General features: G+C 68.6%; 88 protein-coding genes and 6 pseudogenes. 45 read left to right on the forward strand and 49 right to left on the reverse strand.

Features of this window, described 5'->3' with window-relative positions; genetic code table 11:
- Positions 1 to 144: ATP-binding protein (locus tag ACGFML_RS36000; protein ID WP_393549983.1), on the forward strand; the 144-nt coding region annotated here is incomplete at its 5' end.
- Between the two features lie 155 nt (positions 145 to 299).
- Here the strand turns inward: ACGFML_RS36000 and ACGFML_RS36005 are convergent.
- Positions 300 to 884, reverse strand: coding sequence for a winged helix-turn-helix domain-containing protein (locus ACGFML_RS36005; protein ID WP_393549894.1), 585 nt, complete (start codon positions 882 to 884; stop codon positions 300 to 302).
- Positions 885 to 986: 102 nt separating this feature from the next.
- Here ACGFML_RS36005 and def point away from each other — a divergent pair, with 102 nt between their 5' ends.
- The 3 genes from def to ACGFML_RS36020 all read left to right on the forward strand — a co-directional run bounded on the left by def (position 987) and on the right by ACGFML_RS36020 (position 3,015).
- Positions 987 to 1,649 carry a peptide deformylase gene (gene def / locus ACGFML_RS36010; RefSeq protein WP_393549895.1) on the forward strand — a complete coding sequence of 221 codons (663 nt, stop codon included), beginning with the start codon at positions 987 to 989 and terminating at the stop codon, positions 1,647 to 1,649.
- A gap of 193 nt (positions 1,650 to 1,842) precedes the next feature.
- A complete protein-coding gene (locus ACGFML_RS36015) occupies positions 1,843 to 2,013 on the forward strand; it encodes a hypothetical protein (RefSeq protein ID WP_393549896.1) in 171 nt (56 codons plus the stop codon).
- 120 nt (positions 2,014 to 2,133) lie between these two features.
- Positions 2,134 to 3,015, forward strand: coding sequence for a barstar family protein (locus ACGFML_RS36020; RefSeq protein ID WP_393549897.1), 882 nt, complete (start codon positions 2,134 to 2,136; stop codon positions 3,013 to 3,015).
- Positions 3,016 to 3,244: 229 nt separating this feature from the next.
- Here ACGFML_RS36020 and ACGFML_RS36025 read toward each other — a convergent pair whose 3' ends face one another.
- Positions 3,245 to 4,153 carry a LysR family transcriptional regulator gene (locus ACGFML_RS36025; RefSeq protein ID WP_393549985.1) on the reverse strand — a complete coding sequence of 303 codons (909 nt, stop codon included), beginning with the start codon at positions 4,151 to 4,153 and terminating at the stop codon, positions 3,245 to 3,247.
- Between the two features lie 457 nt (positions 4,154 to 4,610).
- Positions 4,611 to 4,901, reverse strand: coding sequence for a DUF6355 family natural product biosynthesis protein (locus ACGFML_RS36030; protein ID WP_393549898.1), 291 nt, complete (start codon positions 4,899 to 4,901; stop codon positions 4,611 to 4,613).
- A gap of 456 nt (positions 4,902 to 5,357) precedes the next feature.
- On the opposite strand from ACGFML_RS36030, the gene ACGFML_RS36035 reads away from it, so the two are divergent.
- Positions 5,358 to 5,531, forward strand: coding sequence for a CsbD family protein (locus ACGFML_RS36035; RefSeq protein WP_393549899.1), 174 nt, complete (start codon positions 5,358 to 5,360; stop codon positions 5,529 to 5,531).
- Positions 5,532 to 5,653: 122 nt separating this feature from the next.
- Here ACGFML_RS36035 and ACGFML_RS36040 read toward each other — a convergent pair whose 3' ends face one another.
- Positions 5,654 to 6,460: a sulfite exporter TauE/SafE family protein gene (locus ACGFML_RS36040; RefSeq protein ID WP_393549900.1), complete on the reverse strand. Its 807-nt coding sequence runs from the start codon at positions 6,458 to 6,460 to the stop codon at positions 5,654 to 5,656.
- A 101-nt stretch (positions 6,461 to 6,561) separates the two neighbouring features.
- Here ACGFML_RS36040 and ACGFML_RS36045 point away from each other — a divergent pair, with 101 nt between their 5' ends.
- The 3 genes from ACGFML_RS36045 to ACGFML_RS36055 all read left to right on the forward strand — a co-directional run bounded on the left by ACGFML_RS36045 (position 6,562) and on the right by ACGFML_RS36055 (position 9,031).
- Entirely contained in the window at positions 6,562 to 7,353 is a 792-nt protein-coding gene (locus ACGFML_RS36045) for an AraC family transcriptional regulator (RefSeq protein WP_393549901.1), read from the forward strand.
- A gap of 715 nt (positions 7,354 to 8,068) precedes the next feature.
- On the forward strand, positions 8,069 to 8,656 hold the full coding sequence (locus tag ACGFML_RS36050) for a TetR/AcrR family transcriptional regulator (RefSeq protein WP_393549902.1): 588 nt from the start codon (positions 8,069 to 8,071) through the stop codon (positions 8,654 to 8,656).
- A 6-nt stretch (positions 8,657 to 8,662) separates the two neighbouring features.
- Positions 8,663 to 9,031, forward strand: a complete 369-nt coding sequence (locus ACGFML_RS36055) for a DoxX family protein (protein ID WP_393549903.1) — start codon at positions 8,663 to 8,665, stop codon at positions 9,029 to 9,031.
- Positions 9,032 to 9,071: 40 nt separating this feature from the next.
- Here the strand turns inward: ACGFML_RS36055 and ACGFML_RS36060 are convergent, their stop codons facing one another.
- From ACGFML_RS36060 to ACGFML_RS36075, 4 genes are all read right to left on the reverse strand, one after another.
- Positions 9,072 to 9,932 carry a class I SAM-dependent methyltransferase gene (locus ACGFML_RS36060; protein WP_393549904.1) on the reverse strand — a complete coding sequence of 287 codons (861 nt, stop codon included), beginning with the start codon at positions 9,930 to 9,932 and terminating at the stop codon, positions 9,072 to 9,074.
- Between the two features lie 19 nt (positions 9,933 to 9,951).
- Entirely contained in the window at positions 9,952 to 10,296 is a 345-nt protein-coding gene (locus ACGFML_RS36065) for a VOC family protein (RefSeq protein ID WP_393549905.1), read from the reverse strand.
- 1 nt (position 10,297) lies between these two features.
- The gene (locus ACGFML_RS36070) at positions 10,298 to 10,477 is read right to left on the reverse strand and encodes a CopG family transcriptional regulator (protein WP_393549906.1); all 180 of its coding nucleotides are present in this window, start codon (positions 10,475 to 10,477) and stop codon (positions 10,298 to 10,300) included.
- A 210-nt stretch (positions 10,478 to 10,687) separates the two neighbouring features.
- Complete coding sequence (locus ACGFML_RS36075; RefSeq protein WP_393549907.1) at positions 10,688 to 11,062, reverse strand: cupin domain-containing protein; 375 nt, start codon at positions 11,060 to 11,062, stop codon at positions 10,688 to 10,690.
- 87 nt (positions 11,063 to 11,149) lie between these two features.
- On the opposite strand from ACGFML_RS36075, the gene ACGFML_RS36080 reads away from it, so the two are divergent.
- A complete protein-coding gene (locus tag ACGFML_RS36080; RefSeq protein WP_393549908.1) occupies positions 11,150 to 11,590 on the forward strand; it encodes a MarR family winged helix-turn-helix transcriptional regulator in 441 nt (146 codons plus the stop codon).
- A 135-nt stretch (positions 11,591 to 11,725) separates the two neighbouring features.
- Positions 11,726 to 12,000: pseudogene (locus ACGFML_RS36085) on the forward strand (DUF2087 domain-containing protein).
- A gap of 51 nt (positions 12,001 to 12,051) precedes the next feature.
- Here ACGFML_RS36085 and ACGFML_RS36090 read toward each other — a convergent pair.
- Positions 12,052 to 12,894, reverse strand: coding sequence for a class I SAM-dependent methyltransferase (locus ACGFML_RS36090; protein WP_393549909.1), 843 nt, complete (start codon positions 12,892 to 12,894; stop codon positions 12,052 to 12,054).
- A gap of 147 nt (positions 12,895 to 13,041) precedes the next feature.
- On the opposite strand from ACGFML_RS36090, the gene ACGFML_RS36095 reads away from it, so the two are divergent.
- Both ACGFML_RS36095 and ACGFML_RS36100 read left to right on the forward strand, forming a co-directional pair.
- Positions 13,042 to 13,626 carry a TetR/AcrR family transcriptional regulator gene (locus ACGFML_RS36095; protein WP_393549910.1) on the forward strand — a complete coding sequence of 195 codons (585 nt, stop codon included), beginning with the start codon at positions 13,042 to 13,044 and terminating at the stop codon, positions 13,624 to 13,626.
- Positions 13,627 to 13,818: 192 nt separating this feature from the next.
- Positions 13,819 to 14,199 (forward strand): hypothetical protein, encoded by a 381-nt coding sequence (locus ACGFML_RS36100; protein WP_393549911.1) that lies wholly within the window; start codon positions 13,819 to 13,821, stop codon positions 14,197 to 14,199.
- Positions 14,200 to 14,424: 225 nt separating this feature from the next.
- Here ACGFML_RS36100 and ACGFML_RS36105 read toward each other — a convergent pair whose 3' ends face one another.
- The 3 genes from ACGFML_RS36105 to ACGFML_RS36115 all read right to left on the reverse strand — a co-directional run bounded on the left by ACGFML_RS36105 (position 14,425) and on the right by ACGFML_RS36115 (position 17,398).
- Positions 14,425 to 15,855, reverse strand: coding sequence for an MFS transporter (locus ACGFML_RS36105; protein WP_393549912.1), 1,431 nt, complete (start codon positions 15,853 to 15,855; stop codon positions 14,425 to 14,427).
- On the reverse strand, positions 15,848 to 16,294 hold the full coding sequence (locus ACGFML_RS36110; protein ID WP_393549913.1) for a MarR family winged helix-turn-helix transcriptional regulator: 447 nt from the start codon (positions 16,292 to 16,294) through the stop codon (positions 15,848 to 15,850). Before ACGFML_RS36110 ends, ACGFML_RS36105 begins: the two co-directional genes overlap by 8 nt.
- Positions 16,295 to 16,582: 288 nt before the next feature.
- Entirely contained in the window at positions 16,583 to 17,398 is an 816-nt protein-coding gene (locus ACGFML_RS36115) for a hypothetical protein (RefSeq protein ID WP_393549914.1), read from the reverse strand.
- A 137-nt stretch (positions 17,399 to 17,535) separates the two neighbouring features.
- Here ACGFML_RS36115 and ACGFML_RS36120 point away from each other — a divergent pair, with 137 nt between their 5' ends.
- From ACGFML_RS36120 to ACGFML_RS36135, 4 genes and pseudogenes are all read left to right on the forward strand, one after another.
- Positions 17,536 to 18,015, forward strand: coding sequence for a diadenosine tetraphosphate hydrolase (locus ACGFML_RS36120; protein ID WP_393549915.1), 480 nt, complete (start codon positions 17,536 to 17,538; stop codon positions 18,013 to 18,015).
- Between the two features lie 82 nt (positions 18,016 to 18,097).
- Complete coding sequence (locus ACGFML_RS36125; RefSeq protein WP_393549916.1) at positions 18,098 to 18,601, forward strand: Imm50 family immunity protein; 504 nt, start codon at positions 18,098 to 18,100, stop codon at positions 18,599 to 18,601.
- Positions 18,588 to 19,001 (forward strand): Imm50 family immunity protein, encoded by a 414-nt coding sequence (locus tag ACGFML_RS36130; protein ID WP_393549917.1) that lies wholly within the window; start codon positions 18,588 to 18,590, stop codon positions 18,999 to 19,001. Before ACGFML_RS36125 ends, ACGFML_RS36130 begins: the two co-directional genes overlap by 14 nt.
- A 10-nt stretch (positions 19,002 to 19,011) precedes the next feature.
- Positions 19,012 to 19,130 (forward strand): annotated as a pseudogene (locus ACGFML_RS36135) (DUF899 domain-containing protein); the annotation flags it as partial.
- 72 nt (positions 19,131 to 19,202) lie between these two features.
- Here ACGFML_RS36135 and ACGFML_RS36140 read toward each other — a convergent pair.
- From ACGFML_RS36140 to eno, 5 genes and pseudogenes are all read right to left on the reverse strand, one after another.
- Positions 19,203 to 19,764: pseudogene (locus ACGFML_RS36140) on the reverse strand (oxidoreductase); the annotation flags it as partial.
- Positions 19,765 to 20,017: 253 nt separating this feature from the next.
- Positions 20,018 to 20,494 carry a polyketide cyclase gene (locus ACGFML_RS36145; RefSeq protein ID WP_393549918.1) on the reverse strand — a complete coding sequence of 159 codons (477 nt, stop codon included), beginning with the start codon at positions 20,492 to 20,494 and terminating at the stop codon, positions 20,018 to 20,020.
- A 282-nt stretch (positions 20,495 to 20,776) separates the two neighbouring features.
- Complete coding sequence (locus ACGFML_RS36150) at positions 20,777 to 21,037, reverse strand: hypothetical protein (RefSeq protein WP_393549919.1); 261 nt, start codon at positions 21,035 to 21,037, stop codon at positions 20,777 to 20,779.
- A gap of 214 nt (positions 21,038 to 21,251) precedes the next feature.
- Positions 21,252 to 22,199, reverse strand: coding sequence for an alpha/beta fold hydrolase (locus ACGFML_RS36155; RefSeq protein ID WP_393549987.1), 948 nt, complete (start codon positions 22,197 to 22,199; stop codon positions 21,252 to 21,254).
- A gap of 196 nt (positions 22,200 to 22,395) precedes the next feature.
- Positions 22,396 to 23,679 (reverse strand): phosphopyruvate hydratase, encoded by a 1,284-nt coding sequence (gene eno / locus ACGFML_RS36160; protein ID WP_393549920.1) that lies wholly within the window; start codon positions 23,677 to 23,679, stop codon positions 22,396 to 22,398.
- A 93-nt stretch (positions 23,680 to 23,772) separates the two neighbouring features.
- Here eno and ACGFML_RS36165 point away from each other — a divergent pair, with 93 nt between their 5' ends.
- Both ACGFML_RS36165 and ACGFML_RS36170 read left to right on the forward strand, forming a co-directional pair.
- Entirely contained in the window at positions 23,773 to 24,663 is an 891-nt protein-coding gene (locus ACGFML_RS36165) for a winged helix-turn-helix transcriptional regulator (protein WP_393549921.1), read from the forward strand.
- Between the two features lie 225 nt (positions 24,664 to 24,888).
- On the forward strand, positions 24,889 to 25,761 hold the full coding sequence (locus tag ACGFML_RS36170; protein ID WP_393549922.1) for an NmrA family NAD(P)-binding protein: 873 nt from the start codon (positions 24,889 to 24,891) through the stop codon (positions 25,759 to 25,761).
- A gap of 86 nt (positions 25,762 to 25,847) precedes the next feature.
- On the opposite strand, the gene ACGFML_RS36175 is transcribed toward ACGFML_RS36170, so the two are convergent.
- Positions 25,848 to 26,855: an NIPSNAP family protein gene (locus ACGFML_RS36175; protein ID WP_393549923.1), complete on the reverse strand. Its 1,008-nt coding sequence runs from the start codon at positions 26,853 to 26,855 to the stop codon at positions 25,848 to 25,850.
- Between the two features lie 126 nt (positions 26,856 to 26,981).
- On the opposite strand from ACGFML_RS36175, the gene ACGFML_RS36180 reads away from it, so the two are divergent.
- From ACGFML_RS36180 to ACGFML_RS36190, 3 genes are all read left to right on the forward strand, one after another.
- A complete protein-coding gene (locus ACGFML_RS36180) occupies positions 26,982 to 27,959 on the forward strand; it encodes a helix-turn-helix transcriptional regulator (RefSeq protein ID WP_393549924.1) in 978 nt (325 codons plus the stop codon).
- 228 nt (positions 27,960 to 28,187) lie between these two features.
- The gene (locus ACGFML_RS36185) at positions 28,188 to 28,475 is read left to right on the forward strand and encodes a hypothetical protein (protein ID WP_393549925.1); all 288 of its coding nucleotides are present in this window, start codon (positions 28,188 to 28,190) and stop codon (positions 28,473 to 28,475) included.
- Positions 28,476 to 28,797: 322 nt separating this feature from the next.
- Positions 28,798 to 29,073 (forward strand): hypothetical protein, encoded by a 276-nt coding sequence (locus ACGFML_RS36190; RefSeq protein WP_393549926.1) that lies wholly within the window; start codon positions 28,798 to 28,800, stop codon positions 29,071 to 29,073.
- Positions 29,074 to 29,243: 170 nt separating this feature from the next.
- Here ACGFML_RS36190 and ACGFML_RS36195 read toward each other — a convergent pair whose 3' ends face one another.
- Together ACGFML_RS36195 and ACGFML_RS36200 are read right to left on the reverse strand one after the other, a co-directional pair.
- Positions 29,244 to 29,600, reverse strand: coding sequence for a darcynin family protein (locus ACGFML_RS36195; RefSeq protein ID WP_393549927.1), 357 nt, complete (start codon positions 29,598 to 29,600; stop codon positions 29,244 to 29,246).
- A 226-nt stretch (positions 29,601 to 29,826) separates the two neighbouring features.
- On the reverse strand, positions 29,827 to 30,594 hold the full coding sequence (locus ACGFML_RS36200) for an alpha/beta hydrolase family protein (RefSeq protein WP_393549928.1): 768 nt from the start codon (positions 30,592 to 30,594) through the stop codon (positions 29,827 to 29,829).
- Positions 30,595 to 30,963: 369 nt separating this feature from the next.
- Between ACGFML_RS36200 and ACGFML_RS36205 the strand changes: the two genes are divergently transcribed.
- A complete protein-coding gene (locus ACGFML_RS36205) occupies positions 30,964 to 31,233 on the forward strand; it encodes a hypothetical protein (RefSeq protein WP_393549929.1) in 270 nt (89 codons plus the stop codon).
- A 57-nt stretch (positions 31,234 to 31,290) separates the two neighbouring features.
- On the opposite strand, the gene ACGFML_RS36210 is transcribed toward ACGFML_RS36205, so the two are convergent.
- Positions 31,291 to 32,091, reverse strand: a complete 801-nt coding sequence (locus tag ACGFML_RS36210; protein WP_393549930.1) for a HEAT repeat domain-containing protein — start codon at positions 32,089 to 32,091, stop codon at positions 31,291 to 31,293.
- Between the two features lie 277 nt (positions 32,092 to 32,368).
- Entirely contained in the window at positions 32,369 to 33,049 is a 681-nt protein-coding gene (locus ACGFML_RS36215; protein ID WP_393549931.1) for a TetR/AcrR family transcriptional regulator, read from the reverse strand.
- Between the two features lie 170 nt (positions 33,050 to 33,219).
- On the opposite strand from ACGFML_RS36215, the gene ACGFML_RS36220 reads away from it, so the two are divergent.
- The 3 genes from ACGFML_RS36220 (at position 33,220) to ACGFML_RS36230 (ending at position 35,343) form a co-directional block, all read left to right on the forward strand.
- On the forward strand, positions 33,220 to 33,765 hold the full coding sequence (locus ACGFML_RS36220) for an ester cyclase (protein WP_393549932.1): 546 nt from the start codon (positions 33,220 to 33,222) through the stop codon (positions 33,763 to 33,765).
- A gap of 14 nt (positions 33,766 to 33,779) precedes the next feature.
- Entirely contained in the window at positions 33,780 to 34,256 is a 477-nt protein-coding gene (locus ACGFML_RS36225; protein ID WP_393549933.1) for a DUF3237 domain-containing protein, read from the forward strand.
- Positions 34,257 to 34,815: 559 nt separating this feature from the next.
- Positions 34,816 to 35,343, forward strand: a complete 528-nt coding sequence (locus ACGFML_RS36230) for a DUF4232 domain-containing protein (RefSeq protein ID WP_393549934.1) — start codon at positions 34,816 to 34,818, stop codon at positions 35,341 to 35,343.
- Between the two features lie 86 nt (positions 35,344 to 35,429).
- On the opposite strand, the gene ACGFML_RS36235 is transcribed toward ACGFML_RS36230, so the two are convergent.
- The 3 genes from ACGFML_RS36235 to ACGFML_RS36245 all read right to left on the reverse strand — a co-directional run bounded on the left by ACGFML_RS36235 (position 35,430) and on the right by ACGFML_RS36245 (position 39,162).
- Positions 35,430 to 36,455: a hypothetical protein gene (locus ACGFML_RS36235; protein ID WP_393549935.1), complete on the reverse strand. Its 1,026-nt coding sequence runs from the start codon at positions 36,453 to 36,455 to the stop codon at positions 35,430 to 35,432.
- Between the two features lie 24 nt (positions 36,456 to 36,479).
- Positions 36,480 to 37,619 carry an SPFH domain-containing protein gene (locus ACGFML_RS36240; protein WP_393549936.1) on the reverse strand — a complete coding sequence of 380 codons (1,140 nt, stop codon included), beginning with the start codon at positions 37,617 to 37,619 and terminating at the stop codon, positions 36,480 to 36,482.
- A gap of 694 nt (positions 37,620 to 38,313) precedes the next feature.
- Positions 38,314 to 39,162 carry an enoyl-CoA hydratase/isomerase family protein gene (locus tag ACGFML_RS36245; protein ID WP_393549937.1) on the reverse strand — a complete coding sequence of 283 codons (849 nt, stop codon included), beginning with the start codon at positions 39,160 to 39,162 and terminating at the stop codon, positions 38,314 to 38,316.
- Positions 39,163 to 39,659: 497 nt separating this feature from the next.
- Between ACGFML_RS36245 and tap the strand changes: the two genes are divergently transcribed.
- Together tap and tpg are read left to right on the forward strand one after the other, a co-directional pair.
- Complete coding sequence (tap, locus tag ACGFML_RS36250; RefSeq protein WP_393549988.1) at positions 39,660 to 41,873, forward strand: telomere-associated protein Tap; 2,214 nt, start codon at positions 39,660 to 39,662, stop codon at positions 41,871 to 41,873.
- A gap of 9 nt (positions 41,874 to 41,882) precedes the next feature.
- The gene (gene tpg / locus ACGFML_RS36255; protein WP_393549938.1) at positions 41,883 to 42,440 is read left to right on the forward strand and encodes a telomere-protecting terminal protein Tpg; all 558 of its coding nucleotides are present in this window, start codon (positions 41,883 to 41,885) and stop codon (positions 42,438 to 42,440) included.
- Positions 42,441 to 42,831: 391 nt separating this feature from the next.
- Here tpg and ACGFML_RS36260 read toward each other — a convergent pair whose 3' ends face one another.
- Positions 42,832 to 43,353: an ATP-binding protein gene (locus ACGFML_RS36260; RefSeq protein ID WP_393549939.1), complete on the reverse strand. Its 522-nt coding sequence runs from the start codon at positions 43,351 to 43,353 to the stop codon at positions 42,832 to 42,834.
- A gap of 312 nt (positions 43,354 to 43,665) precedes the next feature.
- Here ACGFML_RS36260 and ACGFML_RS36265 point away from each other — a divergent pair, with 312 nt between their 5' ends.
- Positions 43,666 to 43,896 carry a DUF6480 family protein gene (locus tag ACGFML_RS36265; protein ID WP_393549940.1) on the forward strand — a complete coding sequence of 77 codons (231 nt, stop codon included), beginning with the start codon at positions 43,666 to 43,668 and terminating at the stop codon, positions 43,894 to 43,896.
- Positions 43,897 to 44,217: 321 nt separating this feature from the next.
- Here ACGFML_RS36265 and ACGFML_RS36270 read toward each other — a convergent pair whose 3' ends face one another.
- Positions 44,218 to 45,222 (reverse strand): hypothetical protein, encoded by a 1,005-nt coding sequence (locus tag ACGFML_RS36270; RefSeq protein WP_393549941.1) that lies wholly within the window; start codon positions 45,220 to 45,222, stop codon positions 44,218 to 44,220.
- A gap of 369 nt (positions 45,223 to 45,591) precedes the next feature.
- Between ACGFML_RS36270 and ACGFML_RS36275 the strand changes: the two genes are divergently transcribed.
- The gene (locus ACGFML_RS36275; protein ID WP_393549942.1) at positions 45,592 to 45,972 is read left to right on the forward strand and encodes a hypothetical protein; all 381 of its coding nucleotides are present in this window, start codon (positions 45,592 to 45,594) and stop codon (positions 45,970 to 45,972) included.
- Between the two features lie 530 nt (positions 45,973 to 46,502).
- Here the strand turns inward: ACGFML_RS36275 and ACGFML_RS36280 are convergent.
- The gene (locus tag ACGFML_RS36280; RefSeq protein WP_393549943.1) at positions 46,503 to 46,691 is read right to left on the reverse strand and encodes a hypothetical protein; all 189 of its coding nucleotides are present in this window, start codon (positions 46,689 to 46,691) and stop codon (positions 46,503 to 46,505) included.
- Between the two features lie 1,087 nt (positions 46,692 to 47,778).
- A complete protein-coding gene (locus ACGFML_RS36285) occupies positions 47,779 to 48,864 on the reverse strand; it encodes a DUF5937 family protein (RefSeq protein ID WP_393549944.1) in 1,086 nt (361 codons plus the stop codon).
- 99 nt (positions 48,865 to 48,963) lie between these two features.
- Here ACGFML_RS36285 and ACGFML_RS36290 point away from each other — a divergent pair, with 99 nt between their 5' ends.
- Positions 48,964 to 50,157, forward strand: coding sequence for an MFS transporter (locus ACGFML_RS36290; RefSeq protein ID WP_393549945.1), 1,194 nt, complete (start codon positions 48,964 to 48,966; stop codon positions 50,155 to 50,157).
- Between the two features lie 442 nt (positions 50,158 to 50,599).
- Here ACGFML_RS36290 and ACGFML_RS36295 read toward each other — a convergent pair whose 3' ends face one another.
- Together ACGFML_RS36295 and ACGFML_RS36300 are read right to left on the reverse strand one after the other, a co-directional pair.
- Positions 50,600 to 50,758 (reverse strand): hypothetical protein, encoded by a 159-nt coding sequence (locus tag ACGFML_RS36295; protein ID WP_393549946.1) that lies wholly within the window; start codon positions 50,756 to 50,758, stop codon positions 50,600 to 50,602.
- 94 nt (positions 50,759 to 50,852) lie between these two features.
- Positions 50,853 to 51,521 (reverse strand): DUF4097 family beta strand repeat-containing protein, encoded by a 669-nt coding sequence (locus ACGFML_RS36300; protein ID WP_393549947.1) that lies wholly within the window; start codon positions 51,519 to 51,521, stop codon positions 50,853 to 50,855.
- Between the two features lie 222 nt (positions 51,522 to 51,743).
- Between ACGFML_RS36300 and ACGFML_RS36305 the strand changes: the two genes are divergently transcribed.
- A complete protein-coding gene (locus tag ACGFML_RS36305) occupies positions 51,744 to 52,496 on the forward strand; it encodes a helix-turn-helix domain-containing protein (RefSeq protein WP_393549948.1) in 753 nt (250 codons plus the stop codon).
- Between the two features lie 111 nt (positions 52,497 to 52,607).
- Here the strand turns inward: ACGFML_RS36305 and ACGFML_RS36310 are convergent, their stop codons facing one another.
- Together ACGFML_RS36310 and ACGFML_RS36315 are read right to left on the reverse strand one after the other, a co-directional pair.
- On the reverse strand, positions 52,608 to 52,937 hold the full coding sequence (locus ACGFML_RS36310; RefSeq protein WP_393549949.1) for a hypothetical protein: 330 nt from the start codon (positions 52,935 to 52,937) through the stop codon (positions 52,608 to 52,610).
- A gap of 333 nt (positions 52,938 to 53,270) precedes the next feature.
- Entirely contained in the window at positions 53,271 to 53,666 is a 396-nt protein-coding gene (locus tag ACGFML_RS36315; RefSeq protein ID WP_393549950.1) for a hypothetical protein, read from the reverse strand.
- 402 nt (positions 53,667 to 54,068) lie between these two features.
- Between ACGFML_RS36315 and ACGFML_RS36320 the strand changes: the two are divergent.
- Positions 54,069 to 54,284, forward strand: a pseudogene (locus ACGFML_RS36320) (hypothetical protein); the annotation flags it as partial.
- 136 nt (positions 54,285 to 54,420) lie between these two features.
- Here the strand turns inward: ACGFML_RS36320 and ACGFML_RS36325 are convergent.
- Positions 54,421 to 55,314, reverse strand: a complete 894-nt coding sequence (locus tag ACGFML_RS36325) for an NADP-dependent oxidoreductase (RefSeq protein ID WP_393549951.1) — start codon at positions 55,312 to 55,314, stop codon at positions 54,421 to 54,423.
- A 70-nt stretch (positions 55,315 to 55,384) separates the two neighbouring features.
- On the opposite strand from ACGFML_RS36325, the gene ACGFML_RS36330 reads away from it, so the two are divergent.
- Complete coding sequence (locus ACGFML_RS36330) at positions 55,385 to 55,960, forward strand: TetR/AcrR family transcriptional regulator (protein WP_393549952.1); 576 nt, start codon at positions 55,385 to 55,387, stop codon at positions 55,958 to 55,960.
- A gap of 271 nt (positions 55,961 to 56,231) precedes the next feature.
- Here ACGFML_RS36330 and ACGFML_RS36335 read toward each other — a convergent pair whose 3' ends face one another.
- The 4 genes from ACGFML_RS36335 to ACGFML_RS36350 form a co-directional block, all read right to left on the reverse strand.
- Complete coding sequence (locus ACGFML_RS36335) at positions 56,232 to 56,726, reverse strand: nuclear transport factor 2 family protein (RefSeq protein ID WP_393549953.1); 495 nt, start codon at positions 56,724 to 56,726, stop codon at positions 56,232 to 56,234.
- A 275-nt stretch (positions 56,727 to 57,001) separates the two neighbouring features.
- Positions 57,002 to 57,220 carry an EF-hand domain-containing protein gene (locus tag ACGFML_RS36340; RefSeq protein WP_393549954.1) on the reverse strand — a complete coding sequence of 73 codons (219 nt, stop codon included), beginning with the start codon at positions 57,218 to 57,220 and terminating at the stop codon, positions 57,002 to 57,004.
- A gap of 1,348 nt (positions 57,221 to 58,568) precedes the next feature.
- Positions 58,569 to 59,609: a vWA domain-containing protein gene (locus tag ACGFML_RS36345; protein ID WP_393549955.1), complete on the reverse strand. Its 1,041-nt coding sequence runs from the start codon at positions 59,607 to 59,609 to the stop codon at positions 58,569 to 58,571.
- A gap of 484 nt (positions 59,610 to 60,093) precedes the next feature.
- A complete protein-coding gene (locus ACGFML_RS36350) occupies positions 60,094 to 60,708 on the reverse strand; it encodes a DUF4303 domain-containing protein (protein WP_393549956.1) in 615 nt (204 codons plus the stop codon).
- A 131-nt stretch (positions 60,709 to 60,839) separates the two neighbouring features.
- Between ACGFML_RS36350 and ACGFML_RS36355 the strand changes: the two genes are divergently transcribed.
- Positions 60,840 to 61,013 (forward strand): hypothetical protein, encoded by a 174-nt coding sequence (locus ACGFML_RS36355; protein WP_393549957.1) that lies wholly within the window; start codon positions 60,840 to 60,842, stop codon positions 61,011 to 61,013.
- Positions 61,014 to 61,176: 163 nt separating this feature from the next.
- Here ACGFML_RS36355 and ACGFML_RS36360 read toward each other — a convergent pair whose 3' ends face one another.
- The 4 genes from ACGFML_RS36360 to ACGFML_RS36375 all read right to left on the reverse strand — a co-directional run bounded on the left by ACGFML_RS36360 (position 61,177) and on the right by ACGFML_RS36375 (position 67,510).
- Positions 61,177 to 62,529 carry an MFS transporter gene (locus ACGFML_RS36360; RefSeq protein ID WP_393549958.1) on the reverse strand — a complete coding sequence of 451 codons (1,353 nt, stop codon included), beginning with the start codon at positions 62,527 to 62,529 and terminating at the stop codon, positions 61,177 to 61,179.
- A 599-nt stretch (positions 62,530 to 63,128) separates the two neighbouring features.
- Entirely contained in the window at positions 63,129 to 64,070 is a 942-nt protein-coding gene (locus ACGFML_RS36365; protein ID WP_393549959.1) for an SDR family NAD(P)-dependent oxidoreductase, read from the reverse strand.
- A 1,366-nt stretch (positions 64,071 to 65,436) separates the two neighbouring features.
- Entirely contained in the window at positions 65,437 to 66,051 is a 615-nt protein-coding gene (locus tag ACGFML_RS36370; RefSeq protein WP_393549960.1) for a hypothetical protein, read from the reverse strand.
- A 604-nt stretch (positions 66,052 to 66,655) separates the two neighbouring features.
- Entirely contained in the window at positions 66,656 to 67,510 is an 855-nt protein-coding gene (locus ACGFML_RS36375) for an SDR family oxidoreductase (RefSeq protein ID WP_393549961.1), read from the reverse strand.
- Positions 67,511 to 67,616: 106 nt separating this feature from the next.
- On the opposite strand from ACGFML_RS36375, the gene ACGFML_RS36380 reads away from it, so the two are divergent.
- The 3 genes from ACGFML_RS36380 to ACGFML_RS36390 all read left to right on the forward strand — a co-directional run bounded on the left by ACGFML_RS36380 (position 67,617) and on the right by ACGFML_RS36390 (position 69,761).
- A complete protein-coding gene (locus ACGFML_RS36380) occupies positions 67,617 to 68,078 on the forward strand; it encodes a MarR family winged helix-turn-helix transcriptional regulator (RefSeq protein WP_393549962.1) in 462 nt (153 codons plus the stop codon).
- A gap of 1,204 nt (positions 68,079 to 69,282) precedes the next feature.
- Positions 69,283 to 69,579 (forward strand): hypothetical protein, encoded by a 297-nt coding sequence (locus ACGFML_RS36385; protein WP_393549963.1) that lies wholly within the window; start codon positions 69,283 to 69,285, stop codon positions 69,577 to 69,579.
- Complete coding sequence (locus ACGFML_RS36390) at positions 69,576 to 69,761, forward strand: hypothetical protein (protein ID WP_393549964.1); 186 nt, start codon at positions 69,576 to 69,578, stop codon at positions 69,759 to 69,761. The genes ACGFML_RS36385 and ACGFML_RS36390 overlap by 4 nt, the downstream gene beginning before the upstream one ends.
- A 161-nt stretch (positions 69,762 to 69,922) precedes the next feature.
- Here ACGFML_RS36390 and ACGFML_RS36395 read toward each other — a convergent pair whose 3' ends face one another.
- Positions 69,923 to 70,219, reverse strand: a complete 297-nt coding sequence (locus tag ACGFML_RS36395; protein ID WP_393549965.1) for a hypothetical protein — start codon at positions 70,217 to 70,219, stop codon at positions 69,923 to 69,925.
- 344 nt (positions 70,220 to 70,563) lie between these two features.
- Positions 70,564 to 71,127: a hypothetical protein gene (locus tag ACGFML_RS36400; protein WP_393549966.1), complete on the reverse strand. Its 564-nt coding sequence runs from the start codon at positions 71,125 to 71,127 to the stop codon at positions 70,564 to 70,566.
- A gap of 352 nt (positions 71,128 to 71,479) precedes the next feature.
- On the opposite strand from ACGFML_RS36400, the gene ACGFML_RS36405 reads away from it, so the two are divergent.
- Positions 71,480 to 71,875 carry a hypothetical protein gene (locus ACGFML_RS36405; protein WP_393549967.1) on the forward strand — a complete coding sequence of 132 codons (396 nt, stop codon included), beginning with the start codon at positions 71,480 to 71,482 and terminating at the stop codon, positions 71,873 to 71,875.
- A 204-nt stretch (positions 71,876 to 72,079) separates the two neighbouring features.
- Positions 72,080 to 73,051, forward strand: a complete 972-nt coding sequence (locus tag ACGFML_RS36410; protein WP_393549968.1) for a hypothetical protein — start codon at positions 72,080 to 72,082, stop codon at positions 73,049 to 73,051.
- Positions 73,052 to 73,463: 412 nt separating this feature from the next.
- On the opposite strand, the gene ACGFML_RS36415 is transcribed toward ACGFML_RS36410, so the two are convergent.
- Both ACGFML_RS36415 and ACGFML_RS36420 read right to left on the reverse strand, forming a co-directional pair.
- Entirely contained in the window at positions 73,464 to 74,459 is a 996-nt protein-coding gene (locus ACGFML_RS36415; RefSeq protein ID WP_393549969.1) for a hypothetical protein, read from the reverse strand.
- 484 nt (positions 74,460 to 74,943) lie between these two features.
- Positions 74,944 to 75,141: a hypothetical protein gene (locus ACGFML_RS36420; RefSeq protein ID WP_393549971.1), complete on the reverse strand. Its 198-nt coding sequence runs from the start codon at positions 75,139 to 75,141 to the stop codon at positions 74,944 to 74,946.
- 171 nt (positions 75,142 to 75,312) lie between these two features.
- On the opposite strand from ACGFML_RS36420, the gene ACGFML_RS36425 reads away from it, so the two are divergent.
- A complete protein-coding gene (locus tag ACGFML_RS36425; RefSeq protein ID WP_393549972.1) occupies positions 75,313 to 76,710 on the forward strand; it encodes a PQQ-binding-like beta-propeller repeat protein in 1,398 nt (465 codons plus the stop codon).
- Positions 76,711 to 76,982: 272 nt separating this feature from the next.
- Here ACGFML_RS36425 and ACGFML_RS36430 read toward each other — a convergent pair whose 3' ends face one another.
- Positions 76,983 to 77,513 carry an FAD-dependent oxidoreductase gene (locus ACGFML_RS36430; protein ID WP_393549990.1) on the reverse strand — a complete coding sequence of 177 codons (531 nt, stop codon included), beginning with the start codon at positions 77,511 to 77,513 and terminating at the stop codon, positions 76,983 to 76,985.
- Entirely contained in the window at positions 77,429 to 78,496 is a 1,068-nt protein-coding gene (locus ACGFML_RS36435) for an NAD(P)/FAD-dependent oxidoreductase (protein ID WP_393549974.1), read from the reverse strand. The genes ACGFML_RS36430 and ACGFML_RS36435 overlap by 85 nt, the downstream gene beginning before the upstream one ends.
- A 711-nt stretch (positions 78,497 to 79,207) precedes the next feature.
- On the opposite strand from ACGFML_RS36435, the gene ACGFML_RS36440 reads away from it, so the two are divergent.
- From ACGFML_RS36440 to ACGFML_RS36450, 3 genes are all read left to right on the forward strand, one after another.
- On the forward strand, positions 79,208 to 80,293 hold the full coding sequence (locus tag ACGFML_RS36440; RefSeq protein WP_393549976.1) for a hypothetical protein: 1,086 nt from the start codon (positions 79,208 to 79,210) through the stop codon (positions 80,291 to 80,293).
- Positions 80,294 to 80,584: 291 nt separating this feature from the next.
- The gene (locus tag ACGFML_RS36445) at positions 80,585 to 81,034 is read left to right on the forward strand and encodes a hypothetical protein (protein ID WP_393549978.1); all 450 of its coding nucleotides are present in this window, start codon (positions 80,585 to 80,587) and stop codon (positions 81,032 to 81,034) included.
- A 539-nt stretch (positions 81,035 to 81,573) separates the two neighbouring features.
- A complete protein-coding gene (locus ACGFML_RS36450) occupies positions 81,574 to 82,191 on the forward strand; it encodes a hypothetical protein (protein ID WP_393549980.1) in 618 nt (205 codons plus the stop codon).
- 281 nt (positions 82,192 to 82,472) lie between these two features.
- Here ACGFML_RS36450 and ACGFML_RS36455 read toward each other — a convergent pair whose 3' ends face one another.
- The gene (locus tag ACGFML_RS36455; protein WP_393549981.1) at positions 82,473 to 82,652 is read right to left on the reverse strand and encodes a hypothetical protein; all 180 of its coding nucleotides are present in this window, start codon (positions 82,650 to 82,652) and stop codon (positions 82,473 to 82,475) included.
- A gap of 419 nt (positions 82,653 to 83,071) precedes the next feature.
- Between ACGFML_RS36455 and ACGFML_RS36460 the strand changes: the two are divergent.
- Positions 83,072 to 83,716, forward strand: a pseudogene (locus ACGFML_RS36460) (IS481 family transposase); the annotation flags it as partial.
- A gap of 55 nt (positions 83,717 to 83,771) precedes the next feature.
- Positions 83,772 to 84,141 (forward strand): annotated as a pseudogene (locus ACGFML_RS36465) (dienelactone hydrolase family protein); the annotation flags it as partial.

Below are 84,141 nucleotides of genomic sequence, written 5' to 3' on the forward strand. Positions count from 1 at the left end.
GGCAGCGACAAGGGCGTGGGACTGGGGCTGTCCATCGTGCGCTCGGTGGTGCGCGCCCACGACGGGACCATCACGGCCGAGCCGCGCGAAGGCGGCGGGCTGGAAATCACGGTGTCTCTTCCGCTGCCGCAGCGGAACGGGTGACGGATGAACGGGTGGCCCGGAGCGAGGAACCCGAGGCCGCCCGCCTCCCCGTCCGGTGAGATCAGTCGGCGTCGGGAGCCCGACCGCGTCGGAGAGCGTGCACCCCTGTCGGCAGCCCGCGGCCTGTGCTCGAGCGAGCCGTGGCCCTCGGCTTCTCAGCCCTCGCCTGCGTCGTCCGTCGGGTGGGGGAGCAGAGGGAACAGTCGGGTGATGAGCGCAACTGGTCGGGCATCCTCAGGCCGGGCCAACGGTCGATGGTCGCGATCCCGATAGGGGGCGAGCGCTCCTCGGATCACCGCTGCGATCCGGCTCATCTCCTCGGGCGTCAGATAGGCGACGGCGCTGAACGCTTCGTCGTGGCGCCACTCGGACGGTGCCTGCTCGCGTTGGTCGAGCCAGTGCTGCCAGCTCTCGTCCTCCAGACCGCGGGCGAGGTCACCGAAGTCCTGGGTGGACACATCGGATGTGGGAGCGAGCTTTCGCAGACGCCAAGGACGCGAGCGGCCTCCGCTGTGCGGGGCTTCTTCGATGTATCCGTGGCGGGCGAGCTGCCGCAGGTGGAATGAGCAGAGCCCGGAGCTGTAGCCCAGCCGGGCGGCCGCTTCGGTCGCCGTGACGGCGCCGACCTCAGAGAGCAAGTCGAGCAGGGCCGTGCGGACCTCGTGCTCGCGCAATCCCGCACCGGCCGTGGGGGACCGGCCGGCCGGGAAGTGGACGTCTTCTTCGGTTTCTTCAGTCACTTTGCAAAGTCTGCTACTTTGCAAAGAGCTACGCAACTGGTCCTGCTGCGCCGAGACTTCGGGCGCCGGCGCGGCCTCCACCAACGAGAAGGGGACACCGCGATGTCCATTCCTCACGACCCACCTCGCACCATCGACCGGCGAGTCCGTGTTCAGGGCGAGCCGGTCGACTCCTATCCGGCTCTGTCTCCGGAAGCCGACCGGGGCTCGGTGCGCCGGATCACGGCGGTGGGCGAGGAGATCCTCAACCGGCCGTGCCGGGAGGTGACCCAGTTCGGCACCAGCGAGCTGTCGGCGCTGATCGACGACATGTTCCTGACCATGCATGTGGCCGACGGTGCCGGCCTGGCTGCCAATCAGGTCGGCGTCGACCTGCGACTGTTCGTGTACGACTGTCCGGACGACCACGGAGTCCGGCATGTCGGCCACCTCGTCAACCCCGTGCTCGACCAGCCCGATGCGGGCCACCGTCGGCTCGTCGACGACTTCGAGGGTTGCCTGTCGGTACCCGGTGCTGCCATGGCGGTCCCCCGGACCGACCGTGCCGTCGTGCGGGGATTCGACAAGGACGGCAACTCCCTCGTGATCGAGGGTATGGGCTACTTCGCCCGCTGCCTGCAGCACGAGACCGATCACCTCCTCGGACACACCTATCTCGACCGACTCTCCAAACGGGACCGCCGCGACGCACTACGACAAATGGAGGACCGCTGCGAGGGCGTCCTCGCCCAACGCGAGGTCAAGTCCGCCGGCCTGGGCCGGTGAGCCGACGACAGCCGGACGGGAGTGCCGTCCCGAACGACCCGATGCCCGGCCAGGGCCCCGTCCGGAATCAACTACCTGTCAGTGCGAGCGCCGACCTGCCCCCTCAGGCCCGCTCCGGGCTGCTCCCGCGCCCGGATGCGGCCTCGCGTCCGGTGCCGCTGATGCTCTGATGGATCGTTGATACGGTCGATCCGTGGGAAAAGTACTGGTTACCGTAATCATCACTCTTCTCGTCATGTTCGGCCTGACCCATTTTCTGTGGCCTGACATGGGAGAGCCAACGCAATTGATCGCAGCCGTCATTGCCGGTGCGATCGTCGGCGGGTTGAGCCGATTCTCTGGGATGCGTCCAAGAAGCGAGTAGGAAATCTGCGAGGTGTGTCCTGGGGCACTGTTCCGGTGTGGAGCGTCACTCGCTCCGGCCGGCGGTACTCGCTCCCGGCCGGCGGACGACACCAACTCGTCCGCACCGTAGGGTCGGAACATGTCGACCGAAGACAGCCCGGGCCGCACTGCCAAGCACTGGCAGGACTGCACGGACGTGTACGACTTCCTGGATCAGATCCGTCTCAGGCCCGGCGCCTGGCTGCCCGGCGGCTCACTGCGCGATCTGCAGTCCATGCTGATCGGCTACCAGGTGGCCCTCGGCGTGCACTCCATTGATGAGTCCTGCGACTTCGGGCGCGATGGTGCATTCAGCCAGTGGCTCGGAACGCGTCTTGGCGGTAGCAGCCCACTCGGTTGGGCAGGAGACATCGAGCGCAGCACCCCCGAATGCTCGACACCCGTGGAAGAGTTCTTCCGGCTCTTGGACGCCTACCGCAGCGACCTGACGCAGGATCCGGCACCGGCCACCGCGACGACTCGGCCTCCCGGCATCGAGTACATGGACGACACCTTCGTCACCCTCTTCTGGCGCCGACGGCTCCTCACACAAGCGGTGCTTCGGCTCGAGGAGCGCGATTTCCGCGTCGTCCGCCTCGCAGCGGGCGAGTGGACCACGGAACAGGACATGCACGGCGCGGTCGCCACCGCACTGCACTTCCCCGACCACTACGGAAACAACCTGGACGCGCTCAACGACTGCCTCGGTGACGTGGCCTGCCACGGAGGCTACGACTACTCACCCGAAGGCGCTGGACGCGTCCTGTACTTCACCGACTACGACCGCTTCGCCACCGCCTGCCCCAGGGCGGCCCAGATCGTCCTGGACATCATCGCCGACCAGGCCCGCCGCGCCGCGATCCTCCGGCGTCGCTTGATCTGCCTGGTCCACAGCAATGATCCGAACGTCCGCTTCGCACCTGTCGGCGCCACGCCCGTCAGGTGGAACAGTGACGAGTGGCTCGACGCAAACCGTCGATGAGGACAGCCCACCGCACCCTCGGAGCGCAGACAGCTCACCGTGGGGCTTCTCGGGCATCCAGAGCCAGGGCAGCCAGCCGCCGGCGCGGCCCGGAACCGCCGGCGTCCCGTACCGGATCCGCAGGCGAACTCCCTGAGCGCCCGCTCTTGTCCACCCCGTCGCGAAGCTGGGCGTCACCACCTCATGTGAGCAACGAGCCTGTGTGTCGGGGAACGGCCGATGGGCGTGATCACTGGCCGGCCGTGGTCCTCTCGCATCGCTGCCCGACCACGTCGGCGAAGGCGCGGGCGAGCGGCGTGAGTGCGTCCCAGCGGCGGACCGCCCAGCCCACCGGCAGTGGTGGTAGGTCCGGGAGGGGCAGGAACCTCAGCGGGCCGCTTGACGGGCCGGCGGACCCCTGCCCCGGTAGCGCGGGCACGATGGCGTGTCCGATGCCGAGCTCTGCCAGCAGGATGGCTGTGTCCCAGTCGGCGACACCGGTGTCCGACGTGAGGTGGAGGCCCAGGCGGGCGAAGGCCGCGTCCAGGTGGGCCCTTGAGGAAGAGTTCTCCGGGAGCCGGATGTGCCGGATGCCGACGAGGTCGGCGGCCGTGAGCGGTGACCGAAGGGCGAGCGGATCGTCGGCCCGTACCGCCAGCACCCACGGCAGTTCCACGACGGGACGCTGCTCGATGCCCCGGACCGCATTGCCGAGGGTGACCCAGGCAAGGTCGACCGCACCGTCGGCGAGCGCGTCGAAACAGCTCCGGCTGGAGGTCTCCGTCCGGAACTCCAGGCTCACCCCCGGGTGACTCTCGCGGAAGGCGACGATGGCCTCGGCCATGAAGTGCCGCACCGTCGTGGCGCCCGTCGTCACCCGCACCGATCCGGCTTCGCCGCGAGCGAGTTCGCCCAACCGACGCAGGGCGAGATCCAGGCCGGCGATCCCCTCCATGGCCGCCGCCTGCAGCAGGCGCCCCTCCGCGGTGGGCACAACGCCCCGCGGCAGGCGTTCCAGCAGCTGCACCCCTGTTTGCCGTTCCAGCCGTTTTACGTGCTGACTCACCGCCGACTGGGTGCAGGACAGGTCCCGGGCGACGGCGCTCAGGCTTCCCGCCCGGCACACCGCCACGAAGATTCGCAGGTCATCGAAGGTCATCGGCATGGACGCCAAGGTAAGGCCGCCTCAACCCAAGGAATCTCTTGGGGGTTTGGAAGAAGACCCGAGGATTGACTTGCCCCTTGCGGCTCATCGATGATCGCTTCGGGCCCAGGGCGGCAACCCGTCCCACCTCTCCACTCAGTCCGGACCTGGAGGAGGGGCGGGACGGGTGCCGACCCGCGAGCTGAGGGGGCCACCGTGCCCTTGGGTGCCATGGTGCTGACGGTGCTGGTGGTGTTCGCGCTGGCCTCCAACAGAGCACTGCACGCGTGGACTCGGCGGTCGTACGGCCGTCGGCAGGGCGGACCCGGTCTCATGCAGGGACCGGGCCGGGGCCCTCTACGCAGAATGCTCTGTACCGTCTTCGACATGACGGTACAGAGCACAGTTGCAGACCCTGTGAGGTAGGCGGAAGTGCCTTTCCTCGGCTTGCGGTCACCAAGGTGATGGTTCGTCAGCAGGTGCGGCCGACGTAGTGGGCGCCCTGGATCTTGCCGGCGGAGCCCAGCCAGGACCTGCCGGGTCCGACACACCGCTCGTAGTCGGCCTGCCGGGCGACCCTGACCTTGATGACCACCCGCGAGCCGTCGGAGGTGCAGTGGTTGTAGAAGGCGTCGGAGCCGGTCTTGTAGAAGCCGCACGGGTTGGCAGCCGCGGGGCTCGCGGTGGCGGTCAGCGCGCCCAGGGACGTGAGCACAAGGGCGGTGGAACCGAGGGCTCCGGTCACCATACGACGAACACGCATAGAGGGCTCCTTGGTCAGTGGGAGCGACAGGTCTGGGGAACGCCCATGCCTGCCGTTCAGTTGGATACCGGCCCCAGGATCGTCGCTCCGACCTGCGCGGTTGATCGAATATCACGCCGTTCACCCGGGGAATCGATTCACTTGTGCGTCAAATGGATGGCCCTACCCGATTCGCAAGTCCGGTCCGACCGCCACCATGTACGTGCCTTCCTCCGGACGCCCGCGAGCGGCGTTTTCCACTCCGGCCGTGAGCTCTTCGAGGTCTTCGAGTTCCTGGAGTTCTTGGAGTTCTTGGAGTTCTTCGAGAAGTGCGACGGGAGCAAGGCGCTTCGTGAAGTGCGACCGACACCAGGTAGCCCCGTAGAAAGACAAGCCTCAGGCGGTGTTTGCGCTGCGGGGTGAGGGGCAGGCGATCTTGCGTCAGGGAAACACACCGACGCGAGGAGGAGTGCCACCATGACCGCCACCGACAAGACGACCGCGAAGACCGAGCAGCTCATAGGGGCTGCAAAGGAGGCTGCGGGCCGTGTCGTGGGCAACGAGCGTATGACCGGTACCGGTCGCTCCGAGCGTGCCAAGGGCGATCTTCGCCAGGCCGCGGAGAAGACCAAGGACGCGCTCCGCAGATAGTGGTGCGGGGAAAGCCGCCAGGGCCGTTCCCCGCACAGTCGGTAGGCCGGTGGCCGGAGACGGGTGTCTCCGGCCACCGGCCTTTATGTCGATGCCCAAGGGCGGTCCGCGAGGACGCCGCGTCAGACTTCCGTGGCGACCATCACGAGCAGCACGACCAGGAGAAGGGCGACGTAGGCGGCGGAGTGGACCCGGTCCGGGACACGGCCGGTCACGCGCCTCGCCAGGGTGATGGTGGGCAGCGATCCGATGAGCAGGGCGGCGCAGGCGGTGAGATCGACGTAGCCGAGCTGGCCTGCCCGGGCCGGTGCGGTGGGGGAGAGGGCATAGACGAGTGTCCCGGCCACGGCGACGGGGACGCTGAGGGGGTTGGCCATGGCCGTCGCCTCGGCCATGGGAAGGCCCCTGCGTCGCAGAAGCGGGACTGTCATGACGCTGCCGCCCACTCCCAGGCCGGCGGCCACAAGGCCGATTCCGATGCCGCCGAGGGTGGTCGTGCCACGGCTCAGGGGCTTCGGGCGCGTCCGGTGCGCCACGGACAGGAAGCCCTTCCGCAGCAGGCTGTCGGTGATCGTCACCACGAGGTAGGCGGCGAACAGCAGACGCAGCACCGTCCCGCCGATCAAGGTGGCTGCGAAGGATCCGGCAGCGGCGCCGATCGTGATGAACGCCGTCAGCGGCCAGACGTATGCGCGGCGCAGGCGGCCTTGACGCCACTGGGCCAGCGCCGCCGCCGTGGCATTCACGACCATGACCGCTGCCGAGGTCGCCACCGCGATGTGCATGGCGTCCGTTCCCGCACGCGCCGTGACGGTCAGGACGCCGTAGACGACGGGAACGGTGATGAAACCGCCGCCGAAACCGAAGAGCACCGTCGTGATGCCGGTCAGGCAGCCGAAGAACAAGAGGGGAGAGAACGAGGTCAGCACTGGTAAGACGCTAGGGATCACGGGCCGTGGCGGGCAATCGATGGATGGCCATCCTCCTACGCGCAGCAGACATGGCGGGTGGCCCCGCGTAGCCTCGTCGCATGCGCGATGTCCCGGTCGCGGAGGTCGACGGCCTTGATCGTGCCGTGCTGGCCATCGGCACCGACTACCCCCATGACCACCTGCTCGTCTGGCACGAGCACCGCCGTGCCCAAGTCCTGTACGCGGCCAACGGCGTCATGCAGGTCGCGACCGCGGACGGCAGCTGGACGGTTCCCACCGCCCGCGCGGTACTGATCCCACCCATGACCCGGCATCAGGTCACGATGACGGGCGTCAGCACCCGCAGCCTCTACATCGAACCTGCTGCCGTGCCGTGGTTTCCCGCCCGCTGCCAAGCCGTCGACGTCTCCGCTCTGCTGCGGGCGCTGATCCTGGAAGCCGTTGACATGGAGCCGCGTTACCCCGAGCACAGCCGCGACGCGGCGGTCGCCGCTCTCATCCTCCATGAGCTCAAGGACCTCACCCCGCTGCCCCTCGATGTGCCGTTGCCGTCCGATCCGCGGCTGCGCCTCCTGTGCGAGACGTTCTTGCAGAAGCCGGACATTCACGACCCGCCCGCACGTTGGTGCGCAGCCCTCAACATCAGCCCACGCACCCTCGCCCGCCTGTTCCGGCGCGGCACCGGCCTGAGCTTCTCGCAGTGGCGGCAACGCGCCTGCGTCCTGCACTCCCTCCAGCACCTCACCGCGGGCATGCCGGTCACCCGCATCGCGGCCGTGCTCGGCTACGAGAACCCCGCTGCCTACACGGCCGCGTTCGGCAAGCTCCTCGGCCGACCGCCAACGGCGCACCGAGGCCCCGATGCCTCCGGTGTCCGGTTCGGCGAGTGAGCCGAGCGGTGAGCGGTGAGCGGCGTGCGGCTTCGGCCTGCACCGGGTCGATGGCGGACGGCTGCGCGGTGGTCGCCGCGATCGACCCGGTGTCGGTCAGGGCGTTCTACCACCCTGTGGCATTGATGGCCTGCGTCGCCTCGTCCCACTCCGGATAGGTGCGTCCCTCGATGACGGGAAGCCCCTCGGCAGTGGTGCATTGCGTCGGCCCATGCCACGTACGGCACCACTCGCAGCTCCAGTCTTCCTGCAGAGCCTGGATCGACACCCACGCCTCGCATCGGCAGCAGCGGCGCGTCACGTCGAACCAGCCGCCCGGCATGGTGGCGATGCACCTGTCTTCTCTGCGCCGTGCCTCCGGCGGTGGGGCGTGCAGGGCGTCCCGCCGCGGACCTCGAGCCGGCGTAGGGGCGGAGAAGGTTGTCATGACGACATGGTGCAGTCCCGAGCCGGCCAGGATGCGGAGCTGGGGCCTGCAGGCCACGTTGTTCCCCTGACCGGACCTGGCGGGAGCCTGCGTGCTGGGCATCACGGTCCACGAACGACCTCATGAGCAGCCGCGCTACTCACCATGGCTGCGGCGCTACGCGGCCGGGGCCGGGCGGCCGCCCCCGGCCTTGCTGCCGCGTTCGCGTCGGCTCCTGGCCGCCGTTCTGAAGACGTACCGGCCACGCCACTGTTGCGTTGCCGTAGTCGCGCCTCCTATATTCTGAACATGTTCGCTGAACGTGTTCAGTCAACTCGTGCTGAACAAAAACGACGTACCACCACCCGCGTCACCGAGGCTGCCGCACGGCTCTTCCAGGAGCAGGGGTTCCACGGCACAACGGTGCGTCAGATCGCTGCAGAGGCAGGTGTTTCCGTAGGTGCGGTCATGGCGGCGGGGGACAAGGAGTCCCTGCTGAGCCTGGTCTACGACCAGGCCATCGCCGCCCGCATTCCTGCGCCACCCGCGGCGGAGTCCACGGCTTCCGCAGTCGACTACCTGTCCCGCTACTTCGATCCGTTCCTCGACCTGTTCACCGAGAACGAGGAACTCGCGCGCGCGTATTTTCGGACCCTGACCCGAGGCCGGCCCGAGAACGCAGCCCTCGGCGGACTGCGCACGCTCACCGAGGGCAATCTCACCGCCGCGATGGGGAACGCGGGAATGCCGGACGCCCGCGCCCGGATCGGCGCGCAAGTGATGTTCACCAGCTACCTGGGTGAATTGATGCTGCTCGCTGCGGGATCAACCGACCCCCAGCAGACGGCGACCAGGATCCGACAGACGGCCGAATTCGTCACCGCACAAGAAAGGTAGTGGCCGATGACCCTCTCCGAACTCCCCTCTCCGGTCTGGCCGATCCTGATCCTGCTCGCGATCCAGGCCGGGGACGCCGTGGTGATGGTCCGCCCGCCGAAGTCCATAGTCGACTGCCTGGAAGGCGTAGGTTTCCCGCGCGACTGGTGGTGGACGCTGATCACCGCCAAAGCGGCCTCAGCCGTGGGGATCGTCGTCGGGCTCTGGGTGCCCGGCGTCGCCATGGCGACCACTGCGGCGATCGTCGTCTACTTCCTTGCGGCCACCGCATCCCACATTCGCGCGCGAGCCCTGAGCTCCGCGTTCTGGGTGAACTGCCTGGGCATGCTGCTGCTGACCCTGGCCGTACTCGTGGTGAGCTTCGTGCGCTGGTAACTCACCAGGACGGGTGGGGGTTCCGGCCGACCGACCGGCGTCAGGTGGTGGCCACCAGCAGATCCTCTCCGCTCGACGGGCGGAGGCCGTCGGTCCGATCGGCGAAGTAGCGTTCGGCGAGCACACTTCCCGACACGTGTCGGGTGTCCTTGAAGCCGGCGTCGCGGGCCAGTGCCAGCATCTCCTGCGGGGTGTAGAAGCTGATGAACGGCGTTCCGGCTGCTTGTGCCTGTGGCCTGGTCGCCTCGAGTGCGGGGCGATCGGCGGCATCGATGAGTTCGGTCGGCAGCATGAACGTCATGGCGAGCGACGAGCCGGGGGCGAGCCCAGCGAGCCGACGCAGGGTCGCCGCGGTGGCGTCCTTGGTGAGGTACATGGTGACGCCGGTGCAGACGACGACCGCCGGCCGGCCGGGATCGAAGCCGGCCTCGGACAGCTGCTCCCACCAGTCGCCGCCCGCCTCGAAGTCGACCGGCACCAGTCGCAGCCAGTCGGGGATTCCGTAGCCGAGCTCGATCAGGCGTTGGCGTTTCCAGGCCTGGGTGCCCGGCTGGTCGATCTCGAACACCCGTAGGCGGGCGGCGATCTCCGGCCTGCGCTGGGCGAAGGTGTCAAGGCCCGCCCCCAGGACGACGTACTGGGCGACGCCGTCGCCGACGACCTGCTCGGCAACCAGGTCCTCGATGAACCGAGCACGGGCCACGATGGCCGCCCGGAACCCGCTGGTGCTGCGCGGGTCCATGTCCGGGCGGCTCCGCCACCCCTCATCAGGGGCCGCGAGCTGCAGTCCGATCTCGTCCTCGATCACGTGGGGTGGCGGGTCGACCTGCACGTGCATCGCCCGCCAGAGGGCGACCCGCACCGCGGTGCTGTCCGGCGCCTCGTGCCGCTCGTCTGTCACGATGCCCCTCTCCTCACGGTCAGTTCTCGGTCGGAGCCTGGAGGCTCCACAGGCGTCCGTCGGGGTCACGGACGGTCATCTCCTTGGTCTCGTAATGGGTGTCCTCGAACGGCGTGACCACCTCGACGACGGGATCGGGTCGGAACGTCTCCGCATCGGTCACCTTCAGCACGATCTGCGTCTGGGGCTCCCGGTCCTCGGGGACCTCGGCGATGAACACATAGGGACCGTCGCCGTTGCGGAGCTGCCCGGAGTTGTGGTCGGTGGAGAACTCCAACTCGTAGCCCAGCGCCTGGAAGAACTTCGCCGCCTTGCCCCAGTTGTGGGTCGTCAAGAACACGGCCTCGATGCCTTCGGTCGCCATATCAGGTCTCCTTCTCGGACGATTGCTGTCGCTGCCCATGGGTGTCGTCGAGGTAGGCGCGCAAGGCGTCCGCGACCAACGCCGAGAGGGACGATCCCGACTCGATGGCGTGATATTTGACCTGCTTGATCAGCCCGACCGGCAAGTACACGTTGAACTGCTTGACCTCTTCGTCACTCACACAGGCGATGCTAGCATTCTAGCAAGCTAGTGTCTTGTGTCGGGCGATGCTCACCCTGTCGATGGCGGCACGTGGACGCTTGTCGTCGGCGTGCCGCCATCGACAGACGGTGTGGCGGCGGATCGCGCTGAGCGGCATGGCGGGCCCGCGCCGCCCGGGCCGGTATCCGGACGGCGCCTCACCGCAGGGCGAACGTCTGCGGATGCGGCCCTAGTTGGCCCACGGTGGCGCCATGCTGCTGCCGTCGGCCAACTCGGCGGTCAGTCCCGCGCGGGTGGTGACCCACATCTGCGCCGGCTCGTCGGTCTGATTGGCCACCGCGAGCGCGGAGCCCGCGGGCGCCACCGCCGCATCCCCGGGGCCCAGTTCGGCGATCTCGCCGTCGATGGAGAACCGAAGCCGGCCGGACAGGACGTAGAAGGTTTCCTCGTGGCTGATCACATGGGTCGGGGGTACCGCCCCCACCGGAACCTCGCAACGCCAGGCCGCGAGATCCCGGCTGCCGGTGGCGGGGCTGACGTAGGAGACGAAGCGGGCCCCGTGGACCTCGTGGGCGATGGCTTCGTCGCTGCGGACAAAGGGCATGTCGGGCTCCCGGGAGGCGTATCTCGCCCTGTATGGACAAGACGCTTGTCTATATAGACAAGCTCCTTGTCCAGTTATGGTCAAGGCATGGATGACGCCCTGTCCCTCCCCACGCTCGTGCTCGCGCTGTCCGGACAGTTGGTCCAGGAGATTCACACCCGTGTGTCCGAACAGGGATTCGCGGACCTGCGCCCCGTGCACGGCTTCGCCTTCGTCCGTATCTCCCGGGGCGACGTGACCACCGCCGATCTGGCCGAGCACCTGGGGGTCACCAAGCAGGCCGCGGCCCAACTGGTCGATGAGCTGGTCCGCAAGGGATATGTGCTGCGCAGGCCGCACCCCCAGGACGCCCGCGCCCGGCTCCTGGAGCTGACCGAGCCCGGCTGGGCCGCGACCCGCGCCGCCGACGAGGCGGCCCGAGCGGCTGTCGCCCCGTGGCGGGAGACCCTCGGCGCCGAACGCTTCGGTGCCCTCGCCGCCGACCTCGCCCGCCTGGCACCGAACGGGCCGATCCGACCCGTCTGGTGAGCAGACCGTCGAGCCCTACCAGGGGCGCCTCGGAGGTGGGGGCGTGTCCCGAGGGGCGTGTGCGGCCCGCTCGCCGTCGCCGGGGCGCCGTGTACATACGTTGCCCGGGACAGGTCGGCACGGGAGGCTTCCCGCATGCCGAACCAAGAATCCAGCGGTGCACACGGGGTGGCTGCCCTGTTCTCCCGGGGGCGCCTGACCGCGATCCCGCGAAAGGCGGCCCGCCGCGAGCAGTTGCTCGTACATCTCGCGGAGACCTGTTCGAGCACGACCGGGAGTACAGCGAGCGCGAGGTCAACGCGGCGCTGTTGACGGTGCACGAGGACTGCTCGGCACTGCGCCGCTACCTCGTCGTGGCGGGCTTGCTGGCCCGGCCCAAGGACGGCAGCAGCTATCGGAGGGTCGGTTAGCGCGTCGTCATTCGCCGCCCCGGCCGCCCCGGCCGCCCCCGCTGGGCCGGCTCAGCGGTCCGCCGTGACCAGCCACGACGTGCTGCGCAGTCGGACCGTGCCGTCCGCTGTCTCGTGGGCGTGCAGATGGTCCGTCAGGGCGCGGCGGGCGCGGGCCCGTGCGGTCGCTTCGACCTGGTCCATCAGATGGCGGCCGGGGCCTGTACCCAGCAGGAACTCCGCCGCGTCCGCGGCTCCGCGTCCCCATGCCCCGTACGACTGCGCTTGGTTCACGGTGATGCCGGTGAATCCGGCCGCGGTGAGGACGGCGCGGATGCGGGCGGGCGCAGCCAGCGAGAACATGCCGGGCAGCCCCGGCCGCCCGTAGTCGCCCACCGGAAGGAAGTCGCGCAGCGACGCCACCGCCGTCACCCAGCCGTTGAGCGTGGCATCGGCCGGGCAGACGAACGCCAAGCGGCCGCCGGGCCGCAGCGAACGGCCGACGTTGGCGAAGGCCGCTACGGGGTCGGTGAAGAACATCACCCCGTAGCGGCTGATCGCCGCGTCGAACGCGCCCGCCTCGAAGGGGTACGCCTGCGCGTCGCCTTGGGTGAAAGAGGCGTTGGTGACCCCCTCCCGCTCCGCGCGGGACCGCGCCTCGGCCAGCATCGGGCCGGACAGGTCGAGGCCCAGCGTGCGTCCTCGCGGCGCCCTGAGTGCGGCGAGGCGCGTGGTCTGCCCGGTGCCGCAGCCGAGGTCGAGGACCCGGTGGTCCCCGGCGATCCCGGCGGCGTCGAGCAGTGGCTCGTCGAAGCCCTCGTTCACGGCATTCCAGCGGTCCTGGTGACGGGCCCAGTGAGCGCCTTCGGGGCCGTTCCATGCCTGTGCCTGCTCGGTGTTGACGACGTCCGGCACGGGAGCCTCCTGTGGTGGACGAAGGGGAATGGGCGTACGCCCAAACAGTATGGGCGCATGCCCGAACTGGCAATCCCCGCTACCATCCACCGAGTTGAAACCCTTGAGGGCGACGGAAGCAGACGGAAGCAGACGGAAGAGAGGCCCATGTCACCGCGCGGCGTGGCGACACCGGACGTACGCGAGCGGCTGTTCGCGGCCGCCGAGCGTGTCGTGGAGAAGGGCGGGCCCGGCGCACTCACCAGCCGGGCCGTCACCACCGAGGCGAGCTGCGCCAAGGGGCTGTTGCACGCGCACTTCTCGGGGCTCGACGAGTTCGTGGCCGAGCTCTGCCTCGACCGGTTCGCACGGACGGCCGCGAAGGCACAGGCACTGTCGGCACTTGCCGGGCAGGGCACGGTGGTGCGGAACCTCGACGCCGTCGCCCTCGCGTTGTTCGACTCCGGCGGCCCGGCCATATCGGGCCTCGCCATGACCCGCCCCGCCGCTGCGCTGCGCATCCGCGAGGCGCTGGAGGGCGGGGCGCCCGGCTTCACCGCGATCGAGGAGGCCATCACCAGCTATGTGAAGGCCGAACGGAGGCTCGGCCGGGTGGCGGAGACCGTTGACCCGCACACCGTGGCCATCGCCATCGTCGGTACCGCCCACCATCTCCTGATGACCAACTGGCCGGGCAGCTCTGACCCACGGCCCCCTATGACGCGCCTGGTGGCCGCGTTGGTGGACCGCTAGGCCGTTTCGTCTGGATCAGCCTGTCGCTGGTTCGGGTACGCCGTCGACTGACGCGCAGTGTGTGCGCAGCGAGCCATTACTTCTGGACCGGACGCCGGAGCGGGGCGGCCGGTGGCCGGACCACCGCGAGGTGATCGCCCCGATCACCCCAAGTGGAGTTTGGGCCAGGCTCATTGGGCGGGATCGGCCACTGTGAAGAAAAACCGGATCTTCTGGCTCACCCTGGCCGGTGCCCTGCTGGTTGCCAGCACCGTTCAAGCGACGCTCCTGATCGTCGATGCCAGCAGTGAGACCTCCATCGGCAAAGCCGCACCCCGAAAGGGGGATGTCCGCCTGCCCCCGCTGAAGAACAGCAGGATTCTGGCCGCGAACGAATGGCCGAACGCCTGCACGCTGGTGGACGAGGAGGACGTCAAGGCGATCCTTCCGGACGCCGAGGACCTCCGGCAGGAGCAATACCCGGTCCGTATGCCCTCAATCAAGGACTTCGCCGCGGATTCCTCGTGGAAGGAGAGCAACAGATCCGATTCCGGGCAAGGCGCGACGTGCAGTCCGGAAGCCGGAAGCCAGTAGTCGCTCAGCCGCGGGATGCGCGTCGGATGCGTCGTGGATCGGGAGCCGACACACACTGTCGGCTCCCGCTTCCCTCTGCCAGGAGGTCTACCGGAGCATCCAGCGTTGGGAGTTCCCCCGGGCGACATCGGGGTGGATGCCGCGCGAAGTTGTGGCTGAGGCGGGTGTGCGGCAGCCGGAGTGCCGAGGTGATGAGAGCCTCGCGGCGTGGCGCCCCCGGGTGGTCTACGGCGCTTGCGGCGTATCGGCCGCGGTGTCCCCGTCCGTCGCGCGGCCGAGAGTGCGATCGCAGACGTTCAGGAGGAGGTAGAGCGCCCCCGCGCCGAGCATGATCCAGGCGAGGTGATGCATGCCGCCGGTGTCCGCGCGCTGCCCGAAGGAGGCGGCCGTTGTGGAGGAGGCGACCATCGAGCCGACGTAGGCGAAGGTGCGCAGCAGGCCGGCCGAGGAGGCGGTGCGCTCGGGATCGGCCTGGAAGTAGACGGAGTTCTGCAGGGCCAGGTTGTTCAGTCCCTGCGGGACGCCGAAGATCAGGGCGACGAGGATCAGCATCCACACGGGGCTCTCCCCACCGAGCGTCAGCATCACCACGCAGGCGACGATCTGCCCGAGCGCGCCGACGAGCAGTTTGCCGCGCACGCCCTTGCGCCGGCCGGAGACGATCGAGACACCGATGGCCACCAGGAACATGGGGATCTGCACCAGCCCGGCGTGGAAGGGCGAGAGCCCGAAGCCCTCTTCCGTCCACTGGGTGAACCCGTAGAGGAAGGAGTACGCGACCACGTAGGCGATCAACGCGCGCCCGTAGGTGACCAGCAGCGGTGTGTTGCCGCCCAGCACCCGCAGGTCGATGAACGGGGTGGGGGCCCGCAGCTCCCGCGCGGCGAACGCGGCGCTCGCGGCGGCGGCGATCACCAGGAGATACCAGTCGCGCAGGTGCAGGTTCATCAGGAACAGCAGCAGCGAGACGAGCATGACGGCGAACAGCGCCATGCCGGGCAGGTCGAGCTGGGCTGCGAGGCGCCCGCGCTGCGGCGACTCTCCTGTGCCGGCTTCTTTGGGCAACCGGAGCGCCCCCAGCAGTACGGCCACCACGGCCAGCGGTACGTTCAGCGCGAAGGTGGCGCGCCAGCCGCCCAGACCGATCAGCAGTCCGCCCAGTAGCGGGCCGAGCACGGCGATGGTCTGGTTGGCAACGGCCAGGGCGGTCAGGACCCCGCCGGGACTGTCCTGCCCGGTGCGCTTGGCCTCGCTGCGCAGCAGCGCCATCGCGGCCGGATACCCGGCGCAGGTGCCGAACCCGAGCAGGACCCGCGAGGCGATCAGCACCCCCAGGTTCGGCGCCAGGGTGCCGACGACCCCGGCGACCCCGACGAGGCTCGTGCTGACGAGGAAGAGCCTGCGGGGCCCGAAGACGTCGATGAGCCGACCCACGACAGGCTGCCCGAGAGCGGTGGCCAGGTAGAGGGCCGAGACCAGCCACGCGGTCTGTGAGGGCGGCACGCCCAACGCGTCGCCGATGGGTACGAGCGTGACGGCGATGATCGTCGAGTTGATCGGGTTCAGGACCGAGCCCAACATCATCGGCGGCAGCAGCCGCCGGTCGAAGCCCGCCGTCGCCGTCCTGCCTCGCCCCTTCGTTATCCGATCAGTCATGGGTGAGGCGCTCCAGTACTGCCATGGCGGCGATCACGGCCCGCCGTTCCTCTTCCGTGCACTTCTGCTGCAACTCACCGGCAAGCCATTCCTGCCGGGCCTGCCGTCCCTCCTCCACCCGCCGGTGCCCCTCCGCGGTCAGCGCGATCAGCAGACGGCGCCCGTCATCGGGGTCGGGCCGCCGGTCCACCAGCCTCAGGGCGGTCAGCGACGCGACCGTCGCGGTCATCGACTGGTGGCGCACTCCCTCGGCCGAGGCGAGCTCACTGGCCGTGACGCCTTGCTTGCCGGACAGGCGCGCCAGCACGGACGCCTGACCGAGAGTGATGTCCTCGGCTTCGGCGGCGTTCAGGATGCGGCGCCGCAGGCGGCTGATGACCGTACGGACCTCTCGCGAAGCCTGAACCGCTGAGGGCGACAGGCGCGGGCTCTCATTCATGCACTCCATCCTAGAACCCACAGGTGAAACTGTACAGTTTTATCTGTACAAGTTGATCTGCTTGACGAGCCTCACTCTGCCGGGCCGTTCGATGGAGGGAGCCGGCCGGCCGCGAGCGTCCGCAGGGTACGGATGGAGGCCACGCTTCCCCGCCGGTTGCGCACATGCCGTTGATCGGTTCCTTCGATCCCGGCCCGCCAGTGGTCTCGCGGTTTCGGCGTGTTGACATGGTGTGACGCGCATGACGTGTGCCGGGCAAGGTATGGGCCGTTCAGCGGCGGGTGTTGTTCAGTGGGGGAGGGTCTTGGCTTGCGGTTCTGCGTTCCGCCACCCTTGCCGAAAGAGGCGCCCCACTGCGTGGTCGAGCATGGCTCGGCCCTCCCCGGGATGCCACCAGAATGACCAGTTGACGTCGATCGTCATCTCGATGAACTCGTCGCACTTGGCCCCGTCGGGGTGGACAGTGCCGAAGGTCTTGTTCACCCTCAGCAGGAACGGATACCAGACACTGGTCTCCGGCACGGTCACCCAGATGCGGCCGTTCCTGCGTTCAAGAGGGACCGGAACGCGGCGCGCTCTGTCGTCGTGGTCATCGATGCGCAGTTCGCCGTTCTCGATATGCCGGTCGGGTTGGGGCAGCCGGGCCCAGGTGTGTCGTATCCGCATCTCGCCCCACGCCGGCCGCTTTCCTTCGGGCGCCTCACACGGGTCGTCGAGCATTCGGTCGACAGCGGTGAGCATCGACTGCTCGTCCAGCGTGGCTGTCTCCATGACCTGTGGGTCCACATACATCGAGCGGGCGTCGGGCGGCGACTGCGGAGTCTTCAGGAACCAGTTCCATCGCGGTGGACTGTCGTCGGCCGGCCAGTCGTACGCGTCCACCCAGTTTCTGGTCATGTCGAGCGTCACAGGCATGATGAGCCCCTCGCACAGCGCGGCCAGCGCTCGGACGGCACGGTGAGCGGTCCTTCGCTCCAGGTCGATCGGATCCCGGTCGCGCACGGAACCCCACTGAAGTCCGCACTCCAGCACGATCGTCTCGCTGTCATTGAAGATGTAGTGCTCGGTCGGCTCTGCCGGCTCGGACAGCCTCGTGTCCCGCATGGACGTCGATTATGTACGGCAGTGGCATGACGGCTCTCTCCTTGCCCTCCAGGCCGGCCGTCGGAGGCGCCATTGCGGCCGGCCTGACGCTGTCGGTCTCTGAGGGGCAGGTGATCACGACCAGGTAGGTTCTGCCCATGGTTGATGACTGGCGGACGGATCGGATCGGGAGTGCTCTGCGAGGTGAAAACCCGGCTGTGCTGCGGCACTTGAACGCGGGGTTCGCAGTGATCGGCGATGTGCAGTTCCTGCCGGGCTACTCGGTGCTCCTGGTGGACGATCCCGAAGTGGAGAGGCTGTCGGACTTGCCCAGGGACAAACGGCTGGCCTTCCTGTCCGACATGGACCGACTCGGAGAAGCCGTCGAGCGAGCGTCCCGTCGCATGGATGCGGCTTTCCGGCGCGTCAATCTGGAGATCCTGGGCAACACCGACGGGTTCCTGCATGCGCACATCTGGCCACGGTTCGAGTGGGAGCCGGCCGACTTGGTGGGTATGCCGGTGTGGCTCTATCCCAGCGACAGGTGGGTCGACGAGCGGTTCGCACTCGGTCCACAGCACGACCCGCTGCGCAAGGCGATCGGGGACGAACTGGACGGACTGCGCCCGACGAACTGACGGCGGTCCCCTCACCCGCATGTCAGGCCTATAGGCGATGAGCGAAGCGGAGTCCGCGAAGGATGCGTGGAACACTAACCATATGATCCAGAACTGGGAAGACCTCCTCGGCTCCACGGACAGGCTGCGCGAGTACTACTCGAAAGTCCCGCCACTTTCCCAAGTCACCCTGAGATCAGTTCATATCAGCCGGTACGGGCCCACCATAATTCTTCGAATGGATCTTCCGGAATTCCCGGACAGTCCACTCCCTGAGTGGGTGGAGCAGGGATGTGACCGCCTCCAGTGCCACGTACGATTCCTGGCTGCGGAAGATTTCTCGATGCGGCGGTGGGAACCGCCGGTAGTGGCGGATGTGAAACTGGAACCTCTGGAAAAACGCCGCATCGAAGTGGAGGTCCTGAGCAGTCGAACCAGCCTGTCCTTCACGAGTAGCGACTTTCTTACGGTGGGCAGGATCAGCGCCTTCCGGGCTCGCGCTGACGGGCCTGATCGAGGGCAACACCACTATGCAGGGAAAATGGACAGGCTCAAGTACGACTCCGTTCCCGGTGCCGAAGCGGAGGCATACTATGGACAATTCTGAAGAGCAGTGGACCGGGCTGCTGGAAAACCCCGAGTTCGCCCATCGATTCTTTGAATCTGCGCCCCTCTTGAGTTATTGCGATCTGCCCTCCATTCAGATCGACGAGCGGGGCAGGGAGCTCTCGCTCCGGGTCGTCCTCCAGCGCCTACCGGACAAGCCGCTCCTGGAATGGGTGGAGAAGAAGTTCAACACCTTCGGCTTCTTCCTGACATTCGCCAACCTGCAGGAACTCGATATCGAGGGCTGGCTGTACACGCCCACGCAAAACGTTGAGATCGAGCTCACTCGCGAATCGCTCATTCGTGTAGCGGTCCGTGGCGAAGGCATGAGCGTGCGTTTCACCGCCGGAGCAGTCAAGATGACAGGCGGTACGGCATACCGGGCTTCGTCGATCCCCTAGCTCGGCGGCGGACTCCTGCACCACCACGCCGCCTGGCGCGTGAAGGACGCCGTTTACCTCAACGCCCGGGGCGTCTCGTTCGCCGTCCTGACCTCGGGCCCGTGGGACGAGGTGGCTCCTCATGCGGACGGACCGGCAGGACGGACCGACACCCCGACTGCAGCAGGAGTTCCGCAGGATTCGCGCAGGGGCCGCGCGCCTTCATGCCGTCGCGGTGAAGGCATCGACTCCGGTGAGTTCGGCTGACAATTTCCACAGCCGCGCTGCCCGCTCCCGATCAGTGGCCCAGACACTCACACCGCTTCCCAGAACGGTGTCCTCTGCCGCAGGCTCGGCGATGTCGCAGTCTTCGCAGTACACACCGCCCATCCCCGTCAGCTGCGGCGAGGTCGCCGCCCATACCTGCGTCGCGGCCCCCTGCTCGGGTGTCTTCCCACCGCTGTTCGTCGCACTGGCGCCGATGGTCGCTGTCAGCTCCGCCAACTCCTCCTGCGAACCGTGCTCAAAGTGCACATCATCCCAGCGGATGTCCGAGAGCTCGTGCCCGTTGGAGCACCGAAACCACGCGCGCACCCCCGCGCGCAATCGCCGGCCACAGCCGGTTCACCAGCGCGTAGTGCCCGAGGTGATTGGTGGCGAACTGCGCCTCCCAGCCAGGGCCGACTCGCGTTTCCGGGCCGGCCATGAACCCGGCATTGTTGATCACGATGTCGATGCCGCGACCCGAGGAGAGAAAACGCTCGGCGAAGGACCGCACACTTTGGTCCCGCCCCGGACGGCCGCCGGACGGCTCGGCTCGGCCCGGCCCGGCCCGGCCGATGCTGCTTCGGCCGATGCCTTTGGTGCGGCGCAGAGTGCCGGTCCAGGGCGGGGGTGACGGCGGCCGGGGTGTTCGATCGGTGAGTTGCCGCACGGTGCGGGGCCGGCACTGGACCACAGATCACAGCGGGCGCCGGCCGGTACGTAGCGGCTCCATCCGAGGTCTCGGGTACGGGTGGTCGTCCTGGCCGACGACGTCACTCGGCGGAGACAAGCTTGGCCAGGTGGTCCAGCGAGTGGGTGAGATGCTCAGGGCCGAACGGCGGGAACCGGATGTACTCCCGGATGGACTGCGGCACCGCCGACCAGTCGTAGGTGAGCGTGACCTCGGTCTCGGACGGACCGAGCGGCGCAACGTCGTAACGCCAGAACCAGCCGCCGAACTCCAGGGTGCCGTCACCCCTCTCCTGCCCCGTCAGCCAGCCAATGGCGCGCGGCGGATCGAGCGCCTGGACCTTGTTGGCCACCTCGTAATCACCGTTCGGATGGTTGGAGTGATACATACCCATCCGGAAAACCTGCCCCACCTCGGTCAGCGGCGCCCGGTCGACAGCTTCCTGAACCCAGCCGGTGCCATCGATCGCAGCGTGGGTCGTCGGGTCCGCCAGCACCGCGAACACCCTCTCGGCGGGCACGGCGACGGTCAGGGCGGCGCTCACATACTCCTGGTCCACGGTGTGCACACTCCTTGTCGTCTCATCTCAGGCCTCCCGCAGGCGCGGAAGGGGGATGTTCCCCAACATGCAGACGACGCGGCGAGGCGGAACTCATCGGTCGTGCGGGCGGAACCCGCACCCGTGCCACCGGCGGGGCGGGTTTGTCAGGGGCAGGTTTGTCAGGGGCAGCTTTCGAGAGCCGGGGAGGCGGTCTCACCCGTATGCATCGTGCGGCACGCCACCGCGACCGGACCGTGACCGGCTATGCCCACCCGACCTACCCGCTTCTGAAGAAACGGCCTAGTCGAGGTGCAGCAGGAGGAGCAGGCCGCCCACGAACATGAGCGGGAGCCCGAAGGCACGGATGACACCGGGCCTTGCGAAGGGCACCGGTACGTACGGCGTCTCAAGGCGCCCGTTCCTCCACAGCATTTCGCGGTGCCTCTCCGCCGCCTTCTTCTGCGTCCGCTCACATCTGCGCCCAATGAATCCCCCCGCGTCGAACAGCACGCCGACGCCCACCGCTATGTACAACACCGCAAAACCCATACCCATACCCATAGGGCGAGCTTATGAGGTGCTGCTGAGCAGGGCGTCCTGGCCCCCTTCGTCATCGGAAGGCCCGATTGCCGGAAGTTCGGCCATATACCGAATTGACGGCCGCGGGATCCGGTGGCCAGGCAGTCGTGCAGCGGATCCGGGAGATCGGCGACGGGTACAAGGGGCCGTGTCGAGGAGGCTCACCCGTTCGGTCCCTGCGGGTCACGGGCCAGGCTCAGGCGCAGGCCCTGAGGAATTCGATGAGCGCGGCGTTCACCTCGTCCGGGCGTTCCTGCTGAGTCCAGTGCCCGCAGCCGGCCAGTTCGAGGGGCTCGCGCCAGAGGTTGGGCATGAGCTCGGGGAGGCGCTCGATGAGTTCGGGTGTGCCGGGGAAGGCGGGGACGAGGTCGCGGTCGCCGTAGATGTACAGGGCGGGCCGGGTGACGACGGCGCCGTGCCATGGAGCGGTCAGTTCCCAGTTGCGGTCGAGGTTGCGGTACCAGTTGAGGGCCCCGGTGAAGCCCTTGGAAAAGCTCTCGGTGAGTGCGTCGAGATCGTCCTCGGTGAACCACTCCGGCAGTACCTCGGGGTCCGTCATGCCCTCGAGCCAGCCCTGCCCGGGTTCGATCAGCGGCTGCTTGAGCTCGCCGGTGTGAGGAGCGGAGCCGGAGGCCGAGTAGAAGAACTTCCGGAGGGTGGTGCGTACGTCCCTCGCGAACTCGGCGTCGGCGACACCGGGACGGTTGAAGTAGTTCCAGTAGAAGCGGCCGCCGAACCTCTTGTCCATGGCGGCCAGCGGAGGCTGCGTCCCCCGGAAGGGGGGTGGCACGCTCAGGCCGGCCACCCCGCGCACCATGTCCGGTCGCAGCAAGGCGGTGTGCCAGGCGACCGGGGCACCCCAGTCGTGCCCGACGACGTACGCCTTCTCCTCGCCCAGGGCCTGGATCAGTCCGACGACATCGCCGACCAGGTGGAGGATGCTGTACGCGTCGACGTCGTCGGGATGGTCGCTGCGTCCGTATCCACGCTGATCGGGGGCGACCACTCGGAAGCCCGCATCGGCCAGGGGGCCGAACTGGTGGTGCCAGGAGTGCCACGACTCGGGGAAGCCGTGCAGAAGAACCACCAGGGGGCCGTCGCCTTGTTCGGCGACGTGCAGCCGAACGCCGTTCACGTCAACCATTCGATGCTCAACCATGTTCATGAGCGTACGCGCCGTGATCCTCGGGTGGGCGGTGGCGGTGGTGGTGGCGGTGGTGGCGGTGCGGGCGCCGGTGCCGATGGCGGTCCCCGGGCATACCGGGAGCCCGCAGGGCGCTACTTGGCACCCCACGCCATCCACGACCGCCCGTCACCCTGCTTCCAGAACCCCACCGGCGTCAGCGGCGCAGCCCCAGAGCCTCCCGGCCCGCGTAGCGTGCCTGGGCGCCCAGTTCCTCCTGGATGCGGAAGAGTTGGTTGTACTTGGCGGTGCGGTCGGAGCGGGACAGTGAGCCGGTCTTGATCTGGCCGCAGCCGGTGGCGACGGCGAGGTCGGCGATGGTGGTGTCCTCGGTTTCGCCGGAGCGGTGGGACATGACGACGGTGTAGCCGGCACGGTGGGCGGTGGCCACGGTCGCCAGGGTCTCGGTGAGGGTGCCGATCTGGTTGACCTTCACCAGGATCGAGTTGGCGATGCCGTCCCGGATCCCGGCGCGCAGCAACGTCTCGTTGGTGCAGAAGACGTCGTCGCCGGTGAGCTGACAGCGGTCGCCCAGCCGGGCGGTCAGCGCGCGCCAGCCGTCGTGGTCGTCCTCGGCCATCGGGTCCTCGATGGAGGCGACGGGGTAGCGGTCGACGAGGGTGGCGAGGTAGTCGGCGTGTTCGGCGGGGGTGCGGCGGATGCCCTCGCCTGTGTAGTCGTAGACGCCGTCGTGGAAGAACTCCGAGGTGGCCGGGTCCATGACGAGGGTGATGTCGGTGCCGGGCTTGTAGCCGGTCTGCTCGATGGCACGTACGACGAAGTCGAGGGCTTCGTCGGCGGTGCGCAGGTCGGGTGCGAAGCCGCCTTCGTCGCCGACGTTCACGCTGTGGCCGGCGGCGACGAGGGCGCCGCGCAGGGTGTGGAAGACCTCCGAACCCATGCGGACGGCCTCGGTGAAGGTGGCCGCACCGATGGGAGCGATCATGAACTCCTGGAAGTCGAGCGGGTTGTCGGCGTGGGCGCCGCCGTTGACGATGTTCATCATCGGTACCGGCAGCAGGCGGGCGTCGACTCCGCCGACGTAGCGGTACAGAGGCAGGCGGTGGGCGGCCGCGGCGGCCTTGGCAGTGGCCAGGGAGACGCCCAAGAGGGCGTTGGCGCCGAGCCGTGACTTGGCGGTCGTGCCGTCCAGCTCGACCATGGTTCCGTCGACGGTCGCCTGGTCCTCTGCCTCGAGTCCGATCACGGCGTCCGCGATGCTCTCGTTCACGGCGTCGACAGCGCGCCGAACTCCCCTGCCGTGGAACCGGGTCGGGTCGCCGTCGCGCAGTTCGACCGCCTCTCGGGCGCCGGTGGAGGCGCCCGACGGCACGGCCGCGCGGCCGAGCGAGCCGTCCTTGAGCTCTACGTCCACCTCGACGGTCGGATTGCCCCGGCTGTCGATGATCTCCCGTGCGACGACCCGGCTGATGGCGGTCACGGTGCAGCTCCTCATGCTGGGCCCGCGTGGCCGCGGGCAGTAAGTTTCATCGAGAAACAAAGTGAGTCCCGAAAAGGAACTTACTATGGGGGCATGAGGATGCACAACGCCGACGAGACCTGCGGCATCGCCCAGGCCGCCATGGTCCTGGGGGACTGGTGGAACGTTCTGGTGCTGAGGGAGGTTGCCCGCGGACACGTCCGCTTCGACGCGCTGGCCGCCGAGATCGGCCTGTCCCGCAAGGTCCTCACCGAGCGCCTCGGCCGGCTCGTCGCCCACGGCGTCCTGCACCGCAGCCTCTATCAGCGGCGTCCGGTGCGCTACGAATACCTGCTCACGGATGCCGGGGTGGCACTGCTGCCACTGCTCGTCGCCATGCAGGACTGGGGGGACCGGTGGGTGCTGGGCGACGGAAGTGTCACCGCGACCGCCGCGGCGGACGGCGCCGAGCATGCCCGCGTACATGCCCTGGTCGGCACCCGCCTGCCCGACGGCATCGAACTGCCCGGCACGCGAGGCGCGGACCTGCCCGGCACGCGAGGCGCCGACCTGCCCGTCGTCTCACCGGACTCCGCCGCGACAGTGCTGTTCGCCTACCCCGGTACGGGTGTCGAGTGGGGCGAGCAGATCCCGGGGGCCGTCGGCTGCACGCTGGAGAACCGGCTGTTCCGGGACGCCTGGCCCGACTTCCGGCGAGCGGGAGTGGACGTGCGCGGAGTCAGCACCCAACTGCCGCACGAACAAGCGGAGTTCCTCCACGCCGAGGGGCTCCCGTACCCCCTCCTCTCCGACGCACGCCATCAGCTGGCCGCGGCCCTGCGGCTGCCGACCTTCCCCGGTGCAGGCCGGTTGCGGCACAAACGCCTGATCCTGGTCGTCGACGCCGAACGGACCGTACGGCACGTGCTGTTCCCGGTCGCCGACATCCCGCACGCCGTCACGCAGAGCCTGCGCCTGGCCGCGGACTGCGCCCGGACAACGTGAGTCCCTGCCCGCCCGACCCCGGAAGGAGACCTCGCCCCATGGTCGATCCGACCGCACCCGCTCCTGACACGCCCCGTCGCAGATGATCCAGCTCCTGGCTGTGGCGGAGGATCCTTCCTGACTCTGCGTCCAAAGTCGCCACCCGGTCTCCGGGCTGGGAATTCGTTCTCACCAGGCGCTGTTGGAGCGGAAGCAGGTCTTGATCGTGTTCGTGGAGGGGGATCTATGTCCATTTTGGTTACTACGCCGAACGGAACGGTGGGGCGCTACCTGACCGAAGCATTGCGCGACCGGAGTGATGTGCGCTTCTTCGTTCGCTCCGAGGCCAGCGCCAAGGCGTTGGGCACGGTCCGCGGTGAGGTCTTCCGTGGGGATATCACCGATGCGGCGGACGTCCGGGGTGCGGTCGCCGGCGTGGATCGGCTCTACCTTGCACATCCCTTCGCCGAAGACCAGATTGCCGCCGAAACGAACCTCGGTCTTGCCGCCGTCGAGGCCGGCGCGCGCCGGATCGTCAAACTCGGCGCGCGACCATTCACCGGTAACGGGATCGTCCCGGACGCCGTCACCGGCGCCCATGACACGATCACCGAGCGGCTGCGAAGCGTCGGCGTTCCGGAACTGACTGTTCTGCAGCCCGACCGTTTCCTGCAGAACTTCCTCCCGGCAGCGGCCGCAATCGCCAAGGGCACGCTGGCCGATCCTGCCGGACCCGGTGCCCGGGGTTACGTGGACGTGCGGGACATCGCGGCGGTCGCGGTCGCCGAACTCCTGGCGGCGCGTCCGATCGGTGGCGAGATCGAGATCAGCGGCCCGCAGGCACTGACGCTGCCAGTGCTCTGCGACCGCTTCGGCGCCGCTCTCGGCAGGCCGGTGCGGTACGTCGACGTTCCACTGGACGGCGCCTGGCGGGCCGCGCTCGCGGACAGCGGAATCACGCCGCAGGTCATCGACGGGTTGCACGGGCTGTACTCGAACTATCGCCACGAGGGCGTGGCCGGTCTCGGCGACGGCGTTCAGCGCGTGCTCGGCCGCCCGCCGCGCTCGGTCGAGGACTTTGCGGCCGATCTGCTCGTGACCGCCGCGTCCGACACCTGACCCGCCCCGAGCCGCAGCAGGCCGGGCAATTTCCTGGTCGCCGTGGTGGAGCCGCCAGACACTGCCGGCGGTCAGGTTCTGGTTGCTCATTGCTCATTGCTCATCTCAGACAAGCCGACGGACCAGATCGTCTGAGGAGGGACGAGGCGCCGCCGGAGACGTGACACAAAGAGACGTGACACAAAGAGACGTGACACAAGGAGAACTGCCGGTGCCCCGGTGTCTGGCTCGTCTCGTCTCGTCTCAGGACATCGTGCCCCGGTCTCATCCGATCTTGTTCGGTTCGCACGGCAGGTCTCGTCCGGTACGCATGTCAGGGACGAGGCCAGCTGCGACGGGTCAGGAGAGGACCGAGCGGCCGGTGGGCGCCAGTCGCAGTGTCTGGGGGCTGCTGTCTGTTCTCGCTCGATGCCCGGCAGGATCTCGTCCCGCGCGAGGGGATGGGCCCGTACATCGGCGAGGTGCTGTCGGCAGGCGCTCTCGTCAGGGTAAGAGGTGAAGACTGCGGCGACGTTCTCCCCGCTGCGGATGGGCAGCCGGGGGAAGGTGTTGTGTGCTGTCTCGGTGGTGAGTGCGGCGAGCGGTGCGGGTCCTGTCGTGTGCAGGACGGGGAGGAGTCCGTCCCGGATCAGTGCGATGCCGTCGTGTCGTCCGACGGGGAAGGACCACACGACGGCGGACACGAATCGGTCCGGTGCGGGAGCACCGATCCGGGGACGCTCAGGCGGTGAGGGGGCGAAGCCGTTCTCGTCCGGGAGGGGTTGCAGGAGCAGGACGTCGTCGGAGTCGAGCATGGTGGCGTTGGCGTGGGGGCCGTGCTCGGCCCAGAGGGGGCCGTCGTAGAAGGCTGCCAGCGCGCGGTGTCGTGCCGTCATGTCCCGGAACCCGCGCAGCCAGACGAAGCGGTCCGGGTCGTCGAGGTCGCGGAACTGGCCGAGCACGAACATCCCGGCCTCTTCCTGGGTCTCGATGAACTCCTGCTCGAACAGCTCGATGAGTTCGTCGCGTCGGCCGGGACGCAGCGTGTACTGGCGAAGCTCGATCACGGCGGGGCGGTCGGCAGGATCGGGATCGGCAGGATCGGTAGGGGGCACGGCAGGCTCCTGTTCAGTACTGTCCTCGGGTGGATTGCCGGCTCGCTCGCTGGGAGCCGGGCGTGGACCGACGGTAAGGCCGCCGTGTGCCAGGGGGTGTCAGGGTTTTCCGGGGGGAATGCGTCCATGTCTGCTGGTCGGCTGCTGTCGGTACTGCTGTTGCTGCAATCCCGTGGCCGCATGTCCGCGCGGGGGATCGCCGACGAGCTGGGTGTGTCCGTGCGGACCGCGTACCGTGACCTGGCGCGTCTTCAGGCCGAGGGCATTCCGGTCTACGCCGAGACAGGCCGCGCGGGCGGCTACCAGCTGCTTGAGGGCTATCGCACCCGCCTGACCGGGTTGAGCGAGGGTGAGGCGCGAGCGCTGTTCTTCGCCGGGCTGCCAGGCCCCGCCGCCGACCTGGGACTCGCCGCGGAGGTGACGGCTGCACGGCTGAAGCTGCTGGCTGCGTTGCCGGCGGGACTGCGCGAGGAGGCTGCACGGACCGCGGCGGTGTTCCACCTGGACGCCCCGGGCTGGTATCGGGAGCCCGAACAGACGCCGTATCTCACCCTGTTCGTCGATGCGGTGCTCACGCGGCGTGTGGTGGAGGTGCGCTACCGACGGTGGCGCACCCCGCAGGAGGTGGACCGCCGCCTTCGTCCCTACGGGTTGGTACTCAAGTCCGGTGTCTGGTATCTCGTCGCCGCATCGAAGAGCCGGATCGCGACCTACCGGATCACCCAAGTCCTCGACGCGATGGTCAGCGACGAACGATTCGACCGACCGCCGGACTTCGACCTGGTCGCGTACTGGACCTCCTACCTCGACGACTTCCAGACCCGCCGCTACACCGGCCGAGCCACCATCCGCCTCTCCCCGCGGGGGCTCCGACGCCTGCCGGACAACGTTCCGCCCGAGGTGGTGCGGGCGGTCGAGTCCACGGCGACCGCCGTCGGCGACGACGGATGGGTCGAGGCGGTCGTTCCGACCGAGAGCACCGAGCACGCGTGCGGTGAGCTGCTGCGGCTCGGCATCGATGTCGAGGTCGTCGCGCCTACGGAACTCCGCCAAGCCATGGCCGACACGGTGGGTTTACTCGCCAGAGCGTACGGAAGCGCCTGACCGCCAGGACACACGGCTGCGGCGACGCGGGAGCCGGCGGCCGTTCCTGGGCGGGCACTGCGGCGGCCGTGGCTTCCGCGCCGGGACGTATGGACAACCGCGGACAGGGAACGCGGCCTCCCTCAAGAACCCCGTAGTCGCGGGGAGTCGGCCCCGCGCGGGTGGAGAGCGCGGACCGGCCCTGAGGCGTCTGTGCAGCCTTCCGCAACACGCTTTAGGGTGCACACCATGAACGTCTCGAACAACATTTCGCCCGGTGTGCAGCTCCACGGAACCGTCATCCAGGCAGGCCAGGTAGGCGGCAGCCAGGTCCCCTCGGTCGACACCACCAGGATGGCCGCGAAGCTCGCGGAGAAATTGGACCAGGAGGGACCTCTGCTCGCTCTGACGACTGCGGGACGGGCCGAGGCAACCATCAGGCTCCTTGCATTGGTGGCTGAAGATCACCCCCCGCTCGCAGACGTGGCGGACAGGTTGGCCGAAGACCTGCAAGTCCGCCTCGACGCCCACAAGTAGCCCAGCGCGAGCCACCCGCCCGTGTGCGGGGAGCGGGACCTGGCCCAGCCCCGCTACCCGATGGCGGCGCAGCGGGACCCTCGCCGCAGGAGCGGGGAGCAGACCCAGGAGCCCCGCACTGCGACGTGTCCGATGGATCCCGTCAGTCACCCAACTGCCCCTATTGGGCGTAAGTAGAACTTTTCACCAGTTCGACGGAATTCAGAGTCTTGGCCGTTTGTGATCAGTCGCGCCGGAGATCCTCCCGTGTGCAGCGTCGCTCACCAGACCGCTCCAGCGAGCGACGCCGCTGATTCGAGACCACCGTCACCTGGGAGTGAACATGCGTATCCGTACTGCCGTTGCCGCCTCTGCCCTGGCCGCACTCGCCATCCTTGGAACCGCAGGCAGCGCCATCGCCGACGGCGGCCCGGGCGGTGGCCAATTCGACGTTCGCCAGACCAGCCAGTGCAAGTCGCACGACCTGAACCTCGACGTTCTCGGCGAAGTCGGTGCCCTCAACGGCCTGCTGGGCAACGCCCTCAACGGCGAAGGCAACTCGGGTGCACAGTCCACCCACCTGGGCTCGACCATGGGCTGCAACAACAGCGCCTTCTGACAGGGCGAACAAGGCGAAGCCCCGCCCCTTCCGGACGCGGTTGATGCATCCGCCCCGTTGGATCTCATCCAGCGGGGCGGATTGCTGCGAAGGGTGAGATGCGCGCGCGGCGAGTGGTCTGCCGGTGAGCCAGGCATCGAGGCGGGCGAGACGGCCACACAGTCGATGGCTCAGCTGCGCTGCCCGGTTCGACGCTCGTAGTCGGCGAAGCCGTCCTCGACCGTCGGCAGCACCAACTCCACCCGGAAGTAGGGCACGCTCCACAGAGGGCTGTCGCGAAGACCCTCGAACAGATCGGACCACGAGGTCAGGTCGTTGGTCGTCGCAACCAGAACATCCGACGGAGCGGCGGCCCATGCTTCAGCGTCGAACCACCGGACCTGGACAGCGTCGTGCTTCTCCAGCAGAGGCTGCACATGATCCGCGATGATCTGTTGACGCTCCTGGCGCCCCAGTGCGAGCCACGCGGGCAAGGCCGTGAGGTGGACGAATATGGTGAACCGCGGCTGCGGTTGTATGGCACTCATACGCCCCATTGTGGATCAACCAACGTCGACGAACGGAACGTCCCCCGCCCCGGCGACTCGCTCGACAACGGCGCCACGAACTCCGGCAGATGCACCACCTGGCCACTGCCCCTGCACCGCTGACAGTCGAACCTGAACTCTGTCGGCCACGCCGCCCAGTCTCCGTGAACGCGCCGATCGGAAAAGGAACGTGATCGGCGCGTCGCGGACCGCAGGCGGCGGGGATTCAGCCGAGGTGCCGAGCGAAGAACCTCAGCGTGCTGTCCAGCTCGAATGCCGGGATCTCGCCGTGCTTGCCGGGGTTGGCATGCAGTGTCTTCTCGGCCGAGGCCAAGGCATCGAACAGAGCCAAGCTCTGGACTCGCGGCACCCGCTCATCGTCCCACTGCACCAAGAACTCCACCGGGACGGTGATCTGCGCGGCAGCCTCGGCCGATGCCGATGCCGATGCCGATGCCGATGCCGATGCCGATGCCGGCGCCCCGCCCAACCCCAGTACCGCCGCACGGACCCGGGACTCGGCAGCGACGAACGGAACGCCGAGTCCGCAACCCAACGAGACCCCCCAGTAGCCCACCGGACCGGCACCGACGTACTCGAGTTGCTGGACCGCGTCCAGGACCGCCCGCCACTCCGGCACGGTCTGGCGGGCTACGAGCGCCTGGAAACCGGCGATCAGCGGAGCCGGCTCTTCACCGGCATCCAGGCGAGCTTGGTTCTCGGTCGCGATCCGGTCGTACTCCTCAACCTTCGGCCGTTCGCCATGGGCCGGCACGTCGACCGCCACGACCGCGAAACCGCACTCGGCCACGAAACGGCCTGCACGGGCCAGGATGTCAGGGGCCTTCTTGTGCTGACCGCCACCGTGTCCCATCAAGACAAGCGGACGAGTGCCTACGGCACCTTCCGGCGTCCATAGAACGCCGGGAATCTCGCCGAGGGTGAAGAGCTGTTCGAGGACGCCGCCGGACGACGTCTCAGAGGTGAAGCGCATAGCGATTCATGCCTTTCGGGATGCCTCTGCGGGCGCTCCCCAGGCCATGCGAGGGAGGGAGGCCCGACCTGTCAAAGCGTTGATCGGTCTCACCTCCTTGGTTCGCAGCAGCGCACAGCGCCGGGAAACGTATCACGAAGGACTTCACCCTGGTCCGGACAGGGATGCCGACAGGGCCGAACGTTGCCTGATACGGCACCAGCCAGAACGTGTCTCTTTGTTGGACCTATCAGTTGATCGGCGCATCGAATTATGGTGGCGCCCATGACCGTCCAGACGTTTCCGCCGCTATCAGTGCGACGACTGAGCCGGCACGGTCGACGGGAGGGCAACTGCTTCCCCAACTACATTGACTTGACGGTCGATTTGGTGCCCGGTGAGCAGGGTTTCGCCCTGGAGGTCGCGGAGGGCGCGGACTGCCTCTGGTGGTGGCCGGAGGAGTGCGACGAGTTGCTGGCCGCACTGGCCAAGGGAATCGAGGTGGAACTGCGCAAGGGTCTGGGCGCACAGTGCGTGCTCGCTGCGAGAGTGGTGATCACGTCCGTGCGTACACACGAGGTCGACTCTCATCCGCTGGGCTTCGAGCGTCATGGTCGTCTGCTGGCACAGGAGATGCTGAAGGTCGCCCGCGAGTTCTAGAGGTGGCTTGGTCCGTGAGGTCGGACCACGGCCGTTGGCGGTGCTGGGGGGTGGTCACTACGATGCGCGAACCGCCTCCACCGCCTCCCGGACGTCCGGGTGCGTGTCGTCAGCGAGGCCGTCCAGCAGCTCGGTGACCCCAGGGGTGGACCACCGGGCGACCGCCCACACCAGCTCCTCCCGTACCCCGGGGTCGGGGTGGGTGGCGAGGTGGCCCAGCTGGGCGAGCGGGCCCCGCTGACGCATTCCGAACCAGTGCAGTGCCTGCCGCAGCGCAGCTGGGTCTCCGGGGTCACCGGCTGCTGCGACCCGGGCGAGCAGCACCCTGGCGGGTGGCGGCGGACCGTCCAGCGGATGCGGCAACCGCTCGAGCAGGCGCCGCGCCCCGTACCCACCGCGCACCCGGCACCCAAAACAGGTGCAGGGGCGCACGCCGTGCGCGTCCGGCAGATACCGCCAGCCCGCCACCTGCGGTGCGGTGCGGACCCGGTGCACTTCACGCTGCCGGATCGCCCGGGGCACGAACACCTCCCACCCGCGTGGATCCTCCAGTGCCGCGATCCGCCGCACCGCCTCTGACGCAGAAACGGTGGCCTGGGCGTCCCGCGTCCGGTCGGTATAGCGTCCGACCAGCACGTGCTGGGTGTCCTCCAGCCGCACATGGACGGCCACAAGCCCGCCCCGGCTGCCGAACCGGGCCAGCTCGCGCAGCCATTGGTGGGTGAGCGTGTACGACGGCAGCACCGGGAAGCAGTAGACGCCGCGCGCGCCGCCCTGTCCGTGGCTGGCTGCCCGGACCCCGGATCGTCGGATGCGCGGCGCGTTCGCCGCTGAGGTCAAGTGCACGAACATCGCCATGTCCTGGGATTCTAGATGATCGATTCCTCGGGGCCGGCTGCGCGCCCTGGGCCGTGAGCCCAACGCCGGTGCAGGTAGCCGGAGTTGGACACCCTGACGACCGGCACGCGCTTCGGCCGCCCGTCATGCGGCGAGGGTGAGGTTGCGCAGGTGTGCGGCGGTGAGTGCGGCGACTGCTCCGCCGGATCATCGGTCGAGGGCACGCTGAGGACCGCTCCTTGCCGCTTCACACGTGGGGGACATGCCCCCCCTGCGGGGTGGTGCCCGCGGTGCCGGATCAGCGCGGGGGTGCGAGGAGCCCTTCGACCACGCGGCGGACCTTGTCCACGACGCCTTCGGCTTCCTCGTCGCCCATCCGCAACGCGGTGTTCGCGGCGATGAGGACCGCGTCGATCTGGAAAGCGGCGAGGTCGACGTCGAGTTCGGCGATCTCGCCGGCGTCGGCGGCGTGTCGCAGCTCGGCGCCGAGGAGGTCACGCCAGTCCCGTCGGCAATGGAACAGGGCGTCGCGGACTCGCCCGGGGCGGCTGTCGAAGTCCGCAAGATTCGCCGCCCAGAAGCAGCCTCCCGGGAACAGCGGCACCTCTGCGTACTCGATCCACCGCTCGATCAGCGCGCGCACTCGCGCCGCGCCGCGAGGCGCGGTCCCCGCGGGGTGGACGACGGCGTCGTTGAACACGTCACGGGCCACCTCGACTGCGGCGGCCTGCAGGTTCTCCTTCGTCCCGAAGAGGGTCTGGACACCGCTCTTGCTGATCCCGAGGTCGGTGGCCAGACGGCCGAGGCTGAGCCCGCCCAGCCCTTCCAGTGAGGCCACGTCCACGGCATGGCGGACGATCGTCCGCCTGGACCGCGCGCCACGCAGTAGGCGCCGGTCCGAAATCGCCGCGTCGGCACCCTCGCCGTCGCCTGGGGGGACGACGGCGTCCGCATCCGGCCGCTGCTCCAGTTCGCTCATCGTCGTCATTTTGCCAGACCTCTTGCCTAAACGTACGACCGGTCGTACGTTTTGTCTGGGGCGGCCACCGAGCGCCCTTCATCGCGACTCCTGCCTCCGGCGCACTCGGGCCTTGGCGCTTGGAGTCCGCACGGGCAACCGGGGGTGCGCGTACATTGGACGGCCATCGAATGTTCGAACTGGCGCAGGAGCTGGCTGTCGCCAAGAGCCGGCAGGACGTGCCCGCGGCCATGAAGCTCTTCCACCGGGACATGGTTCTGGAGGCTCCGGCATTCGGGACGACGGCCCGCGGCCCGGAGGAGAACGAGAAGGCGCTGACCAGATTCTTTGCCTCGTTTCCGGACTACGGCATCGAACTCCAGGGCCATGCCGACAACGGCGACGCGCTGGTCTGCTGGGGGACGGCGAGGATGACCATGACGGGCGACCGGTTCGGCGTGGTCCCCGACGGGAGGCGTGCCGAGTTTCCGGTGTTCCTCCAGTTCGCCTTCAAGGACGGTTTGATCGCCGGCGAGCGGTTCCTCTTCGACCTGTCGGCGCTCTGTGCCCAGTCAGGTGTCTCGACCGACGCCGTCAGGCGAACGGTGTTCGGGGACGCCGTGGATCCCGAGGCGTTGCCGCAGGGGCATCGCCCACCAGGCTTCTTGGACACGCGCCGCCCGCATCCCCCGTCGTCGACCAGCCGGCTCGAACCGTTCAAAGGCGATGAAACATGACATCAGATCCACGGGTGAGGAACGTCGGCGAGATCACGACGGCTCATCTCTTCGACATGGTCGTCGATTTGAATCCGCGGCTGAACATCGGCGACGGCCCGATGGGGCAACGGGTGCTCTTCGGCGCCGCCGGGGGAACGTTCGAAGGGCCGGGGCTACGGGGCGAAGTGCTGGCGGGCGGCGGTGACTGGACGTTGTTCCGTCCGGACGGAGTGATGACGCTGGACGTCCGGCTGACACTGCGCACGCACGATGATGATCTGCTGCACATGACCTACGGCGGCCGCTGGGTCACCCCGCCCGAAGTGCGGGCCGACATGGCCGATGCCGTCAAGAGGCACCAGGTCGGCCCCGCTCGCTACTACTTCCGGACGAATCCGCTCTTCGAAACAGGGGTGAAGCGATACGCATGGCTGAACGACATCGTCTGTGTGGGGTCGGGGTACCTGGTGGAAGGCGGAATCGCCTACAAAGTGTCACAGGTCGTGTGAACGGCTGCCGGCGCATGGTGCTGGGCGTGCGGTGGCGGAGGTGACGGTAAATCCGGAGAGCTGAATCCGTACCTGCGGGCGATCGCCAGCGGCACTGCCCGGCCAGAACTCCTGCCCGGCCAGGACCCGGTCCGTTGAGCCGACGTCGATCTTCGTGGCGGGCCCGCCCGGCATGCTCGGACACCGGCCGGGTCAGGGGCCGGACTGTCAGCAGCAGGGATCGGCCGCCGGCGGGGCCATCCCGAATGCGGGGAGCAGACATGAGTCACCGTCAAGGAGCGCTCGGTCCGCATCGTGTCCGGAGAGCAGAACTCCTGACGGGGCGTCACCCGAGGGGGTCGGAGCGTCCGTGAGCCGGGCGCCCGGTCCGTTAGCGATCCGTTAGCGGGGCGTCAACGGCCTGGAGCAGAGTCGCCTGCGAAGAACCGAAGGGCGCCTCACCCGTGGGCCGGGATTCCGGCCCTGCCGCGTACGACTGCCACACCGGCACGTCGGGACGCACGGGTGAGTCCGCGTCCTGTCGATCGTGTCTCCGGTCCGACCGGAGAAGAAGGAGCTGATGACCATGCGAGGCCTGCGTACCGCCGTCTCCGCCACCGCCGTCGCCGTACTTGGCGTGGGGATCTGTGCCGGAGTCGCCTCGGCCGCAACTTCCGTAGCCGGGGCGTGCCAGCCGGGGACGCTGAAGGTGACGGCTACCGACGCGGGCGGCAGCCAGGCGGGTATGAACCATGCCGGCACCTACCTGAAGGCCGTGAACACGGGGACGAGCAGTTGCACGTTCAGCGGGTACGCGGGCCTGGCGCTCGAGGGCGCCGGACACACCGCCCTCCCCACCAAGGCCCGGCACGGTGACACGTACTTCGCGCAGGACCCCGGCGTCCACAACGTCACCCTCAAGCCGGGCCACGCTGCCTACGCCGACCTCGTCTGGACCCACACCGGCGCTTCCACCGCGCACGCCAAGTACCTGCAGGTCTCCCCGACGGGCAGCAACGCGCACAGCGTCATACCGTTCGCCGAGGACGTGGACAACGGCACCCTGGCCCTGACCGCCTGGACCGCGAAGGCTCCCAGCGCCTCCTGATTCCCCACCCCCGCGGCAAGGAGACGGCCCGACGCCCGCAACGGCGTCGGGCCGTCTTTTTGCTGCCCGCATCGGTGTACGGCCCGTCAGCGGTTGTTGCTCATGAAGAGCATGCCCCCCGCCACCACCGTTGCGACGATCATCGCGAAGGCGATCTTCCAGGGGCTGTAGGGGCGGTCACCCGTCACCTCGCCCGTATCGGCGTTGACCACGACCTGCCACTGCTTGCCCTTGTAGACGTAGGACGCGAACCACACCGGCAGCAGCATCAGCTTGTACGTGACCGACGCGTAGTTGGTGTTGACCGAGTGCACCCGCTGCCGGTCACCGCCGATGTCCTTGCGGCAGTCCTCCTTGATGGCCTCGGCCATCCTGTGCGTCACGTACTGCCAGCCCGCCTCCGGTTCGACGTCGTAGCGGAGGGTCCGGAAGCCCGCCAGGTACTCCTCCTGGAACGGCACCGCCTGATGCAGCGGCCAGGGCTCGAGGTCCTTCAGCCGGTCGAGCCGGACGTGCGAGGTGCCGGGGGCGAGGACGTCGTCGAAGAACCGCTGGACCGTGCCGCTGGTCTGCTTCCAGCGCACCGACTGGCTGTCTCCGTTCTTGACGACCCTGCCGCGCTCGCCCGTGTAGGCGGACGCGGTCCAGGCGTCGTACGTCCAGTGCGGTACGTACGTCCCGTGCAGGCTCTCGGCCGAACTCACCTTCTTCAGGCTGTTCGGCGCGAACCAGCGGGACTTGGCCCAGGTACGCAGGTGGTCGTGCACGGCCCGCCGCTCGAGCCGGAACGGCACCAGGCCCTCGGGGACGATCCGGTCGGTCGCGGCGGAGGCCACCATGGGCGAGGCACAGAACTGGCAGCGGCCGGACAGCATGTCGGTCTCGTTGACGGCGCCACACCCGCTGCACGTCAGGGTCTGCCCGCCGGTCGCCCTCGGCTTGGGCGGGAGGGTGGCCAGCTCCTCCCAGGCGTGCTCCTGTATCTGGCGGTTGACGGGGGCGATGGGCTGCTCGAAGCGGCAGTGCGGGCAGCTCAGTACGTTCTTTCCCGGCGTGAACTCGGCGGTGGAACCACAGGCCGGGCATGCGTAGGACTGCTGCTGATAGGTCATGAGGTCAAAGCTCCTGGCAGTCGGTCACGCCTGCGGCGGCAGTGGCGGGGGAGTGGCGCGGAAGTGCGGGGCCAGCTCGGGGATCTCCTCCACCGGCTGCCACTCCGCCATGCCCTCGCGCCATGCGAGCATGCCGCGTCGCACCGCTCCGGAACGGATGTGGCCGGTGAACGTGGCGTGGTCGTACGGGCCCTGCTGCTGCCCGTCCACGGCTACGTGCCATTCGTGCTGCGCCTGGCCGGGCAGTGGCGGCGGAACGGCCGCGCCGGTGGACCCGGGTGCCGGGCCGGCGGGCGCGGGCTGCTGCCCGCCCTGCTGCGGCGCGAACGCCTGCGCCATCGTCTGACCGGCCGCCATGCCCAGGCCCAGACCGATGCCCTCTCCGGCACCACCGGGATTGTTCGCCGCGTCCCGCATCGCGTCCGCGGCCTGGAGGCGGGAGTAGTTGTCGACGTTCCCGATGATGCCCATGCGGCTGCGGGCGTCGATGGCCTGCTCGACCTCGGGCGGCAGCGAGACGTTCTCGATGACGAACTTGGGGACCGCGATGCCGTGCGCCGCCGACAACTCCTCGGTCAGCGCCTTGGCCAGTCTGTCGCCCAGCTCGGTCTGGCGAGCGGCGAGGTCGAGCATGGGAATCCCCGCGCTCGCCAGCAGTGTCCCGAGCCGCCCGACGATCAGCTGCCGCAGGAACTCCGCGACCTCTTCGGTGCGGAACTGCGGGTCGGTGCCGGCGAGCTCGGTCAGCAGCTTGGCGGGGTCGACCACCCGCGCCGCGTAGGCACCGAAGGCGCGCAGTCGCACCATGCCGAACTCCGGGTCCCGCACGGTGACAGGGCTCTGTGTCCCCCACTTCATGTCGGTGAACTGCCGGGTGGTGACGAAGTAGACCTCCGCCTTGAACGGCGAGTGGAAGCCGTACTTCCAGCCCTGCAGCGTCGACAGGATCGGCAGGTTCCCGGTCTCCAGCTCATAGGTGCCCGGCGCGAAGACATCCGCGATGCGACCCTGGTTCACGAAGACGGCTGCCTGCGACTCGCGTACGACGAGCCGAGCACCCATCTTGATCTCGTTCTCGTAGCGCGGGAAGCGCCAGACGATCGTGTCCCGACTGTCGTCTGTCCACTCGACGATGTCGATCAGTTCGCCGCGCATACGGTCCATGAAGCCCACGGGAAGGTCCCCCAATTCGCTCCGCCCATTCCAGCAGTACCGGCACGCGGCCTGTGGGGGAGTCCGTTCGTCAGTCCGTTCGTCAATGTGCCCGGGACATCTTAGGAGCGCGCTTCGGGGGAGTAGGGGGGCGGGGTGGCCGAGCGGCGCCCACCCGGTCCCGCCGGCCCGTACGGAGGCCGCTTCGACCGGGCCCGGCCCAGGAGTGGATGGACAAACCGGTTCAAGACCTAACAGGCGGAGGAGCTGGTACGGCCGGCGTCGCCCCAGCCCGTGCGGTTCGCGCCGGGGACGGACTGGAGTTCCTCCCGCACCGACATGTGCTCGCCAGGCTGCCGATCGAGAAGGTCACCGGCCGCTCGTTCGCGGGGCCAGATACAGCGGCTGATCCTGTGGGCCCCCGGACACCGGTCGCGTTGTGGGCCCCCGGACACCGGTCGCACTGTGGGCCCCCGGACACCGGTCGCACCGCACGTCGTGTATCCGCGCACTCGTGTCACAGGTAGTCGGCCCGATCGGACCGAGGTCCAAGCCGTGGCAGGGCACCGCTATGAAGACCGTCGGGTGGCTCTTCTTCCTCAACGCGAACGGTGCCGATACCTGGTGCACGGCCACGGCCACGGCCACGGCCACGGCCACTGCCGGGCCAAGTACATGCGGGCCACGGGTCGGATGCGTGGTTTCGTCATCCGCGTCGGTCGACGGCCTTCAAGTCGCCCAGTGCGGCACCGAGGTCGAGCTCGGTACGGCCACGGGTCTGGAAGCCCCGCTCGAACAGCTCTGCCGTGCGTTGCTGGGCGACCTCTCCCCGAACCAGCTGCTGGAACAGGGCGGCATCGGCGCGTACGTCGGCCGGAGTCGGCAGGCTGATGGCGTTGACGGCTGCCTTGGCTGCGATCAGTGCATCACGGGGGAAGGCTCCGAGGCGCGCGGCAAGGCCGGCTACGAACTCGTCCAGCTCGGCGTCGGGCACCGCGCGGTTGATCCATCCGTAGCGTTCGGCGAGTTCGGCATCGAAGTCGGCCGACGTCAGCACGGCTTCGAGCGCTCGGCCCCGGCCCAGCAGACGGGTGAGATGCTGGATCGCTCCCGCGCCGGGCGTGGTGCCGATGCCGACTTCGGGCTGGCCCAGGACGGCGTTCTCCCGGGAGGCGAAGCGCATGTCGCAGGCGAGGAGGAACTCGCTGCCCGCCCCCCGTGCTCGGCCGCGCAGCTTGGCGACAGTGACCACCGGGATCTCGCTGAGCCTCCGGAACAGCATTCCCAGGGAGGCGTCGCCCGGGCCTCCGGCTTTCGCGGCTTCAGCAGTGTATTCGGGCACTTTGGTCAGGTCGACGTGCGGGAAGAAGAAGTCGGGATCCGCGCTGCCGAAGACCACCACCCGTGGAGCCGTCGGTTGGGAAAGCTCCTCGAGCAGTCCGACCAGGTCGCGCACGACCCCGGGACCGATGAGGTTGATCGGCGGGGCATGGAAGGTGGCGAACAGGACGTCGCCGTCCAGCCTGGTGCTGATGGTCTCGTACGAGGCGGTCATGTTCTCTCTCCCTCTCGGCACTCATCACGGTCCGGTGGCAATCCCGGCTGCCGAAACCGGTGCTCCTCGAGCCACGGAACGACCGACGCGGAGATCTCCTACCACTGCCGCCGCTGGACGTACCACCTACCACCTACCACTCACCACCTGTCCGAGCCGGAGCTCAGCAGCGCTTCCGGGCGGAACATGACGTCGTCCACTGCGCTTCCAGGCGGAACATGACCTCGTCCACGGCCCGGAATCGACAGTCATGACATGGCTGCGGACGACTGCTTATGGCTGCCGACGGCTGTTTTCGGGCGGCCCCTCAGAGCCATCACCAAGATCGATGAGCAGAAGCAGCGCCGGGGTGCACACGGCATGGGCGACGAAAGTGCAGTCCGGGACGCGAATTGCGCGTAAGGGCGAATCTCCTTCAAGAGCGATCTGTACGCGATCCAGGAGCGATCTGTAGCGCGGTTGGGGTAGGGTGGCTAGCGGAGGTGAGCTCTGTGTCCATGGGGAACGAGCTGTTCGGCGCGGTCGATGCGCTGCTGGAGCAGGTCGCGCAGGACGACCTGCCGGGTCCTTCTGAGCGCAAGAGGCTGCGTGAGGCGGCGGGGCTGAGTCAGGCTCAGATCGCCGCCGCGCTGGGCGCGCGGCGCGAGGCGGTGGGCAACTGGGAGGCCGGCCGGACCGAGCCGCGGCCGCCGAAGCGCGCCGCCTACGCCCGGCTCCTCGAGGGGCTCGCCGCCCGCTTCCCCGCTCCCGGCGCCACCGCCCCGGCGCCGGACGCGGCGCCCGCCTCATTCGCCGACACCGGCGCCGACACCACACCAGAGCCAGAGCCGGAACCAGACCCAGACCCAGACCCAGAACCGAAGCCCGCTGCCGCGGAAGCACGGCCGGCAGCCACTCCTTCGGCCACCAGGCCGTCGACATCACGTCGCCCCGCCGCGAAGAAGGCCACCTCCAGGCCCGCTGCGACGCCGGCCGCCTTCGACGAGCGGTTCGCAAACGGTCCGCTCGGCGTGCTGGACGGCGACGGTTCGCTGTACTGCGTCGGCGGCCTGCTCCTGGACTGCCCCGCCAGGACCATCCCGGCGCTGGTCGACTGGACCCTGTCGGAGGCGCAGTTGGGCGCGGCGCGGCTGCACCCCTCGGGCAAGGACAGCGATCCGCTGATCGTGCTCACCGCCGCGGCCGCCGAACGGCTCGACCTGCCACTGGAGCTGGAAGACCGTCGCGGGCTGCGCCTGGCGGAGGACCACAAGGTCGTCAAGCAGCTCGCCCGCGCCAAGTGGCAGCTGACCAAGCGGGGCTTCGGCCCATGGGCCCGCATCTACCGGCCCGCCCAGGGCGGTCGGCGCCAGTGCGTGCAGCTCGCCGTCCTGCCCTGGGGCGCACTCGATGCACGGTCGTGGGGGAGCACCGACCAGCTGGAGCCTGCCGACATCGCCCGCGTGCTGGGCACCTACGCCGCCCGGGTCATCACCCCGCGCGGCTCCACCGCCGTGTCCGGTCTGGAGGCGATGACCGCGCTGCGGCCGCCGACCCGGGCCGTCAAGGACGAGTCGAACGGCAACTGGGTCTCCGGCCCGGTGCCCGGCTCGCTGACCGAGGCCGTCGACCCGGCCCCGGCGGAGGCCCCGGACGAACACCCGGTCGTCGCCGCCCTCCACCCCCGTGGTCACCAGCGCACCGCGGCCGAGGTGTTGGACGAGGAAGCCTACGAGTGGATCCGTGACCCGGAACTGCTCACCGACGCCGAGTGCGACCGGGCCTTCGCCGTCGGCATCGACGTGAACACCGCCTTCCTCGCCGCCGCCAACCGGCTCGTCGTCGGACTGTCCGCCCCGGTGCACGTGAAAGCTCCGACCTTCGACAAGAAGACGCCGGGCTCGTGGCTGGTGGACCTGTCCGGCATCGAGCCGGACCCGCGTCTGCCCAACCCCTTCACCCCCCACGGTACCCGGCCCGAAGGCCCGGCCTGGTACGCGACGCCGACCGTCGCCTACGCCCAGGAGCTCATCGACACCTACCGCCTCCCGACGCAGATCCGACCGCTGGAGGCATGGGTCCGCACCGAGTCCGGCCCGTACCTGGACCCCTGGTACAAGCGCATCAGCGAGGCGTACAAGGCGACGATGGCCGACCTCGGCGTCACCTCCGACCTGCCGGAGGCCGACTTCCTCGCGGCGATGGACCAGCACAAGGCCACCGACCCGGCCCTCGCAGCGGTACTCTCGGCGATCAAGTCGACGGTCAAGGGCGGCATCGGCAAACTCCGCGAGCGGCCCAAGAGCATCCGCCACAAGTTCGGCGAGCGGTGGCCGGCGCTGGAGCGGCCGACCTGGCGTCCCGACATCCGCGCCGCCGTCATCTCCGCCGCCCGCGTCAACATGCACCGCAAGGTCCTCAAGACGGCCCTCGCCACACAGCAGGGCCCGGCGCCGACGGGGAACCTGATGCTCGACCAGGACGTGCTGCTCCCGATCGCCCTGCTGTCGGACTGCGCCGTCTACCTCGCCGACGGGCCCGGCCCGCTGGACTTCCTGCCGCACACCGCCGACGGCAGGCCGGCCCCCGGCTCGTTCCGGCTCGGCGTCTCGCCTGGGATGGTCAAACACGAGGGCACCCAGGATCTGCTGTGGGCCGTGCAGATGCTCGATGAAGGCCACAACCCCGCCCGGCACATCAAGGGCACCGACGCCGCACTCGACGGAGAATAGGAGACCGACGTGGGAATCCTCGCCGACAGCATCGAGAAGGCCGCAGCCGCCACCGCTACCCGCCCGATCCCGAAGTCGGCCGGCCCGCAGGTGCGCTACCTGGTCAAGCAGCACAAAGGCTCCACCAAGGCCGTCGCCCAGCTCCTGGGCGTCTCGCAACGCACCGTGGAGCGGTACGTCAAAGACCAGATCCGCCGCCCCCGCCGCGCACTCGCCGCCCGCATAGAGCGCGAGGTCCGCAAGAGGTGGCAGCCCAAGGTGCGCCAGAAGGCCCAGCAGCGCGCCGCGGCCACCAGTGGGATCACCATCGAGACGCGGGCGCGCTTCGGGTTCACCGCGGCTCCCGGCACCACCGATGACGGGCGGATCCGGCTGATCACCCAGCACCTGCCCCCGCAGTTCGCGGCCCGGCTCTTCGACGCCCAGACCGCCGGCGCCACCGAGCAGCAGCTGCAGAACATCGCCGCCGAGGGCCTGCAGGAGATCTACTTCAAGGACCGCGGCCGCCGCGCCGACGGCCTCTTGGTCGAGTTCAGCGACATCGACTACGTGGAGCTCGACTTCTAGCCAGGCAGCATGCCCTGGAGCCCGGGGCCCGGGGCCTGGGGCCTGGTGTGACTGAGTGCTTCAGTCGGCGAGTGAGCACATGAGTCGGCGACTGGAGCTCTGGCTGAGCAGCGCATTCGTGGCGCGAGGCCGAGGCAGTTAGCCGCCGTGGAAACCCCAAGCGTCGAGGCCGCCGTACACGTGAGCTTCGAGGCATTGAGGTGTATCAAGGCCGACAGCCTCGCCCCGGTAAATGGCGACGAGAGAGTCCCTGCCGCGCCACCATGTGTCGGTCAGGCCCTGCGCTTCCCGAGCGTGCTACCCGCGGCGCCACCGACCTCGACCTCGGCCAGGGCGATGTGCCGTGGACGTGCCTGGCCGACCCGGCCTGTTTGCGCGCGGCGGGCGGACCTCAACTCCTGACGGCCTCGGCGATCTGCAGGGCTGCCTGGGAGGGCGTGAGATGCGTGGTGTCGATCACCTCGGCCTCGCCGTGCAGCCACGTGCGGGCCGCCTCGGCATAGGGCTCAAGGTATCTGAGACGGAATGCGGAGGGGCCAAGAAGAGTGTCCCCCTCGATGCGCCCACGGAGGGTGTCCTGGTCGGCGTGGAGGACGAAGTGCCGTACCGGAATGGCATGTTGGGCGAGTCCCGTGCTGATCTCGCGCCAGTACTGCTCGACCAGGACAGTCATGGGCATCACCAGAGTGCCGCCGGTGTAGTCGAGTACGCGGCGGGCGGTCTCGACCACGAGCGGTCGCCACGGCGGCCAGTGCTGGAAGTTGTCCGTCTCGGGCAGCCCCGGCGTGATGTCCATGAGTGTCTCGCCGACCTTCTCGGCGTCGAACACCCGTGAATCCGGGATCAGCTGCTGCACGAGCGCACTGGTCGTCGTCTTGCCTGCGCCGTGGGTGCCGTTGAGCCATACGATCATGGGACCCAACGCTAGCGCTGTGCGGGCCACGGGAACGGGCGCAGCAGAAATCCGGTACGGCTTCGGCGTTTCTCAGGGGCGGCGTCAACCATCAGGGTCAGGTGTCACCAATCTCGAAAGTCGCTATCGGTCGCGACGACTCGTCTGCCGTGGGCGCGGGGATCAGGCTCGGCCTGCATGTCATCACCGCCCAGCAATGGCGCATCCGTGAAAGGCGAGGGTGGCTCACCCCCTCCCCGCCACCGGGGCATGGTTCGTCCGGTCGGCGCTGACCGAGTCGTGCAGGTCGGGCGCATCACGCAAGGTTGCGGTATGAGCGCTCAGAACCCGGATCCCGACCCTCACCAGACTCCCGGCCTGCCGCAGGATGGCGGGGTCCCTCCGGGCGAGACGCCTCCGGCGGAGGAAAGCACCGGCTCGGAGACCGGCCCTCGCGGTGACCTGACGCGCGGGTGGGGCAAAGCGCCCCTGATCGTCATCGGCATCGTCGTTGCGGTGTTCGTGGTCTTCTTCATCGCTTACGCGGTGAGTGTCGCCCAATGATCGACACCCGGAACCGGATCGGCGGCCGCCTCCGCCAGGCGATGCGCCAGCCGCGGAGACGGGCTCAGCCATCACAGAACAAGGGCCGCCGGCCGATGCTGCCAGGCTCGGTGCGGGCGTGCGGGCGTGCAGGCGTGCGGGCGGGACGTCGTGGGCGGCGAGGCCGGGCCAGGTCGTGGGGGCGGTCCACGAGCGGGCCTCAGGGCTTCGTCGGCCGACGTTCGGGGGAGCGGCTCACCGCCGGCACACGCATCCGCCCCGTTCCCGCATGCGCCCGAGGCGGCCGCCGCCCCGTCGCCCCGCCGTTGCGCTGACGGCGGTTCAGGCGAGGCTGACCTCGGCCTCCGCCTCCTGAGCACCGCGTACCGTCTGCCGTGCGCTGCGCAGCAGCCAGAGCGCGCCCGCGCCGAGCAGCATGCTGCCGAGCAGGGCGAAGCGCAGGGGGGTCCCCATGCCCAGGCCGTGGACGAACCCGGCCCATACGTAGGTCAGCAGCGCACCGCCCGCGAGGGTCAGCCGATGGGCCGGACCCCAGCCCCGGCCGCGCGCCCAACGCACACACACCGCCACGGACACGCCGACCAGGACGAACCACGTCGCGCACAGCAGCCACGCCGGGAAGCCCTCGGGCAGCAGGTCGCGCGCCCAGTACAGACTGGTCATCCCGAACGCCGCCCAGCCCACGGTGCGAGGGCACGGGGCAGACGTGCCGCGACGTGGGGCGGTGCGGCGCCCTACGAAGAACGCGCCGACGGTCAGTGTCGCAACAGCCGTGGACGACCAGGCGAGTTGGGCGGGCGAGGCGACGAACCCTGTCCCCTCGATCTGGAACACGCACAGCAGGGCGATCCCCGCGGTGAACACCAAGGCGACGAGCGCCGTTCCGGTCCGGCCCAGCCACGGGCGGGGCGGGGACGTGGAGTCGAAGGCTTCGACGAGGGCGATGGGGACGCAGATGCTCCACACGGTGTGCACGGACAGCACGTCCTGGAGCATCTGGAGACTGGTGCCCAGGCCCGGCAGGTAGGTGCCGGAGTACGCCGCGCCGATGTCGAAACCGCCGTAGGAAGGATTCCACAGCATCATGTCGATCGGGCCCTCCTCCAAGAGGGCATAGGCCACGGCGAGCACGATGATCGTCGGCCAGGCGCGCCCGGCACGGCGGGCCGACTCCCGGATGAGCAGTGCGCCACCGCCGTACATGGGGGCGAACAGCAACAGCGCGAAGGGGCTGGTGATCGCCGTATTGCCGAGCAGGTACTCACCCACGAGCGGCGCCAGGAGGAACAGCGCCAGGGCACGGCGTCTGCCAGGGTGGCGTGCCATACGTCCGAACATGCCCCTCAGGCTACGGCCCCGGCGAACGGCCTCGGCGAACGGCTTCGGCAGGTACGGGCGACCGTCCCTTCTCCACTTTCGGATCGGCGTCCGCAGTTCGTCGTCGGATGCGCGGTGCCATCCGTCATGTCGTCCTTGCGGTGAGCGGTCCGCACGGTCGCCGAGAGCTACGACCGATCGCGTCCCGCGAAGTGGGGTAGCCGGTCACGGTCCGGGCACGCGGGGTGGTTGGCCCGGCGCTCGCGACCGACGTGCCACGCAGCTTCCGCATCCGCCGATCCGCCGAGGCGAGGAAGCGGCGTCGGGGTGACGAAGCAGCACAAGGGTGAGGAAGCAGCGCAGGGGTAGCGTTGCGGCATGACGCCAGCGCCGCCCCGGTTTCCGCCGTATCCGATCCGTGGCGTGCGCGTGCTGCATCAAAGGCAGAACTGCGCACCGCACTTCGCTGAGATCACAGTGGATTTCGAGCCCGCGGCCGAGGGCCTCACCCTCGAAGTGGCCGAGGGTCTGACGGTGGAGTACGAACCCGCCGAGGATCTGCCGCGCTTCTTCGACGCAGTCGCCGCGGGGATCCAGGAGCAGTTGAGCCTGCCCGAGCACGGTGTCGTGACCGCCGCCAAGGTGGTGCTGCGGCAGGCCCGTGCCGAGACATTCGGCTCCCACGAACTGGCGTTCAAAATTGCCGGCTATCTCGCCGCCCGCAAGGCTTTGGAGCACACGGTCGCGCCGCGCGTCTGAGGGGCGTCTCTGCCACTACGGCCTGCTGTCTGCCATACGGCGGCAGGTGAACAACGACCTGGAGCCGACCCCGTCCCTGTGTCCGCAAGGCGGAGTGCCGCTCGGCAGACGGTGGAGGTCTTGACGCAGCGGGCAGCGAGGCCGTGCCGCTGCTCGAGTGTGTCGATGCAGCACTCGACGGTGTTCCGCTGCTTGTCGGTGGTCTTGTCGAAGGTCGGTGGGCAGTCTCCGGCCCGTCAGGGGCCGACGGCGTCTCTGCGTCGGTAGGTGCCCTCGTGTGCCTGGGAGGAGTCCGACGCCGCAAGGCCGTACGGGGTGCACGAAGCACCCTCATGGGCCGACCGGATAGCCCTGATGCCGAGAGCCGACGGTCCGGGTGGGCGAGGCCTGCTCGGAGTGGTGTCCTGGTGCTGCACCCGGGCCCGGTAACTACCGTCCCGGACGCAGCACTTCGTTCAGGCCTCGGTGCGGGGTCGCGCGGCGTAGGCGCGGGCGCCTACCGCCCTACGAGCCGCACCGGCACCATCGGGTTACCGGCCGTGCCGCCAATCATCCTTTCCGAAGATCCAAGAGTACGAATCGTTGTCGGTGCTCACGACCTTCATGACCTGGTTGCCGACGCCCATCACATCGCCGGCGTGCTGGTCGGCCACAGCGGTGCCGGCGGAGCCGAGGAGGGCCGCCGAACCGAGAACAGCAGCAGCGAGAGCAGTGCGCATACGCATGAAACCTACCTACTTCCTGATACGAGAGAACCGGTCAGGATCTCGTTTCCCCGGCCCCACCCGCGGCTTTCGCTTTGCTTCAACAAACCCCCCAAACGAACGAGCTCAAAAGCAGGTACGCAAAGGACCACTGCACAGGACGCCTCCCAGCGTCCGGGACCCCGCCGCACCGGGTGACCCGTCTTCTCGCGGGCCAAGAAGTCCATGGCAGACCGCCGCCTGTGCCTCGCCATCGCCATCGTCACCGCTTCCCCCCGCCACCGCCGCCGCCGCGCGAATCCTCACCGCCCAGGTGGCGAGAACGACCGAGGCCCCGCTGCTTGGTCTGATGCACTGTGCAGCGTGGTCGGGTGTGGGTAGTCGGTCGTGTGCTGCGCGGTGTCCGGGCGACGGCTGCCTGGACAATCCCGGGGTGGGGGACTCGACGCTGGTCGATGACGTGCACTTCGTGTAGGTGTATGTGGCTTGTCGTGCAGGTATGGACGCCATGCGGCAAGCGGATGCAAGGGAAACGTTGACTGCTCGGAGCTGGCCGAGTGCATGCCGGGAAAGGGCCGAAGGGGAGGGGAGGCGTAAATCTTGGACGGGGAATTGCGTCAGGGGCGGCGGGCGGGTGCCGTGGAGCGTTCTGGTAAGAGATCCTGGGCGGAAGAGGTCGTGAGATGGCTGCAAGTGGTCGGCAAATCTTGAGCGCGCTTTCCCTCTACGGCGCAGTGGAGTGGATATGCGCGTCTTCGGGGCGACACCCGCTCGAGGGTTATATGCAATCCCCGCATGTCCCTTAGTGGCACTCCACTGCGTGATTCGCGTGGGCGCGCGGAGCCAGTTCTTGTCGGAATGGTCGAGATTCCACTCCTCTGCGGTGGGAGCATATTTCACCACAGTGGTGATCTGTTGTGAGCCAGATCCACATTGCCATTGCGAAATCGCCGAGCAACGGCGCCCGCTGCTCGGCCACATGCCTCCACGCCCCTGACGTCGCGTGCCCTTCGAGCGCGCGCAGGCAACGACAGACAGCCCCGGGCGCGATGACCGTTCTCACGCAGCCTGGGATGCCGAGGATCTGGCAGACCGAAGCCACTCAGCGCAGTACGGCCGCCAGCAGGTCGGCCCCCAGCGCCGTCAGATCCGGCAGATTCAAGGTATGACGGACGTAACGGCCGTGCCGCCGGGCCGTGAGCAGGCCCGCGCGGCGCAGGACGGCGAGGTGGCGGGAGACCTCCGGGGGCGAAAGTTCCCAGGCGTGGGCCAGCTCGCCGGTGGTGTGCGGGCCGCGGGCGAGGGTGCGCAGCAGCCGCAGCCGTACCGGATGTGCGAGTGCCTCCAGCCGGAGTGTGACCGTCTCCAGCGATACCGGCTCTGATGGACTCGGGTCGGCCACGGGATACTGCACCACCGGCTGCCATCCGGGCGCGTGAACCACCACCAGGTGCGGGCTGCCGAAGACACTGGGGATGAAGGTGACCCCGGTGCTGTGGGCGGCGGTCGCCTTGTCCTGCAGCTTGTCCACGATGACGCAGTCGCCGTCCGGTGCCAGGGTGACGGCGCCGGAGACCGCTGCGAGTGCTGCCCCGATGCCCTGGCGCTTCAGCAGGTCGTTCTTCAGGCGCAGGTCGGTGGCGAGCTGCACTGCGACGCCCGCCCAGGCGGCGTCGAAGAAGGCCTCGGCGCACTGTTCGAGGGTGTGGCGCACCCGCGCCCGCACAGCGGTCGGGTCCGCGAGCAGCCGTTCCGCGAAGGCCTCTTGCCGCGCGCCGCGGGCCTGGGCCAGGTCCAGGGCCCGCTCGCGCGCGGTCGCGTCGGTGAGCGGCGACGGCGCGGCGAGGTGAACCCGGTTGCCGCCGCACGTGGTGACGAGTGCGGCGGTCACATACGTTTCGTCGTCAATCCGGTCCACGTCGTCCAACTCCTCGGCGAGAGTCGGCCGGGGCCGGGCGGGGAGCAGGAAGTCGGCCTGTGAGGAACGCCAGAGGAACTCCGCCTCCCGCAACCGCTCGGCCAGCTCCGGCCGCAGCCCGGCCCAGACATCCCCGGCCCAGCCGGCGAGCTGCGGATGATGCCCGGGTTCCGCCAGCGCGTGCAGCATCGCGGTCAGCTCGGCCAGCGGGGAGGCGGCGAACCGCAGCCGCTCGGACGGCAGGCCGCTGATGTCGATCCGCAACGTCATCCCTTCATCATCGCTGACCGAATGGCCGGCGGCGGCGTCGGTTGGCGGTGTCCGTCAACCGACGGGCCCAGCCCGGCGGTCGAACGCACCGTTGCCGCCATGGCAACCACCACCAAGATCCGGCCTGGCGCCCTCATCCGCGCCTCCGGAGGCCCTCGCTATGCCGTCGCCCTGGCCGTGGACGCGCTCGGCACCGGCCTGCTGCGGCCCTTTCTGCTGCTCTACGGGGTGACGGTGCTGAGGCTGTCCGCGCCGGCCACCGGCATCGCCATGACGGTCGGCGTCGTCGTGGGTCTGGTGTGCATGCCCGCGGTGGGCCGGTGGCTGGACCGGGGCGCACGCAGTACGGTCGTGGCGGCGTCGATGCTGGTGCGGGTGCTGGGCGTGGCCCTGCTGCTGGCCACCCCGGTGGGGCACGTCTGGTTGTTCGCGACGGCGGCGCTCTTCCTCGGCATCGGCAACCAGGCATGGCCGGCCGCCCATGCAGCTCTCGTGGCCACGGTCTCCCACGGTCGGGAACGTGACACGGCTCTCGCGGGAGGCCGCGCCCTGCGCAACGCCGGCCTGGGCACGGGCGCGCTCCTCGCCACCGCATGCCTGGCGGGCGGCACCACTGCACTGCAGGCGCTGGCGGCCGTCACCGGGCTCGCCTATCTCGCTGCGGCGGCCTTGGCGTGGTCGGTCCATCTCCACGCGCATTCGGCCGCCACCCCGGCCAAGGACACGGCTGACGGGCCCGCACCTCGGATGCGCGCGCTGCTGGCCGCCAACGTGGTCTACGTCTTCTGCCTCAACGTCCCCGAAATCGCGCTCCCTCTGGTCCTGGTGACACAGTTGCACACCTCCCCGGTCTGGTCGGCTGCCATCTTCGTGGCCAACACGGTGCTGGTGGTCACCCTGCAGGTTCCGGTCACCGTCCTGATGTCCCGCTTCTCCCGGCGGACCGTGCTGGCACTCGCCGGCGTCGTACTCGCCGCGTCCTACCTCGGCTTCCTCGTGGCCACCTCACTGGGACACGGCTGGGGTGCCCCGGCCGTCGCCACGGTGTCCGTGTTCTGCACCATCGGCGAGATCATCTATGCCGGCAGCGCCACCGCGCTCGTCACCGCCCTCGCCCCGGCCCATGTACTGGGACGCGCCCTCGCCCGCTTCGAGCTCTCCACGGGCTTCGGTCTCGCCGTCTCCCCGGCGGTCATCACCGCTCTCGCACCCCACGGCTCGGCCGCCCTCTGGGGCAGCCTCGCCGCGGCGACGCTCCTCTCCGCCTCCGCGGTTGCCACCGAGAAGGATTGAGGAACACGGCCCAGCGGCCCCGGACTCCTCGCTCTGGACGCCGGTCCACGGCGCAAGGCAGCGGCGGCCTCTGCCGACACCTCGTCTCCTGGCGGTTGAACCCATCATGGGGCAGTCCGAGTGAACGGCTCCAGTTCGCCGAGGAGTTCCCAGGTCGCCGTTGACCATGTGGCCGACGTGGTGATGGTGCCGGCGGAGGACTTCGCGAAGAAGGACCTGTCGTCGCGGCCGGCCAAGGGGAACCGTGCGCCGATCCGCGAGGCGCTCGGCTCTGCCCCACGATCGGGCCGACACGGAGCGGCTGACGGCCCGACGGGTCGTCGACGGGTTGTGCCTGCTCGGGCCCGGCGTCCGCGCAGGTGGATCGGCCACGTCGAGCTCAGCGAGTTCGGCATGGCCCGGTTCGCGTTCCACCTGATGTACGACGGCCAGGAGTCCACTCTCAAGGTGTACGGGTCGCGGGGCTCGTCCCCGTCCACTGCGCCGGCTCGGCCTTGTCAGCCGCCCCGGCCTGCCCGCCGCAGAACACCTCCTTCAGGAGCTTCTCCAGGGCCTTCGGGAACTCCTGCGCCGGGTCGATCGCGGCGTCCCCCATGGTCACCGAGGCGATCAGGGTCCTCCTGCCGTCGGGGCGACGAACGCCTGGATGGCCTTCTGCAGCTCCGGGCGATTCTGCCCGATTTGTAGGCTGCGGGTCAGAGGCTGCGGGCGGTGATGTTGCCGTAGGCGGTGGTCGCGTGGATGTTCAGGCCGGTAGTGCCGTCGGTGTTCTTGAGCGCGTTGTGGATCCGGCCGTAGGAGGTGCCGGCGTCCAGGGAGGCGGAGACTCCGCGGGCGGCGCCGACCGAGATCTCGCCGGACTCGGTGCGCAGCGTGACGGTGCCGTGCACGGCCTCGGTGACGTGGATGTCGCCCTTTGCGGTGGTGATCTCGCCGGGTCCGCCCAGGCGGCCGACCGAGACGTCGCCGGCGAGGAGGGTGAGGCGGGCGCTCTCGGTCTCGTCGAGCTTGACCGAGCCGTGCGAGCCCTCGAAGGCGACGTCGCCGAGCCGTCCGACGCCCCGGAGTTCGGCGCTGGCCGCCTTGGCCGCGATGCGGGAGCCGGCGGGTAGCTGGACGGTGACCTCGAGGGATCCGGAAGCGCCTCGGATCGGGTTCTTCGCCGCCGGGGTCTCGATCCGCAGGACGCCGTCGCCGTAGACGACCGTGGTCTGCTCCGCCGTCTTCACGTCGCGGCTCTTGGAGGCGTCCGCGGGCAGGACCTCGACCGTGGTGTCGGCCCGGTCGGCGGCGATGAACCGGATGCGTCCCGCGGGGATGTCGAGGACGGCGGAGACCGGGGCGGGGGTGTCGAACTTCTGCATCGTGCGCTCCTTCGAGTGGTTGTTTCTGATGAAGGAAACGCTATGTTGCCTTCGCGTATCTAGCAACGAGCTTGTTGCATGGAATGGGAATTGGTGCAGCTCAGAGCCAATATATCGTTGCAATGATATGTGATTTAACGCAACATTCCGAGCTCTCTTCGTTGCAATGAAATGGAGGTGAAGGCTATGGTGGGCGCACCACGGACCACGAAGGAGACCGCGATGCCGGGAGGCAGGCTCACTCAGCCCGAACGTCAGCAGATCGCGCTGGGACTGGCCGACGGCCTCGCGTACGCGGAGATCGCCAGACGCCTCGAGCGTCCGACTTCGACGATCACGCGTGAGGTGATGCGCAACGGCGGCCCCACCGCCTACCGTGCCGACCTCGCCCATCGCGCCACCGAACACCGCGCCCGCCGCAGGCAGACCGCACCCCGGGACGCGAAGGCGCACCCGCAGGCCTACGGACGCGACGCCGAGGCGGTCCGCGCGTACGAGGAGGTGTTCACCACGGTCCTCATACAGTCGGGCATGCCCAAGATGATGGGCCGGGTGCTGGCCTGCCTCACCCTCACCGACGCGGGCAGCCTCACCGCGTCCGAACTCGTCCAGCGCCTCCAGGTCAGCCCGGCGTCCGTCTCCAAGGCGATCGCGTTCCTCGAGAGCCAGGGCCTCGTCCGCAGGGAACGCGACGAACGCCGCCGCGAGCGCTACGTCGTCGACGACGATGTCTGGTACGAGTCGATGATGGCCAGCGCCCGCGCCACCGCCCACCTTGTCGAGATTGCACGGCAGGGCGTCGGCATCCTCGGCCCCCCTACCCCGGCCGCCATCCGCCTCGAGAACATCGCCCGCTTCGCCGACTTCGTCTCCGAGAGCATCGCCCGCGCCGCGAACCAGGCACGCGACATCCTCCACACGAAACCCGAAACCACGCCGGACGGCACCACCGAGCCACATACCGATCGCGAATAGACATCATGCTGCACTGATCAAGGGGCAGCTACCGGGGTGAGACGCTTCCCGTCCCGCAGGGCCGGGGCCGGGGCCGGGGCCGGGGCCGGGCCGGGGCCGGTGCGCTGCGCGCTACCCGAGCGCCGCTTCGGTGCGGGTGGCGAAGTCCAACACGGCGCGGGCGCTGAGGGACCAGGCTTGGGCGGTGGGACGGTGCAGGGTCTGGACGAGCAGCACCGAACCGTGGGGGAGTGGTTCGATCGTCAGCCGCCGTGCCACCTGCCAGGTGTGATTCCAGTCGGGCCCGGCCGTGGAGGGCGTCAGCGCACGGGCGATGTCGACCAACTCGGTGTCCCTGTTCAGGCAGTTCGCTGTTGCGAGGTCTCCTTCGAAGAGGGCGGGGGCGGAGCCGCCGGCCGCGCTCAGTTCGACGTGTGAGGGAACCGGTGGCGCCAGGGGCACCGCGTAGAGGAGGTGGCTCAGCCCGAGGCTTCGACGGATTCCCGAGCGTCCGCTCAGGACCGAAGCACGCAGTTCGAAGGGTCTGGGTGCAAGGGCATCGATGTGGATGAAGCAGTGCGTTGGTGCCGGCATTCCACTGAACCGCTCGCGCGGCGGGAGCAGACTCCCGGCCGGTACGCCGGTGCTCTCCGCCGCCAAGGTGGCGGCCAACGGCGTTTCTGCAAGAGCAAGTTCGTCCTGCAGTGCTCCGGCGATATCGGCGGCAACCCTCTCCGGATATGCGTTTCGGCCGGTCCAGATCGCAGCGGGCATAGCGGCGGTCTCCTCGCTTCGTCAGGAAAGTCCGGCGGCTTCCTGGCGGACTTGCGCTGCCTGGCGCTCTTCCCCCATGGACGTCAGCAGTTCGCTCAGACGCCCCAGCGCCGCCCTTAGCTCCGCCTGGAATCGCCCCGGTCGGACCCGGGTGAGCTCACGCCAGAGATCGACGGCCTCCCTGCCCTGCGCCAGCGCTTCCGCGCGCCGGCTCTGAGCGGCCAACTCATCGCGGCTGCTGTCCAATTGCCGGGCCCGACGCAGCAGCGCCTGCGTGCGATCTTCGACCGGGGCCGGCGCGGCGGCCTCCTCCCGGGCGACCCTCCGCCTGCGTACGACCACGCTGATATATCCCACCAGGGCGATCAGCGCTCCGGTGATGATGGCAGAAACCAGCTTGTGCAAGAGATCGTTCACAGGACCACCCGTTCACTCAATGAGAACGCGCACCTACGGATGCGCGTGAAGGACGCAGAGGCGCGACTGGCTGTTCGGCACCTTGCCTGCCAACTGTCGTGGGAGACACTGAAATGTCGATGAAACCTCGATCATGGTCACAGTGGGAGGTGCCGGAATGAACGGAGGTCCTTCCGAACACCTACGGATCGCAGCGCTCGGGCCGTGCGGGCCTGGTGTGCCGGGGCGTCGTCGAATCCGGGTTCGGTGCGGCGGCGGGCGGTGCCGACTGCCCTGCTGGTCTGACGGCACGTGCCCGGCCCACATGACGGGCCCACCGCCCATTGCACGCATGTCCCGGGGCCGATGAACTCTCCATCGGCCCCGGGACATGCACGATCGACAAGCGGCCTTGTGTGGCCGGGGGATGTCGAACGCTTCCACCGCACCCTGCTCGACGAATGGGCCCACCGGGCCCACCACCAGCCCTACACCTCAGAAAACGAACGACAGGCAGCGCTCACCGACTGGCCGAACTGGCCGAACTGGCCGGACTGGCACAACTTCCACCGACCCGACCCGACCCGACTCGACACCGGCATCCACGGCCACACCCCAGTCAGCCGCTTCACCAACCTGCCCCACAGCACATGTGGGCTGTCCAGGCCGACGCCGACCGGTAAGGCCCGCCCCGAAGGACTCGGCGAACGGGAAGCACGTTCACCACCGCCAAGGGACTCGGCTTGCCGGGCCGTGCAACTGCGCAGGAAACGGCTCAGAGGACCACGACCCGGCGCCCGCGCGTGTGACCAGCCTGGCTGTCGATGTGCGCCGCCGCGGCCTCGGCGAGTGTGTACGACCTCTCGACCGGGATGTGGAGCTTTCCCCGCGAGATGAGGCCGGCGGCCTCGGCGAGCGCTTCCGACATGTTCCCGGCCACGCCCGAGAAGCGGACACCGAGGTCCGGCGCGGCGAGATCGGCGATGGAGATCACCTTCTGCGGATCCCCGGTCAGCTCGACGAGTTCGCGAAGCACGCCCGAGCCGGCCAGATCGAGGGCTGCGTCGACATGGCCGAGCTGCCGCACCCGCTCGACCCAGCCCTCGCCGTACGTGGTGGCGACGGCGCCCAGGCTCCGCAGATAGTCCTGGTTCGCGGCTCCGGCCGTGCCGATCACCGTGATGCCGCGGTCGCGGGCGATCTGCAGCACCGCAGATCCGACTCCCCCGGACGCACCGCTGGCCAGCAGCGTCTGCCCGGACTGCACACCGACCTGGCGGATGATGCGCAGAGCGGTCTCCACCACGGAGGGGTATCCGGCCGCCTCTTCGAACGTCAGCCCCTCTGGTACACGGGCCCAGGCCGACAGCACGGCGAACTCGGCATAGGTGCTCGACCCTTCGCCGAACACGCGGTCGCCGACCTCGACCCCTGCGACGCCCTCGCCGACCTCGTCCACCACTCCGGAGGCGTCCTGCCCGACTCCGGCGGGCAACTCGAGCGGATGGGCCTTCTGGAACTGGCCTTCACGGATCCTCCAGTCGACGGCGTTCACGCCCGCCGCCCGCACGGCGATGCGTACCTGGCCGGGGCCCGCGTGGGGCTCCTCGGTGTCTACGAGTTGCAGAACGTCCGGACCGCCGAACTCGGCGAAGCTCACTCTCTTCATGCGGTCGACCGTAACACTAACGGTTAGTTTTTAAGATCTGCTCCACTTTTGTATCTGATAGTTTCAGGCCATGACCATGCCGTCCGGACGCCGTGAGCGTAAGAAGGCCGCGACCCGCCAGAAGATCGCTGACACCGCCCTGCGGCTCTTCCTGGAACGCGGGTACGACGCGGTGGGCATCCGTGACGTGGCCGCTGAGGCCGACGTAGCCGTCACCACGCTCTTCTCCCACTTCGCCTCGAAAGAGGCCCTGGTGTTCGAGCAGGACCAAGACTTCGAGCAACGCCTCACGCAGGCGGCCACCGGCCGGGCGTCGCACGAGTCGCTCATCCCTGCCCTGCGTCGCGAGATCCAGGCCCTGGTGCGACATTGCACGGCGGACAGCGCTGCCCCGATCTGGCGCATGGTCGACGCATCACCTGCCCTGCGGAAGTACGAGGAGTCGATGAGGCTGCGCCATGCCGAGTCGCTGGCAACGGCCATCGCCACCGATCCCGACCTGTCACAGACCACAACGGCCTGCCGTACGATCGCGAGGTTCGCGATCGACGCCTATTCGCTGGCCCGCGAGGCGGCCGATCCGGAGGCCGCGGTGGACGAGATCTTCCGGATGATCGAGGCGGCCTGGGAGGCCACCTGCCCTTAGTTTCAACCGTGGGAACTGTTGGAGCCGTTGGCCCTTCCGGGATGTGGGTGGCGCGACGACGACACGGCCACGGCTGAACCGTCCACGACCTGCTGCGCCGGCAGGCTCACTTGAGAGCAGGAAGCGGCGCCAGGACGCGAGGACCCACCGCCGTCGTCCTGGACTCCCAGACCGAGCGGGCTTCGATGAACGCGCCGAAGGGCAGGACCGGGCGGGGCTCGGCCGGTCCCGGTCTTGCGAGGCATGCGTCCTGCGAGGCCGCCCGCGCCGTTCACGGGGCGCATGCCTCGGCGATCGACAGGCTGTCCTCGTAGAGGTGATGCCGGGTGATCCGGCCGTCCTCGACGGTGAGGTGCAGCGCGAACGGGCCCTCGAAGGGCTTTCCCGTCGCGCGTACGGTCCCCCACACGTGCCCCATCAGAACGGCGTCGGTGCCGTCGACGAGGAGGGTTTCGACACTGGCGCCCGCGTCCTCGGGCACGGTGTGCTCCATCAACTCCGTGAACTGGGCGGCGCATTCGGCAGCGGTGGAGCGCGGGCGGATCCATGGGACGGCGGGGTTCTCGGCGAGCAGCCAGTCGACTTCGTCGGTGAAGAGCGCCACGAGTCGACCCGTGTCCCCGGCCACCCGGGCGGCAAGGAACTGCTGGACTACGTCCCGGGTGGCCCCGGCGACGGAACTTGCTGTGGTGGCCGAAGTCGCTGTGGTCACCGAAGTCGCTGTGGTGGCCGAACTCTCCGTGGCGGCAGTGGACTTGACGGACATGGCGCTCTCCTCGCGGCTGCTGCCGGATCCCGACGGGGGTTCCCGTCGACGTGCTTGATCCTGCCGGGGGAGGGGAGCGTGGTCGATTACGCCGGGGGTAATGGAGTGATGGCCCCGGCCGCTACGTTGCGGCTGGTGTCCGAGCTAGGAGTTGGGCCCCTCTGCGGGGTTGGGGTCAGCGATCCGGTGGATGCGGTGTTCGGCGACGAGCGCACTTGGGAATCCGTGGGTTGACGGACCGGGTCCGGCAGGTTCATCTGCCGGACCCGGCGATGTCAGCCGTTCATGGCCGCCCAGAACTCCTCGAAGGACATCTGGCGGTCGCCGTTGGTGTCGAGTGAGTCGATCAGTTCCTGGGCCTGCGCTTGGGTGATCTGCGAGCCCTCCAACTCCGCCACGACCTTCCGGTATTCCTCCGCGGTGACCTGGCCGTCCCCGTCGATGTCGTAGCGCTCGAAGACCTTCCGCGCCGCCGTCTCCACGATGTCTGCCATGTGCTCCGCCCTTCTGCGATCTTCGCTTGCGGGCTCAGGCTATCCGTCCGCTCGGGACGACGCGGGCGCACCCCACCTGCCTGGTTGTTGTGTGCCGGGTGTTCCAAGGCCCTGGCTCCCGCTCCTGAAGGCATGAGCGTTGGACAGGTTCGGTGTTGCGTCCTGCGGGGCCGTTGTGGGTCGTCCTTTGAACCCGAGGTGTGTCGTAGGGGTGGATCTCCCTGCCATGGCTTTTGTCCCACCATGAGGTTGATCTGCAGTCCCTGGTGGCCTGTCCGGGTGTCCGGCACAACGGACTCCTCCACCGGCGGTGCCTGTGTCGTGCCGGGGTGCCGGGGTGCCGGGGTGCCGGGGTGGCGGGGTGGCGGGGTGGCGGGGTGGCGGTGTGGCGGTGTGGCGGTGTGGCGGTGTTCGGGAAGCGTCCGCGGGCGGGGTGTCCGGGTGGGTGATCGCCGGGGCGCCGCGCGTCGGACGTCTGGGATCATGGCGGGATGACTGAGGCCCCTGTGGAGCGGCGACCCGAGGTTCATATCGTGCAGGTGGATATCCTTGGGGCCGACGTGTTGGCCCTCGTGGTGCGATGTTTGGCGACCACCCGGCTGGGCGCCCGCTTTCACTGTGTGAGCCGGCACGGCAGGCGTTGACCTGACCGTGACGGAGATCCGTCGCTGTCCCCGGTGACGGTCACTGAAGTGGACCCGCCCCACGCTGCGCGCATCGTTCTCACCGGCGTGGGCGCAAGCGATCACCGGCTCCAGGCTCACGGCGTCCTGCGGGGCATCAACCCAGCTGCCTGATCCAGCCGCCCTCCGCAAGTGGAACGGGGCCTGCCCGTATTGGGCGGCCATCCCGGCCGGGCACCGGCCGCTCGGATGGCTCTCACGCATCAGACTTGGGCACCGGATGCTGAACAGCTCGGCGTTGCCCCCGGCCCTCACCGACATCAGCGCCGGGTCGCTGGGGCGGGAGCTGATCGACGATGTGGGCCCGCTGCCGATGCGGGTGTGGTCTGAGGTCGGAGCCGTAGTCGAGGCTCGTGGGCCCACTCGCGTGGAGCGAGTGGGCCCACGGTGTTGTCGTGTCCCTCTCCGGCTGGGTGCTGTGATGAGGGACTGACCGGCGATCTGTCAGGCAGGGCCAAGGAAGTGCGCCTATCCGTCGATCTCGCCGGCCTGGTGGGCGACCTCCTGGAGGGAGGCGACCTTGGCGGCACGCACGGTGCGTGGGTCGAGGTTCAGGCCGGCCTTGTCCGTGTGCTCGCGTCGCCTGGGCCGCGTCGCCGGCGCCGGCGGTGTGCTGCATTCGACGGGAGCCCGTCAGTCGGGCCGGTGGGGCTACTCATGGGGCGTCAGATCATCAGCAGTAGCCGCGTGTGCGGTACCAGCTTCCGGTTCACGCTGGTGCTCTGCACGAAGATCGTGAAGTCGTCGTTGTGGTCCGGCTTGACGCGGACTTCCGTGTCCGGCAAGCCGAGCAGGGCTCGGGCCTCCGGCCCCGTGTACACCCGGTCCGTCTTCTTCTCCAGCACCGCAATCTGCTTGCGCGCCTGGATCTTCTCCGACTTGCTCAGCTGATAGAACGCACAACCGGTACGGAAAGTGTGCCCGCATTCGATGACCCAGTCCCGGATCGCCGCGTCGCGAGCCACCGGAATCAGCTGGTATTCGGACGGTTTCACCGGGGTGAGGCCGGCTGCCTCTATGGCGTCCTTGTTGACAGCTTCGGCACCCGTGGAGAACACCGCCCGTGATCCTCGGATGCCTTGGGCGCGGCCCACCAAGAAGCTCTCGGTCGCCTGCTGGATGACCTGCCCGGCCTCCTCCAGGCCCTGTGTGCTCGTGGCGTCCCAGATGGCGATGTTGTCCTTCGGGAAACCGCACTGCATGGCCTCGCGCTTGCCCATCTGGTCCGGCACAAGGACGGCCAGCGTCCAGTTGTCCTCCTGCGTTGCGATCATCTTGGCCACGGCCTGCACCAGTTCCCGCGGATCCCTGGCAGGGGCATCCACGCAGCGGTGACTTGCGTTCTCCTGCCCGTCGGTCAGGACGAACGTCAGGAAGCTGTGGTCGCCGTAGAGTTGAGCGGTCTGGGCCAGCTCCCGCTGTGACTTCAGCGTGGCCGCCAGCAGGGCCGTCATTCCACCCACCTGGTACAGCTGCTTCAGGGACGGCATCCGCAGCACGTCCTTGTCGTAGATGACGCACTCCACCTTGTCGGCGAAGACATACACCGTGACGCGGGTTTCCTGGTCCAGTTCCTTCGATCGGCGGGCCAGATATGCAATCTGCTGGTCGGCGACGTCGACGACCTTGCGGCTCAGGTGTGTCATGGACGAACTGGCATCCAACACAAGAGCAACGTGATTGATGTAGTTCTGGGCTCCGGACATGTTCGCTCCCCCTTGTTCCGACTCGATGCACTCATCGTCGCACCCACCACTGACAATCGATCTTGGAGTTCAGGTTGGCTGCAGACACGGGGCCGGACTTTCCGCGCGGAAGCATCCCGGGCTGGGGTGTGTCGGCCAAGTCCCGCCTGGCCCGCGGCGTCTGGCGCGCAGCCTCGCTGCGTTGTCGGGGGCGTCCACGTAGACCACTACGAGGACACCCCTGCGTCTTGCGATGTGCCGCACCCGAGGCCGCGGGCCCCGCCCGACAGGTGGACGACGGGACGTTGCGGACACGCCCAGCGTCGTCGCACGTGCCGCATCAGCGGGCCGTCCGAGGAGAGAGCCGGCCAGCCTGTGCCGGCCAGTCTGTGCCGCGGCGCCGGCGGCCGGCCCGCTGCCTCTTACGCTCGGGAACGGTGTGCTCGATCTGCCGGCGCCGCAGCTACTGGCGGTTTCGGCGGATGAGTATGCCGTGTCGCGGCGGTTATCGCGCCGTGCGGGCCGTCAGCGCCGCCTGGTCCGCCAGCCATCCGGTGAGTGCCTCCGGCGGGTTCAGGCGGAACGTGCGCTCGCGGTCCGGTTCCTCGGAAGGCACCTCGATATCGATCACGGTGGCCAACCGCCGCTTCCCCGTGCCGAACAGGCCCTCGGCGTCGAGTCGGGCGAGCGCCGTCTCCATAGCCCGCAGCCGCAACTCGTACTCCTTGTCACCTTCGTCGTCCTCCAGGTCGAAGACCTGCGGGCGGGCGTCGAACAGAGCACGGACCGGCTTCAGATGCTCCTCGCCCCAGGTGCAGAACGGCGAGTCCGCGTACGACCACTTCAGATCCAGCACCGCTTCCTCCGGCCAACCCGCGGTCGCTTCGGCGAGCGCCTCGAGCGACCAGGCCGACAGGGCGGGCCCGAACGCCTCGCCTGTGGTGACCAGCACCCAGTACGAGAAATGGTGGTCCGGCCGCTCACGCAACAGGTCCGAGACCGCCGCCCCGACCGCCTGGTGCAGTGCGTCCACCAACTCCTCCTCGCCGGGCATCTCCGGCTGCTTCTCCGGCTGCTTCTCCGGCTGCTTCTCCGGCTGCTTCGCCGATTGCTTTGCCATCGTGTCTTCCTCCCCGTTCGAAGCGCCGCATAGTACGGCCCGATCAGCTCCGCCAGGAAGACAATCATGCTCTGCCGTCGGTCTCCTTCGGCTCCCAGGGCATCGAGGCGCCCCACCGACTCCGCATCGAGGTGCTCAGCGCTGAGCAGGCGGTCGGCCCGGCGATCAAGCTCAGCGGGTCCAAGCCTGTCTACGCCGGGGTCAATCCCAAGACCACCAAGACCACCAAGACCGCCAAGACCGCCAAGACCGCCAAGACCACCAAGACCACCAAAGGCAGCGACGGCACCGAGTTCACGTCCTGATCGCGGTTATCGGCATGTCCGAGCCGAGCTCGGTGAGCGTCTCCACCGACTCCGTCACTCTCGACGGCTGAACCCGCAGGCCCGATGACGTGACGTGCTGGCCGAGGCGGTGCGGGAAAGCCACCGTCCCGTGCGGCGCGGCGCGGGGGACCGGTGCGCGCGGTCACTGGACCGTCGCTCTCCCGTCCCCTGCCATACCGTCCGTCACTGTGACCGTTGGCCGGACGGCCGGAGTTGACGCAGAGGCGGGGAGCCGGAGGGCCGCCGCCCCCGAGGTCGCCAGGGCACAGGCGATCACGACGTAGGCCGCCCGGTAGTCGCCGGTGGCATCGGCGAGGCGTCCGGTGACCAAGGGGCCGGCGAAGCCGGCGAGATTGCCGAGCGCGTTGATCCCGGCGATGGCGGTCGCCGCGTGGCGGCCGCTCAGGGCGCCGGTGCACCGGTTCCAGAAGGCGGGTGCGGCGGCCAGACCCCCGGCGATCACGACGGTGAGGCCGGCCAGCGTGAGCAGGGGCGGGTGGGCGAGTGCGGCCACAGCGGCGGCGAGCGCGGCGGCCGCGGCGGGCATGGCGATGAGCGACACCCGGCGGCCTTCCCGGTCGCTGCGGCGGCTCCAGACGAGCATGACGGGCGCCCCGACCAGGTAGGGGAGCGCGGCGAGCACGGAGACACCGGAGGTGCCCACGCCGGGGAAGAGCCTGGCGAGGGCCTGCGGAAGGAAGAACTGGAGCGAGTAGGCGGCGAAGCACAGCCCAGCGTGCACCAGCCCGAAGTGCGCGATGCGGCCGAAAACGGCGCGGTCAGCGACGGTGGATGGCGCGTCCACGGCCAGCTCGGCGGCCAGGGCCTGCCGTTGACCATCCGTCAGCCAGGCTGCCTGGCGTGGCGAGTCCGGCAGCATGCGCAGTGCGGCGATCCCGAGTACGACGGCGGGGGCTGCCTCGACGAGGAACATCGCTCGCCAGCCGCTGAGGCCGAGGATGGGGGAGTGCTCGACGAGCAGGCCGGAGAACGGCAGACCGACGGCGGTGGCGAGCGGAATGGCCAGCAGGAACAGGGCCAGCGCTCGGGTGCGCTCGCGGGCGGGGAACCAGGCGGTCAGATACGCGACGACACCGGGGAAGAACCCTGCCTCGGCCAGCCCAAGGAAGAACCGGGCCAGATACAGGCCGTGGGCGTCGGTGACGAAAGCGGTGGCGGCCGAGCACAGCCCCCACGCGGTGACCACACCGGCCAGCCAGCGGCGGGCGCCGAACCGCCCCAGGGCCGCGGCGGCCGGAACGTGGAAGACGACATACCCGACGAAGAAGATCCCCGCGGCCGTACCGTAGGCCGTGGCACTCAGATGCAGCTCGGCGTTCATCGCCAGTGCGGCGACGCCGATGTTGGCACGGTCAAGGAAGTTGACCACGTACAGCACGAACAGCAGGGGCAGCAGCCTGCGCGCCACCGTGCGCACCGCCTGCCGGCCGACCGTCCCGTCCTCCGCCACCGCCCCGTCCACGCTCGCCGCCATTGGCTGCTTCCTCCGCTCCTTGCGTCACCTGGTGCCGCGTTCCTTCCTTCGCTCACGTCCAACGACGGGAGCGGGTGCCGGATGTGCGCGGCGAGGAGCGAAGGGTTCTCGGCAACCCGAACGGGTCGCGGTGCGCCTCATTCGGCCCAGCGCGGCCTCCTGCAACGAGGGGCGCAGGCGACTGTGCGAGAGGACGCGCCGCCGGTCGACGGAGCGCATTGCGTGGGGGTTGCTGTGGCCGATTGAGAAGACGTCCGTCACGCTGTTGGGCCTCGGCGCGATGGGCACAGCGCTGGCCCGTACCTGGATGCTGGCCCGTACCTGGATTGCTGCCGGCCACCCGCCCACCGTCTGGAACCGACCTGGCCGACAGGGGCCTGGTCAACCTGACCCTGGGGTCGCGCATGCCTTCGCTTTGATCCGCAAGGAGGGCATCGATCCCGCCTCGTTTGCCCCGCTGCTCGCCGGCTGTACTGGCTGTCAGGTGGTGGATCAGGGATGAAGTGGGACAGGGCGTCGGGCGGACGGATTGCGGGTATGCCCAGGGGGAGGGTGTGGGACTTGCGCGGGGTTTGGCGTGCGTGTCTGAGCCATCTGAGCTAACTGGCGATGGTGCTGAGGTCGGTGCCGGTCAGATCACAGCTTGCGTCCCACAGTCGTGCCGCGACGGAGGGCTCGGCGAGGTGGTTCCACACCGGTTCGCGTCGGGGCGCGCCGCGTAGGCCGAAGACGCGTGGTCCCCACAGCTGGCCTCCTCGCACGGCCGGGTCGAGTACCGCTCGGACGGCGGGCCATGCGCCGGCGTGCTTGCCCTGGACAAGGAGGGCCGCAGGTGCCGCGCTCAGCCGTGCGCCGGTGGTTCGGACATGGACCGGTGGCCGTGACGGGGTGAGGGAGTCCAGCGCGCCGCCGGGGTGTACCACCACGCTCGCCACCGTGCTGCCGGCAGCACGCAGGCGGCGGTCGAGTTCGACGCCGAAGTACATCTGTGCCAGCTTGGAGCGTCCATAGGTGCGCTTGGGTCGGTAGCCCTTTCGGGACTGCAGGTCGTCCAGGTCGAGCCGCTCGGACTTCGCCGCGAAGCTGCCCATGGTCACCACGCGGGCCGCTGGCGCGGCCGACAGTAGCGGCATCAGCCACTGGGTCAGGACGAAGTGTCCGAGGTGGTTCGTGCCGAACATGAGCTCGTGGCCGTCCCGGGTCTCTTTGCGTGGCGGGTCGTCAAGCGCGACGCCGGCGTTGTGGACTACGGCGTCGAGGCGTGCCACCTCCAGTGATTTCACCGTTGTTTCGAGCGATGAGAGGTCGGCGAGGTCCAGCCGTACGGCCCGCACCCGTGCGCCGGGGACACGAGCGCGGATCGAGGCCGTGGCGGCCTCGGCCTTGGCGGGATCCCGGCTGCCGAGTACGACGGTGGCTCCGGTTGCCGACAACTGCTCTGCGACGAAGTACCCGATGCCGGCGTTGCCGCCGGTGACCAGGATGACGAGGCCATCGGCACCGGGCAGTCGTTGGACGTTCCAGGGCGGGGTGGACGACATGGCAACGGGGCTCCCTTGGTGTGGAAGGCGGCTGAGGCTGCTGCCTTGGGCAACTCGACCCCACGGTTCCAGCGGCCGCCGACACATCGCCTATGGCTCACCGACAGTCCTGCCGACGGCCGGTGTCCTGCCCGGCGTCCTGCCCAGCGTCCTGCTGGAGCGGTGCTGGAGCGGTGCTGGCGTGGTGTTGGCTCCTCGCGGCACCGCGGCGCTCAGCGTCATGTTGGCCGACCGGCACACGCAATGGCCAACTGGGGTGCTCAAGCGCAGCGCGCCCTCACGCTTGATCGTTTCCTGGTCCGGGAAGCGCGCGCCCCCACCGACGCGATCTGCCAGCGCCTCCAGACCCTCGGCATCCACGTCACCGCCGCCCCCTCCACATCAACCGGCCTCCGGTCCCCGACCGCAAGTGCCCCCGGCCGACCGCCCGTTCTGCGTCATCGCCCACGACGACGCCTGGGCGACGATCGGCCACGAATGGGCCGGCGCCCTCGTGATCGTGCTCCGCAGCGGCGGCTGTACCAAGGGCCACCTCTTGGTCCTCCCGCGCGGCCACGTCGCGGACCTCACGACCGGCCCGGGGTTCCGCCACCGTCCAGCTGCGCGCCGCCGAACCCGCCCAGCAACTGGGCGGCGGTCAGTGGGACTACCTCACCTCCTGCGGACCGGACGTCACCCAGGCCGTGTTCCGCCTGGGCGCGCTTGATCCCCCGGACCGCCGGCGAGGCCTGTACCAAGAGAGTGACGGGCCGTTGGAGAGCGGCGCTTCCGCATACGACCTGCTGTAAGGGGATGCGCCGCCGGCGGATGGAGCGCACTGCGGGGGGCCGCATCGAGTTGGTCGAGCTCACCGGGCGCTTCGGCCGCAAGGGTTGCCGCCTGGTGGGGGAGTCGAGCGCTACCCGGCCGGTAGCGGTCCGTCTAGGGCGCGGGGCTGGGCAGTGCTGGATATCCGGGTGCTTACCCTGGCCCTGTGCCGTGTGGGGACGGGCCGTGGCAGATCCGGTGACAAGCGGGTGGCCGGACGACTGTGTGGCGGTCGGCTTGGCCCGTCGGGCCTCGATTTCGATGTCGACCGTATGCGGAGAGGCCCGACAAGGTTCTGTCGGGCCTCTCCGCGCATTACGCGTGCGCTGTGTGGAAGTGCGTCAGCGTTTCCGCAGCTGGTGAATTACAGAGACAATGCAAACACCGGCAGCAAGGCCTCCCAGGGCCCATGGGATGCTCGGCTTGCCGCCATTCTCATCCCAGCCGATGGCAGCAAATGCCCAGGTGATGAAAAGGACTGCGATAGGGGCCCAACGTCGCGTACGGATACGTCGGTACCCTGCATCTTCCTGTGGCATTTCCTCCCCTTTCCCGACGTTTACATTGATTTGTTGAACTTCAGCTTGCAGTATTTGTTGGTGCACTTCGGCTTCCAGTGTACCTTGCCCTTACCGCCGGCCACTGGCCCGATGAAGCTGGTGCTGTAGTACTTCCCCGAGACTTCGAAATCTTCACCGTAGCTGCAGACGGGAAGCTTTCCCATCAGGCAGGTCTGGGCCTTTCCGGTAGCTTTCCACTCGACGATTGTCTTGCTTTTGCCGGACTGGTAGGGCCCGTTGAGCTTCAACTCCCAGCCGGTCAACTTGGCGGGTGCGGTCGTCGAGTCCTCGCCCCAGGCTCGACTGTCGGTAATATCGCCCTTTCCGTTCTCGCAGATCTGAATCCGCATCTTCACGTGCCCAAGTCGCATGGACACTTTGGCCTCGGACGGGTAATAGGCCTGCGAAAAGGTTTGACAGCCGCCGATTGCGGCCGCCGGGGCCGCCGAAGCAAATATCATTCCCCCGGAAAGCGCACCAAGCGCCAGAGCCCCTGCCCCTATGCGGCGAGCGTAAGACGCAAATCCCCCATTTTTGAATTCACTGGTCGGGTGAAACTGCGCCGATAGTAGACATGGGTTTCTATTCGGATCAAGCTGAATGACGCTCGCCATATTTCAGGTATTGCTCTTTAAATCAGGCAAACAGTGATATCTCCTCCTCGAGGAGGGCGCAACACCGGTCGGGCGGGGCGGCTGGTGGTCTGGCCGGATGCGACAGGTGCCCGTGGGTGCCCGAGGGGGGCTCTTACCCCTCGCTGAAGTCGTCCTGTGTGCAGTCGAGGGGCGGCTGTCTGTGCCGCTGGAGGGCGCCGCTCGGTGTGTACAGGCACCGCGCCCGGCTGGTGCGGGCGCTCCAAGCACGGCTGGATCGCCTCACCGAAGCCCTCCCGGCGGTCGGACTGCCGCCGGGAGACGGAAACGGCAGCCGGTTCATCCTCCGCGGGAGGCGGGGCGCCGACAGGCACCCCGCTGGTTCCACGACACCCCGCTGGTTCCACGACACCCCGCTGGTTCCACGACACCCCGCTGGTTCCACTGGCACTCTGCTGGTTCCACCGCTTGCCCCTGAGCGCCGAAGCACGCCGACCCCTCCGCAGGCGTCCAGTTGTCCCGGATCTCCGAGTGCGTCATCAGTGTCGACGCAGCCGGTTGCGGCGAGATCGAAGAGATCGAACAGGTGGTGGCATTGTTCGGGCGCCTCGCCGGGTGGGCGTGGTCAGGCGATCCAGTCGGTGGTGGTGCCGAGGACCGCGGAGCCGTCCAGGTCGGTGAGCTTGGTGCCCACGAAGCCTCGGGCCCAGTCGGAGGTCTGGAGACGGAAGGCGGGCTCGTTTGCGGTCAGCGCTTCCATTACCGACTCGGCGGCCGCCTCGGCGGTCTGCGCGCCGTTGAGGAACTGGGAGGTCATGCGGTTCAGGTAGGCGTTGAGCTGGGGTGCGTACGGTCCGGCATCGGCGACGGCCTCTTCCAGGTCGACGCCGGCGTTGGCGACGAACGCGGTCGCCACGGCGCCGGGCTCGATCACGGAGACGGACACGCCGTGCGCCGCGGCCACGGGGGCCAGGCTCTCCATGTATCCCTCGACGGCGAACTTGGCCGCGCAGTAGGCCTCGTTGAAGGGCTGTCCGATGACGCCGCCGACGCTGGTGACGGTGATCAGACGGCCGCCGGAGGCGCGCAGGTGGGGCATGGCCGCCTTCGAGACGTTGAGCACGCCGAAGAAGTTGACCTCCATGACCTTGCGGACCTCGGCCACGGACTCGTTCTCCAGGGTGCCGAGGTGTCCGGCGCCCGCGTTGTTGACGACGGCGTCCAGGTGTCCGTAGTCGGCCAGTACGCCTTCGATCGCGGAGGTGATCGAAGTCTCGTCGGTGACGTCGAGCCGGCGGATGTCGAGCTCCACGCCGGCTTCGGCGGCGGCTTGGCGCAGGGCGTCGGAGCGGCTGGGGTCACGCAGCGTGGCGATCGTCGTCCAGCCGGCGCGTGCGGCGGAGACGGCGGCGGCGAGGCCGATGCCGGAGGAGGTACCGGTGATGAGGAGGACCTTGGGGGACTGGGGAGACGAAGACATGGGGGAGGCCTTTCGTGGCACAGGGGCGTCGTGTCGGCACGCTTAAGTGCGTGTACACACACCATAATGTTTACGTGCGTGTACACGCAACCGCTAAGCTGGTGGCATGCCGAAGAAGAAGCTCGCACAGGCGGAGATGCCGGTGGCCGACCACGCCTTTTACGGGCTGGTCTGGGCCGGGACTGTCATGACGGACCGCGTGGACCGCGCCCTGAGCAAAGCGCACGACCTTCCGGTCTCCTGGTTCGAGGTCCTGCTCTGGCTGGCCTCGAGCCCCGACCCCGTTCCGGCCTCGGTTCTGGGCAACAGCACCATGCTCAGCCGTAGCCAGGTCTCGCGCGTCGTCGACGCCCTCCAGAGCCGCGGACTGGTCACCCGCACTCCCTCGCCCCACGACGCCCGCTCCGTCGAGGTCTCTCTCACCCCCGAGGGCCACCAGCTCTTCGAGGCCGCCGACACCACCCGCCGCGAATGCCTCGCCCCCGTCTTCACCGACCTCCTCGACCAGAACGACCTGCAGGCGCTCAGCACGGTATGGAAAAAGCTCAAGGCCAATAAAGACACATAGGCCCTGTCGTCCGGATCCGAGCAGAGGAGCCCACCACCGCCCCGCAACCACCCGACGGCCCACCCGGCCCGAGGGAGCCGGCCAGCGCAACCACTGCCCGCACTACCTGCACCCGCTCCACGCAGACGTCTCGCCCTGTGGCGGGGCATTGGTCTTCAGGGGACTGGGCTGCTTTGGTCTGGCGTCCCGCCCTTTGGCTGGGAGGTGGAGCGGGGGTCGGTGACCGCGTTCGGACGTGCTTGGCGTGGCCTGGGGTCGCGTTCGGCTTGGTTGATCGGGCGGTTGGCCTGCGGTCCGGTAGTTGTGTGGGAATGACGTCGACGTCGAGGTTCCGTTGATGTGGTGGTGCGCCTACGGGCGGCTGCGCACTCCCGGATCTTCACAGCGAGGTTCCGGCGGAGCCTGGCCTGGTGATCTCGTCGTCGCGCCGGGCTTCGCCCGGCACGGTGGAGCCGTGCTTGGCGACCTGCGATGGAGATTGACAGGCTTTCGGCGGCGACACTGCCATCGACCTCGCCTTCCTCACCACGTATCCGCATGCCATCGGCCCCTTCGGGTCAGACCCCATGGCCCTCTCCGTGGCTCAAGTGGCTCGCGCTGCGGAACTGCTCGGGCAGATCGACTTTCCGGCCCTCGTGGCCGCTCTGCCGACAGACGAAACAGAGGCGGGCAGCCGCAGGTTTCGGTCGCAGGGCCCTTGCGGTAGGTGTGCAGGCGCCAGCCGCGCATGCTGCCGTGATCGATGCCTTCCTCTTGTCCGATGACGCTCACCGCGCCACCTCCTGGGAGTCGTGGGTGACAGCGGCCAAGATCTTTTCCCGCGTACGGCCAATCACTCCCCACAGGTGGTCCCCGTTGACGGCCAGTTCCGCTCCCCGGCTGCGCGCGCCGCCTGTTACGGTGCGTGACCGAGCTGCGGCGAGGCCCACTGCCGTGTCGGGGCGGTAGGCGACGGGTGGCCTGCAGAAGACGCACCGAGCCGCGGACGGAACGTGAAGACGAGACTGCCCGCGCCGACTTCGGCGAGCGGCGAGCGGCGAGCGGCGAGCGGTCGAGGCTGAATGGCAGCCGGCCGAAGCTGACGTGCGATCAGTTGGAGACCGTCGCCCTCGTCGGCGATGCCAACAGGCTCCGTCGTTGGTCTCCTCGATGAGGAAGCCGCGATTCGGCGAAAGTCCCGCTGCGGCGCTCGTAGGATGCCTGGATGCCCAAGCCGATACGGATGAGCCGCACGTGGGTTGCCGCGTGGGCGGTGCTGTGCGCGGCCGGCCTCGCCGCCACCGCCCAACTGAACGCCTCCTCGGCACCGGCCCCGCAGCCCGAGAAGCCCGTCAGCGCCGAGTGCGCCGCGTACATCGCGGACATCGAGATGCAGCTGGCCAAGGCCAAGGCCAAGCAGGAAGGCAGGGGAGACGGAGTGCTGGCCTTTTCGCGAGTCAAGGTCGGCGCCGAGGACGACTGCCGCGACGATCTCCGCAACCACTTCCGTGGCGATCGGTGAGACAGGGGACCTGGCTCGCCGCGATGGCAGGGCTGTCCTTCGTCAGTGCCGGGGCGATCATTACGGTGCGCGCCACGTCGGAACCGGAGCCGTGGCCCACGCCGCCGCGGGTGTACTCCTCCTGCCTGGCGGCCGACACCGAGCCGGTGCCTGCGGACGACGACCCGTGCGACGGCCACTGAACAACGTCTGAGCGACCGTCCGCCGCGGGAGGGCAGCCCAAATGGGCACGCACACCCGAGCTGTGGCCAGGCGACACGACAAGCGCGGCTACGTCTTCCTCGGCACGGCCACTGCAGCCGCCCTCACGAATTGGCTCCGGACATGACCGCGCATCACGACCTCAGCTCACCAACGCATCCGGAGCCAGAGCCAAGCCAGAGGCCGCGAGGAAGGACTCAAAGCTGATGACTCCGCGGCCGGTGCCGTCGTCCCAATCGACGAGGACTTCCGAGAGGCCCTCGCCCCAGGAGTCGGGTGTGTCGATGTCAGGGCCAGGATGCCGCTCGACGCAGCCTTCACCATGCCGGTAGTGGAGGAACAAGTACTGGCCCTCCACCGTCCAGGCATCCCACTGGGACGGGTAGGCGGAGCACGTCTGCACAACCCGTACCAGCATCAAACCCGCCACCTCATCCATCCGCTGATGGTCGCGCGCCAATAGAAGGTGGGCAATCGACTTCAGCCTGTTGCCGCAGCAGCAGCCAGGTCGACATTGGCCATGATCGCCCGGACAAGTCCTGGTCGCCGGCTGCGCCAACGCCAACAGAGAGCTGAGTTCTGTCCCTCGCAATCGAACACCGAGCTACCAGCGCGGCGCCAATGCCTCGGTCTGCGGCTGGGGCGACACGACCGGGAACGGCGGCTGGGCGCCGACCTTGCGCACAGCGAGGGTGGGTGCAGTCCAACTCCAGCTGCGCAAAAGGGCATGCCGGGAGCGCGGAAGGAACGTACAAGCCGGCTTGGATGCTGTGTGTGGGGGCGTCAGCGGTGAACCCTGTCCAGGCACAGGTTCTCGTCCCCCAGCCGGCCGCCGGTCTCCTTGTACTGGTCGTACTTGGCGGGGCATACGGCGTCAGAGTTATAAAGCTCCGAGACGATCCTGTACTTCGCCTTGGTGTTGCTGCAGTCGATGGCAAAGAGCACCGGCTTGGCGTGGCTTCCACGGTTTTCCAGACAGTCGCCGACGGATGCCTCACGAGCGGTCTTCACCGGCGGGTCATCGGTGCTCAGCCCCCAGCAGACCAGCCCGAAGGCGGCCAGGGCACCGAAGCCGATGAGCGCCGGCATCCAGGGCCGCCGGCGTGGCCCGGTGGGTATGAACCCGGGCGGAGTCGGCTGCGCCCACTGCTGGGGCGCGGGCTGGCCGAACGCCTGCGGCTGACCGTAGGGGGCCGTGGCGTGAACAGGTTGGGCGTGGACGGGGTGGCCGCCTTGTCCGTACGGCGGCAGTGCTGCGGGCGGACCGTACGGGCTGGAGCCGTAGGAGCCGGCGCCGGGCTGGCCGTAAGGGGCGGAGCCGTCGGGCGGCGGCGGGTGCGCGGACAAAGTGTTCCCCCATGTCGCTTCGGTGTTCGGTGCTACAGGCTAGCGGTGCGACACCCCCGCGCCTCCGGCGGAGGAATCACCGGAGATGGCCTCCGCCTTCGGCTGGTCAACACCGAGGCACCGCCGCAGTCGTGGGCCCGGTATGTTCCACCAGGCGCGGGCCCACGAAAGGGCCATTGTCGGTGCTGGGCCGAACCGGGACTGTGGCCGACTGCCGACTGCCGACTGCCGACTGCCGACTGCCGACTGCCGACTGCCGGCAGCCGGGTGGAGCTGGCGGTCTTGGCGGTGCGCGCGTCCGATTCCCGGCAGAGCACAGCCACCCGCTGCGCCAAGCTTGAGCCAGTGGGGCGTGCCCGCGCGGTTCACCACCGCCACCGGACATGACAGTTGCCACTCGGTTCTGCCCGAGATGGTGGCGATGGCCGAGCAGCTGTCCGCGGTCGACAAAGTGCTGGTGATGCGTCGCGACGCCCACCCTCTGTACCGGAACATGTTGGACGGTCAAGGCCGATGGGCACGGCGCCCGGGTGCCGCGCCGGCCCTGGCCGCGGAACAAGCCCGCCCCTACACCGACGACGAGGCCGCTCGATTCTGGGCCGTCCAGCGCTGGCTGCACACGATGGTCCCGCAGTACCGCAACGACCTCATCGCGGTCGCCGGGCCGGCCTGCCCGCTGATGCCCGCCCGGCAGCCGCGCCAGCTGAACAACCCGGCCGCTGCGGCCGCGCTGCCGGTATTCGCCTAGGACGGCGACGCCGCCAGCACCCGGTGGGGCCTTGCCCTGTCGATACACGGTGACCGCCCGGCGGCGAGACCGTATCGCGGAGGTGGTGCTTCTGCTCACCCATCCGAGGGAAGGCTCCCTGCGGTTCGTTGCTCGGGCGGAGCGCCTGCGCCCGAGCACTTGGCAGGCTCGCGGGATCCGCGGGCGGACATCCTGGAGAGTTTCATGGATCTCACAATGCAGTCCGGAATCAACCGATCGTTGATCATGGAACCGATCGAGGCCGATAGCGCTCCCGTGGACGCGCTGCCTCCCTTAGAACTGGTGGCCGCGCCTCTCCCCGAGGCGCGCGCAGCAGAAGCCGGGCTGCCGTTGGCGGAGGCCGGGAACGACCCCGGCTACCTCATCCCGCAGGACGTCGCAGCGCCCGGCATGCCCAACGGCGCCCGCCGCGTGGACGAATGGACGGACAAGCTGACCGATGGTCAGCTCTCGGAACTCCGACACCTGCACGCGGACGCCTTCAGCGACGACGAGTTCCACAGGGGCGTCCAGTTCATCGACTCCACCACCACCGGCGAGGCGCAAAAGTACCTCTACGACCACTTCGACGACTTCCGCGAAGTCGCCGGGGGCGCCAATCGCCTGGTCCACGCGGGCGGCCTGCGGGTGCGGTACCCGTGGCGGGCATCCACCGACACCGCCCAGGGCCCCACCAAGGTCGGCTACAGCGTCAGCCACACACTCACCAAGACCGAGACCGAGACGAAGGGCTGGTCGGCGGGCGGGTCGCTCAAGCTGTCCATCGGCAAGCTCGGCGACGCCACCTTCTCCGGCAGCTACACCTACAGCCGTACCAACAGCACCGCCTGGGCCACCACCGACACCGTCAGCTCCGACCTGACGGTCAGCGACAAGCAGTGGGGACGCATCGACGTCTACAACATCGGCGGCACCTACGACGGATATCTGTTCTTCTGCACGTGGAACCTTCCCGTAGCCGCCGAGGACCACCGCTACCGCGTCTTCCACTTCGACGGCCGTCGGTTCAGGTGCCCGTATGGCCTCCTGGTCTTTCCGCTGAAGGACTTCTTCGTCAAGTCACCCGACAGCCCCTCCCCAGCCGTGCGCATGCAACGCCTCTGGGCCAACGGCACCAAGGCGCCCGACACCGACTTCCCCGCCACGGGCCGTTAGGCCTCGGCCGGCGGCCCGGAGACGTCCAGCCCCTTGAGGAGCTCGGCGTAGAGGGCAGCGATACGCGCGACCTCGTCGGGCCCGGCGTCGCTGAGCCGGGCAGCGCGAGCATGCTGTTCTTGAGCGGCCTGCGGTACCGGTCCCGGCTCTGTGCGGTTCGCATCGGTGCTCCCTCCCCTAGGGCGCGATCTACAAGCAGTTTTCTGGGTTTTGTCGCTCTGGAACCGTCTTCTTGACCACTCACCGTAGGGGCGGGAATGAGCCATATGGGCGGCCGGACCTGCACGATACTTTCGATTTTGCAAACCATGAAGTCTGTTTTTGATGGGACTGTCGCCGCAGCTCCGGCAATTCGGTGCGGAGCGGTGTCCGACTCCCCGGTGCGGGCCCGGAAGATGTGATGAGCATCCCGCTATGACACCTGGTCAGCGACCTTGCCCTCAAAAGTGGCGTCAGCGCTCCCCAGGTCGGTCACTTCGACCGTTACGGAATCCGCCTTCGCCCCCTTGGGGAGCGAGAACCGGAACGTATGAGTAGCGGCCCGCTGCGGAGCAATGAAACCGGTGTCGGCGCCGCCGGCGCCGCTCGGGATGAGGTCGGCTTCCCTCAGCTCGTCGCCGTAGTAGACGCGCAGGGTCTTCTTCATCGGCGTGTAGGGCAGATCCGCCGCGCGCGCGTCATTGCGCACGGTCAGCTCCCCGGAGAACGTTGCCCGGCCACCGTTGCCCGCGCCTTCTTGCCGGACGTGGTCGACGGTCATCTGCGGATCCGCCTTCCACTGCCCAAAGGCCAGTGTCTTGTGAGTGTCCGGTGCCGGCCGCGGGTGGAGGATCGAGTCCTTGCGGGCAGCGGCCCCAGGAAAGGGGCCCTCGAAGAAGTCGATGTCGCCGGTGGCCCCGAACATTGTCATCGGTTGCGTGGTGATGGTGACTGGCTCTCCGGCCGCGTCGGCCGGTACCGCGACACCCACCGTCAGGGTGTAGGCCCCGCCGGGCTTGACGCGCGGAGGGTCGTCGCTGATCGCGTCGGGCATACCGTCGATGCCGGTGTCGGTGAACTCGGCGGCGGGCTTCCCTCTCGCCCCGTACCGGACGGTGGGGGAGAGGTCCAGCAGCTGCTGGACCTCGCCGGTCTTGTTGGTGAGCGTCCAGGTCATCTTCGCCGCACGCCACCCCCGCGGCAGACCCTTGGCCTTGGAAGTCGGCGCCACCTGGATCAACGCAGAGGGCGACAGCCTCCAGTTGCCCTTCTCCGTGGTCACGCCCTCGCCGAGCTTGTGCATGCCCACGGGCAGCTCACGCTTCACCTTCTGCGACGCCTTGGGCTTCCCGTCGACAGCGGGACGCTGCTTCGCGGGAGGGCCGCCGGCACACCCCGTCACCAGCCCTGCCATCGTCGCGCCGAGCACGACCCAGCCAACCTTCCTCACTGCTGCCCCCTCGCGTGCGACCACCAGGGCGCCGCGCCCTGCCGGGGGCCGATTGTGCCAGCTCAGACGCCCCAAGATCCGGTCTGTGGAAGACGGGGGCTGGAATCCGACATTGGCGGTGCCGGCGTCTTGGCTTCGACCTCTTCCTCGAACGTCCATTGCGACCACCATCGCTCGGGTGCCGGTTGCGCCGGCACCGCTTCCTCAGGATCCGCACCGCTGCGGGAGGCGGCAGGTCCCGATGCCTGCGCATTCTGCTGCTCCGGCACGCGACCACGGCGAGCGCGTGGCCGTCGTCGGTCAAGAGATCGCCGATCGTGCCGCGGCCGTCGGCCTGGTGGTGCCGGCTGGCCGGCAGTTCACGGACGATGGGTGGGCCAGCAGTCGGTACGCGTCGGGCACTGTTCCCGCTCGGACAGCCAGGACAGATGCCGTGTGTGCGTGCGCAGGGCGATCATCTCGGTCACCAAAGGCCCCAGCGGCTGCGCCACCACGGCGAAGTCCGCGCACCGCTCAATATGCCGGTCCGGGAAGGCGGTGACGTCGACAACGCATGGGCGGAGGCGATCGCCCCCACCACGGAACCGACGATGTCCTGGACCTCCTCGATGGCCCGGCCCTCCATGGACAGCGGATTCCAGCACGCCATCCGGTCGTCCATGGCCGGGCGGGCCAGGTTGATCTCCTACACCCGGCCGGCGACCGCGGGATGCGCGAGGTAGGGGCGGGGCCCCTGCCACACCGCACCGTGCGGGGCGAGGAACCAGGCGCCGTCGCCGGCGTAGGCACGGACCAGGCACTCCACGAGAGCCTTGACCCGCCGGGGACCGCGATGACGGCAGTGCTGACTCCGAGTCGGTCAAAATCGCTGCAGCAGACCAGTGCTGACGGCATCGCACATAGATTCTTCAGAACCATGACCAAACCGGATGACGGAGGAACACCCCGCATGCGCTCGATCCTGCAGATTCCCGCCGCCCTGTCCATCGCATCCACACTCGTGCTGGTGGCCGGGTGCGCCGGGGCCGGGCCAGGGGCTGATCCGAAGCCGCAGACAACGCAGTCGAAAGGGCCGGCCGCAGGTGCTCCCGCACGCCAGGACTACGACCCTCCCCAGAAATTCGCGACCCAGGGCGTACGTCTTCCCGAGACCGCGGCCGGCGACAGCATCAGCATGGGCGGCACCCTCCGCAAGCCCCTGCCCCTCGCGCTGCACGGCACCCGAGCCTACGCCGCGGCCGCGACGAACCTGCAGGTCATCGACACCGGCACGGGCAAGGTAACGTCGACCGTACGGCCGCGCCGCGAGCCGATCGCCAAAGAGGACACAGAGACCAGCGCCCCTGTCCTGACCCAAGACGGCCGACAGGCACTCGTCCCGTTCGTGGTCGAACTCCCGGGCAAGGGCACCACGCCGAGCCGAGTCGGAGTCGAGCTGGACGCCGTGAAGACGGCCACCGGCAAGGCCGCGTGGACACTCGACCTCGACAACCTCCCCAACTGGGCCAGCCAGCCCGCCACACAGGCACGCGTCATTGCCACCACGGCGACCACTGCGGTAATCAGCGTGACCAACGGCGAAAACGGCAGCACCTACGCCGTTGACCTCGCCTCTCGCAAGGTCACATGGCACAACGACAAGATGCCCGCACTCGCCGTCATCGGGCACACAGCCATCACGCTCACCAGCAAGGACAGCGTCCGGCAGCAGGTCGTCGGTCTCGACATCGACCACAACGGCAAGCGCAGCTGGAGCAAGCTCGATGCGTACGAGCTGACCGTCCACCCGGCCGGCCCGCACCTGGTCGCCGTCAGGGGGCTCGACTACGACACCGGCAAGTCCATCGGCATGTTGCTCAAGCCCGACGGCAGCAAGGCAGGCGACCTCACCGGCGAGTTGTCGGGCCTCACCTGCCACTACGACGAGCGGTCGGTCACCGTCTGCCAGACCGAGGGACCTCGGACGCTCGCGCTGGACGCCCAGAGCGGCAAGAACCTCTGGAGTCTGCCGGACCAGGGTGGTAACCGGGTCGCCCCGGCCGTCACGGCTGCCTGGCACGGCATCGTCTATGGCACGACCAACAACGGAGCCGTCGCCCTGAACGCCAAAACCGGAGCCGACCGGGACACCGCCCCAGGCACCGCCCCGGTAGCCGTGAACGAGTACACGGGCATCACCCTTGACCAGATGGAGGGACAGGCGCTCATCGCCCACCCAGCAGCCGGCTGAATGGAGGACCACCGACAGTACGTCCGGTCTGGTCCTTCGGACGACCCAAACGCCCGGGCCTCAGGCCCTACAGCACGGGTCGCCGACGCATCGGTCCCGTCATAGCGGGGAGGTGTAGTCGGCGGGGTCCTGTGGGGCGGCGATGGAGTATGGGGAGTGGAATCGAAGCGATCAGGCGGCTGATCGCTACTCACCGAGACGAGTTTTCCGCGCTCCTCGCTGAGGCAGAGAGGAGCGCGACACTCACGGGACCGTACAAGCCCGGTGATGGGTCAGGAGTCGTGGTTGAGTTTGCTGGCCGTGTAGTAGGTGTCGAGCATGTCGGCGAGTTCGGGGAACGCGGGGATGTAGGCGAGGACTTCGGGGGGCGGGGTGAGGGTGTCGTGGGTTTCCTCGGCGACGGCCCGATATTCGGCCTCGTACATTTCGTCGAGGTGGACGGGCCATTCGACGGGCAGTGACCAGTTCCATTCGTGACCGATGGCCAGGCGGTGCACGGTGGCGTGGCGGACGGTGTCCTGCCGGTTCATGGTCTCGATCGGTGGGCGGGATGGCCGGAAGAGTGCGATCTCCGGCATCGGCGGGGTCCCGTCGATGATCAGGTCGGCCAGCTGGGTGGCCAGGAGGGGGGAGGTGTGCAGGCCGTCGCGGAAGGTGCCGGTCATCAGCCACAGTCCGGCCAAGCGGGTCTCGCCCAGGAGGGGATGGCCATCCAGGGTCATCGGCCGGTTGCCGACCCGGGTGGCGGAAATGTCGCTGAACCACAGGTCCCTGCGCAGCTGCTTGGCGGCGCAGTCCAGCAGGAACGCGAGATCGCGGACGCTGGGGTCGCTCCCGGGACGGGGCCGGTGGTGTTGGTGGCGCCCACGTACACCTGGCCCGGTCCGCGCGGCACGGTGTGCAGCCCGCACCCGAAGGACCGGTTCGGGGTGCGCACGACACAGTCCGGCGGCGCGACGGCCGGGCTGTTCGACAGCACCACCGAGACGCCGAACCCACTGATCAGACGGGGTATTGGGGCGGAGATGTCCGCGGGCAGCGTATCCAGCAGTGTCTGGGTGCCCACCCCTGCGGCCAGCACCACCCGCTCGACGGCCAGGACCGTGCCGTCGGCCTGGGCGATTCCCCTGGCCTCGTCCGTCTCATGGACGACACGGACGGCGTGCTTGGGGATGAGTGTGCCGCCGAGGCGGCCGACGGCGGCATGCAGTACGTCGAGCAGCGCGTCGGCGTCGACTCCGTGCTCGTGGGGGAGGAACAGGCCGCCCAACGGCCGGGCGGTCGGCTGCGGGTCCAGCCAGGGCACGGCTTCGGCCGGGTCGACGCTCTCGAAAGGTTCCCCGTAGTGCTTCAGGGCAGCACGGATCGCCGTCATTGCGGCATCGTCGATCTCCGCCATCCCGATCGCGTTGTGAATGACGACCGTCCCCCGCGCGCACCGGGCCGCCCTCCCGTCGCCCCCGCCGTCCTCCTCCAGGCCGGCGAGCCAGTCCTCCCACATCCGGGCCGCGACCACGTCCATCTCCAGCCGGGCCCGGCCGTGCACGGTGGCCATCGTGGTCGCGGTCACCTCGCCGAAGCAGCCGTTCATCGCCCCGGCCGCCGACGACGCGGCCATCGGGCGCCGCCCGTCACCGACCACCGCCACGCGCAGCCCCCGCCGCAGTAACACCACCGCCAGGGATAACCCCAGCGCCCCGTTGCCGACCACCACTACATCGAACGTCGCATCCCCCTCGCCCGTATTTGTCCCGGCCGTCACGTTCTCACCTATGGAAGCAACCATGCGTGCCATCCTCGCAACGCACGCAGGCCCCTACCAGAGAGCCTCGAACCCGCCAGGACGACACGGCCGTCGCCTCTCCTCCGTGAACGGGGAGCGGAATCACCTACCGAAGGTGCCCGATGGCGGAATTCGACTTCTCCGGAACACGATCCGTCCGCGCACTCGTGTCGGGCCCGCCCACACCGAGGGCCCGACACGACGAGCGGAGGTTACGGGGCCTTGTCGGCCACCGGTGTGTCAGCTGGTCGGTCTTGGTCTTGTGCGCTTCCGGGTGCAGTTGCTTCCTCATCTTGGTGATGGCCCGGTGCATTGGCCGACGGTCTGACCGACGTCGACCGTGAGGACGCACGCGGCACGCAGCCTGTTCGCGGTGCCATACCGGGAGCTTGATCGTGCTGGCGTGCACCCGGCGGGCGGCAGGGTAGTTCTCTGCGGCGCCACCGTCGCTGTCGGCGTATCCCGACAGGAGTGCGCCGGGGCGCTGGAACAGTGGGTGGTCGGCCATGGAGCGGGTGGAGCCGGGCACGTTGATGTGGTGTGCACGTTCGACATGCACCGCGGTCATGGATCGGCCCAACGGTAGGCCGTCCAGGGCGATGGCGGAAGGGCTCGTTCACCGCCCATCGCTGGACTGGCCCGCCACCGCGGCCGGCTGGACGGATCATCTCCAACAGGCTTGAAGGGCCTGTCGGACCAGGCGACACTGTGGCTGTGCTGGGGAACAAGAAGGTTGCGGGGGACAAAGCCGTCGCGCGCCAGATGCGCAGTGCCTACCGGTGGCTCCCTCGGGACCCGGTCAAGGCCGCGGAAGCCTATGGAAGACACCTCTTCAACGCGCGACAACAAACTCTTCAACAGGAAGAGAGGCTCTCGCGCAGCTGCTTCAACGTCGGACTGATGGTTGACAGTGGCGAACTGGAACCGCTCACAAAGCGCAGCACGCTCATCTCGGACACACTCCTCCTTTCTCACGGGGCGAACGCCCAATATTGTGAACTGGGATCGTACAACGCGGCCGACGGCATGCCAGGGGACTCTGACCTGGCGCAGAGTGATGCGGCCTTCTTTCACGCCAATGGTATTGACCTCCTCTATGGTATGCACTGCCCTGACCTTGCTGTCCTCGGAAATTGGATTCTCCAGGCTGGGCCGCTACTCAAGGAGGGGCTCGTCTGGTACCTCCCGGGCTTCTCCACGCAGGCACAAGAGGTGATTCGGGGGGAGCCGCAGCCTCCGGGGGCGTTGCGGCAGGTTTCCGCAGTCGACTACATCATCAGGAACGGTAGAATAATCGACCCTTCGGGTTCGCAGCCGGTCAAAGACCGCCTCATCCACCCTGTTCTGCAGGTTGATCTGCCGTTCATTGAAGGTGTCACACTCGGAGACTTCAGCAAGATCACTGTAGATGATTCTGATTCTTACGCGGCATTCCGTAATTTCCTGCGCGGAAGTTTCTTGTCCATGGATCAGGCGCTCAATGGAGAACAGACTCAGATTGAGCTGATCAAGTTGCGTCTGGACATTGAAGACCAGGTTCGGGCAATGAAGGCCGAGTTTTCTGTGGCGAGAAGAAAGAGGGCGTGGGCGGTGGCCGGGGCCGTGGCGGCGTATACATCCGCCCTGCTGGTAGCCGTGAACGGACCGGTTCTCGAACACGCTCTGACGACTGCTGGACTGACCACCGCTGGGACGTTCTGGGGAGCCATTACGGCTAGGGTTGAAAACAACTCCCGCGTCATCAAAAGCGGAAGGTGGTACTACGTGTGGATCCTCTCGAAGAAGAGCGGGGTCCTGTGACAGCACTCCCGTCTCGTCAACAGCCCAGCGTAGATCAGCGGCTTGCTCACCATTGAGGATTCTGACCGCGCCCCACAGGCCCGCCCTGTACCCAAGACGGGGCCTGCTGTCCCGGCCGCGGACGGCGCGGCCCAGGAGGCGTCCCTACGACGGGTGCCCGGCCGGGGCCAGCTGGCGCAGTCCCAGGTGATACGCCCCGAGCAGGTCGCCACTCGTCGCCCTGGGTGCAGTCGCACCACCCACGGTGCGGGAGCGCGATGCCGGCGCAGCCAGCACCCAGGGTTGGGTGGCATGAACAACATCGAAGCCGAGATTGACGACTATCTAGCTCGCTATGCCGGCACCCTCACTTCCTACGATGCCCACGCAGCGGCCGACCTGTGGGGAAGCCCGGGCATGATCCTCAACGACCAGCACGGCGCTGGCGTCCTGGAGTCCCGGGAAGCCATGGCCAGCGGGTTGGAGCAGTCCTACCCCCTCTACCGCAAGCTCGGCCTGGCCTCCGTCGGATACGAGCGCCTGAGCCATGAACAGCTCAGCTCCACGATCTTCCTCGTCCGCGTTCGGTGGCTCTTCTACGACGAGGACGGCAACCAGATCACCGACAGCCTCGGCAGCTACATCCTGCGCCGCGGCGATGAGGGCCTGCGGGCGTTCGTGTGCATTCCCGCCGACGACGCCGAGAAACTGCAAGCCCTCGCCGCAAAGCAGGGAATCAATCTGTTCGACGAGACCCCGTAGACCGAACTAATGCACCGGCCGCCTGTCGGCAACGGATCGGTGCCTGAACGCCTGGGCCGGGAAGGAGCATCGCTCTTCCCGGCCCAGGCGTTGCGTCCAGGAAGGCCCGGTTGGCTTCCATCCCGGACCGCGCCGGTTGCGGGGCGGTGTCCAACGGTCCCCGAAAACTCCCCGGGCTCGTCGATGGCTACGCCGCGAGTTCGTCCGACGTGGGTTCGTGGGCGTGCTTGAGGGTGGAACGGGCGAGGAACGCATCGTCGCAGGAGGCCCAGAACGGGTGTTCTTCGCGCTCAGTGTGTCTCATGAGACATGTGGCTTGACGCTGGCCGCGTGACTGGCCTGGAAGTTAGCGGGGTTGGCGAGAGCCGAGGGGACGCAAGACAGCAACGGTTGGCTGAGACGGTCAGGAACGCAGACAGCCGCCCGCCACCGGCCCGAGCACCAACTTCGCTGTCGGAGGACGACGGTGCCGTTCGGCCGGGCTACTCACCGGGCTTTGAGTAGCCGTGCTCAGGAGCAGTTCGCTTTCCCTCTCTAGTGTGATCACCATGGCTGGATCGGAAGCAGAAGATGATGTCGCCTCCCTCGGCGACGATGCAGCGAGGACGGGGGCATCGAGGGGCTGTGCGATCGCGGGCATCGTGCTCGCTTGCCTGCTGCTCCTGGGACTGGTGGCCCTCGATTGGCTGGAGGACAGCGTGAAGGACCCCCGGCGGCTGGAGAGCGACTCTTCCTCTTCTCTGGGGCCCGGCGAAACTGCTGAGTACGCGGATGGACTGCGGGTAACCGTGAGCGTGCCGAGCAAGGCGTCGGACGGCAGTTACCGCTTCACCATCACCTATGACAACGACACCGACGAACCGATCAGGCCCATCGGCGACTCGGAGGACGGCGTCTCCCAGTACGACATCTCCCACGCTCCCCTCATCGTGAGGGCCGGAAAGCTGTACGACGATGATGCCGATCCGGCCGACATCAATTGGGCCAACGATGAGCAAGCGGCCCGCAAACTGCTGCCGTCTCTGGAGGAGGGTGAGAGCGTCGCTGTGCCCATCCACGTGACCGACGCCAGGAGGGGAACGCCGGTCACTGTTGAGGTGCAGCCGCCGAGTGCCGGCTACCGACCGGGAGCAGGTTGGGAATTCACCCTCGACTGACCCCACACCCGTCGGAGGGCTTACACCGAGTCTTGGGCGAGCTGCGTGGTCTGCTCGGGCGTCAGCCCCTCGGACAAGGCCACCGCCGCCCACACGAGGAAATCGTGCCGGCGGGGGCAGCGACCTCGGCTGCGGAGACCAACTCGGAGTCTAGGAACTTCTCCAGCAGCCCGGACTGCACAAAGGCAAGATCCACTCTCGTCCCTTCCCAGGGACTGCGAGGAACCTCTCAGCTCACCGGCCTCGTTCCACCACAACGGAACGCGACTGAACCGCAGATCTTATGAGACAGATTTCAACAGCGGAAAGAAGTCGTGGGTGACGACGGTGGTGGCCAGCTTCAGCTCCTGTGCCCGCAGTGCGTCGACCTGCTGCGTCCCTTCTTCGGTCCAGCGGGGAGAGTCGGGCCTGGTGGCGATGCTCCAGGCAAGCGTCCGGGCCGCGCAGGAGGCAGGGGCCACGGGACAGGACATCTCCGAGCGGCCGGGCCCCCGCCGCACCGGGTGACGGTGGCCTGGCGGGCCCGGCTGGTGGCACCCCCAGTTCGGAGGCCGCATTCAGGGTCCTGCAGTGGGCCTCGCATAACGCCGTCCTGCGAGGCCCGCTGCCTCACCGGGCGCGCCAGCGCCAGCGCGGTCGACACAAGGATCGCGAGGGCCGCGAAGCCCACGGCGAACGGTGCCTCCAGGGAGGGGTGTCGCCACGTCATGTAGACGAGACCTCCCAGGACGAGCAGCCTCAGCAGCACCAGGATGAGGATCACCATCGACCAGAACGTCCGGGCCGGCACTGTGGCTCCCGCACCTGCGGGCCGACACCGTCGGAGTTGTTGCAGGCATGTCAGTTCCGCTTTCGGCGTGACGAAGCCACGCTTGAATTCCTCAAGCGCCACGGCCTACCACCGCTGGCCGCACTGGACCGGGCCACCGGCCAGCCCGTCCGCCGCTACGAGCGGACCCGACCCGGCGAACTCGTCCACATCGACGTCAAGAAACTCGGCCGCATCCCCCACGGCGGCGGTCACGAGGTCCTCGGCCGAGTGGCCGGCAGCCCGAACAAGGACCGCCGCAACGGCATGGGCTACGCCTACCTGCACACCGCACTGGACGATCACTCTCGCCTGGCTTACACCGAAGACCTCCCCGACGAGAAGGCCGCCACCTGTGCAGACTTCCTCACCCGCGCCACCGCCTGGTTCGCGCAATGCGGCGTCACCGTCGAACGGGTCCTGACCGACAACGCCTGGGCCTACAGCAAGAACACCTGGCGCCACACCTGCCACGACCTGGGCATCAGCCCTCGCTGGACACGACCCTGGCAGCCCCAGACCAACGGCAAGGTCGAACGCTTCCACGGCACCCTGCTCGACGAATGGGCCGACCACCAGCCCTACATCTCAGATGCCGCACGACAAGCAGCGTTCACCGACTGGCTGGACTGGCACAACTACCACCGACCCCACACCGGAATAGGCGGCCACACCCCAGCCAGCCGCGTCACCAACCTCTCCGAACAGCACAACTAGGGCGTGTTTTGAATGTGCTGGTTGCAGCTACTGTCTCGTGCGGCACGATGATCCGATGGCCCATATTGCTCTCTTCCATTCCGTTCTTGGCCTGCGCTCCGCCGAACTCTCCGCTGCCCAGCGACTGCGTCGTGCCGGGCATGAGGTTGTCACGCCAGACCTCGGCGTCGACCTGGCCCTGGACCACGTCGGTGGTCGGGCCTTCGCCGCCTGCCTGCCCGCTCCAAGGTCGACGGCGCGGTCGTCAACATCGGCCTCCTCGACCAGGCGCCGCACCATCGACCTCGACGCTCTCTCTTACCACCACCTGCGGGTGCACGGCGTGTCCTTCGGGGTCACCCGCGCCGCGGAACTTGGCGCCGTCATCGCAGCCGCCGGCCACGATCTGTTGCCTGCCGTCGCCGATGGACGCGTACGCCCCTCAT

Origin of the sequence: Streptomyces sp. NPDC048650 (assembly GCF_043199095.1) — a bacterium.
Taxonomy (GTDB): Bacteria; Actinomycetota; Actinomycetes; order Streptomycetales; family Streptomycetaceae; genus Streptomyces.

Bases quoted from the DNA above. Each gene is read 5' to 3' on its own strand.
- ACGFML_RS36375 (WP_393549961.1), bottom strand. From the start codon at position 67,510: ATGTCTTCGTCTCCCCAGTCCCCCAAGGTCCTCCTCATCACCGGTACC.
- ACGFML_RS36380 (WP_393549962.1), top strand. From the start codon at position 67,617: ATGCCGAAGAAGAAGCTCGCACAGGCGGAGATGCCGGTGGCCGACCAC.
- ACGFML_RS36300 (WP_393549947.1), bottom strand. From the start codon at position 51,521: ATGCAGAAGTTCGACACCCCCGCCCCGGTCTCCGCCGTCCTCGACATC.
- ACGFML_RS36345 (WP_393549955.1), bottom strand. From the start codon at position 59,609: ATGTCCGGAGCCCAGAACTACATCAATCACGTTGCTCTTGTGTTGGAT.
- def (WP_393549895.1), top strand. From the start codon at position 987: ATGTCCATTCCTCACGACCCACCTCGCACCATCGACCGGCGAGTCCGT.
- ACGFML_RS36330 (WP_393549952.1), top strand. From the start codon at position 55,385: ATGACCATGCCGTCCGGACGCCGTGAGCGTAAGAAGGCCGCGACCCGC.
- ACGFML_RS36155 (WP_393549987.1), bottom strand. From the start codon at position 22,199: ATGGTTGACGTGAACGGCGTTCGGCTGCACGTCGCCGAACAAGGCGAC.
- ACGFML_RS36220 (WP_393549932.1), top strand. From the start codon at position 33,220: ATGTTCGAACTGGCGCAGGAGCTGGCTGTCGCCAAGAGCCGGCAGGAC.
- ACGFML_RS36335 (WP_393549953.1), bottom strand. From the start codon at position 56,726: ATGTCCGTCAAGTCCACTGCCGCCACGGAGAGTTCGGCCACCACAGCG.
- ACGFML_RS36410 (WP_393549968.1), top strand. From the start codon at position 72,080: ATGGATCTCACAATGCAGTCCGGAATCAACCGATCGTTGATCATGGAA.
- ACGFML_RS36080 (WP_393549908.1), top strand. From the start codon at position 11,150: ATGGATGACGCCCTGTCCCTCCCCACGCTCGTGCTCGCGCTGTCCGGA.
- ACGFML_RS36215 (WP_393549931.1), bottom strand. From the start codon at position 33,049: ATGAGCGAACTGGAGCAGCGGCCGGATGCGGACGCCGTCGTCCCCCCA.
- ACGFML_RS36305 (WP_393549948.1), top strand. From the start codon at position 51,744: ATGCCGGGAGGCAGGCTCACTCAGCCCGAACGTCAGCAGATCGCGCTG.
- ACGFML_RS36270 (WP_393549941.1), bottom strand. From the start codon at position 45,222: ATGGCACGCCACCCTGGCAGACGCCGTGCCCTGGCGCTGTTCCTCCTG.
- ACGFML_RS36125 (WP_393549916.1), top strand. From the start codon at position 18,098: ATGATCCAGAACTGGGAAGACCTCCTCGGCTCCACGGACAGGCTGCGC.
- ACGFML_RS36025 (WP_393549985.1), bottom strand. From the start codon at position 4,153: ATGACCTTCGATGACCTGCGAATCTTCGTGGCGGTGTGCCGGGCGGGA.
- ACGFML_RS36340 (WP_393549954.1), bottom strand. From the start codon at position 57,220: ATGGCAGACATCGTGGAGACGGCGGCGCGGAAGGTCTTCGAGCGCTAC.
- ACGFML_RS36210 (WP_393549930.1), bottom strand. From the start codon at position 32,091: ATGGCGATGTTCGTGCACTTGACCTCAGCGGCGAACGCGCCGCGCATC.
- ACGFML_RS36105 (WP_393549912.1), bottom strand. From the start codon at position 15,855: ATGACTGATCGGATAACGAAGGGGCGAGGCAGGACGGCGACGGCGGGC.
- ACGFML_RS36285 (WP_393549944.1), bottom strand. From the start codon at position 48,864: ATGACGTTGCGGATCGACATCAGCGGCCTGCCGTCCGAGCGGCTGCGG.
- ACGFML_RS36290 (WP_393549945.1), top strand. From the start codon at position 48,964: ATGGCAACCACCACCAAGATCCGGCCTGGCGCCCTCATCCGCGCCTCC.
- ACGFML_RS36185 (WP_393549925.1), top strand. From the start codon at position 28,188: ATGAACGTCTCGAACAACATTTCGCCCGGTGTGCAGCTCCACGGAACC.
- ACGFML_RS36280 (WP_393549943.1), bottom strand. From the start codon at position 46,691: ATGCGCACTGCTCTCGCTGCTGCTGTTCTCGGTTCGGCGGCCCTCCTC.
- ACGFML_RS36275 (WP_393549942.1), top strand. From the start codon at position 45,592: ATGACGCCAGCGCCGCCCCGGTTTCCGCCGTATCCGATCCGTGGCGTG.
- ACGFML_RS36050 (WP_393549902.1), top strand. From the start codon at position 8,069: ATGTTCGCTGAACGTGTTCAGTCAACTCGTGCTGAACAAAAACGACGT.
- ACGFML_RS36065 (WP_393549905.1), bottom strand. From the start codon at position 10,296: ATGGCGACCGAAGGCATCGAGGCCGTGTTCTTGACGACCCACAACTGG.
- ACGFML_RS36265 (WP_393549940.1), top strand. From the start codon at position 43,666: ATGAGCGCTCAGAACCCGGATCCCGACCCTCACCAGACTCCCGGCCTG.
- ACGFML_RS36115 (WP_393549914.1), bottom strand. From the start codon at position 17,398: ATGCGGGACACGAGGCTGTCCGAGCCGGCAGAGCCGACCGAGCACTAC.
- ACGFML_RS36365 (WP_393549959.1), bottom strand. From the start codon at position 64,070: ATGTCGTCCACCCCGCCCTGGAACGTCCAACGACTGCCCGGTGCCGAT.
- ACGFML_RS36055 (WP_393549903.1), top strand. From the start codon at position 8,663: ATGACCCTCTCCGAACTCCCCTCTCCGGTCTGGCCGATCCTGATCCTG.
- tap (WP_393549988.1), top strand. From the start codon at position 39,660: ATGGGGAACGAGCTGTTCGGCGCGGTCGATGCGCTGCTGGAGCAGGTC.
- ACGFML_RS36445 (WP_393549978.1), top strand. From the start codon at position 80,585: ATGAACAACATCGAAGCCGAGATTGACGACTATCTAGCTCGCTATGCC.
- ACGFML_RS36350 (WP_393549956.1), bottom strand. From the start codon at position 60,708: ATGGCAAAGCAATCGGCGAAGCAGCCGGAGAAGCAGCCGGAGAAGCAG.
- ACGFML_RS36045 (WP_393549901.1), top strand. From the start codon at position 6,562: ATGCGCGATGTCCCGGTCGCGGAGGTCGACGGCCTTGATCGTGCCGTG.
- ACGFML_RS36435 (WP_393549974.1), bottom strand. From the start codon at position 78,496: ATGGTTGCTTCCATAGGTGAGAACGTGACGGCCGGGACAAATACGGGC.
- ACGFML_RS36420 (WP_393549971.1), bottom strand. From the start codon at position 75,141: ATGGACGACCGGATGGCGTGCTGGAATCCGCTGTCCATGGAGGGCCGG.
- ACGFML_RS36230 (WP_393549934.1), top strand. From the start codon at position 34,816: ATGACCATGCGAGGCCTGCGTACCGCCGTCTCCGCCACCGCCGTCGCC.
- ACGFML_RS36035 (WP_393549899.1), top strand. From the start codon at position 5,358: ATGACCGCCACCGACAAGACGACCGCGAAGACCGAGCAGCTCATAGGG.
- ACGFML_RS36235 (WP_393549935.1), bottom strand. From the start codon at position 36,455: ATGACCTATCAGCAGCAGTCCTACGCATGCCCGGCCTGTGGTTCCACC.
- ACGFML_RS36165 (WP_393549921.1), top strand. From the start codon at position 23,773: ATGAGGATGCACAACGCCGACGAGACCTGCGGCATCGCCCAGGCCGCC.
- ACGFML_RS36200 (WP_393549928.1), bottom strand. From the start codon at position 30,594: ATGCGCTTCACCTCTGAGACGTCGTCCGGCGGCGTCCTCGAACAGCTC.
- ACGFML_RS36180 (WP_393549924.1), top strand. From the start codon at position 26,982: ATGTCTGCTGGTCGGCTGCTGTCGGTACTGCTGTTGCTGCAATCCCGT.
- ACGFML_RS36385 (WP_393549963.1), top strand. From the start codon at position 69,283: ATGCCCAAGCCGATACGGATGAGCCGCACGTGGGTTGCCGCGTGGGCG.
- ACGFML_RS36240 (WP_393549936.1), bottom strand. From the start codon at position 37,619: ATGGACCGTATGCGCGGCGAACTGATCGACATCGTCGAGTGGACAGAC.
- ACGFML_RS36360 (WP_393549958.1), bottom strand. From the start codon at position 62,529: ATGGCGGCGAGCGTGGACGGGGCGGTGGCGGAGGACGGGACGGTCGGC.
- ACGFML_RS36260 (WP_393549939.1), bottom strand. From the start codon at position 43,353: ATGATCGTATGGCTCAACGGCACCCACGGCGCAGGCAAGACGACGACC.
- ACGFML_RS36020 (WP_393549897.1), top strand. From the start codon at position 2,134: ATGTCGACCGAAGACAGCCCGGGCCGCACTGCCAAGCACTGGCAGGAC.
- ACGFML_RS36075 (WP_393549907.1), bottom strand. From the start codon at position 11,062: ATGCCCTTTGTCCGCAGCGACGAAGCCATCGCCCACGAGGTCCACGGG.
- ACGFML_RS36425 (WP_393549972.1), top strand. From the start codon at position 75,313: ATGACGGCAGTGCTGACTCCGAGTCGGTCAAAATCGCTGCAGCAGACC.
- ACGFML_RS36110 (WP_393549913.1), bottom strand. From the start codon at position 16,294: ATGAATGAGAGCCCGCGCCTGTCGCCCTCAGCGGTTCAGGCTTCGCGA.
- ACGFML_RS36190 (WP_393549926.1), top strand. From the start codon at position 28,798: ATGCGTATCCGTACTGCCGTTGCCGCCTCTGCCCTGGCCGCACTCGCC.
- ACGFML_RS36150 (WP_393549919.1), bottom strand. From the start codon at position 21,037: ATGGGTATGGGTATGGGTTTTGCGGTGTTGTACATAGCGGTGGGCGTC.
- ACGFML_RS36395 (WP_393549965.1), bottom strand. From the start codon at position 70,219: ATGGATGAGGTGGCGGGTTTGATGCTGGTACGGGTTGTGCAGACGTGC.
- ACGFML_RS36130 (WP_393549917.1), top strand. From the start codon at position 18,588: ATGGACAATTCTGAAGAGCAGTGGACCGGGCTGCTGGAAAACCCCGAG.
- ACGFML_RS36120 (WP_393549915.1), top strand. From the start codon at position 17,536: ATGGTTGATGACTGGCGGACGGATCGGATCGGGAGTGCTCTGCGAGGT.
- ACGFML_RS36370 (WP_393549960.1), bottom strand. From the start codon at position 66,051: ATGGCGAGCGTCATTCAGCTTGATCCGAATAGAAACCCATGTCTACTA.
- ACGFML_RS36030 (WP_393549898.1), bottom strand. From the start codon at position 4,901: ATGCGTGTTCGTCGTATGGTGACCGGAGCCCTCGGTTCCACCGCCCTT.
- ACGFML_RS36245 (WP_393549937.1), bottom strand. From the start codon at position 39,162: ATGACCGCCTCGTACGAGACCATCAGCACCAGGCTGGACGGCGACGTC.
- ACGFML_RS36195 (WP_393549927.1), bottom strand. From the start codon at position 29,600: ATGAGTGCCATACAACCGCAGCCGCGGTTCACCATATTCGTCCACCTC.
- ACGFML_RS36325 (WP_393549951.1), bottom strand. From the start codon at position 55,314: ATGAAGAGAGTGAGCTTCGCCGAGTTCGGCGGTCCGGACGTTCTGCAA.
- ACGFML_RS36170 (WP_393549922.1), top strand. From the start codon at position 24,889: ATGTCCATTTTGGTTACTACGCCGAACGGAACGGTGGGGCGCTACCTG.
- ACGFML_RS36095 (WP_393549910.1), top strand. From the start codon at position 13,042: ATGTCACCGCGCGGCGTGGCGACACCGGACGTACGCGAGCGGCTGTTC.